The organism is Sediminibacterium sp. FW305-C-49, from assembly GCF_058231085.1.
Genome location: NZ_JBIQXS010000003.1, coordinates 1 through 115,343 on the forward strand (window position 1 = coordinate 1; position 115,343 = coordinate 115,343).

Here is a 115,343-nt window from a genome sequence, read left to right on the forward strand (position 1 = left end):
ATCACCGGTACAGTCGAAGCAGGTAATGTGAGCAGCACCAGCATTACAAGTGCCAGTGGTAGTTTTGATAATATTACCGTAACAGGTAATATCGTAGGTGGTACGATCAGTGCAACCTTAAACGCCGGTACACAGAATACAATTACGAACCTTGCTAATGTTCAAAACATTACTGCGAGTGGCACGATCAGTGCAGGAACCTTAAGCGGAAGTTTAAGTACATCAGCTCAGAACTCTATCACGAACCTGGCTAATGTGAGCAGTCTGACTGCAACAAATGCAAGTATCACTACAGCGAATATTACGAACCTGACCGGTCTGACGAATATCAGCATCACCGGTACAGTAGAAGCAGGTAATGTGAGTACTACCAGCATCACAAGTGCCAGTGGTACTTTTGATAATATTACTGTAACAGGCAATATCGTAGGTGGTACGATCAGTGCTACCTTAAACGCCGGAACACAGAATACGATTACAAACCTTGCTAATGTTCAAAACATTACTGCAAGCGGCACAATCAGTGCAGGAACATTAAGTGGTAGCCTCTCAACCAGTGCGCAGAACTCAATCACGAACCTGGCGAACGTGAGCAGTCTGACTGCAACAAATGCAAGTATCACTACAGCTAATATCACGAACCTGACTGGTCTGACGAATATCAGTATCACCGGTACAGTAGAAGCGGGTAATGTGAGCAGCACCAGTATCACAAGTGCCAGTGGTACTTTTGATAATATTACTGTAACAGGTAATATCGTAGGTGGAACAATCAGTGCAACCTTAAATGCCGGTACACAGAATACGATTACGAATCTTGCTAATGTTCAAAACATTACAGCGAGTGGAACAATCAGTGCAGGAACCTTAAGTGGTAGCCTCTCAACCAGTGCGCAGAACTCAATCACGAACCTGGCTAATGTGAGCAGTCTGACTGCAACAAATGCAAGTATCACTACAGCGAATATCACGAACCTGACCGGTCTGACGAATATCAGCATCACCGGTACAGTCGAAGCAGGTAATGTGAGCAGCACCAGCATTACAAGTGCCAGTGGTAGTTTTGATAATATTACTGTAACAGGCAATATCGTAGGTGGTACGATCAGTGCAACCTTAAACGCCGGAACACAGAATACGATTACGAATCTTGCGAATGTTCAAAACATTACTGCAAGTGGCACGATCAGTGCAGCTACTTTAAGCGGTTCATTAAGTACATCAGCTCAGAACTCAATCACGAACCTGGCGAACGTTACAGCATTGACTGCAACAAATGCAAGTATCACTACAGCGAATATCACGAACCTGACCGGTCTGACAGCTATCGATATATCAGGCACTATTAGTGCTGGTACAGTGAGCGCAACTACTGGTAACTTTACCAATGTGAACACCACGGGCACTATTTCAGGTGGTATGTTGAGCGGAACATTAAGTGCAAGCGCACAAAATAGTATTACAAGTCTGGCAAATGTTTCAGCCATTACTACCACTACAGCTAGTATTACCAATGCGAATATCACCAACCTTACAGGTTTAACGAATCTTAGTGTTACAAATACTTTACAGGCAGGAACGGTTAGTGCAACAAATGGTAATTTCTCAACAGTTAATACCAGCGCCATTACAGGATTAACAACACTGGCAGTCAGTGGTACCATACAGAGTTCAACTATCAGTGCAACAACTGCTAACCTCACCAATGCCAATATTACCGGTACTGCAACTGCGGCAACTATAAGTGCTACTACAGGTACATTCAATAATGTGAATGCAACAGGTACCATCAGTGCAACTACTTTAAGTGGTGCATTAAATAACGCATTGAGTGTTTCAAACGGCTTGTTGGCCAATAACGCTACAAGTACTTCTTATAATGGTTCTGCAGCGGTAACATTAAAGGTTGATACCAGCATCATTGGTACAAGGGCTAGAATGGATAGTATAGCTATGCGTAAATTCAATGTGGCAGATACTATTATTTTCAATAGCCGTATCAAAACAACAGATACAGCTAAAATGCTTAACGGAGCCGAATTTGCCTTGGATATTCCAAGAACAGGTTATGCACGTTATGGACATGTAATCAAGTACAAGGATGTAGATTCAGTCATGTCACCTATTTATCTGAAAATATCCGATACAAGTCTAATGCTTACACCTTACTTGGATCGAATGAATATTTTTGAAGCTGATTCATTCCCTGCGATACAAAGTCGAATACAAACCAAATCGCCATTGGCTGGTTCGAGTGCATTAATTACTGTCGGTACCATAACATCAGGTACATGGAGTGCAACAATTATAGACCCGTCAAAAGGGGGTACAGGTGTGAATAACGGATCGCGAACGATAACATTGGGTGGTAACCTAACAACCTCCGGTACATTCAATACCACGTTCACCACAACGGGTACTACCAATGTAACTTTACCAACTGCTGGTACATTGGCTACGCTATCGGGTACGGAAACGCTCACCAATAAAACGATTAACGCATCCAATAATACGTTAACCAATATTACAGGTTCGTCGATATCTGCCAATACTGTTACGTTCGGTAATTTCCAGCAGATCAGTACAACGACATTGTTGGGACGAAGCACAGCAGGAAATGGTAATGTTGAGCAGATTACCATTGGCTCTGGTTTAACCCTGGCCGGAGGTGAACTAAGTGCAACAGGTGGCGGTGGTACTGGAACCGTAACATCAGTATCAGTAAGTGGCGCGAATGGAATAGGCGTTACAGGATCACCTATTACTACCAGCGGAACGATCAACCTGACTTTGGGTAATATTACTCCAAGCTCTGTAAATGCCAGTGGTACTGTATCAGGTTCTAACCTTACCGGAACGAATACAGGTAACGTTACCTTAGCTGGAGAAAACTATTTGTCTTTGAGTAATCAGCAGATAACAGCTAACGCTATTAACTTGTCTGGTACGAATGTAACAGGTACACTAGCAGCAGCAAGATTTCCTGCATTAACTGGTGATGTTACCACTTCTGCTGGATCTTTAGCTACTAGTATTGCAAATGATGCGGTAACAACTGCTAAAATTCTGAACAGTAATGTAACACTATCGAAAATCCAGAATATTGCTACCAGTACATTCCTGGGTAGAAACACAGCAGGTTCAGGTGTAGTAGAAGAACTTTCACCCGCGGTCGCAAAAGCAATGTTATCTCTGTCTAAAACTGATGTTGGTTTAGGAAACGTAGAAAACACGGCTTTATCTACATGGGCAGGTAGCACCAATATTACAACCCTTGGTACAATAGCAACAGGTACGTGGAATGGTACCGTAGTTAGTCCAACATATGGTGGTACCGGTGTGAATAATGGGTCAAGAACCATTACACTGGGTGGAAATCTTACAACCAGTGGTGCATTTAATACTACATTAACTGCAACGGGTGCAACGAATGTAACATTACCAACTACGGGTACATTAGCTACACTCGCAGGTACAGAAACATTTACCAATAAAACCATTGATGGGTCAAACAATACCATTACTAATATTGCTGCGGGTTCACTTTCAGGTACTACGCTGGCATCGAATGTGGTATCATCGAGTCTTACTTCTGTTGGAACATTGACAGGGTTAACAGTGAATGGTGCCATTGTGTTGAATAATAATAATAACGCAACTACAAGTATCAATACAGGCTCATCTACAAGCGATGTAACAATTGGTGGTGGTTCGAATGAAGTAGGTATTGGTGGTGCGCCAAGCGGTTCTTATAAACTGGAAGTATTTGGTAGATTAAAAACCAATGCAATCAATGAAACATCTGACCAACGGTATAAGAAAGATATTAAAACAGTTGAGAGTGCACTTGATAAAGTAATGGCACTGCGCGGGGTAACTTATTTGTGGAGAACTGAAGAATTCCCGGAAAATAAATTTGACAGCTCCAAACAGTTGGGTCTGATAGCACAGGAAGTAGAGAAGGTTGTACCTGAAGTTGTGAAGACGGATGATAAAGGGTTCAAGTCTGTTGAATATTCTAAATTAGTAGCACTGTTGCTGGAAGCAATTAAAGAACAGCAGAAGATGTTAGAAAAACAGAATACTGATAAAGACAGGATTAAAAAACTGGAGGATGAGATCGGTGCAATCAGAAAACTGTTGGAAAATTTAACCAAAGATCAAAAGCCTGGAAAAGGCTCTGAATAAAAGTCGGTTATTTATTTAGGAGAGCATGATGATTCAAATGGACTGTTCTCAGTCTTAGTGAAACAAGCTCAATAAAAAATAAACCGACACCCTGAGTAGCAAATAATAACAGACCACACGATTTGTGGTAAACATGGCAAAATAAAGAGGTCTTGTCGTGTTTGTATTTGTGTGTTATTGATAACATACAAACAGGTTGTCATTTATTACGATGGGTTTCAGGGTTGCCTTCGGGCTGAAAGATGAAAATCTTTTATGAAAGCCAGATACCCATCAGTAAAACAAAACCTGTCACTTGGATTACATCGAAAAATCAGCCCGGTTTTTAGGGTATGTATTTGCTTTATTGTTTGTAGCATTTTTGTACTGACTAAAGTAAGTGGACAGATTACCTATACCTGGACAGGTGCGACCAGTACAGCATGGAATAATACCAATAACTGGACAAAAAGTTCGGGTACAAGTACGCCGGGTACAAATGCTACTGATATTGTTATTATTCCAACCAATGGCACCAATGCGCCAACACTTAACACAGCATTAGCCACATCGATTGCTTCACTGACTTTTACAAACACTGCTGCAACTACACTTACCATTACGGGGCAAACATTAACAGTATCAGGAGCGGTTGTAATTAACCATGCAGATGCCAACCGGACAATTACCATAACAGGAACAGGAACTCTGGTTTGTGGAAGCTTTACAGTTGGATCAACAGGAACAACACTCACAGGTAACAGAACATTAACCTATGTTAATACGCTGACCAGTCTGGATGCTACAGGTAGTTTTACTCTTCAAACATTGAGAAACGGCGGCTTTAGTGGCAATGTAACTGTAACGCATACAAGCGGTACAATTAACACTTCAGGATTGGTAACTGCGCTTTCAGGAACAGGCGGTCCGCCAACTGCTAGCTATGCCATGGGAAATACCACCCCACGGTTAAATTTGGAAGGTGCTACGGCTCTTACTTTTAGCGCAAGTGTAACCAATACCATTGATTTTATTGGCACAGGTGCAATAGTAGATTATCAAGGGACATCCAATTTCACTATTCCGGCAACGCCAACAGGAGTTAACTCTTATACGGGTCTTAATATTACCGGGGGTAATAATGCCGTTAAAACATTTAGTGCAAACTTATCGGTTGCAGCAGGTTTAACTGTAAATGCTGCCACAACACTTGCTTTGGGAACATTTACTTTAGGTGGGGGTCTGACGAGTGTTACCATGCAAACAGTTGGTGGAGGTAATGGGGCAGCAATAACAGGATCCGGGGCGATTACTTTGGGTGGAAATATAACCGTTAACTATACCGGTAGTGGTACAATCAGTACAAATGCATCAATTGCAAACCCTGTAGCATTAGGAGCAACACGACAGGTTACAGTAGCAGATGATGGCGACCTCACGAATGATGATTTTATCATGAGTGGTATTATCAGTGGTAACAACTTTGGAATAACAAAACTAGGTACTGGTGCATTGGCATTAACTGCTGCAAATACGTACACAGGGGCGGTTACCATTACTGCAGGTATTCTTGAAGCAAATACAGTAGCAAATACAAATACTAGTAGTTCTCTTGGAACAGGCGCCGGTACGCCAGCTATTTCAATGGCGGCTGCAGGAACTTTGCGATATGTTGGTTCAGGGCATTCTACCAATCGGGCAATAACATTAACGGCATCCGGAGCTACTATTGAAGCATCAGGTAGTGGATTGTTAACTATGAGTGGGGCTGTTGGAGGAAATACATTCGGTCTTGTTTTGAGTGGCACAGGAACAGGCTTATACAGTGGTGTAATCGGAACAACTTCAGGTACTGTTACCAAAACAGGAACAGGCACATGGGAACTATCAGGAGCCAGCACCTATACCGGAGTAACTACCATTAGTGCCGGTACGTTAATGGCAGGAGCTGCAGTTGCAGTAACTACAAATGGACCTTTTGGAAATGCTTCGTCAGCGGTTGTAATGGGTAATGCAGCCACTACTACAAATAACTCGAGTCCAACATTATTGATTGACGGTGCATTTACTTTTGCAAGAGCCATTACAATTGCTAACCAGGCCACCAGTGGTGTGTATTCAATAGGAGGCAATACAGATAATAATGCCACTTTTAGCGGAACCATTACATTTAGTCAGCCTTTTACTATTACACAGGTTGCTACTACCAGTACGAATATATTGACCGTTTCAGCTACCATTACCGGAGGGTTGGCTGGAACAAAAAATGTAACATTTAATAATGTTGGAGCCGTTACAAAAATAACCAACGCTATTGCAGATGGTACTGGAACAACAGCAGTGATAAAAAATAATTCAGGAACCCTCACAATGGGTGTGGCCAATACCTATACAGCAGGTACAACCTTAAACGCTGGAACCATTAATGTAAACAATGCGGCAGCATTGGGAACAGTGGCTAGTACTTTTATTATTAATGGGGGAGCCGTTCAAAATACAACAGCAGGTAGTATTACTACGAACAACCACCCTATTACATGGAACGCCGACTTTAGTTTTACCGGCTCACAGCCCCTCAACTTAGGTACAGGTACGGTTACTATGAATGCAGATATACAGGTTACCACTTCAACTGCTGCTGTGGCTTTAACGGTGGGTGGGGCTATAAGTGCCGCTACCAGAACATTTACAAAAGCTGGAGCCGGCACATTAACTTTTGTAAACCAAACCATCAGCCTGAATGATCTCTCCATAAATGCCGGTGTACTCATCTCGACCTCAGGAACGATGAATATTTCAGGTGTGTTTACCAATAGTGCCACATTTACCCATAATAGCGGTACAGTTAATATGAACAATGTAGCTTCATCTATTGTCAACAACAGTACATTGACATTTAATAACCTTACGATAGCTGCTACCCCCACAGCTCAAACACAATACAATACGAGCTTTAATGTGGCAGCAACGTTTACGGTGAGTGGTAGTGTAACATTTGAGCCAACAGGTGGTACTATTACCATGAATAACATAGCGTCATCTATTAGTAATAGTGGAACACTTACATTCAATAATCTTACTATCAGCGCAACACCTACAGCCCAATCGCAATACAATACCAGTTATTCGGTGGCGGGTACACTGGCTACCAGCGGTGCCATCAACTTTTCTCCATCGGGTGGAACAATAACCATGTCGGGAGCTACAGGGGCCATCAATAATGCAAGTGGTACGCTGGCGTTTAATAACCTGACTGTAAGTGGAACAACAGTAAGCAGTACCGGTAATTTTAGTGTTGTTGCAACCATGTCAGTTACTGGCGAGTTTAATCCATCAGCCACAAGTATTATCAGTGGGGCAGGTACTATAACTGGAACGGGTACCGTAAACGTAACAAGAACGGCTGCTACCCCAAGTTTTGGAGCTCAATATACTATAGCAAATAAGACACTGTCTAATCTTACGGTCGACTATAACGGGGCAGGGGCACAAACAGTAGATGCCCAGGATTATGGAACACTTGTTGTCAGTACCAATGGTACCAGAACCGTAACTTTTGTAAATGGAGGTACCACAAGGGTGTCAAATGTGTTTATACCCACTACCACTACTACTACTTATGTAGTTACAGGAAATACTTTTGAATACAATGGAAGTGGAGCCCAGACAATTACAGCTTTTACCTATAATAATCTGATCATCAGTAATGCTGGTGCCAAGACCATACTGGCTGGAACAACCGTTAATTGTCAGACCATTGAAATTAATGATAGTGCTGTGTTAACCCTTCCCGATACCAGTATCCTGAATGTACAGGGTTAAGAATCTCTAATCTTTTTTTAATGTTGGATGCTTTATCTTTGTAGAGAGCAATAATTCCTGCTTTGGCATTGATACAGTTTATCCACGTATCGGTTCAAAGCATTTCAAACAATTTTACCCTGAGCATAACCAGGTTAGCCAAATGTATCGATCTCGCATCACTGCATTCGCTACAAGGTTATGCAGCTACTTCTCCTTTTACAGATTGAGGATGCTGCAGTAATAACATGTTCTAAACCCTGAACAATTGTTATGGCTAAGGTATTATCAGCATGCCCCGCAACGATCTCGCATGAGCGATTAAATACAGGTAAGAAAACTTACTTGTTAGCCGAGTACCATGGTCTTCTCAGACCCTGTTTACTTTTTTTGTTTTTATTGACTGTTTTTTTTGCGAAAGCGGCCACCATTACTTCTGTTGCAGCCGGAGGAACCTGGAACGTTGGAGCAACCTGGGTGGGTGGTGTTATTCCCGGTATAGGAGATGATGTTATTATAGCGGTAAATGCCTCAGTAACTGTATCAGATAACAGATCCTGTAATTCTCTTACCTGGGCAGCGGGTACCCAAACAGCTACGCGCACACTTACGATCAATTCTGGAGTTACACTTAATGTAACGAATGGGATTACATATGTTAATCCGGCTGCGAATTTCAATAAAACGATCAGTGTCGCAGGAACCCTTAATTGCGGATCAATGGCGATGCCAACGACAGGCGGTAATACACAGGACTGTATTCTTTCCATTGCTACGACAGGAATAGTTACCATATCAGGAAACCTGGTGATGGCCGCTGTATTTGCACGAAACCACGTTGATATGGCTGGAAATGCTGTAATTAATATTGGAGGGAATGTTGGTATTAATGCAACCCCAACCGGAGTTGGTGGAGGATTCACTGCACCGCCAACAACGAGTACAATCAATTTAAATGGTACATCAACGCAAAATGTTTTCTTATTTGGAGGAGCGACTGCACTGGGAATACTTAAAATAAATAATCCCGTTGCTGCTACCAGTCGATCTACAATGACTGTTACTACATTAACGATAGGTGATATAGTCTCCAGCAGTGTTTTTAAAGATACCGGGTTCCAGGTTACGAGTACCGGAACCCTTAATATGAATAACAGTTCCCGGTTTTTATTGGGAAGATCTACAGCAGTTACTACTTTCCCTGCATTTGGTACCAGAAATATTGATTTGGGTACTACAGTAGAGTACATCGCTTCTGGTGCTACTCAAACAGTATCTATTGCACCCAACTATGCGAACCTTGTTTTTTCTGGTGTGTCAAAAACCATTTCTACAGGCACATTATCAGTGAGGGGTGATTTTACGATAAATACTGGTGCTACCTGTAATGCAGGAACCAATAATAATGCTATTACTATTGGAGGTAATTTTTCTAATAGTGGAACATTTACAACCGGTACCGGACTTGTAACTTTTAATGGAACAGCCAATCAAAGTATAACAAGCAGCAATACCCTTACTTTCAACGGTGGACTTACCATTGGCAATAGTGGAGGAGCCATCGTAACAAATACAAACGCTACAATTACCATAACCACAGGTGATATAATGACGATCAATAATGGTTCTATATTTTATGCAGGAGCCAATATTATCAATGGAGCGGGCACATTTACACTGGCATCTGGTGGTACATTGGGTATTGGTTCAACGGGTGGTATTACAACGGTCGGAACAGCTACGGGTAATGTTCAAACTACAACAGCAAGAAACTACAATACAGGTGCTAATTATATTTACAATGGAGTAGCCAATCAGACAGAAGGAACTGGGTTACCTGCAACAGTAAATAATCTCACAATTGATAATACAGGTGGTGGCGGAAACAATACGGTTACAATGGTATCAACTATATCTGTTTCAGGCAACCTGTCAGTTTTAAATGGTGTACTGGATCTGGTAACATTTACGGCCAACCGTGGATCGGCGGGTGGAATATTAACCGTTTCGGATGGAGCAAGATTGATAATAGGAGGAACGAATACGCTTCCTTCAAATTTCAGTACACACTCCATCGGATTAACCAGTACAATAGAATATGACGGTACTACCAACACAGTAGCCGCGCTAAACAGTAGCCAGTCTTATGGCAATCTGGTGATCAGTGCCAGTGGAGCAACAACAACAAACTCGTTTTTTGTGAGTGGAGTAATGACGGTGAGCGGAAGTATGATTGCAAGTGCAGGAACGGTAACCATGGATAATGTTGCTTCATCAATCGATAACACAGGTACACTCAGTTTTTTCAACCTTACTGTTAGTGCTACTCCAACAGCTCAATCGCAGTATAATACAGGTTTTACAGTATCTGGAACATTGTCAACGAGTGGAGCCATTAATTTTTCACCAACAGGCGGAACAATAACAATATCGGGAGCAACAGGCGCCATCAGTAATGCGGCTGGAACACTGGCATTTAACAATCTTACAATAAGTGGAACATCTGTGAGCAGTACTGGTAATTTCAGTGTATTGTCTACCATGTCTGTAACAGGAGAATTTAACCCATCGGCAACAAGTGTAATCAGTGGAGCGGGTACTTTAACCGGAACAGGTACTGTTAATGTAACACGCATAACGGCGACACCGAGTTTTGGCGCTCAATACAGCATCACAACGAAGACGCTGGCAAATCTTACCGTAGATTATAATGGGGCAGGTGCACAAACAGTGAGTGCCGCTGATTATGGTACACTGGTGATTAGTACGAATGGTTCCCGGACTGTAACATTTGAGAACGGAGGAACAGTAAGGGTATCGAATGTATTTACTCCAACTGCAACCACAACAACCTACGTAGTTACAGGTAATACTTTTGAATACAACGGAAGCGGAGGGCAAACAATAACTGCTTTTACTTACAATAACCTGGTGATGAGTAATGCCGGGGCAAAAACCGTATTAGCCGGCACAACTGTCAATTGCCAGACCATTGAAATCAACGATACGGCTATTTTAACCCTGCCGGATACTGGCACATTAAATGTGCAGGGGTAACAATATCTAATCTGTTTCTAATGTTGAATGATTTAATTTTGCAAAAGCAATACACTATTGTTTTGACATGATACAATCAATACTCCTTGTATCTGTACAAAGCATCTTAAACAACACCCCGGCATAAACTGATCAATGTATTGGTAAAACATTACTCTTTAATAAGAGGTTATGCAGTTGCCTTGATTTTCATCAACATGCTGTTGCAGTAATAACAAAGTGATCAATCCTGAAAAATTGTTATGACTAAAATATTAACGTATTGTTCCGGTAGTGTATGCGGTATGTTTCGTTTAATAGTACTGATTATTTCTTTTTTATTTATTCTCATCAACAACACAATAGCTGCAACAATTACATCCAACAATGTAACAGGTAACTGGAATGCAGGAGGAACATGGGTTGGAGGTGTGCCTCCAGGGCCCGGTGATGATGTCGTGATTAATACAAGCGCAACCATCACTGTTACCGCAAACACATCCTGTGCAAGTATTTCATGGACAGGTAATCCGACAGCTTCCCGAACGCTCACGATTAACGCTGGTGTTACACTTAGTGTGAGTGGAAGTATTACACTTGGCTCTGCCACAACCAATGGCAGAAACAGAGTCATAAATGTATTAGGTACATTGAATTGTGGGGATGATTTTACGATGCAAACAAGTGGTAATGATGCAAGAGATGTGATATTAAGTATCGATACCGATGGAATAGTTACTGTTTCAGGAAACCTGGTGATGGTATCTTCTTTCAACAGACATCATGTTGATATGACTGGTAATGCACAGATTAATATCGGTGGTAATATTGCAGCCAACGCTGCAGGTTCGGCAACAGGAGGAGGGTTTACAAATCCACCGGCAGGAAGTATTATTAACCTAAATGGCTCATTACCACAAAACTACTGGCCACAAAATGCGCCAACGCATAGCGGCACTTTAAAGATCAACAACGCATCAGGGGTAACTTTCAGAAAAGCAATCAATTTAAATGCATCTACTCTTACCATAGGTGATCTCACGGCAAATAGTCTTTTAAAAGACAGCGGATTTGCCATCACATCTACAGGGACGCTAAATATACAGAATGGCAGTATTCTCAGGCTTGGCCGGGTAGGTGGCGCAGGAGGTACTTCAACACAGTTCCCCGCATTCACTACACGCAATATTGCATTGGGTACAACCATTCATTACGCACACGCAAATACCGCTCAGACTGTTTCAACAATACCATCTTACGCAAATCTTTTATTATCTACAGTTAGTTCATTTAATAAAACCATAACTGCCGGCACACTAACGGTGAGAGGTGATTTGATAATAGAAGCAAATACTACATACAATGGAGCCAATGATCCGATAGTGAATATAGGAGGTGATTTCACGAATAACGGAACCTTCAATTCCGGTGATGGCTTATATACGATGGATGGATCTACCAATCAGCAGATTACCAGTTCAAGTGTTCCTACTTTTACGGGAGGACTTGTTGTGGCAAATACAGGTGTACCCGGAAATAATACGGTTACACTGTCAACCAATATTTCAGTCAACAATGTACTTACGATCGAAACCGGCGTGTTTGATCTGGGTGTATACACAGCCAATAGGGCATTAGCTGGAGGTTCATTAAACATTGCCAACGATAGTCGCCTCATTATTGGTGGCCCCAATACACTGCCTGCTAATTATACGACACATGTAATAGGGACAAACAGTTATGTAGAATACCAGGGAAATAATTCAGTTGTTGCTGCATTAAACAGTGCACAGTCGTACGGTAATCTCATCGTCAGTGGTACGGGTGTAACATCAGGTAATAGTTTTAGTATATCGCGAGCGCTGTCTGTTACCGGTTCATTTACAGCAAGTGCCGGAACAGTAACGATGAATACATCATCATCATCCATCACCAACACCGGGACCCTTGTCTTCCGTAACCTTAATATTAACGCAACACCACTTGATCAGGGTCAATATAATACCAGTTATGATGTAAGCGGATTGTTTCAAATAGGAGCGGGCATTACGTTTGCACCAACTGGTGGTACGGTATCCATGACAGGTGTTTCAGGACAAATCACCAATTCAGGAGGAACCCTAACTTTTAGCGGATTAACAATTGAGGGTACAATTGCAGCTTCGGGTAATATGGGCGTAAACGGAACAATGCTTGTTACTGGTAGTTTCAATCCTGCTGCTGCTACCATTATCGGAGGAACAGGTATGCTTAATGGGACCGGTACTATTTATGTAACTCGTATTACAACCATTGCTGGTTTTGCAGGACAGTATACCATCAATAATGATTTGCTTGGTCTCATTACTATTTATGATGGATTGGGCGATCAAATAATAACCGCTGAAAATTATGGAACACTGGTTGTTGCAGACAATGGCACACGAACGGTTACACTGGTTGCAAATGAAATCATTGCTGTAGCAGATGAATTCATTCCTGATCAGAATAATACAGTGTATGTTGTAACGAATAATACATTTAATTATAACGGTAACCAGCCTCAATCCATTGCCGGATTTACCTATAATAATTTAATGGTTAGTGGAACAGGAAATAAAACCATACCTACCGGCGTAACGGTCAATTGTTCGGGTCTTGATGTTGTAACAGATATTCAACTCAATATTGAAGGAACAGCCGAGTTGAATTTCTTATAATGAACAGCCGTATTGTCTGGCTTAAGGATAACTTAATAATTTTCTCACTGGGTGGGTACCTGGCATTTATTTGTATCTTTAGTGACAGATCATGCGTATGAAACTATTTGTCCTCTTAAGCTGTTGCTTTATTATTAACGGGGCTACTGCCCAGCGTAACCCTGCCGGTAAAACCCCGCCGCCAGCAGCCAATACGGTGAAGCTGAATAATATGTCAGATACCCTGCAGTATGCCATTGGATCTTTTCTTGCCCAATGGGTAAATAACCAGGGTTTCCTGATCAATAACCCAACGCTTTTTATCAAGGGCATGGATGATATTTTTCAGAATAAAGCGAGATTGCTTCCCGATTCAATCATCAGTCCGCTTATTACTGCATACCAGCAGGTTACCCAGAAAGATCGGTCATTCAGACTTGAGCAACAATTATTTACCAATATCAAACAGAGACCCGGATTGGGCATTTTCCCCAATGGGGTTCATTATTTTATTCTTCGCACCGGACAGGGTGGAAGGCCTACTTCAGCGGACTCGGTTGTGGTTAATTTAAAGGGGTCTTTGGCAGATGGGACTGTTTTTGAAGACACTTATAATAATAAAATACCCCAGTCTGTTTTATTGTCACAACTCATACCCGGTCTTTCAGAAGCCATCCAGCAAATGGCAGTAGGTTCCAAATGGCAATTATATATACCATCGGTTCTTGCGCATGGTGATAAAGGGGTGCCTGGAAACAATGGCATTTACCTCATCCCACCAGGCAGTGCACTAACGTATGAAGTAGAGCTCATTGAGATAAGACCTGTGAAGAAGTAAGCAAAATTTTAAGGTAGATTTCAGTTATATTGCCTTAATTCTTTATATTTTCGATTTTATAAACTATTCAAACATGAAAAAAATAGTCTCAACGCTCATATTAGGAGCTTTTATAGCTGGTTCAGCAGGCGCTCAAACCAAAACGGCTGCCGAGATTGCCAAAGAAAAAGCAACCCAGGATTCACTTCAGTATGCGCTGGGTGTTTACATGATTAAATCGCTCGAAAAGAGAGGTGTACTCATTAAAGGTGCCATGTTTCAGAAAGCAGTGGATGATGTGTTGACAAAAAAGAAATTAATGATCAGCGAGGCGAGTGCCGAGAAAATGATCAATGTGCTGGATGCCGATGTGGCCGGTGTAAAAGGTAAAATGATGGAGCAGGCTTTATTCGGTGAACTGGCTAAAAGGAATGATGTAATAACAATGCCAAGCGGTGTTCGCTATGCAGTTATAACACGTGGTACAGGCATAACGCCAGAACCCGAAGATTCAGTGGTGGTAAATGTAACCGGCACAACTCCCGATGGAACTGTTTTTGTTAGCTCACAAACCAACCAGGAGTCGTTCCTGTTGTTGGTAAGCCAACTGGTTCCCGGTTTGCAGGATGCTGTATTAAGAATGAAAACAGGCTCTATCTGGAGAGTATTTGTTCCTGCTAATCTCGGTTTTGGTGAAAGAGGAAATGGAAGCACCGTTCCACCCAATACCCCGCTTGTTTATGACATTGCGCTGGTATCTGTTCGAGCAGCAAAAAAATAAGCTAGTTCCCGCTTTTATCCGGGAAAACCTGGAAATAGTTAAGAGAAATAAATACAACTAACTTATTTTCAATAAGATATGAAAGCTCCGGAATTCATTCCGGAGCTTTTTTTTGGGGGATAATTTAATCAGGGCAAGCTATTCAGCGAATTGGTATTATTACTACCTTTGCCGCCTCGAAAATGGGAGCCTGTGTTCCCGTCAAAAAAATATTTAAACAAGCACTTTTATGGCTGACTTGAAATTTCAACGCAACTTCGGTATTGCCGCTCACATTGATGCCGGTAAAACCACCACTACCGAGCGTATCCTGCGCTATACAGGTATGATTCACAAAATTGGTGAGGTACATGATGGTGCCGCTACCACCGACTGGATGGAACAGGAGAAAGAAAGAGGTATCACCATTACTTCGGCTGCTGTTAGCTGTCAGTGGAACTTCCCTACCGTAAAAGGTAAGGCTGATGCAAATACCAAAAGCTATTATTTTAATATCATCGATACTCCAGGTCACGTAGACTTTACCGTAGAGGTAGAGCGTTCTATGCGCGTACTGGATGGTCTGATCGCCTTGTTTTCAGCAGTGGACGGCGTTGAGCCCCAGTCTGAAACCGTATGGCGTCAGGCAAACCGTTACAAAGTTCCTCGTATCGGTTTCGTAAACAAAATGGACCGCTCAGGTGCCGACTTCCTGAATGTGGTAAACCAGGTAAAAGAAATGCTGGGAGCAAAAGCCGTTCCCCTGCAGTTACCTATTGGTGCAGAAGATAATTTCAAAGGTGTGGTGGATCTGATCAAAATGAAAGGTATCATCTGGCACATGGAAACAGAAGGTATGACTTTCGATGAGATTGAAGTACCTGCTGACATGAAAGAAGATGTTGAATTCTGGAGACAGAACCTGATTGAAGCAGTAGCTGAATATGATGATACATTGATGGAGAAATTCTTCGATGATCCAAACACAATCTCTGAAGATGAGGTACATGAAGCCATCCGCAAAGCTTGTATAGATCTGAGCATCGTTCCAATGATGTGTGGTTCTTCATTCAAGAATAAAGGTGTACAAACTGCATTGGATGCGGTATGTCGTTACCTGCCATCTCCTGTAGATATTGAAGATACAGTAGGTACAGATCCTGATACAGGAGAAACCATTACCCGTAAGCCAAATGCAAAAGAACCATTTGCTGCATTGGCTTTCAAAATCATGACTGACCCATTCGTAGGTCGTCTGGCATTCTTCCGTTGTTACAGCGGACACCTTGATGCCGGTTCTTATGTATTAAACGTAAGAAGTGGTAAGAAAGAGCGTATCAGCCGTATCATGAAAATGTTTGCCAATAAGCAAAATCCGATCGACTTTATCGAAGCTGGTGATATTGCTGCGGCAGTAGGGTTTAAAGAGATAAAAACCGGAGATACACTTTGTGATGAAAACCATCCGATTACCCTTGAGAACATGTTCATCCCAGAGCCTGTAATCGCTATTGCTGTTGAGCCTAAAACACAGGCCGACGTTGATAAAATGGGTATGGCTATTGCAAAACTGGTAGAAGAAGATCCTACACTGCGTGTAAATACGGATGAAGATACTGGTCAAACAATCCTTCGTGGTATGGGTGAGTTACACCTCGAGATCATCGTAGACCGTATGCGTCGCGAATTTAAAGTAGAAGTGAACCAGGGTGCTCCCCAGGTTGCTTATAAAGAAGCATTCGGAAATACCATCGAACACAGAGAAGTGCTGAAAAAGCAGTCGGGTGGTCGTGGTAAATTCGCTGATATCCAGTTCTCTATCGGACCTGCTGATGAAGAGTGGCTGAAAGAAAATGAAGGCAAACACTTCCAGTTTGTGAACGATATCTTTGGTGGATCTATCCCTAAAGAATTCATTCCTGCTATCCAGAAAGGTTTTGAAACAGCTATGACTACAGGTGTGTTGGCAGGTTATCCTGTAAACAACATGAAAGTACGCATTTTCGACGGTAGCTACCACGATGTGGATTCTGATTCAATGTCATTTGAATTGTGTGCTAAATCTGGTTTCCGTGAAGCTGGTCGAAAAGCAAAACCAACATTGCTGGAGCCCATCATGAAAGTGGAGGTATTGACGCCAGATCAGTACATGGGTGATGTAACAGGTGACCTCAACCGTCGTCGTGGTATGCTGGAAGGTATGGACAGCCGTGCCAACCTGCAGGTGATTAAGGCGAAAGTGCCATTGAGCGAAATGTTTGGTTATGTAACCCAACTGCGTTCATTGTCATCTGGTCGTGCCACATCAACCATGGAGTTCTCTCATTATTCTCCTGCACCAAACAATATTGCAGAAGAGGTAATGGCAAAGAACAAAGGAAAAGTGAAGATCGAGGAGTAATCCTTGTTCAATATAACAAAAGCCCCGACCATTTATTTTGTCGGGGCTTTTTTGTGAATAGGCAATGGTCAATGGTGAATCGTCAATGGGGAATGAAAGTTTAGTAAGTAAGCAATAACCTCAATCGCAGCAAAGTTTCCCTTATTGACCATTGACCATTGACCATTGACCATTGACCATTGACCATTGACCATTGACTATTGGCAAAACTGCTTCAATATATCCGCTGCTCCGGGATAATTTTTAGCAACCGCTATCTGCATGGCCCTGCAACCATTTTCTTTGTCACCGGAATTGATCAGACTAGCCCCTTTAAAGAATTCCGATTTACCATCATTGGTAATCTTCATAGCAATCACTTTGTCGAAATAGTAAACGGCTTTTTTATAGTCTTTCAGGTTGTAATAACAGATGCCTGCATTTTCAAATATGCTGTAACTGAATGGACTGATAGTGAGCGCTGCAACAAATTTTCTCGCAGCCGTTGCATTATCGCCTCTGCCAAAAGCTGCCACGGCTTCATTATAAATGGCCGTAGCTCTGTTGATATCTGCTTGTGAAGATGCATTGGTAACAGTGGCATTCATGTTGTTTTGAATCTCTTCTTTTCTTTTGAGTAAGGCCAGATAATCGGCGCTGGGTGTTGTGTTTGCAGCCGGCTTGAACATGGCAATGGCACTATCTGCCATTTTCAGCAGTTCCGGTGTGCCTCTTTGCATAGCATTGAGCATACCAAGCAAATAAATTTGCCACGGGAATACTTCATTCCTGTAATGAGTATAGGTTCTGAATGCTTTTCCAAGTGCTGCAGTATCTTTTCTTTTGGCTTCTACGGCAATCAGTGTCTGATAATAAGTATTGGCCCTCGGTCGGTTATAATAAGCTGTTTGTGCATAATGTTTGGCACTGTCGTATTTCTCGGTAAGAAAATAAACATTCGCAATTAAAAAATGGCTGTAATACACATAAGGATTGTATGGCATGGCTTTTCTTAACAACCGCAAAGCCTCGTCATATTGTTTGTTTTCAGAATAGTATCTTCCCAAAATAGCTTCAATGGGTTGAGAGGAAGAAGTAAGATTGGGAATAGGCGGGAACATCTTTGTTACTTCCGACAACGGAAGTGTCATAGGTTCATTTTTCAAATCGGGAACCACTTTCAGTTGTGCTTTTAATGAAGTATAGGTCATGTAAGTGATATAGGAAGCTGGTAACAGTAAAATGATCGTGGTAAGCCCATACAAAGGATGCCATAAAGGTTTTGCAGGTGCTGTATCTTCTGCTGCTGTCTGTTTTTTTGCCATGATGTATGCGCCTAAATTGAATGCGCATACGGTTGCAAAAAACACCTGCATGATGGCCCTTTCAATCGGGAAATTCAGCGCAGCATCCACTGCATAGGAAAGCAGGGCAAAGAAAGAGAAGAGCGAAATAAGTTTTATTTCTTCAGTAGCTGCCGATCGCCATGTTTTCAATGTACACAGGAATAAACACAGATAGAGGGATAGATATAAAAGCCCACCCGGTAATCCAAGTTCGGCCGCGTGTTCCAGAAAATCGTTGTGCGCATGCGCCGGTACATTCAGATCGTTGATGTATTCTTTTTCATAAGGAATGGAAGCCAGTTTCCAGTTGCCATATCCGCAACCCATCAATGGATTTTTCAGGATATAGTCAGCAGCATGTTCCCATAATTTAAAACGATAGCTCGAAGCGTCGTTTGTTAAAGCAATGGAACTGAGGTTACTTACCACATTTCCATACCTGCCGGCATTATTGTCCTGTATGGTGGTGGCCTGTGTATAGGTTATTTGTGAAATAAAGTAGGCAGCCAGTACAGGGAGTATAATGTAAGCAATCCTGTATAACAGTTTTTCAGGTTGCTTACTGCGTATGTGTTGCACAACAGTAAATCCTATGTAAACCATGGATATTAGTATCAGACTTACATAAGATGCCCGGGCACTTGCCATAAAGAGGGTAGCGATACCAAGGGTAAGCGCGAGTAAATGGAAAATTCTTTCGGCAAGCTTTGCATGGTATAATGCATACAAGACAAAAGGGATCTTAATGACCAGGCTTGCAGCAAAAATGTTCTTGTTCCCTGTATTTGCATTCAGGTTATTGATCAAAGTACTTAATGGGGTATCTGTAATTCCATTGAAAAATTTTCCGAAATATTGAACCGATTCTATCAAAAGGATGACAGATAACACCTGGGCAATCGCCTTGAAAAGGTGCTGATTTCCATAGAAAAGAACCGAAATATTAAAAAAAGCAACAACTGTAACGATAAAACGAACATAACAAACCCAGGCTTCCACCTGGTTGATGGCAAAAAAAATGGAAATACCGGCCAGTACAAAGAGCCCTAGTAATAATTTTGAAAATAACTGTTTGAAAATCAATTGAATAGTATCAGCATAAAGGTCTTTCCGGGCTAGTATATAAGCTGTTACAAGCAAATCGAGTAAAGCAAGATAAAACCACTGTGGTCCCATCACATCAATGGCATTCATGGTTGGGATGAAGTGAACAGCCATGTACAAACAAAGAATGACGAAGGGAATCCAGGTAATCTTAGTAGTATTTTTTAGATGTGTAGTCGAATTTTTTTCAGCGGTTTGCTGAACCTGGGTAGGGTAGGCGGGTTTCTTCCGGGCCATAAGTACATTTAATTGGCGTGAAATTAATGAATTTAGGATCGCCCAGAAAACAGGGGCGGGAAATATGAAATAAGAAATAAGGGAAGTGGTAAGGGCAAACATTTTCTCATTCCTTATTTCTCTGTTTAAATGGGTATTTTACCCTTTGGTGGGGGCGGAAAGACTGGATGTGCTAAAAAAAACGGTGTTTTCCCCAAAAATCTTTTCAAATTTCTTGACCATTCCACCAGAGACCCCTACCTTTGCAACCCCAATACGAAAATTGGGTTTCGACTATGTCTCAACGAATCAGAATCAAATTGCAATCTTACGATCATAATCTGGTAGATAAATCTGCTGAGAAAATCGTAAAAACTGTACGCAGTACAGGCGCCGTAGTAACTGGTCCAATTCCCTTGCCTACACACAAGAGAATTTTCACTGTTCTTCGTTCACCACACGTGAATAAGAAGAGTCGTGAACAGTTTCAGTTGGCTACACACAAGCGTTTACTCGATATCTATACTTCTTCTTCTAGAACTGTAGATGCACTGAGCAAACTGGATCTGCCATCTGGTGTTGAAGTTGAAATCAAAGCCTGATAAACGGCTGCAAGTTTCAAGCTACAAGCGTCAAGCTGTATGACTGAAACAAAAGTTCTTATAAATGAATTAATCATCTGCCAACTCTGCTTCAAGCAGAAGAAAGCAGCTCTGAATAAATAAACGGTCAAGGAAAGTAGGTTCTGCCTCAAATCAGACATCCGCCATCCGAGATCATACATATAAACAGGCCCTTCGAGGTTTGTTTACTTCCGGTACTTCCAATTCCGCCTCAGGCGGAAAACAACGGAAAAGGTCGGCAGCAAACAAGGATTGAATCCCGCTTCATCGGTGGGATGTCCTCTTTAACCTTGCGGGGCATAAACCGCAAAAACGATGAAAGGTATTATTGGTAAAAAAATCGGGATGACCAGCATCTTCTCGGCCGATGGCAAGCAAACAGCTTGTACCATCATTGAAGCTGGTCCATGTACCGTAACACAGGTGAAAACCCAGGATGCTGATGGTTACACCGCACTTCAATTGGCATTTGGCGACAAAAAAGAAAAGCACTCCACAAAAGCCGAGCTTAATCACTTCGCAAAAGCTCAGACAGCCGCCAAAAAATTCGTAAAAGAATTTCGTAATTATTCCATAGAAAAAGCATTGGGAGAAACTGTTACTGTAGACATTTTCGCTGAAGGCGAAAGCGTTGAAGTAGTTGGTACTACCAAGGGTAAAGGTTTCCAGGGTGTTGTAAAACGCCATGGTTTCTCTGGTGTGGGTGAGCAATCACACGGCCAGCACGATCGTCAGCGTGCCCCAGGTTCTATCGGTGGATCATCTTATCCTTCACGCGTATTCAAGGGCATGAGAATGGCCGGACGTATGGGTGGTGACAGGGTGAAAATGAAAGGTCTGAAAGTGGTGAAGATCTTCCCTGAAAAGAATTATATCCTGATCAGCGGTTCTGTTCCTGGTCATAACGGTTCAATCGTTTTAATCCAGAAGTAATCACAACTTAATTGAATTGACATGCAAGTAGATGTATTAAATATAAAAGGACAGAAAACCGGCAGAACGGTAGAATTGCCAGCTGAGGTTTTCGGTATCGAGCCAAATGATCATGTGATCTATCTGGCTGTAAAACAATACCTGGCTGCAGGCCGTCAGGGTACCCATAAAGTAAAAACCCGTGCTGAAGTACAGGGTGCCAGCCGCAAGCTGCACAAGCAAAAAGGTACCGGCGGTTCACGTAAAGGTAATATCCGTAACCCATTATATAAGGGTGGTGGTACCATATTCGGACCTAAACCTCACGCTTACGACTTCAAACTGAACCGTAAAGTGAAGGATCTGGCCAAGATTTCTGCACTGAGCTATAAGGCAAAAGAAAGCGCTATCGTCGTGGTTGAAGATATCCAGATGGAAACACCTAAAACCAAGCAATTGGTTGAAGTGATGAAGAGTCTGAATATTGCCGACAAGAAAACACTGGTAGTATTACCTGAGTATAATGATAACCTGTACCTGAGCACACGTAACGTGCCAAATGTTGCCAGTACTTTATTGGCCGACATCAACACTTATGAAATCATGAATGCAGATGTACTGGTGATCACAGAAAACACAGCCAAAATCTTCGCAGAAGAAGAAGCTGTAGCTTAATCAATTAGAAACGTTTCAACCGAAATACAATGAAACTGAGTGAAGTATTAGTAAAGCCTATTTTAACCGAGAAAGCCAACGCACAGCAAGAAAAGCTGAGAAGATATGCTTTCAAAGTAAACCGTAAGGCGAACAAACTCGAGATCAAAAAAGCAGTAGAAGAATTCTATGGTGTGAATGTAATTGATGTGAATACTGCAGTTGCTCCGGGCAAAAACAAAACCCGCTATACAAAAGCAGGTTTTATACAGGGTGCGAAACCAGCTTATAAAAAAGCATTCGTAACTGTAGCCGAAGGAGAAGCAATTGATCTTTACGCAAACATTTAAGCCCTAACCCTAAAGGGTAACTTGGGTTAAATGATAAAGTATGGTAGTTCAACTACCGCAAAAGTTGATTTAAAAACAAAATCTGGTCCCCTTTAGGGGTCGGGGCAAAAGAAAAGAAAATGGCACTTAAGAAGTACAAACCGATGACAGCCGGCACACGCTGGAGAATCGGAAACGCTTATGCTGAGATCACTACCAACAAGCCTGAGAAGAGCTTATTGGAGCCTCAAAAAAAGACTGCTGGACGTAACTTCCAGGGTCGTCGCGCAATGCGTTATATGGGTGGTGGTAGCAAACAACACTACCGTATCATCGATTTCAAAAGAAACAAGAGAGATATTGCTGCTACAGTAGTATCTATCGAATACGATCCAAACCGTACTGCATTTATCGCTCTGTTGCAATATACTGATGGCGAAAAAAGATACATTATTGCTCCACAAGGTTTACAGGTGGGTGCAACTGTATCTGCAGGTGATGAAGTGGCTCCTGAAATTGGAAACGCACTCGCTATGAAAAACATGCCATTGGGTACCATGATCCATAACATCGAATTACAGCCTGGTCAGGGTGGTAAAATGGTGAGAAGTGCTGGAGCATCTGCTCAGTTAGCGAACAAAGAAGAGAAATACGCCGTATTGAAAATGCCTTCTGGCGAATTGCGTAAAGTATTGATCAACTGTTATGCAACAGTAGGTGTGGTATCGAATGGTGACCATAACCTGGAAACTGCAGGTAAAGCGGGTAAAAACCGTTGGAAAGGTATTCGCCCACGTGTTCGTGGTGTTGCGATGAACCCTGTAGATCACCCAATGGGTGGTGGTGAAGGTAGAGCTTCAGGAGGTCATCCACGTAGCAGAACCGGTAAGTATGCTAAAGGAGAAAAAACACGTACCAAAGGGAAATCAAGTGATAAACTGATTATCCAGAGAAGAGACGGTAAAAAAATAGCAAAATAATTTGAAAGTGTGACAATTTGAAAATTTGAAAATGAAAATCTCAAATTCTCAAAGCGTCGAAACAAACACTTCAAATTTCCAAATTTTCAAATTTTCAAATTAACTCATTACTATGGGTCGTTCGATTAAAAAAGGTCCTTACGTAGATGCCAACTTAGAAGGCAAAGTAGAAGGTATGAATGATGGCAAAACCAAGAAAGGTGTTATTAAAACCTGGAGCCGTCGCAGTACCATTACGCCTGATTTCGTTGGGCACACTTTTGCAGTGCACAATGGAAATAAGTTCATTCCAGTTTATGTAACCGAGTTCATGGTTGGACATAAACTAGGTGAATTTGCTCCTACCCGCAACTTCAGAGGACACGCAGGAACTAAAAAGTAATCACTTGGCGTATGGTGAAAGGTCCATAAGAGGAGCCGGAAATCATACCCTAAACAAATAAAGAAATGGAAGCAGTAGCTAAACTGAACAATTATCCTACAGGGCCGCGCAAAATGCGTTTGCTGGCTGATGTGATCCGTGGAATGGAAGTAGAGAAGGCTTTAGCCATTCTTGAACACCACCCACAGCACAATGCTGTGCCCCTGGCAAAATTGCTGAAGAGTGCTATCAGCAACTGGGAGCAGAAAAACAATGGCGCCAGCGCCGCAGACAGCAGCCTGGTGGTAAAAACTGTATTTGTTGACGGAGGTCGTGTACTCAAGCGTATGCGTCCTGCACCCCAGGGCCGAGGCTACAGGGTACGTAAACGCAGTAACCATGTAACATTAATCGTAGATTCTAAAAACTAATTGTAAAACCACTATATGGGTCAGAAAGCAAATCCAATTGGTAACAGGTTAGGTATCATCCGCGGATGGGAAAGTAACTGGTATGGCAGCAAGAAAGATTATGCCTCCAAGTTAATTGAGGATCATAAAATCCGTACTTACCTGAACGCCCGTATCAACAAGGGCGGTATTGCCAAAATTGTAATAGAGCGTACCCTGGGTAAGCTGATCGTTACTATTCACACATCTAAACCAGGTATCATTATCGGTAAAGGTGGTGGAGAAGTAGACCGTATCAAAGAAGAGTTGAAGAAATTAACTGGTAAGGAAGACGTGCAGATCAATATCCTTGAGATCCGTCGTCCGGAACTGGATGCAAATATCGTTGGAGATACCATCGCTCGTCAGATCGAAAACCGTATCAATTTCAAACGTGCTACCAAGATGGCGATCGCTTCTACACTCCGTATGGGTGCTGAAGGTATCAAAATCAAACTGAGTGGTCGTCTGGGTGGTGCTGAGATTGCACGTAGCGAAGAGTTCAAACAAGGTCGTGTGCCCCTGCATACTTTCCGTATGGATATCGATTATGCAAATGTATATGCTCAAACAGTATATGGTAAAATTGGTATCAAAGTATGGATCTGTAAAGGTGAAGTACTCGGCAAACGCGAACTGAACCCCAACTTCGTAGGTGGTAAGAATGATATGAGTGAAAGAAGAGGTGGTGAAGAAAGAGGTGGTGGACGTGGCGACAGAAGAGATGACCGCGGCGGACGTGGTGGTGGAGACAGAAGAGATAACCGCGGAGGCGGAAGAGACAGGAGATAATTTGAAAATGTGGCAATTTGAAAATTTGAAAATGTTAGCAGGATCAAATTTTCAGGCGGCCCGAGGTGATAGGATTTCCCTCGTTTTCAAATTTCCAAATTTTCAAATTTTCAAATTGTAATAAAAATGTTACAGCCTAAAAGAAGTAAACACAGGAAACAGCAGAAAGGCCGCATTCGCGAAGTGGCTAAGCGTGGTACTTCCATTTCATTTGGTTCATTTGCCCTGAAGGCGCTCGAACCAATTTGGTTAACCAACCGCCAGATCGAATCTGCACGTCAGGCAATGACCCGTGCTATGAAACGTGAGGGTAATGTTTGGATCCGTGTATTCCCTGATAAAATCATTACCCGTAAGCCTCTTGAGGTAAGGATGGGTAAGGGTAAAGGTAACCCTGAATTCTGGGCTGCTGTTGTAGAACCAGGACGTATCATCTTCGAATGCGATGGTGTAACACAGCAGGTTGCTCAGGAAGCCATGGAACTGGCTGCCCAGAAACTGCCGATTAAAACCAAATTCATTGTAAGAAGAGACTTACAAGCATAATTTGAAAATGAGGCGATTTGAAAATGAGAAAATGTTTTCAGATTGCTAAACAGAGAAAGTAATTTCCAAATTTTCAAATTTTCAAATTTTCAAATTGAAGAAAATGGCAAATAAAAAAGTTGAATTCAATAAAGGTCTGAAAGACATGAATGCTGCAGACCTGAAAGCGAGGATCCAGGAAGATCAGCTTCGTCTGAAAAAATTGGAATTCGCTCATGCAATTTCACCACTCGAAAACCCGATGAATGTTCGTGGTCTTCGCAGAGATATTGCACGTCTGAAGACTGAATTGAAGAAAAAAGAATTAGGCATCTAAAAACAGCTACGAGCTGCTAGCCACGAGCTACGAGCTTGTTAGAATTTAAAAAATGCTCGCGGCTCGAAGCGCAGAGCTCAAAGCTTAAAAAAATACACAATGGCTGAAGTAAGAAATTTACGCAAAACAAGGATCGGGGTTGTTACCAGCGATAAAATGGATAAAACCATTACTGTTGCGGTTGAAAGAAAAGTAAAACACCCTATCTACGGAAAGTTCGTAAAGAAAACCACTAAGTTCCATGCACACGACGAGAAAAGCGAGTGTGGTATTGGCGACGTAGTAAAAATTATGGAAACCCGTCCGCTGAGCAAAACAAAGCGTTGGAGACTGGTTGAAGTAGTTGAGAAAGCAAAATAACAATCCGCCAAAGGCGGATCAAGCTGCAAGCTGCAAGAATTTGAGCTGTAGCCTCTGAATAAAATTGATCAAAAATCTGGCCGAGTAATAAAAGCAAAGCCGGAAGCTAAAAGCTAAAACAATGATTCAGCAAGAAAGTAGATTGAATGTAGCTGATAACAGTGGTGCTAAAGAAGTACTTTGTATTAAAGTACTTGGAAACAGCGGCCAGGATTATGCCAAAATTGGTGATAAAATCGTGGTAACTGTAAAAGATGCGATCCCTGCAGGTGGTATCAAAAAAGGTACTGTATCTAAAGCGGTAATCGTTCGTACCAAAAACAAATTGCGTCGTAAGGACGGTTCATATATCCGTTTCGATGACAATGCAGTGGTATTACTGAATAACTCAGATGAGCCACGCGGTACACGTATTTTCGGACCAGTAGCCAGAGAGTTGCGTGATAAAGGATACATGAAAATTATTTCACTGGCTCCGGAAGTTCTTTAAGATAAAATTAGCCGTTAGCTATTAGCCATTAGCTATTAGCGATCGACATTATAAATTTTGGTTAGTCAATGCTAACCCCTAAAAGCTAAAAGCTCAAAAAGATGAGTACAAGATTTAAACCCAAATTCAACATCAAAAAAGGTGATACCGTAGTGGTAATTGCCGGTGATGATAAGGACTTGAAAAAGCCCCGTAAGGTGTTGGAAGTAATTGTGGATAAAGGACGTGTGGTAGTAGAAGGCGTGAATATCGTAACAAAACATACCAAACCTTCTGCACAGAATACAAAGGGTGGTATTGTAAAAGTAGAAGCTCCTATTAACATCAGCAATGTAATGTTATGGGATGCTAAAGCAGGTGCAGCCACTAAGGCAAAGCGTACCCGCGAAAACGGAAAATTAGTTCGTATATCTAAAAAATCAGGGGAGGTAATCAAGTAATGAGTACGACAAAATACACTCCGAGATTAGCAGATAAGTACAGCAAAGAAGTTGTACCTGCTTTAATGAAAAAGTTTGCTTACAAAACTGTAATGCAGGCTCCTAAACTGGAAAAAATCTGTATCAACCGTGGCGTAAATGGTGCGGTTACAGATAAAAAACTGGTTGATATCGCAGTAGATGAGCTGAACATGATCACTGGTCAGAAAGCAGTTCCTACCATGTCTAAGAAAGATATCTCCAACTTCAAACTGCGTAAAGGCATGCCCATCGGCGCACGCGTAACGCTCAGAGGTGAGAAGATGTATGAATTCCTGGACCGTCTGGTATCTGTTGCATTGCCACGTGTACGTGACTTTAAAGGTATCAGCGACAAAGCATTTGATGGTCGTGGTAACTATACATTAGGTGTTACCGAGCAAATCATCTTCCCTGAAATCGATATCGATAAAGTAAATAAAATTACCGGTATGGATATCACTTTCGTAACCACTGCCCAAACAAACGAAGAAGCATATGAGTTACTGAAAGAACTGGGAATGCCTTTCAAAGGAGCAAAAAAAGACAATAACTAAAAAGTAACTGGTAGCAGCCGGTTTGTAAACAGCAAAACCGGAACCTACTCAAATCTAAACATAAAAAAATGGCAAAAGAATCAGTAAAAGCCAGACAAAGAAAGCGCGAGGCAATGGTTGCCCAGTATGCAGAAAAACGTGCCGCTTTAAAAGCAGCAGGAGATTATGCAGCATTGGATAAACTGCCAAAAAATGCTTCACCTGTTCGTTTAAAGAACCGTTGTCAGCTTACAGGACGTCCGAAAGGTTATATGAGATACTTCGGTCTCTCAAGGGTAATCTTCCGCGATATGGCCCTGAATGGTAAAATCCCAGGTGTTAAAAAAGCAAGCTGGTAATACTACCCTGACCCTAAATGGGAAATGGACACAAAATTTTGAACACGAATAATTCTAATAAAAATGGTAACTGATCCAATAGCAGACTTCTTAACCAGGATTCGTAATGCACAGATGGCTGGTCACAGACTGGTAGAAATTCCTGCTTCTAATCTGAAAAAACGTATGACAGAGATCCTGTACGAACAGGGTTATATCCTGAAATACAAATTTGAAGATGACAATAAACAAGGTCTTATCAAGATCGCGTTGAAATACGATCCTTCTACTAAACAACCTGCGATCCGCTCTCTGGAAAGAGTAAGCCGTCCGGGTCTGCGTCAATATGCTAAACCAGCCGAGATCAAAAGAGTCATCAATGGTCTGGGTGTAGCTATCCTCAGTACATCAAAAGGTGTATTGACCGATAAACAAGCCAAAGCGCAGAATGTAGGTGGAGAAGTACTTTGCTACATCTCTTAATTGAAATAGATATTGTCCTGTCTGACAATTAAGCTTTTAGTCGGAGCTGAACACGGTCAGGATTTTAGTTGAACAATAAAAAAAGAAACGACTATGTCACGTATTGGAAAACAACCTGTAGTTATCCCGGCTGGTGTTACCATTTCGGTAAATAAGGATAATGTGGTAACTGTTAAAGGACCTAAAGGTGAATTGAAAGAAAACATCGACAGAGATATCATCGTTACTGTAAAAGAGAACGAAGTTATTTTTGCACGTCCTACAGATCAGATTCGTCACCGCGCCATGCATGGTTTATACCGTGCCTTGGTAAGCAACATGGTAAAAGGTGTTACTGAAGGTATTAAAAGAGAACTGGAACTGGTCGGTGTGGGTTTTAAAGCCGCAAATACCGGTAATCTGTTAGACCTTGCTTTAGGTTATTCTCACAATATTATTTTCGAAGTTCCCAAAGAACTGAAAGTAACAACTGTAACTGAAAAAGGTCAGAACCCTAAGATCCTGTTAGAAGGTATCGATAAGCAACTGATTGGCCAGGTGGCAGCAAAACTGAGAAGCTTACGTAAACCAGAACCATACAAAGGTAAGGGTGTGAAATATGCTGGTGAGATCCTGAGAAGAAAAGCAGGTAAAGCAGCAGGTAAATAATAATCAATCAACCAACTTCCGGCCGAATCGGAAGTGACAAATAAAGTAAAATGGGTAAATTAATTCAAAGGCAAAAAATCAGGTACCGCATTCGCAAGAAAGTGGCAGGTACGGCTACCAAGCCCCGCTTATCTGTATTCAGAAGCAATGCTGATATCTATGCTCAACTGATCGATGATGTAAATGGTCTTACACTGGCAGCAGCTTCATCTCGCGATAAAGACATCGCTGCTCAGAAAGTAACCAAAATCGAGAAGTCGAAGCTGGTAGGTGCCGCAATCGCACGTAAAGCCACTGAACTGGGATTGAATACCGTTGTATTTGATCGTGGTGGTAACCTGTACCATGGCCGCGTTAAATCCGTAGCTGATGGCGCAAGAGAAGGTGGTCTTCAATTCTAATCTGCTAACACAAATAATCGTTAGATAAATGTCTAAAGTAAACGTAAATAAGGTAAAAGCCGGTGGCGACATGGAACTGAAAGAAAAAGTAGTTGCCATTAACCGTGTGGTGAAAACCACTAAAGGTGGTCGTACCTTCAGCTTCTCAGCACTGGTAGTAGTGGGTAATGAAAGTGGTGTTGTTGGACAAGGTCTGGGTAAAGCCAAAGAAGTTCAGGAAGCTATTACCAAAGGTATCGAAGATGCCAAGAAAAACCTGGTAAAAGTTCCCGTAATGCATGGAACCATTCCTCACGATCAGTGGGCGAAAGAAGGTGCTGCTAAAGTGTTGATCAAACCAGCCGCTCATGGTGCGGGTGTGATCGCCGGAGGTAGCATGCGTGCAGTACTGGAAAGTGCAGGTGTTACAGACGTACTGGCGAAAAGCCTGGGTTCTGCTAATCCACACAACGTGGTGAAAGCAACCATCAAGGCCCTGAGCTTGTTGCGTGAACCTGTACAAGTGGCCAAAAGCCGTACGGTAAAGCTGAGTAAAGTATTTAATGGATAATTGCCAATGGCCAATTGCTAATAGCTTATTATTTCAGAGCCATTAGCCATTAGCTATTAGCGATCACAATAACTTCGTTATGAAAAAAATTAAGATTACACAGATTAAAAGTGGTATCGACAGACCAGAGCGTCAGAAGCAAACACTGATTGCATTGGGTTTGAAGAAACTGAATGCTTCAAAAGAAGTAGAAGCTACTCCACAGATCCTGGGTATGGTGAATAAAGTGAGCCACCTGGTGAAAGTAGAAGAGCTGAATTAATTTGAAAATTATTGAATTTGAAAATTTGAAAATGAGTCAATTCACTTGATTCATTTTCTGTTTATAAAATTTCAAATTCCTTTATTTTCAAATTTACACACTTTCAAATTTTCAAATTAACACGCGAGGGGTGATTCCCCGAAAGTTCAAAATCAGATAAAACATGAAACTACACAATCTCAGACCCGCAGAAGGTTCTACACACAAAGAAAAACGTTTAGGTCGTGGTGAAGCATCCGGTAAGGGTGGTACATCTACAAAAGGTAACAAAGGTGGTCAGAGCCGCGCTGGTTATAAAAGCAAAATGGCTCACGAAGGTGGACAGATGCCTATTCAGCGTCGTGTACCAAAACGTGGCTTTAAAAATAACAACCGTATTGAGTTCGTTGTATTTAACCTTGGTCAGATCGAGCAACTGGTGGAGAAATATGGTTTCACTGAGTTCAGCCTCGAAAACCTCTACATCAATGGTTTAATCAGCCGTACCGATAAAGTAAAAGTATTGGCCAACGGAGAACTGAAAGCCAAAGTAAGTTTCAAAGTGAATGCAGCCAGCGAAAAAGCAAAATCTGCTATCGAAGCTGCAGGTGGTAGCGTTGAAATTATCAAGTAATTTTATCGTAACTTGCCAGACGCACAAAGTGCGTCTTTTTTTGGTTTAAGACTATTAACGCTTACAATTGCATTCAAGTGAAAAAATTAGTTCAGACATTAAGGAATATTTGGACGATAGAGGAGCTTCGTAACAAGATTATTGTAACACTTGCACTGGTTCTTACTTATCGTATCGGTACACAGATCGTTTTACCTGGTATCGATCCTGCTAAAATAGAAGCTGCACAGGCATCAGCACAAAGTAATGGTGGCCTGTTGGGTATCTTCGATATGTTTGCCGGTGGTGCCTTTTCACAGGCATCTATTCTGGCATTGGGTATCATGCCCTATATCTCTGCATCTATCTTTATGCAATTGATGACCATCCTGGTACCTCAATTACAGAAAGTACAGAAAGAGGGAGACAGTGGCCGTAAAAAAATCAATCAGTGGACACGTTACCTGACTGTTATTGTAACAGCCTTCCAGGCCGGAGCTTATGTAGCTTACCTGAACAGTCCGGGTTATGCGGAAGCCATTATTCCTGCGTACGCACCATACTTCTGGTTCTCTACAGTCATTACCTTAACTGCAGGTACCATGTTTGTGATGTGGTTAGGAGAAAAAATTCAGGATAAAGGTTTGGGTAATGGTACTTCTATCATCATCATGGTGGGTATCCTTGCACGCTTACCACAGTCATTAATCCAGGAATTCAGCGCCAAAGGTGAAAGAGCCGGTGGTGGTTTATTGATCTTCCTGATTGAAATCGCTATCCTGATTGCGGTAATCCTCGGATTGATTGTATTGGTACAGGGTGTTCGTAAGATACCTGTAAACTATGCAAAGCAAATCATTGGTAACCGTCAGTTCGGTGGGGCACGTCAGTTCCTGCCTATTAAAGTGAACAGCGCTGGTGTTATGCCGATCATCTTCGCCCAGGCGATCATGTTCTTACCAACATTGGTATCATTTACCAATCTGGATTCTGCTCAGGGTATTGTGAAAATATTCAATGACCATAGCAACACATGGTATATGGTAGTGTACTCTGTAATGGTAATCGGATTTACCTTCCTTTACACCGCATTGATCTTTAATCCCAAGCAAATCGCAGAAGACCTCAAACGTAATAATGGTTTCATCCCCGGTGTTAAACCCGGTCAGCCTACCGCCGATTATATCGGATCGGTAATGGATAAAATCACTTTACCCGGTGCCATTTTTCTGGCAATGGTAGGTATCATGCCAGGTTTCGCCCAGCGTTTGGGTGTAACCCAGGGCTTCAGCACCTTCTTTGGTGGTACATCATTGCTCATCATGGTGGGTGTGGTACTCGATACCTTACAGCAAATTGAAACCTATTTATTAATGCGTCAATACGATGGATTAATGAAAAGTGGCCGAGTACAGGGCAGACAAACTGTATCTACAACAACAATATAGTACAATAGATGATGGTCCGTTGACCATGGTCTATGGACTTAAAAAATAAAATGCGATATTTGCAAGCCTGTCAACCCGCTAGTGGGACGACAGGCTTCTTTTTTTTACCATGTCGAGACGAATTAATATGATCATTTATAAAACAGAAGCAGAAATTGCAATGATGAAAGAAGCCGCAGTGCTTGTCAGTAAAACATTGACAGAAGTGGCTAAAGTGTTGAAACCGGGCATGACAACCATGCAGATTGATACACTTTGTGGTGATTTTGTAAAGGACCACAAAGCAGTACCCTCATTTTATAACTATCGTGGTTATCCTTTTAATGTTTGCGCATCTGTAAACGATGTGGTGGTACATGGTTTTCCTAACGATACTGCATTACAGGATGGTGATATTGTAACAATAGATATGGGTGTTATTCTCAACGGATGGCATGGTGATCATGCATATACTTTTATTTTGGGAGAAGTAGCACCTGAAATTATGCAGTTGGTAAAAGTAACCAAGGAGTCACTTTATAAAGGGATAGAAAAAGCAACCGTCAACAACAGGGTAGGAGATATTTCATTTGCCATACAGGAACATGCCGAAAAAAAACATGGCTATGGTGTAGTAAGAGAATTGGTGGGTCATGGTTTAGGACGCAGCCTGCACGAAGATCCGCAGGTGCCCAATTATGGTAAGAGAGGCAATGGACCAAAGATGAAAGAGAACCTTGTACTGGCTATTGAACCCATGATTAACCTTGGAACAAAAGATGTGTATACAGAAGATGACGGATGGACCATCCGCACACAGGATGGAAAAGTGTCCTGTCATTTTGAACACGATGTATGTGTTAAACGTGGTGAGGCATTGATTCTATCTGATTATAGTATTATTGAAGCTGCTGAAAAGGCCAATCCAAACCTCAATGCAACTTATTACTAAAGAATAAAGTCATGCATTAAAACTGCTTCCGATGAAAACATTGTTTATTCTTTTCACCTTGTGTATGCAGTCTCTAATGCTGACTGCACAGCCACCTGCAATTGAAAAAGTAAGAAAACTCAGACAGGAAAAAGAACATGAATGGCTGAAGGAATTCATGGAGTTGCTGGCTATTCCGAATGTAGCTTCGGATACATACAATATTCAACGAAATGCCTCAGTCATAATGGATATGATGCGTAAACGCAATATCCAGGATGTAAAGTTGCTCCAGCCAGATACAAAAGATGCACCACCTGCCGTTTATGGAGAAATAAAAGTACCCGGTGCTGTAAAGACCATCATTTTTTATGCGCATTACGACGGGCAACCAGTAGATCCTTCCAAATGGGCAAAAGGCTTTCAACCATTCTCTCCTGTATTGGTGAATGGAACAACAGCCGATGCTGAAAAAATAATCCAGCTTCCAACACCCGGTAACCCGATCGATGAAGAATGGCGAATTTTTGCCAGAAGTGCGTCTGATGACAAGGGTGGAGTAATGGCTATACTATGGGCCTATGAAGCCATCATCAAATCTGGTCAGTTGCCCAACTGTAATGTGAAATTCTTCTTTGAAGGAGAGGAGGAAGCTGGATCCGGTCACCTGCAGGAAATTTTAGTCAAGTATCCCAATGAATTAAAGTCTGACATCTGGGTAATCTGCGACGGACCTGTGCACCAGTCAGGTAATAAGCTGATCTGTTTTGGCGTAAGAGGAGATGCAAATATGGACATTACTGTTTATGGCCCTACACGACCATTGCATAGTGGTCATTATGGTAACTGGGTACCTAACCCTGCTATGATGATGGCTAAGCTACTGGCATCAATGAAGGATGAAACCGGCAGAGTAACCGTCAAAGGCTTTTATGATGATGTAACTCCATTGTCTCAGGCAGAAAAAGACGCTATTGCAAAAATGCCTCTGGCAGATGAGCAGATGAAAAAGGAACTTGGTTTTATTCAGCCCGAAATGAATGGTTATACTTTACAACAAGCGCTGATGTTACCCTCCCTGAATATTAATGGTATGCAAAGTGCCAATGCAGGTAAACTCGCAGCAAATGTTATTCCCACAACAGCCATGGCAACGCTTGATCTCAGACTGGTAAAAGGAAACGATTACCAGGTACAGCAACAGCGCGTGGCAGATCATATAAAAGCACAGGGTTATTATATAACAGATAAGGAACCTACTGCTGAAGAGCGAAAACAATATCCCAAAATAGCCAAAGTAATTAAGCATGATGGGTATAATGCGCAGCGTACATCTATGGATCTTCCAATTGCGAAAGAAATAGTAGAAGCAGTGCGGGCAACCACCAAAGGAACATTGGTAATAGTACCCTCATTGGGAGGAAGTCTGCCATTGTATAAGTTTGAAAAATTCTTAAAAGCCAATACCATATCGGTACCTATAGCCAATCACGACAACAACCAGCATGCAGAGAATGAAAATATCCGCATACGTAATTTGTGGAACGGCATTGAAACAATGGCTGCTATCATGCTGATGAAATAAACCATGCAACAAACACTCGTAGTGATAGGAGGAGGGGCAGCCGGCTTTTTCTGTGCCGTAAATGCGGCGAGAATAAATTCTCAGTTGAAAGTGATATTGCTGGAAAAAACCGGTAAACTATTAGCAAAAGTAAAAGTAAGTGGCGGAGGAAGATGCAATACAACACATGCCTGTTTTGAGATTCCTGAATTAGCTAAACGATATCCGCGCGGACAAAATTTCCTGAAAAAATCTTTTCACTGGTTTAACACCAACGATACCATTGCATGGTTTGCAGAAAGAGGAGTCGTATTAAAAACGGAAGCCGATGGACGAATGTTTCCCACATCAGATAATTCACAAACCATTATTGATTGTTTGTTAAAGGAAGCAGATAAATACCATGTGGAAGTGCAGCTCAATAAAGAAGTAAAAACCATTGAAAAAAAAGGAGCGGCATTTGTTGTCTCATTATCTAATAACACAACCATAGCGGCGGATTATATCTGTATAGCAACAGGAGGTTACCCCAAATCTGCCATGTTCGAATGGCTAAAGCAAACCGGACATAGCATCGAAGAACCTGTTCCCTCACTTTTTACCTTTAATATGCCTGGGCACCCGATTACTTCATTGATGGGTGTAAGTGTACCCAGTGCAACGGTAAAAATAACCGGAACCAAACTGTCTGAAACAGCAGCTTTACTAATAACGCATTGGGGTATGAGCGGACCCGCAATACTCCGACTTTCTGCATGGGGTGCGAGAATACTGGCAGAACAGCAATATAATTTTACCCTATTGGTTAACTGGCTGGGTACAGAAACAGAAAACCAGTTGCGGGAAAGATGGCAGGAGATAAGAGAGAGCAACGCCTCACAAAAAATCGGCAGTAAAAATCCTTTTCAGTTACCCAATCGTTTATGGTTATACCTTTTGGAAGAATGTACCATACAAATAGAAATGCGATGGGCTGATCTTCCCGCTAAACTGCAGAATAAACTGATACAAAGTCTTACCACGCATGAATTCAATGTAAAAGGGAAAACCACTTTTAAGGAAGAGTTTGTAACCTGTGGAGGTATAAAATTATCGGAGATAGATCCCAATACCATGCAGAGTAAAAAAGTGGAAGGGTTATTTTTTGCTGGTGAAGTGATGGATATTGACGGCATTACAGGAGGCTTTAACTTTCAAAATGCCTGGACCAGTGGTTTTTTAGCCGCAAAAACGATTGCAGGCAACCATCTCAGCTAAAATGCAAGAAACTCTGGTTAATTCGTAACAGGGAAATGCCATGGCAAATGAATAATTTGTCTGTGTCAAAACCCACTTATGCAACCACATACTTCTAAAAACCTTTCAGATAGGGTAGTCTTACTCATGTTGAGTGTATGTACTGTGCTACTGGTAACAGCGCAAACACCATCTATTCATTTCAGTTTGTCATTCCCTCAGGCGGCAGAACATTTTGTGAGTGTTGAAATGAAGTATGATCCCAAAGGGAAAAAGACGGTTGAATTTGAATTGCCTAACTGGACAACTGGTTATTATCAGTTGATGTATTTTTCAAAAGACCTGAAAGATTTCAAAGTAAAAAATGCAAAAGGTGATACCCTGGTATGGAAGCAACAAACAGCTAACCGCTGGGCTATAGAGAGTGATGGACAAGCTTTCACTGTGCTTTATCGCATTTTTGGTAACAGACGTTTTGTAGCATCCAATTATATTGATGAAGAATTTGCTTACCTGTCGCCAGCCGGTATTTTTGTATACCCGGTAGGAGGGCTTGCTTATTCATCAGTTATCAGTATTCAACCCTATACCAATTGGAACCGGATTGCAACAGGTCTTGATCCTGTAAAAGGCGAATCTTTTACTTATCGTTCACCAGATTTTGATATTCTTTACGACAGTCCCTTTCTTCTGGGAAGTAAGTTAGAAGACCTGCCATCGTTTACGGTAAATAATAAGCCGCATTATTTTGTAGCGTATAAACCAGGTGAATTTGATCGGGCCTCATTTATGAATGATCTTCAGAAAATTGTACATACTGCATCTGGTATCATTGGCGATATTCCCTATGAACATTATAGTTTTCTAGCCATTGGTCCGGGTGCTGGTGGAATAGAACACCTCAATTCAACATCCATTTCTTTTAGCGGACAGGGTTTATCAACCAACAGGGCAGCGCGTAATCGCATGTACCATTTTCTGGCGCATGAATATTTCCATCATTACAATGTAAAAAGAATCAGACCTGTTGAACTGGGGCCCTTCGATTATAACAAGGGAAGCCGTACCAATTCCTTATGGGTATCGGAAGGACTGAACGTCTATTATGAAAACCTGATTCTACGAAGGGCAGGATTGAAAACGGATGAAGAAGCACTGGCAACAGTTCAGCAACAGGTAGCATCCTACGAAGCAAAACCCGGAAGACTGTTCCAGACATTAGCGGCCTCCAGTTATGAAACATGGTCTGATGGTCCTTTTGGCAGAACGGGGGATGAAATAAACAAAACCATTTCTTATTACGATAAAGGTCCGGTGGTGGGTGTGATGCTTGATTTCAGGATCAGGTACACAACAGGCAACAAACGTTCATTGGATGATGTAATGCGTAAACTGTACTATGAGTATTACAAAAAGAAAGGACGTGGTTTTACAGAAGCAGAACTGAAAAAAGAAATTGAAACAATATGTAGTGAAAATATGGATGATTTTTTTGACTATATCTATACGCTGAAACCGCTGGACTATACCCGTTATTTTGCCTACGCAGGACTATTGGTAGACCAGACACCAAAAATGGTTCCGGCTTATGCAGGTATATTGGTGGCCGACAGAAGAGATACAGTTGTGGTAAATACAGTAGACTGGCAATCACCTGCCTGGAATGCAGGTTTGAGAAGACAGGCAAAAGTTCTTTCAGTAAATGAACAACAGGTAAAAACAGTGGCTGATTACAATAAAGCGATCGCGGGGACGAAAACAGGAGATGAAATACGTATCCATGTGATCACTGGTAATGAGAGCGTGATGTTGAAATTCAAACTTGGAGAGAAAGAGGAGCGCTCCTATGCTTTAACGATAGATCCTTTGGCTAATGCCACCGCTGTTAAGGTGAGGAATGGATGGCTTACAGGGCAAACAGAAAAGTGAGCAATAATCAGAGTTACCCAATGATAGTATTGTTTCTCTACGGAAGGCAATCCACTCCTTTATTTCCTGAGTCAAGAGGTCAATCTTAAACTTGCTATCCTACACTTATTGTTAAATTTTGCCACTTATCCAAACCGATGGTAATTTTTGGACAGGTTTCATTATTTTGAATCGAACTAAAACACTCGCTATGAGAAGACCTTTGATAGCCACAGTTGTGTGTGCTGGAATACTGGGTTTATACACCCATGCCCAACAACCCGGAGCGGTTCCGCCTGGAGCCAGACCTCCCGGAGATACTTCAAAACCGGCGGCAGCGCCTAAAAAGCCATCCGTTGCCGACAGAACAAAAGGAAATAAAAAAATCGATGGATTGTTTACCCTTTACCAGGATACGGTAACAGGAAGTGTTCAGATGTACATAAGAAAGGACCAGTTGAATAAGGAGTTCATTTACCAGAGCTTCTCCATCAATGGCCCCACATCTCTGTTCCTGCACCAGAGTATGCACAGAAACACCGGTGTTTTCACCATGCGTAAAGCATACGATAAAATAGAGTTCCTGGTGGTTAATACAGGATTCTTTTACGACAAATCGAACCCGGTAAGTAAAACCGAAGATGTAGATAAACCCGAGGCGGTTTTTTACAACGACAAATTCAGTATCGAAGATTCATTGGGTTATCTGGTAAGTGTTGACCAGCTTTTCCTGAGTGAGAAAATGGATCCTGTAAAGCCCATTTTTGCACCCGGTCAGGCAACACCTTTCACCTTTAACCTGGGTGGCCTAAACCCAACCAAATCGAAGTATGCCAATATCCGCTCCTTCCCCAACAATACGGATGTAGTGGTAGATCTTTCATACGATAATCCCAGTACGATTGCAGCTACCGGTCCGGATATTACCGATGCCCGTTATGTGCGTGTACGCATGCAGCACAGTTTTATTGAAATGCCCAAGAACGATTTCCGCGCGCGAAGAGATGATCCACGTGTTGGTTATTTCACTCAGCAGCGTAATGATCAGACCAGCATCAGCCCAACACCTTTTAAAGATATGATCAACAGATGGGGACTGGTAAAGAAAGACCCTTCTGCTGCGCTGAGCGAGCCGGTTGAACCACTGGTGTACTGGATTGAAAATACCACGCCGATAGAATACCGTCAGACCATCATGGAAGCAGGTTTGAAATGGAATGAAGCATTTGAAAAAGCCGGATTTAAAAATGCGGTACAAATGAAAATCATGCCCGATGATGCTACATGGGATCCAGCCGATATCCGCTACAATGTAATTCGCTGGGTATCTTCTGCACAACCACCTTATGGGGCCATAGGACCCAGCTTTGTAAATCCACGTACCGGACAAATTCTGGGTGCTGATATCACCGTAGAATGGTTCTCTGGAAGTGCAACACCTATTTCAGATGAATTGTACAATGGTCCATCAATGGAGTCATTCCTGCGCCAGCCCGGTTTAAACATGAACAATCATGCAACCTGTACACTGGCAGGTGAATTGAAAGCGCAGTTTATGACTGGTCAGACTACTTTACAGGCCATGGATGCGCCAGAAGCTGAGATCAAAGAAATGCACAAGCAGTTTCTTATTTATCTCATCATGCATGAAATGGGGCACACACTGGGACTTAACCACAACATGAAAGCCAGCCAGATGTTATCACCCGCCGATATCAACAACACATCAATTACACGTCAGATTGGTTTGATTGGTTCCGTAATGGATTATCCTGCCATCAACGTTTCATTAGACAGAAGCAAGCAGGGTGATTACTATACAACCAAAGCAGGTCCTTACGATTTATGGGCTATTGAATTTGGTTATACACCATTTTCTGCGGCAGGTGAAGAAGCTGGTATCACAAAAATATTATCACGCAGTACCGATCCTAAACTGGCATTTGGTAATGATGGTGATGATATGCGTGCGCCAGGTAAAGCCATGGATCCGCGCGTAAACGTAAACGATCTTACCAGTGATGCCATTGGTTATGCAGAAGAACGTTTCAAACTGGTCAATAACCTCATGGGTAAACTGGTACAGAAATACAGCAAACCCGGACAGTCTTATGCAGAACTTCGTGCGCGCTATGGTGCATTACTCGGTCAGCGTAACAGCATGATCAATGCAGTGAGCCGTTATGTAGGTGGTGTTTACATCGACAGAAGTTTCCCTGAACAGAATTCAGGTAACAAACCATATACACCCACACCACTGGCTACACAGAAAAAAGCCATGGAAGTGCTGACAAAATATGTGTTTGCCCCTAATGCATTTGATACAGATGCACAGGTGTTTCCTTACCTGCAATTACAGCGTCGTGGGTTTAACCAGCCCAATAATGGAGAAGATTATAAAGTAACCAACAATATCACCGCCATTCAGGTAGGAGGTACACTGGCACATATTCTGAACCCATCTACTTTACAGCGTATCAACAACACACGTTTGTATGGTAACCAGTATAGTGTGGCAGATGTAATGAACGACCTGGTAAAAGGTATTTTTGATGCAGATATCAATGGTAATGTAAATGTATATCGTCAGTACCTGCAGACATCTTTCGTAAAAGGAACTGCCAACCTGATGACAGCACAGTCGCCTGTTGATGATGTATCAAAAGCAGCTATTTTATACAGTTTACGTAAACTCCGTACCAAGCTGGCTGCTGCTGTTTCAACCAACGAAGAAACAAAGGCACACAGAGCCAATATGATCTTTTTGATCGACAAGGCGCTGAAGACAGACTAGGAGAACAGAGCAACAGAGGAATAAGGAATAAGAAATCAGGAAATGGGGCACCCGCTTTCTGATTTCTTATTCCTTATTTCTTATTACTCATTCCTGCCCCCGGGGCTTGCATATGTCAGATCAATCCGTTATATTAAGGGTGTAAAACACCTGCCATGCGAAAAGTAAGTAATGTTCTCCAGCGGAAAGGAAACCGCGTAACCATTGTGCCACCGGAAATGACCGTTATTGATGCGCTGCGTATTATGTCTGAACAGAACATAGGTTCAGTAGTAGTGATGAAAGATGAAAAATTTGCTGGCATTATGACCGAAAGAGATTATTCACGTAAAGTCATTCTCAAAGGACGTCATTCAAGTGATACACCGGTAGGGGATATTATGACGACTGATTTCCCCTATGTAGGAGTAAACGACAGTGTAGATGCCTGTATGCAGTTAATGACCTCGCATCGCCTTCGATATTTGCCAGTGATAGAAGAGGAACAACTGGTAGGCATCATTTCCATCAACGATCTGGTAACAGAAACCATTCTTACACAGGCAGAAACAATTAACCAGTTGCAGAGTTATATTCAGTCGTGACCATTGTTTTTATACTTCAGGTAATAAAACAATAAATTTTGAGAAGAATTCAGGTGAAGAGTCACTCATAATGATCACTTAAATAAAAAGGTGCAAAAATATTTTTTACACCTTTTTTATTACCCGGACTGGTTAAATGATCAATTATTTCAGTTATGGTATTATTATACTCTTTTTTTGATAAGTATTGGCTCCGAAAATACCAATGGCATTGCCGGTAATATTCGTGATCGGATTGTCTGGTACGGCAAGTGGACTACCAGTGGAAGACTGCGAAAAACTAAACCAATATTTATAATTGGCATAGTCAATACAATTCATGACAACTTCAATCACATCTCCTTTTTTGAACTCATCACTTTCTCTTGAATAAATCAGCGGGAAGGTGATTTTTTTGCCATCAATGAATGAATCGTCATAGGCAAAAATGTCTTTTATCAGCCTTCCGTTTTTAAACATAAATAAATTGTAATTATTACCAAATCCTTTTGGGTCGTTGTAAAAAGGCGTTACCACTTTTACTGTTTTGTCAAAGAATGGGAAATCCTCTACTACCAAAGAATCTAAATTAACCATTACCGGCATCTTTGAACTTGAGGTGAGTGTAACGCCATTTGTTACCACTTTCAGATGATAGGTTTTACCTGTAACACCCACTAAACCGGGGTTTCGGTAAATGCCAGTGGCTGTTTCTGGTAATGAATACACTGTTCCGTTATCTTCTTGTATGGTAACAGTTGCACCTGTTAATGGCACTATGCTGTTATCAGATTTTACTTTATTAGTATAAGATAGTTTAACTGTGCTGCCTCTTGTTACGCTGTTTGTTACCTCACCATCTACTACAATAAGCGGAGCTGTAGTATCTAAATCAAGGTCTATTACTTTTTCGCAACTGGTGAATGCAAACAGCAGTAATGCTATATATATAATTGAATGTTTCTTTTTCATGTATGTTAGTATTTGCTTATTAGAATTTGAAATTGTATGATATCGATGGAACCCAACGGAATAAAGTGGTTTGCTTTATTTCTGTAATATTTGGATTATCCTTGTTGTCTTTGAAATTAATGGCATAGGCATTTTCTCTGCCATATACATTGTATAAACCAAACACCAGTTCCTTGCTCCATTTTTTTGTTTTCTTTAATTGCATGGTAGCACCAAAATCTAAACGATGGTAATTCGGCATTCTATCTGCATTTCTGCTGTTGTAGTAATAAGCTGTTTGTCCATTAACCTGGTATTTACCCGAAGGAAATGTAACAGCGTTGCCGGTATAGAAAACAAAGTTTCCGCTAAGTGTCCATTTTTTGCTTATCTGGTATATGCCAACAATTGAAATATCGTGAGGCCTGTCTTGTGTTGCATTGTACCATTGATTGTTATTGATGCCGATAATTTTTCTTTCCGACTTACTTAAAGTATAACTGATCCATCCGGTAAGTTTACCTGTTTTTTTCTTTAACATCAACTCCACACCATAAGCCCGGCCTTTGCCAAATAATAATTGTGCCTCAACGGTTTCATTCAAAAAAAGGTCAGCTCCATTTCTATAGTCTAAAACATTTTCCATTTCTTTATAGTAAGCCTCAGCGGTAAACTCATAGGCGTTTTGCAGGATGTTTGTATAATAACCTATGCTGAACTGGTTGCTGATTTGTGGTTGAATGATATTACTGGTGCTGGCCCACTTATCTAAAGGATTTGAACCATTTGAATTCGTTATTTGGTGCATATACTGCGCATTACGCGTATATGCTGCTTTGATGGATGTATTGGCATTTAACATATAGCCAATAGAAACCCTGGGCTCAAGGTTGTAATAGGTTTTTACCACTGCTCCTTTTGCATATGCAATCGTATCTTTAATATTACCCTTGTCATCTATATCAAAAAAATCACCTCCACCCATGACGTTAAAAGCACTAAGCCTTGCGCCAATTGTGATATTCAGATTTTTGCTGGGCTTTAATGTGTTGCTTGCATAAACAGCATTTTCAAAAGAATATCTTTTGTCCTGAATGTTATCGTTGATACTAGAAGTTGCATTGCCTGTAATTTCTCCGGGACGAATAATATGATAAATACTGGACCATCCAAAGCGTAAATTGTTATTGTTGTTAATGCTGTATTGGTAATCCTGCTTTAGATTCCAATCCCTGATCTGGGAAAAGATTCTGATATCGTTGGTGCCATTTTTAACTTTAAACTCATAGTTGTAATTACTGAATATTAAGGAACTGTTTAAAAATAAACGGCTGTTAAAAATGTGATTCCAACGAAGAGTTCCGGTTCCATTACCCCAATTGGTTTTAAATTGGTTGTTAAATCCTAAAAGATCTTTACCGAAATAACCACTTAAGTAGAGCTTGTCCTTTTTGCCAAGTTCGTAGTTTAGCTTGGCGTTTAAATCGTAAAAGTATAGTTGATTTTCTTTCGATTTTTCATCTAGTTGTAAGAATACGTCGGCATAGGTTCTTCTGGCGGTAATCAGGAAAGAAGATTTATTTTTTTGAATAGGCCCTTCAACGTTCAGTTTTGCACTGATGAGCCCTACGCTACCACTAACGCTCTTGTTTTGGTTGTTACCTTCATTCATTCTTACGTCCAGCACACTGCTTAACCTTCCCCCGTATTGTGCCGGCATTCCACCTTTATACACGGCAATATCTTTTATCGCATCACTGTTAAAAGTGGAGAAGAAGCCAAACAAGTGAGCTGCATTGTAGATATTGGCCTCATCGAGGATTATTTGATTCTGGTCGGTGCTTCCGCCTCTTACAAAAATGCCACTGTTACCTTCTCCGGCAGTTTTAATGCCTGGGAGCAACTGAATGGTTTTTAATAAATCTTTTTCACCGAAAATCACCGGAATGTTTTTGGCTTCCTGTACCGATAATTTTTCGATGCCCATTTGAGAGCCACTAACAGAACGGCCGGAAGACCTATTGCTGGTAACGGTAACACCGGTTAACTCGGTGTTGGCTTCCAGCAGGCTTATATTTTTTTCGATATTACTTACCAGTTGAATGCTTAAAGTATCCGGTGTTTTGCCCAGTGAGCTAAACACAATCTGGTAGCTGTTGGGCGCTAGTGAAATGCTATAAAAGCCATATTCATTTGAGGTCGTGCCAGCATTGCTATTTAATACTTTAACACTTGCGCCAATAATGTACTCACCCGTGCTTTTACTTTTAACACTACCACTAATGGTGTAGCTTTTTTGTCCAAAACCTTTTTGGATTGAACTTAATAATAAAAGTAGTAACAGGGCTTTGCTTGTTTTTCTTAGTTTCATAATTTGTATTACTTATGTAAATCCCTTTTTGTTTGACTTTGTTTATGGATAGAGATACTGTTAAATTGATGTATGTATATTTCGATATTTTAAATTTGAAAAAGTGATTTATCGTAATGGCAAATTGCTTTTTAAGCTGCGGCCTGAGAAACTGTTCTTGCCAGCTTTTATCTTTTTCAAAAAGTGAATCGTAATAGGGGGTATGATCTCTAAGTTCCTTAAGTTCGAAAATGCGGGATCTATTTAAACGATGTCATTTTTTCAAAGCCGGCTTTTTAGGGTGGCAAATATATTCTTAAATGCCATCTTCGCTTGTGCCAGAACGGTTACATCTATAAACTCAGCATTTAAGTCTACAGAAAGTTATTTACTTGTATAACAATCATTTCCTGCAACAACAGCATGTTGCCTCATTGTTTGTCGGGACGTAAAGTTTCATCACCTGGCCACTTCCATGCAAGGTGGATGATCAGACAAAGCTGCACTACTTCTACAGCTGCCGCAAAAATCATGTGGATCCAGGCTTCTCCAGCCAGGTTAAATAGCATGTAAGGAATAAGAGCTATTGCTACAATGATATTTGTTAAACGATTTACTCTGGCAGCGAGCGTAACAGAAAGAAAAATCATCAATATCGGAATAGTAGCCAGCGAAAGTGCAGTGAAAATGAATCCCTGTGTAATATCAAATACAAATACCTTTCCTTTCTGTATATCTTCTATCTTATTCGGCATGTACAAGTGAAAATAATCTACATAGATGTAGAGAAACATAAAACTAGCCCACAGCGCAGCCAGCTTTAGTTTCACACTTACCGTGATATCTTGCAAATTTTTTTGCATAATTTTTTCTGTACGCATAAATTATGTGTTAAAAATTAAATCCAAAGTCAAGCCCGGGTTGAATAAAATAGTTATTCCATTTATTTTCTACTGCTTTAAAAGCACCGGGAACATTTGTTCTTACAGGCCAATAACTGATTCCAATAGCGGGTTCAAAAAAGAAGCGGTTTTTAAAAAACTTAAACTGATAACCCAGGTAAAAATCCAGGTATAGCGTGTAACCATTTCCGACCTTTTTCTTATTGGCATCAATATATTTTTCAAAAGCATGTAACGCGTAAACGGATGTATAAGCTCCTTTCCACCAAAACCGCTGGTATCCTAGTGTAGGTGCAAGTATGCGTGCATGACCCGGATAATTCTCTCCCGGTGCATCGAATGAAGGTGAACTAAAGGGGATGCCTAATGGCCAGGCATAAATGGATCTTTTAAACCTGAATGAAACAACATCTTTGGGGGTAATCCTGTAGCCAACATTGAATTGTACATACTCAGGATTGTTTACTTTATCTAAATTCCCTAACATCAATAGCGAACTTCCAACAAACCATTTTTTCTGCGTACTGTCTTTTCCGGCATCCTGTGCCTTCAGCTGTAGACTATTTGCCCACAGAAAGACAAATCCCATCCATACAAATTTCTTCTGCATCTCTTTTTAGTAATAAGTGATGATGCAAAAGTAGATTGGGCGGAAGCGTAGGTACGTTCACTTAAGTTAAGAAATGAGGCTTAGCTCTTTTTCTCCAGAATTCTTGCTCTGAGTCTGCTTAAAGACTGGGGTGTGATGCCTAAATAGCTGGCTAACTGGTGTTGGGGAACACGCTGAATAAGGTCTGGTCTTGATTCTAATAAATTCAGGTATCGTTGTTCAGGGGAGGAGGTTTTAAACCCGTCAAAGTCAATTCGCTGCTGCGCCAGCAATTCTTCCGACAATTTTCTACACATTAATTCGAACTTCGGAAATTTACTGTTTACTTCTGCTTCCATATCAGCATTTGAAACGGTAAGAATGCTGTCTTCCACACAACTGATGAAATATTCTGAAGGCGTTTTATTGATTACAAAATGAGGCGTCAACACGTCCATTTCCGTGTAGAAAGCAGTTGTTTTTTCTTCCCCGTCAATCAGGTAATAAGTACGGATACAGCCTTTTAAAACAAAGTAACTTTCTTTCGTATGTTGCCCTTCTTTCAGTAAAATCGTTCCTTTCTTAACCGAGCGAAACAGGTCCAGAGAAATAAGTACATTCTTCTCGTCTTCTGTCAGTGTAATGTATTTGGATATAAAGTCGAATAGTATGTTTTCCATTGTTTTGTTGTTACGGCGGTCTGTTTGGCTTGCTGCTACCATAAAAGTACGCAATTAAAGCAGACGAAACGTGCTTGTGAAATCTATCATATGATCAGATGATGAACATATTGCAGTTGTATTTTCCTGAAAATAAGTTTCCGAATGGGGTGGCCATAGTAAAAGCAAAATTAAATATTATACCATAGCTGTGTAACCGGCGCCGAGTTCTCTTCGAGAGATGTGGAGAGGAACAGGCTGTGGAGAAGGAATGGCGAACTGTCTGCGAGAGATGTCGAGAGGAGAAAAAAGGATTATTTAGATTTTATTACATTTGATCAATCACAATATTCAAATATGAAATTTTTAATTTCATTTATACTTGCCTTTACATTGATACAAGATATTAAAGCGCAAGATTCAATTCCTTACTGTACAATATATGTTTATCGTCCACAAAGGTTTGAAGGGTCATTACTTGGATATGATTTGAATTTCTCAAACCAACTAATTAAGGACGGTATTTTAATTGCAAAAATCCGAAACAATACAAAGACAATTGTTAAGTTGCAGCAGGAAGGAATCTGTGAATTCTGGGCGAATATCGGTGTTACTAGATCCGTGAAGATTAAACTAGAATACGGAAAGTCATATTATCTCAAATGCGAACTTGAAACTGGTATTACACTCGGTCGCCCAGTTTTAACTTTGATGTCTGAAGAACAAGGGAAGAGTGAATTTGAACAGGTGAAAAAAATCAAAAAGCCTGAAGTCAATTAATATCGACAATGTTTTGTGAACCAAACACACTAAAGAATTTTCAATTTTACTGAATACTGTGAAGTAGCATTTGACAGATGAACGGGTATAAGCAAAACTAAATGTTATACCATAGCTGTATAACTGGCGCCGAGTCTCCAACGGATTCCTGTGGGCCTCTACGAGAGACATAGACAAAGAACAATCTAAGGAGAAGGATTACTACAAAAAGGTTAAACTATACTGGATTAATCGAATTAATAAATAATTCAAATATCTCTATCATTTTTTTATTTTCTTTTTTTCTTAGACGATGTAGTTTTAAACCTGCTTCACGAAATATTAGATCTTTCATAGTATCATTAGCTATGTTTTTCTGCTGGTCATGCCAACTACTGTCAAGCTCAATGAATATTTCGGATCTAAAAGTAGTTGGATTTACAATACACAAATCGAGAGTCGATTTATAAAAAAAGCTAATCGTTTCTTTATCTAAGCGGCTACAAACTTTCGAATTAATTATAGTACTAAGTGCAGCATTTGGGAGTAAAATCTTATCAGGTAATATAGATTTTGCGGCAAAAAAAAGTTCTTTCTCTTGAGGCGATTCATTGAAAATGTCTTTATTGAATTTGAGCTTCCCATCTTCTCCAATCTTTACGTTAAGATTTGCGCCAATACGGCTATTAGTAATGTTCTCTTCAATTACTTTTGCTTCATTTTTTAAGAATAATTGAGCATCTGAATCATTTCCAAGCAATTCAGCATATTTCCTATCAGGATTCTTGTTAAAAAGGTACCGTGCGATTTTCTTAAGTGCGGTTTCTGACAGAACTAAAGCTGAATCGTTTGACTTGTGTAGTTGCAAAATTCTTGTCGCAACAGCTTGGTGGTCTTCATTTGTTTCACTTTCATGTCTCTTGAGTTCATCAATAAAAACAGTCTCAAATATTGAAAATATTGGTGATTCAGCTATATTCTGGGCACTTTTGTTTTTGGAAAGTATATTATTTAGCTTGATCCAATTTCTATCCTGCAAATATCTTAAGCAATCCTCAGCTGTATTCATAAGCCTCTGTTACATTAAAATTATTAAATATATCTTCACTTTTAACCTTTCAAGCCACAAAAATCCATATTTGTATTCCTGAAATCTACCAATTCTCTTCCCCAAAATATCCCATTTTCCCGACTTTTTCCCTACTTTTGCACCCCTGATTTATTAAACCATCGGGACTATTTTATGAACATTTTCCGTAAACAATTAAACGCAGATGCTCAGGAGAACGCTGGTGCCCCAGAGGTAGCAGAAGTTACTACTGCGACAACAAATGCACCTGTAGCAGCGCCCGTTGTAGAAACAGCGCACGATGATTTCGACTGGAGTATCGACAAACGTAACGTTAGTCATTATGCCGAGTCTGAAAGAGTAAAATACGATAAAGTGTACGACAACACTTTCGTACAGATTGAAGATGGCGAAATCGTAAGAGGTGGTGTAGTGGCCCTTACTAAAACAGATGTGGTAGTAAACATCGGTTTTAAAAGTGATGGTCTTGTATCACTGAACGAATTCCGCGATGTTCAGGGTCTGAAAATTGGTGACGAAGTAGAAGTAATGGTGGTAGAGAAAGAAGACCGCAATGGTAATCTGCACCTCAGCCGTAAGTCTGCCCGCATCTTCCGTGCATGGGAGCGTATCGTTGAAGTTCACAAAACAGGTGAAGTCATTACCGGTACCGTTACCAGCAAAACCAAAGGTGGATTGATCGTTGATGTATTTGGTATGGAAACATTCTTACCAGGTTCTCAGATCGATGTAAAACCTGTAACTGATTACGATCAGTTTGTAGGTAAGACCATGGAGTTTAAAGTAGTGAAGATTAACGAAGCGATCAAGAATGCCGTTGTATCACACAAAGCACTGATCGAAAGTGATATCGAAGCACAGCGTGCAGAGATCATGAGCAAACTCGAAAAAGGCCAGGTATTAGAAGGTGTGGTGAAAAACATCACAGATTTCGGTGCTTTCATGGACCTTGGTGGTTTGGATGGTCTGTTGTACATCACCGATATTTCATGGGGCCGAATCTCTCACCCAAGCGAAGTGGTGAAGATGGACCAGAAATTGCAGGTGGTGGTACTGGATTTCGACGACGACAAAAAACGTATCAGCTTAGGTCTGAAGCAGTTAACTCCACACCCTTGGGATGTGCTGCCTGAAGGTCTGTCTGAAGGTTCAGTAGTAAAAGGTAAAGTGGTAAATATAGAAGATTACGGTGCTTTCTTAGAAATTCAGCCTGGTGTTGAAGGTCTGGTACACGTATCTGAAATCACATGGGCAAATACACCGATCAATGCGAAGGAATTCTTCAAACTGGGCGATGAGTATGCAGCCAAAGTGGTTACCCTCGATAAAGATGCCCGTAAGATGAGTCTCAGCATCAAGCAAATGAGCGATGATCCATGGAGCACCATCGAAACCAAATTCCCGGAAAGCAGCAAACACAAAGGACTGGTGAAAAACATCACTCCATACGGTGTATTTGTTGAACTGGAACCAGGTATCGGCGGTATGATCCACATCAGCGACCTGAGCTGGCTGAAACGTTTCAACCACCCAAGTGATTACACCAAAGTGGGAGAACATATCGATATCATCATCCTCAGCATCGATAAAGAAAACCGTAAACTGCAGTTGGGTCACAAACAACTGGAAGAAGATCCATGGAATGCCCTGGAAGATACTTTCGCTGTTGGAACCCTGCATGAAGGTACCGTTACCCGTAAGGACGACAAAGGTGCCCTCGTACAACTGCCTTATGGTTTAGAAGGTTTTGCGCCCAACCGTCACCTGAACAAGGAAGATGGTACGCAGGTGAAAGCCGACGAAACTGCTCAGTTCATGGTGATCGAATTCGATCGCAATGAAAAGCGTATCGTGTTGAGCCATGCCCGTATCTGGGAGAAAGTAGTAGCTGAAGAAAAGGAAATTGCCAAGAAAGAAGCGAAAGCGGAGTCTGACAATACCAAGAAAGCAGTGAAAAACATCCAGGCGAAAGTAGAAAAAGCTACCCTGGGCGACCTGGGTGCTTTAGCCGAAATCAAGGCCAAACTGAAGGAAGGAGAAGGCGATAACTAATCGTCTTCGTTTGAATAGGTAAAGAAAAAGGCTGTCTTGCGGTGCAAGGCAGCTTTTTCTTTAACAGAGGGGAGGGAATAAGAAATAGGAAATAAGGAATAGGAAATAGGGTATAAATACGTGGTATAAATACGGTGTTTTTGTAAGCGGGAACTAGTGAGATTTGTGAGATAATATGCTTTATGGAAATACAACGTACACTTGACCTTGAAGATAGGCTGATTCGTTTTGCAGTGATCTGTATTCAAACGGCAGAACAACTTCCCAGAACATTTTCCGGAAACCATTTGGGAGGGCAGTTGACCAGGAGTGGGAGTGCACCGGCTCTGCAATACGGGGAAGCCTGTTCCGCAGAATCAAGGGTCGATTTTATCCATAAAATGAAAATTGCACTAAAAGAATTGAGGGAAACGAATAATTGTCTGGCAATCATAGAGAAACTCAATTGGGGGCTGAACGTAAATTTGTCAGCGGCCAGAAAAGAATGCACTGAATTGGTATATATTTTTCTAAAAAGTATCGACACAGCCCGCAAAAACGCCCAAAAAAAGTCTTCTAATCCCTAATCTCTAATTCATATTTCCTATTTCATATTCCTTATTTCTCTGTTTTTTATGCTTTTCTTAACTCCCTGATAATCAATTCCCCAATTCAAGTTTCTAAATTGCCGGTAATTAACTAATTTTGCCAACTTGTATGAATAGGATTGTACTCATTTTAGTGGTTGCTGTATTACTGGTTTCCTGCTCCAATAAGTTCTCTAAGACCTTAAAGAGCAAAGACTATGAGTATAAATACAAAATGGCAGAACAGTATTATGCCAAGAAAGACTATACAAAAGCACAAGTGCTCTTTGAAGATATCTTCCCTTATGTAAAAGGAACTTCCAGGTATGAGGACATGTACTACAAGTTCGCCTATTCCTATTACTACCAGGCAGATTATCTGAATGCAGAGAACCTGTTCAAGAGTTTTGTAGAAAATTTCCCCAACAGTACCAAAGGAGAGGAGTGCGATTATATGCGTGCTTACTGTTATTACAAACAGTCACCCAAGGTAGACCTCGATCAGACCAATACCAATAAGACCATGCAGTTGATGCAGGTGTTTATTAATACGCATCCCACATCGAAAAGGGTACAGGATGCAACAGATATCATTGATAAGTGCAGAGAGAAATTAGAAGCGAAAGAATACAAAGGAGCTGAACTGTATTATAACCTTGGGTTCTATAAAGCAGCCGCCATCGCATTTGGTAATGTATCGGATAATTTCCCCGATTCAAAAAAGGCCGATGAATACAAGCTGCAGGTGATCAAATCTTATTTCCGTTATGCGGAGATGAGTTATGAAGAAAAACAGAAAGAACGTTTTGAAAAAGTGATATCGGAATGTGTGGATTTTCAGGATCGTTTTGCAGAAAGCAAACACCTGGAAGAAGTGAACAAATACAAATTACAATCAACAAATTATATTAAAAACCAGAAAAATGAGCAAGCTAAGAAGGCAAATGAGCGCTAATACCGCTAGTGTGGTTGAAACCAAAAGCCTGATTTCTATTAAAGAGAAAACAGGTAACCTGTACGAATCCATCGCTATCATTGCGCGCAGAGCTAACCAGATTAATGTGTCGCTGAGAGAAGAGCTGCACAATAAACTGGAAGAGTTTGCCAGTCATACAGACAGCCTGGAAGAAATCCATGAAAACAAGGAGCAGATTGAAATTTCGCGTGCCTACGAGAAAATGCCCAATCCTGCCATCCTCGCTACACAGGAATTCATGGAAGGTAAAATCTACCACAGAAGAAACAACGATAACGACCTTTTCAGATAAGGCAGGTTATTGGTAAGATAATTTTATGAAAACGACAGTTATTATGACTGTCGTTTTTTGTTACTTTGAGGAGGTGAATGGGCAATGATGAATATTGAATCGTGAATGTTCCGTGAGATTCTTTCGGAAATAGCGTTGATTAAAATATTCATTATTGATAAGGAATTGATGTAAGAATCGTCACTACCATCAAATAGTCACCATTCACCATTGACGATTCACGATTGACCATTCACCATTGACGATCATGCTAAAAGGAAAAAAAATACTCATCGGCATCACCGGCAGCATTGCTGCTTATAAAACCATTACACTGGTTCGCTTACTCATAAAAGCAGGTGCCGAAGTAAAAGTGGTGATGACACCCGCAGCCCGTGAATTTGCATCACCTGTTGTACTTTCTACCCTATCAAAAAATACCGTTGTTCACGACCTTGTAGAAGGCGATGCATGGTCGAACCATGTCATGCTCGGTCGCTGGGCGGATGTGATGCTGATAGCGCCGCTTAGTTGCAATACATTAGGTAAAATGGCCAATGGATTATGCGATAATGTATTACTGGCAGTATATCTATCTGCTACCTGTCCGGTAGTGATAGCGCCGGCTATGGATGAAGACATGTGGCATCATCCATCCACCAAAAGAAACCTGGCACAACTGGTAAAAGACGGTAACCATGTCATTGAAGTAGGTAAGGGAGAGCTGGCCAGTGGATTGTTCGGTGATGGAAGAATGGCAGAGCCGGAAGACATCTGTCAGTACCTGATAGAACATTTTTTCAGAACAACAGAACTCAAAGGAAAGAAAGCCATTGTAACGGCAGGCCCTACTTATGAAGCCATCGACCCGGTTCGTTTTATTGGAAATCATTCATCCGGTAAAATGGGTTTTGCTATTGCAGAAGAATTGTATTTGCGTGGTGCTGATGTGGTATTGATCACAGGTCCAACCAGTCAGCAAACAAATTATAAAGGGATTAATGTTCAGCCGGTAGTATCGGCAGATGATATGTACCATGCAGCCGTAGCGGCATTTGATGGGGCGTCTATTGCAGTCATGTCGGCAGCCGTAGCAGATTATAAACCTGCACAGGCAGTACAGGAGAAGATCAAGAAAAAGCAGGAGGAGTGGAGCATTGAACTGGTGAAGAATAAAGACATATTACATCAGTTGGGTCAGCAAAAAAAAACCGGGCAGTTTCTCTTAGGGTTTGCACTCGAAACCAATAATGAAAAAGAGAATGCACTGTCTAAACTAAAATCCAAAAATGCAGATGGTATTGTACTCAATTCATTGAACGATAAAGATGCGGGCTTTGGTGTGGATACCAATACGGTAACCATCTTTCACCAGTCGGGTTCTGAAGAAAAGATTGCTGTGAAATCGAAAAAAGAAATAGCGGCTGATATTGTTTCATTCATTATAAAGCACCTGCATGTATAAAAAAATCATCAGCCTGTTATTGATCGCTATTATTGTTAGCGAAGCGGGTGCCCAGGAATTACAGGCAAGGGTAACGGTATTATCGAACAGGGTAACCACCAATATCGACAGAAAAATATTTACCACCCTGCAAAACCAGTTGACCAATCTGCTAAACAACAGAAAATGGACAAACGATAGTTACAAACAGAATGAAAAAATAGAATGCAGTTTTATCCTCAATATTGAAAGTATACTGGAGCCTAATATTTATAAAGCTTCTTTAAACATACAGGCAGCAAGACCGGTATATCATTCATCGTACCAGGCAGCCATGATTAATTTTCAGGATGCAGATGTGGCATTTAAATACCTCGAATTTCAACCGGTAGAGTTTAATGAAAACAGGGTACAGGGTACAGATGCTGCGGCAGCTAATCTTACTGCCATCTTTGCTTTTTATGTATATACCATACTCGGACTCGATTACGATTCTTTTGCTCCCAAAGCAGGAGAAGCTTATTTCAGAAAGGCACAGAATATTGTAAACAATGCACCGGAAGGAAGAGGTATTTCCGGCTGGAGAATATTTGATGGTTTAAGAAACCGGTACTGGTTGAATGAAAACCTGATCAATACAAGGTATAATACCATTCATGATATTATCTACGGGTATTACAGAAAAGGGTTGGATAATTTATATGATAAGGAAGCAGAAGCAAGGGCTGGTGTCATCAATTCGCTGATTCAATTGCAGACTTTTAGTAAGGAGAATCCGAATACTATGATTCAGCAATTCTTTATGCAGGGAAAATACCTGGAGCTGGTAGGTATCTTTAAAAAAGCTCCGGCTGGCGAAAAAGCAAAAGCCCTTGAATTATTAAGTGAGCTGGATGTTGCCAATGCATCAAAATATAAAGAAGAACTACGATGAGGATATTGATCTGTGCCTGTATAGTTTGGATATCATTGATGCAGATAAGCTGCCGCAATGAAACAAAAACAGCCATCATACCCGTAGACAGTATGAAACTGATTATGTGGGATATGATGAAAGCAGATGAATGGTTCAGCAGAAAAATGGTGCAGGATACCAACGCTGTTCGTAACAAGGAAGATGTGAAAATGTATGAAATGGTATTCAAAGTACATGGTGTAACGCGCGAGCGGTATTTTACCAGTTACCGTTATTATGAAGGAAGACCCATTTCTTTTAAAAGATTACTCGATTCTCTTGATGCATATGCCAACAAGGAGCGGTTAAAACGATATGAAACAGAAAGGGGTGACAATAGGTCCTTTCAACCCCAAAAATGATTGCCTTACTATGAATAAAGTGTATAAAAATGCAACAGCCGCCATAGCAGATATAGCGGATGGAGTCACATTGATGTTAGGTGGCTTTGGTCTCAATGGCATACCTGAAAACGCCATAGCCGCCCTGGTAGAAAAAGGCGTAAAAGAACTGACCTGTATTTCAAACAATGCAGGTGTGGATGATTTTGGATTGGGACTGTTACTCAAAACCAGACAGATCAAAAAAATGATCAGCAGTTATGTCGGAGAGAATGCAGAGTTTGAAAGACAATTGCTGAGTGGTGAACTCGAAGTAGACCTTATTCCGCAGGGAACACTGGCTACACGTATACAGATGGCCGGCATGGGTATTCCTGCCTTCTTTACACCGGCAGGGTATGGAACAGAAATAGCAGAGGGAAAAGAAGTGAGGGTATTCGATGGAAAACCACACCTGATGGAAATGGCCTTACATGCCGACTTTGCACTGGTGAAAGCCTGGAAAGGAGACACACTGGGTAACCTTGTTTTCAGAAAAACAACCCGCAATTTCTCCACTTCTATGGCCAAAGCAGGCAATATTACGATTGCAGAAGTAGAACATCTTGTACAGCCCGGAGAACTGGATCCCGATGAAATACATGTGGCAGGCGTATACGTACACCGCATATTTGAAGGGAAGGACTATGCGAAAAGAATTGAAAGGAAAACAGTGAAGTTAGTGAGTGGGGAGTCGTGAATGGTGAATCGCCAATCGTCAATAGTTAGGGTGTTGTTTCTTTACTTAGGTACTTAAAGTTCACCATTCACGATTGACCATTCACGATTAAACACTATCATGCATTTTTAACATCAAAACAACCTCATCCATGGCTTTAGATAAATTCGGAATTGCAAAAAGAATTGCGCAGGAACTGCAGGATGGCATGTATGTGAATCTCGGAATAGGTATACCTACGCTGGTAGCCAATTTTATTCCGGAAGGGATGACGGTCATTTTTCAGAGCGAGAATGGGATCCTCGGTATGGGTCCATACCCGACCGAAGCATCAATAGATGCGGATTTAATCAATGCCGGTAAGGAAACCGTAACCGTGATTCCCGGCGGTGCATTTTTCGATAGTGCTGAAAGTTTTGGTATGATCAGGGCCGGTAAAATTGACCTGACGGTATTGGGTGCCATGGAAGTGAGTGAAACGGGAGATATAGCCAACTGGAAAATACCCGGTAAAATGGTGAAAGGCATGGGTGGAGCGATGGATCTAGTGGCCAGTGCACGAAATATCATTGTAGCCATGATGCATACCAATCCGAAAGGAGAGAGTAAATTATTACCTCAATGCAGTTTGCCGCTAACAGGCGTGGGTTGTGTAAAAAAAATAGTCACTGAATTAGCAGCACTCGATATTACAAAAGATGGCTTTGTTCTATTGGAGCGTGCACCCGGAGTGAGTGTGGAAGAAATAAAAGCCAAGACAGCAGGGAAACTCATTATACCCGGAGATGTTCCCGAAATGCAGTTGTAAACTGCATCCAACTTTTTTCAACTAATATTGTTGTAAAGCATTTCAATCTTAAATCAAATCATATGAGTATCCAGGTAGGTGCTGTAGCGCCCGATTTTTCTCTTTTCGACACAGACAAGAACAAAGTATCATTGGCAGAACAAAAAGGAAAGAATGTAGTAGTACTTTTCTTTCCACTTGCATTTACGGGTGTTTGTACCACCGAATTGTGTAATGTGCGTGATAATATTTCTTTGTATAACAATACCAATGCAGTGGTTTTCGGTATTTCGGTAGACTCACTGTTTTCATTGGGTAAATTTCGTGATGAGCAGAAATTGAATTTCCCGTTGCTCAGCGACTTTAATAAAGAAGCTGCTAAAGCTTTCGGTGTATTATATGAGACTTTCCCTGCTTTTGAGATGCAGGGTGTAAGTAAACGAGCTGCATTTGTAATTGATGCATCAGGTGTGGTTAAATATGCAGAAGTATGTCCAACACCCGGCGATCTTCCTAATTTTGAAGCTATTCAGCAAACCCTGGGGAGTCTCTAGGAACAGAGAAATAAGGAATAAGAAATGAGGAATGTCCAAATAAGGAAGGGGTGTTAAAGGCCTTTACTTCCTTATTTGGACATTCCTTATTTCTTATTTCGCTGTTTTAACAGTCCTTTTTGTATAAATCACATCATTTAACTAATTTAGAGTAACATTAAACCCATGGGGAAAAGGTACACAATACTTTTATTGGTATTTATGGCCTTCGGAAGCAGCTTTGCATCCGACCCGGATTTTAATGTTTCCAGGTTAACGGAGTTTCCGGAATTGCAATCAAAAGTATCCCGTTTTTATCCCAACCCTGCTACTACAGTCATTACTTTTGAGTTTGATAAAACGGTCGATAAATCTTACAGTTTACTCATCTGCAATTTTCTTGGAAAACGAATGACGGAAGTACGTATTACCGAACCTAAAGTGGTGATCAACCTCGATGACCAGTATTACCGTGGTCTTTATATCTATCAGCTACGCGACCAGACCAACCGCATTGTAGAATCGGGCAAGTTTCAGGTAGTGAAATAACATTTCAGTTTACATTTATCACTTATCAGTCAATTCAGGACTGCTTCTTTTTCTATTTTCCTTATATTTAGTTTTACTTATCCTGTGCAAACAGGATGATTAACCAAGCTAATGCTATTCATATGAAATTGTTCTTTCAATCTATTGTAAGAATACTGGTAATTGTATTACCGGTAATAGGTATGGCACAAAATAAACCTGCTGCTTCAGCAGAATGGAGTGCTGCAATATTCTCTAACCTGAAATTTCGTTCTATTGGACCTGCCGTAACATCGGGGCGTATTTCCGATTTTGCGGTGAATCCGAATAACCACAGTGAATATTATGTGGCCAGTTCGGCCGGCGGTGTATGGAAAACCACCAATCATGGTGTTACATTTCAACCCATATTTGATGCACAGGGTTCTTATACCATTGGCTGTGTAACAATAGATCCCAATAACAGTAATATAGTCTGGGTAGGTTCAGGTGAAAACAATAACCAGCGTGCTGTTGCTTATGGTGATGGTGTATATAAATCGGAAGATGCTGGCAAGACATGGAAAAATATGGGTTTAAAAAACTCAGAGCATATTGCCAAAGTCATTGTAGACCCTACCAATTCCAATATCATTTATGTAGCAGCTTATGGCCCGGTATGGAGTGAGGGGGGAGAGCGTGGTGTATATAAATCTACCGACGGTGGTGCAACATGGAATGCCGTAAAAACAGTGAGCAATTACACCGGCTGCAATGACCTTGTCATGGATCCGCGTAACCCGAATGTGTTATATGCATCCTTTCACCAGCGTATGCGAAAGGTATTTACTTACATTGGCGGCGGACCAGAATCTGCCTTATACAAAACAACAGATGCGGGTGCTACATGGAAAAAAGTGGAAGGCGGTTTTCCTGGAGGTGAGTTGGGCAGGATAGGATTGGCCATCAGCCCGGTGAACCCGGATGTATTGTATACAGTGGTTGAAGGAAAAGATAATAAGGGAGGTATCTATCTTTCCAAAGACAAAGGACAGAGCTGGGAGAAAAGAAGTGGTTTTGCTACATCAGGAAATTACTACCAGGAGATCGTTTGTGATCCTGTAGACATAAACCGCATTTTTATTACAGATGTATATTACAAAGTGAGTGATGATGGTGGTAAGACGGTGTATAATTTAGGCGAGATCAACAAACACATCGATAACCATGCTATCTGGATTGATCCCAAAGATACAGATCATTTGATGGTAGGATGTGATGGCGGTATTTATGAAACATGGGATTTTGCAAAAAGCTGGGATTTTAAATCTAATCTTCCTGTAACACAGTTTTATAAAGTAGCTACAGACAATGCGTATCCATTTTACAGTGTACATGGTGGTACACAGGATAACCTAAGTCTGGGCGGCCCCAGCAGAACCACTTCTGCCAATGGTATCGTTAATTCCGATTGGTATATTACTTCTATTGGAGATGGTTTCGAAACACAGGTAGACCAGTCAAATCCCGATATCATTTATGCGCAGAGTCAATATGGTGGATTGATTCGCTTTGATAAGAAAAGTGGAGAATATTATGGTATAAAACCATCAGAAGGAGAAAATGAACCGGCTTATCGTTGGAACTGGGATGCGCCCCTGCTGATTAGTCAGCACGACAATGCACGTTTGTATTTTGGTGCCAATAAAGTATTCCGTACAGATGATCGTGGGAACAGTTGGAAAGTCATCAGTCCCGATCTTACCCGCCAGATCGATCGCAATCAAATTGAAGTAATGGGTAAAGTTTGGTCTGTAGATGCTATTGCAAAAAATGGTAGTACAGATATTTTTGGTCAGCTTACATCAATTGCAGAATCAAAATTAAATCCTGACCTGCTTTGGGCAGGAACAGATGACGGTTTGATTCAGCTTACACGTGATGGCGGAAAAAACTGGATAAGGTTTGATAACCTCCCTGGTGTTCCTTCAATGAGTTATGTACACCAGATCATTGCATCGTTGCATGATGTGAACACAGCTTATGTATGTTTCAATCATCATCGCTACGGCGATTTTAAACCTTATGTGCTGAAAACCACTGATGCCGGTAAGTCATGGAAACCCATTCAATCTAATCTGCCACAAAGAGGCAGTGTATACAGCATTGCAGAAGATCATGTAGATAAGGATTTATTATTTGTGGGGACAGAATTTGGTGTATTCTTTTCCAACAACGGCGGACAGGAATGGATTCAGTTGAAAGCAGGTATTCCGGTGGCTGCAGTACGTGATATTGAAATACAACGCAGAGAAAATGATCTGGTGCTGGCCACATTCGGAAGAGGATTTTATATACTGGATGATTACAGTGTATTGCGTTCTTTCAAAAAAGAAACACTGGCAAAAGATGCGGTGATTTTTCCGGTAAAAGAAAGCCTGATGTATATTGAAAGATTACCATTAGGCTTAAGAGACAAAGGTCATTTGGGGAGCAGCTATTTCAGCACACCCAACCCGCCTGTAGGTGCCGTGTTTAACTACTATATTAAAAATGATAGCAAGAAACTAAAAGATATCCGTTTAGAGAATGAAAAAGCAAAAGCTGAAAAGGGAGAGAAGTTTTATTATCCTTCCATCGACAGCCTGCGTTTGGAAGACAACCAGCCCGACCCCTATTTACTGTTTACCATTCGCGATAAAGCAGGTGATGTTGTCCGTCACCTGAAAGCGCCTGCTAAAAAGGGCCTGCAGAAAATTGTATGGGATTTCAGGTATGCCACACCTGCTCCTTTATTGGGCAGAAGATCTCCGGCACCGGATGAATTGTTTGGCGGAGAAGAAAAAGGACATTTGGCCATGCCTGGGGAATACAGTGTTTCCTTATCAAAATATGAAGATGGTGTGTTTACAGAGATTGCTGGTCCGGTGAACTTCACCTGTAAACTTTTACAACAAAGCAGTTTACCGGTGAATATGGAAGATAATCTCGCATTTTATAAACAGGTTTCTTCCTTGAGAAAAGCAGTAAGTGCTACCACTGATATTTATGCCAACATGCGGACAAGACTTGGAAATATTAATGCTGTAACGCAGGATATAGCCAGTTCTCCGAAAGCAATTCTGGAGAAAGCATATGCACTTACACTTAAACTCAATGAAATAGGTATTCAACTGAATGGTGATGCTGCCAAATCGCGCCGTGAATTTGAAACGCCGCCATCTATAGCGGCAAGGGTAGGGGATGTTGAAGGTGGGGTATGGAACTCAACATCGGCTATTACCACAACTTACCGTAATGATTATGCGATTGCATCAAAAGGACTTTCATCTGTACTTGCAGCCATGCGTAAACTGGATGAAGAAATACAGACACTGGAAAAACAACTGGAATTAAACAAAGCACCTTATACGCCGGGAAGATGGCCCGAGTGGAAGTAAGGGGTAAAGTCAAAAGTCAAAAATCAAAAGGAAATCATGTATATAATCCCTTTTGATTTTTGACTTTTGAATTATTACCTGTCCGTCACTTCCACAATCAGGAACTTTAAATAATTCGTATTCTCCATGCCCCAGATAATCGGGTGGTCGCTGGCTTGTGCCTGGAATGTAACCTGTCTTATTTTTTTGCGGGCATCTTTGGCGGCCATTTCAATGGTTTGTAAGAAGAGATCGGGTTGTACAAGATTGGTACAACTTGATGTAACAAGGAAACCGCCATTGCGAATAAGTTTCATTCCTCTGAGGTTAATTTCTTTATAACCCGTAATCGCTTTCTGAATATTTTCCCTGCTTTTGGTGAAAGCGGGTGGGTCGAGCATGACCACATCATATTGTCTTCCATCTTTACCCCACTGTTTCAACACATCGAATGCATTCATGGCTTCAAAGCGACAAATATTTTCGAGTCCGTTCAACGCTGCATTTTTGTTTGCCTGCGCTACTGCATTCTCTGAAATGTCTAAACCGAGCACCGATTTGGCTCCATAATGCGCTGCATGAATTTCAAAAGTACCGGTATAGGTAAATGCACCCAGCACTTCAGCATCTTTTACAATATGCTGAATGGCGCGACGGTTATCCTGCTGATCCAGAAAGTATCCTGTTTTTTGTCCGTTTTCAATATCAACATGAAACTTTAATCCATTTTCTTGGATGATGATATTGGTATCAAAAGGAGCAGACAGAAAACCTTTGTGTTGGGAGAGACCTTCCAGTTCCCGAACAGGTACATCATTGCGTTCATAAATACCTTTGGGTGAGAAGATGGATTCCAGTGCTTTTACGATGGCAGGTTTCCATTTGTCCATACCCAGTGAGAGGGTTTGGAGCACAAAATAGTCGTTGAACTTATCGATAATAAGTGCGGGCATATAGTCTGCTTCACCAAAAATAAGACGGCAATTTTCGGTATAACCAATTTTCTGGCGATAGCTCCATGCTCCAGCAATCCTGTTATAAAAGAACTGTTCATTGATTTCTTCCTGTTTACGGGTCAATAATCGCACCATGATCTGCGATTTTGGGTTCACATAACCACGTCCGGCCAGCTTACCATCGGCAAAAAACACATCTACAATATCACCTGCTTCAACGGGTCCCGATACCCTATCCACCTCATTTCCAAATATCCAGGGATGGCCATTGGCGATCCGGGGAGCAATCTTTTTCCTGAGATACACATTTGTCATGGCGCGAAGATAATTCATCGCCCCCAGAGCTCATGCTGTTAAAGCGGCCGGGAAACCCGGAAATAGCTGTAATTCAACTGACAAGCTCCGCTTTTTAGCCTCGAAAACTGCCATTTTTTCCCGTTTCTTTGCATCGGCAAAATTTTTGACAGTATTGCCACAACAAGTATTAAGCAAAATAACTATGGAAGAGCAGGCAACGACTACACCAAACGTAAATGAAGAACTGAACCAGGGTATCGATATCAATGCTGATGAAAATGCTGCCGGTACCTCACACCTGAATGAGCCGGTTACCGACGACAGCCAACTGGAAAAATTACAGGCCGAGTTACAGGAGCAGAAAGACAAATATCTCCGTCTGATGGCCGAATTCGACAATTTCAGACGCAGAACCGCTAAAGAACGTATTGAACTGATACAAACTGCGGGTAAAGATGTAATCGTTTCACTACTCGATGTGCTGGATGACTGTGACCGTGCGGAAAAACAATTACAGGGTAGTGACGATATTGCTGTGCAGAAAGAAGGTATCCAACTCGTGTTTAATAAACTTCGTTCCAACATGCAGTCAAAAGGAGTAAAAGTGATGGAAAGCATCCATACAGATTTTGATGTAGAGAAACACGAAGCCATCACCGAAATTCCTGCACCAACAGAAGAATTGAAAGGAAAAGTACTGGATGAAGTGATGAAAGGATATTACTTAAACGATAAAATTATCCGCTTTGCAAAAGTGGTGGTTGGAAAGTAATTTGGAGATGTCAGATGTCGGATGTCGGATGTCTGATTTGAATGATAAATCAGACATCCGACATCTGAGATCAACAAATATAAAAAAATGGCTAAAAGAGATTTCTACGAAATATTAGGGGTAAGTAAATCAGCTTCAGCCGATGAGATTAAAAAAGCTTATCGGAAAGTGGCTATGCAATACCACCCCGATCGTAATCCGGGTGATAAGGATGCGGAAGAGAAGTTTAAAGAAGCAGCAGAAGCCTATGAAGTGCTGAGTGATGCGGATAAAAAAGCAAAATATGACCGTTATGGTCATGCCGCATTCGGACCAGGTACTGGCGGAGGCAACGGTGGTTATAGTAATATGGATGATATCTTCAGCCAGTTCGGTGATATTTTCGGCGATGACATGTTTGGGAATTTCTTTGGCGGTGGAAGAAGAAATAACGGTGGTGGCGGTCGTGCCCGCGGTCAGAGAGGCAGTAACCTGCGTATCAAACTAAAGCTGAATTTTGAAGAGATTGCCAAAGGTGTTACCAAGAATGTAAAAGTAAAAAAACATGTATTGTGTAATACCTGCGGTGGTAATGGGGCAAAAGATAAAAACAGTGTACAGAATTGTGGCACTTGCGGCGGAACAGGACAGGTAAGAAGAGTAACGAATACATTCCTCGGACAAATGCAAACTGTTAGTACTTGTCCAACCTGTAACGGGGAAGGTTCAACGGTAACTTCAAAATGTGGCAGTTGTAAAGGAGAGGGAAGGACATACGGGGAAGAAACCATCAGTATCGATATTCCGGCAGGTGTACAGGAAGGCATGCAACTGAGTATGAGTGGAAAAGGTAATGCAGGTGAACGTGGCGGATTTGCTGGAGATCTTATTATACAGATTGAAGAAGAAGCACATCCTGAATTACAGCGTGATGGGTTGAATGTGGCATACGATCTTCATTTATCATTCCCTGATGCCGTATTTGGTACACAAGTAGAAGTGCCTACCATTGACGGGAGGGCAAAAATTAAAATACCTGCGGGTACCCAGAGTGGAAAAATATTCCGACTCAAAGGAAAAGGTTTTCCGGAAGTGCAGGGATACAATAAAGGTGATCAGTTAATTTATGTAAATGTATGGACACCTCAGCAGGTGAGTGATGAAGAGAAGCGTATGCTGGAGAAAATGAGTGAGAGTCCTAATTTCAAACCTAATCCAAATAAAAGTGATAAGAGCTTCTTTGAAAGAGTGAAAGAAGCTTTCAGCTAACACATACTATTTTCTTTTTTTCTTTGGCGGATGATAGAGTAGGATGGCCTGCTCTATTAATCTGCCAAATTCATTTTGAAGGCGATCGTTCCTGCGAATGCCCGATTTGGCTAATGTTAGTACGTCTTCTAATTGATAGTCTCTGGTAAATTTAGATTTGCGCAATACAGAACCAAACATTGCCACCGCTGCTGCAAAACGATACATGCTATCGGCTTGCCTGATATCTATACCCTCATAGTTGCAGTTAAACAATTGCTGCACAAATTCATTTGTTCCCGGTTTTTTATATTTCAGTTCAAGAGAAGCCAAAGCCTGGTGAACAGCAACTGCGCTGTCTTTTGCAGGACTTATTTCAAAGATGGCAGTAATGGTATGACCACTGCCGATTTCCCCACCTTCAAGCACACTGTTGCTGTCTTCCAAAGCGGTTTTCTTATTGTCGAAACCCACCAGCCTGTAATCGGATACGGTAGACGGATTAAAACGTACAGTAACAGATGCATCATCGGCGATCGCAAAAATGGTTTTGGTAAATTCTGTTACTAAAACTTTCTCTGCTTCTCTTGCCTGGTCTATATAGGCAAAATTACCATTGCCTTTTTTTGAAAGTGATTCCAGTTTGCTGTCTTTATAATTACCCATACCCACACCCAGACAGGTGAGATAAATACCTGTTTGCTGATAACGTACAATCAACTCTTCCAGTTCTTTCTCAGAAGACTGTCCCACATTGAAATCACCATCAGTGGCGAGGATAACACGGTTATTCCCCTGAGGAATAAAATTATCTTTTGCCAGTTGATAAGCTAATTGAATAGCGCCTGCGCCGGGTGTATCGCCACCTGCCGACAAAGAGTCAATGACATTTTTAATACTTTGTTTATGAGCACCACCGGTAGGAGGAAGAACAATACCAACGCCACCGCCATAAGTGGCAACGGTAATGGTATCACAATCGCGCAGGTTATTAACCAGCAATTTAAAAGCAGATTGTAATAAGGGTAAACGATTAGGTTTATCCATAGAACCTGAAATATCAATCAGGAACACGAGATTGGAAGGTGGTACATTTTCCAATGGAATAGTGGGTGCTTCCATTTGTAAAAAAAATAACTGGTTGCCTGGCTTCCAGGGACAACTGGTATGTTTATAACTGAAGCTGAATTCTTGTTTACTTTTTTGCGCTCTATTTTCAGCAATGGGAAAGCTGAAATAATTCAACATTTCTTCAATGCGAACAGCGTCTTCCGGTACAAACATCTGGTTCGAAATAAAACGTCTGATATTACTATATGCTGCGTTATCGATGTTGAGAGAAAAACCTGTCTCAGGAAAATCGGCTGCTTTAATAAAACTGTTTTCAATTAAGCCGCTGTAGCTTTCACCAAGATTTGTATACGGGGTATAATTATTTTCTTTTGCATTCGATACGATGGAAGCCCTGTTATTTTTATACAACTTTAAAGTGCCTGGAAGTGTGTTGAGTTGGAGGCGTTGGAACTGCCTGCTGTCTGCCAGTACACAAAGTTTTTCGTATCCGTCCAGTTGTAAATAAAGAGAATCTCTGAGCTGCGTCAATGAAATGCCAAATGCACCTGAGCTGCCACTGGTAAATAATTGTTGTGGCTTTGATTTTAGTCTGAGTTTAACACCTTCCAACAATACCCCATATTCATTTCTCACCTCACCACGTATATAATATTGCGCAGTGGAGCAGAAGTAACAGGCAAGACAGTACAATAATATCCAAATGCGTTTACTCATTTGGCAAAGGGGTTTCAACTACAATATAACGCTAAATCAATGGATTCAGGTACAGCAGTCGCTGTTAAAGCCTTGTTATGCTTCGTCCTTGAGCTGGTAAATTTCTCTGATATTTCGGCCCAGACCATCGTAATCAAGTCCGTAACCAAGCACAAAACGATTGGGAATGGTGAAGCAGCAATAATCCATCTGGATGGGATATTTCATCGCATCGGGCTTATGTAAAAGCACCGCTACTTTAAGTGATAAAGGTTGCTGATTGATGAGTTGTGGCAAAAACTCATTCATGGTTTTACCCGTGTCGATAATATCTTCGAGAATCACTACATGCCGGTTATTGATCTCTGTATCGAGACCGATGGCTGTAATTACCTGGCCGGTTGATTTCGTGCCTTTATAGGAAGCAAGTTTAATAAAGCAGATCTCTGCTTCAATGCTAAGTTCTTTGAAAAGGTCTGCAGCGAACATAAATGAACCGTTCAGGATGGCAATGAACAAAGGTTTCTTACCTGCATAGTCTTTGTCGAGCTGTGCCGCCAGTTCCCTGACTTTTTCACGGATCAGGTCTTCGGGTAAGTAAGGGACAAATTGTTTATCGTGAACAGTGATCACACTCATGTTGAACTATTTTGTGGATTTTGATTTTGCTTTCGCAGCAGCATTTTTTATCTCTACAGGAGAACGAAGGAAGAGTTTCTGACCTACAGAAAGCTGGCTGTCTTTCTTTAGTTTATTGTATTCAAGTAGACTTTCAAGACGAATACCTTCTTTCTGACAAATGGTATGTAATGTTTCGCCTGCAGTTACTTCATGCAGATCGGAAGCACCTCTTTTTTGTTTTTTCTCAATAAACAATAACTGATCAGCATCCAGAATATCACTTTCCGGTAATTCATTAAAATCGAATAATTTACTCAGGCTGATATCGTATCTGTGTGCCAGTGCAAGGAGGGAAGTGCCTTCTTTGGCATAAATGGCTTTTGTGTGGTTGATGGTAAAAACGCCATCAGGATAGGGAGATGGCTTTTTCTCTGCAGTTGGTTCGGCTTTCTTTTCAGGAAGAGCGGTGTCCTCCGCTTTACCGGCAATGTCTTCTACTACAGCCTGTACAGCGATGGTCTTTGATTCTTCTTTTATCTTATTTTCCTCTGGTCCCTTGGGGTCTTTATTTTTTTCAACTATTTGCGTCTTATCTTCTTTGCTCTTTTTGTCTTCCTCTTTTACCCAATGTACAGGTAGTTTTGTGGCATCAACAGCAACAGTTACATGCTGGGTAGGGGCTACAGTTGCGGCATTTCTGTTTTCTTTAATGGCAAGAGCGAGTAAGGTATACTGGTGCAGTTTATAATCTTCTACTACCCGTAATAATTTTTCCGGGTAGGTAGGGCTTGTAGCATAACCGGCACGTTTAAGACCATAAGCCCATCCTGTAATATCGGTAGGTTCAAGTTTGAATAGAAAAGCATAGTGAGCCCTGGTCTTCAAAAAATCTGAATGGTCTTTGTACGATTGTGCAGCATCGGTATATACACGAAAACATTCTCCTTTGGCATCATCATCCTGGTAGGTTTTTTCACCAGTCCATTCCGTTTTACATTTGATACCAAAATGGTTGTTGGCGTTTTTTGCTAGCGGACTTTCACCAAACTGTGATTCCAGAATGCCCTGAGCAAGTTTGATAGATGCGGGCACACCGGTACGCAACATCTCTTCAATGGCCAGTTCTTTATAACTGTTGATATAAGCTTCTGTTTTTTCTTTCACTGACAATTGCTGTGCTGTGCTATTGGTGGCAATGCAAGCGTAAACTACCAGTAAAAAGATCCATTTTTTCATGCGTCTTTCTTTTTAATCAGTAAGAGCCCATCCCTGATGGTTAATAATACCTGTTCCGTTCTTTCATCCTGCCTCACATGTTCATTGAATGCATGTATGGCTTTTGCATTCTTACCGCTGATGCTTGCTTCAAGTACCTGCCCATGAAACAGTACATTGTCTGCAATAATGATTCCACCTTTGTTAAGCCGGGGTACGATTTGTTCATAATACCCGATATAACCTGTTTTGTCCGCATCTATGAAAACGAGATCCCATTGATGTTCCAATGCAGGTATAATGTCTGCTGCATTTCCAATGTGCAAATGTATCTGATGATTTCTTTTGCTTTTGCTAAAATAGTTCCTGGCTATAATGGCGTCTTCCTCCCGGCATTCAATGGTATGCAGTTCTCCGTCTGGCTGAAGACCTTCTGCCAGGCAAAGGGCACTGTACCCGGTAAACGTACCTATCTCTAAAACGTATGTAGGGCGCTGAATAGTGCTCAGAAAGGATAAAAATTTACCCTGCACCTGTCCGCTCAGCATATGGGCCTGGGGATGCTGCCGGGTAGTATACTGGGCAATTTCCTGTAAAAGACTATCCTCAGAAGCGGTAAAGGCCTGGGCATAGGCTTCTGCCTCGGGGGAGAGAATCAGGGGGGTATTCATGGAGCAAAGATAAGCAACTGATAGCTGGATTGGGGAATGCAAAAAGCAAAATTCAAAAGTTACAATCCGTTTTACTGGCTGATTTTTGATATACGTTGTATAGGTGCGGTTTCGGCGATGGGTAAAAGTGCATAACTGATATGGTTAAGACATTGCTAAGATTCTGACATTGGTCTATATATGATTTTTAGAGAAGAAAAAAGAGTATTTTTAAAAGATACGATTACTCTTTAAAACGATTAGCCATGGCTATGCCTGATTTCCCAAACGGATTTGACTCCTGGCAAAAAACACATTTTGAAGTTGTGGAAGTACTGTGTTATATCAGAGAGTTAGAAATAAGTAAACAGCCTAAGAGCTTTACTGAAATGGTAGACCAGACAGCCACTGAAGAAATGTACCAGCTTGCTGTTGCACTCACCAATAAATATGAGGAATACTCAAAAGGGAAAAACAGAACACGCAGTCTCTTTGATGAGATTGAAGAGTTTGTGTGGAAAGAAGTGCGAAAAGAGGAATAAGTAATTTTATGCAGTGCTGAGCCAGGCGATATTATTTCGGTTAATCTACCTGTGGAAAAAATTGTTTGGTAACGGATGCCTTTTCTCTGGTTACATATTCCAGAAAAGAAGCTGCCACGGGAGAAGTTTTTTTTCCTTTTAACCAGATCAACTGCCAGGCCGTTTTAATAGGCAGACCTTTTACCGGAATGATTTTCATATCTCCGTTTTTCAATTCGTTTTTAATACCTATCAGTGGCATGATTGAATAGCCTAAACCCGCCAGTACAGCCTGTTTTACCGCTTCATTGGAGGTAAGCTCCATTTTTTTGCGAAAAGTGAGGTGGTGTTTTTCAATAAATTTTTCCATAGTCTGCCTTGTGCCAGAGCCATTTTCACGGAAAATGAGTGGCAATTCCTCAAACAATTTTTTTATGCTCACCTGTGCAGGTATTCTCGAGCCACGTGCACCTACTAAATACAGTTTATTGGGCAGCAATTCAATTCTGTTTAGTTGCATTGTATCCGGGATAATCGATACAAGGGAAAAATCTACTTCATTCCTGTCAAGGCTCTCTATCACTTTGGCTTTGTTCGTTACATCCATCAACAGGTCTACGCCAGGATGTTGTTTCATGAAACCAGTGAGAAAATAAGGCATTACGTATTTGCCCGTTGATACAACTGAAATCTTAAGTCTGCCGGATAGCTGCCCTTTATAAGCTTGGGTCTTATAATTGATGGCTTTAACCTCGTTAAGTATGGCTTCTGCCGCTGTGGCAATTTCTTTTCCAAAGTCGGTGATATATAATTTTCTACCTACCACTTCTGTAAGAGGTATGTCGAACTGATCCTGAAAGTTTTTCAATTGGATAGAAACGGCCGGTTGTGTGAGGTATAATTCTTCTGCCGCCTTGGTGACACTCTGTGTCTCTGATACTTTCAGGAAAATCTGTAATTGGTTGAGCGTGTAATTCATAAATTATATTTATGCATATCATTGTAAAGATAAATGAAAATATATAAATACTTCATCTCATTTTTGCTTCATTAAATAAAAAGACAATCAAGTATGACAAAAATTACAATCGCAAAAGGAGATGGTATCGGTCCTGAAATTATGGATGCTACAATCGAAATTATTACAGCAGCGGGCGCGCAGATTGAGATTGATGAAATTGAAGTAGGAGAGAAAGTGTACCTCGCCGGCAACAATGCCGGTATAGCCAAAGAGGCCTGGGATACTATCCGGAGGAATAAAGTTTTTCTCAAAGCCCCAATCACTACCCCGCAGGGAGGTGGATATAAAAGTCTGAATGTAACCACCCGGAAGTTCTTAGGACTGTATGCGAATGTCCGCCCCTGTAAGAGTCTTTATCCATATGTGAAGACCAAGCATCCTGAAATGGATATTGTGATCATCCGCGAAAATGAAGAAGATTTATATGCTGGTATTGAACATCAGCAGACCGACGAAGTGGTACAATGTTTAAAACTGATCAGTAGGCCAGGCTGTGAGAAAATTGTTCGGTATGCTTTTGAGTATGCAAAACAATACGGGAGGAAAAAAGTAACCTGCTTTACTAAAGATAATATTATGAAGCAGACCGATGGTTTGTTTCACCAGGTATTCGACGAAATCGCAAAGGAATACCCTACGATTGAAAATGAACATTGGATCATTGATATCGGGGCTGCAAAAGTAGCCGATACACCGGAAGACTTTGATGTAATAGTGATGCCCAACTTATATGGTGATGTATTGTCGGATGTGGCAGCACAGATTACAGGCTCAGTAGGACTGGCAGGCTCAGCCAATATTGGTGAGTCATGTGCTATGTTTGAAGCCATTCACGGCTCTGCTCCCAGAAGGGCCGGTCAGAATGTAGCTAACCCATCCGGATTATTACAAGGTGCGATCATGATGCTCAGTCATATCGGACAGTCATCGGTAGCTGAAAAAGTGCAGAATGCATGGTTAAAAACAATCGAAGATGGAATCCATACATACGATATCTATAAAGAAGGTGTGAGTAAACAGCTTGTGGGAACCAAAGAATTTGCAAAAGCTGTGATAGCCAACCTTGGAAAGCAACCATTACAACTTCCACCGGTTCACTACAATGAACAGACTGTATTAACCCTGCCAAAATATACCCGCAAAGCACCAGCCAGTAAAGAACTGGTAGGTGTAGATATTTTCGTACACTGGAATGGTTACAAGGCAGATGAACTGGCTGCAAAAATTAAACAGGTAGATGTATTGGGTGTAGAATTATCAATGATTACAAACAGGGGTATCAAAGTATGGCCGGAAGGTTTTGAAGAAACCTTCTGTACCGACCACTGGCGTTGCCGCTTCAAACCTACCAATGGTGCGGGCGTTACCAAGGAGCAGATTATTGAACTACTTGAAAAAGCAGAGGCACATGGTATTGATACCATCAAAACAGAAAATCTCTACACATTTAACGGAAAACAATCCTATTCACTCGGTCAAGGACAATAAAACCAAACATATGATAGAGCTACAACTTATTAAAGGCCGGTTCAATAAAACCGAAGCATTTGATCTTGTTTCGCAAATGGTAAATATCAAGATTAAGTATCATGAAGATAAGATCAGATGGGCTGAAAAAGAGGAGGATATTAAGATGCGCGAAAACAGGATCAAACAATTGCAGAAAGAACTCTATGAATTTAAAACCCGCATATTCTCTAATGAACAGCCTGTTAATATTGAATCCGGAATTATAATCGCATAAAAAATTTATATGACTACAACAGAAAATGTTACACTTATTAATGGTGTTTTTACTCCTGATGAAGCAAAAGAAGTGTTGTTAACACTACTCAACCACAAAATTAATTTTCATCGTATGCGGAATTTTAGTTCCGAAGAACGTTATGGGAAGCCCGATCCGGTATCTGAAAAAAGACTTTCAGAATTATATGAAAGTCGTGATCAGGTACTTAGCTTACTGACCAATGCAACAGCTTCTGGCTATAAACTGGAAATAGAGTCGCTGGTAAGCATCCGAAAAGGAGATAAGATAGAAGAACCTTTACCGGAAGAGGTATATTCAATGCCTGTACAATCAGCAGACCGGGACATTGTACAATTATGGTAATAAAATAAACTAATGCAGTTTATTTTATGTATTGCTTCTCCGTGAAATCAGCAGTAATCCTAAGAAGGTTATCAGGCCGTTTATAATCAGTAATTCCAAGCCAATTTCGAAAGAGCCGAATAATTGCTTCTGAAATTTATCGACGAGAAGACATAATAACGGAGAAGCAATACATACCAATGGTACTAACTTATCATTTACAGCCCGTTTCAACAAAATACCAAAAGTAAACAGCCCCAGTAAAGGTCCATAGGTATAAGCGGCTACTTTTAAGATGACCCCAATCATACTGCTGCTGTCAATCCATTTATACACCATCACGAATAAGAGGAAAATCCCTGCAAAAACCAGGTGTACACGTTGTCTGATTTTTTTCTTTTGTTGATCGGTCCAGTCATCGCGGCGTTGTAATCCGATGATATCAATACAGAACGAGGAAGTGAGTGCAGTAATAGCCCCATCTGCACTGGGAAAGAGGGCAGATATCAATGCAATGATGAAAATGACAGATACCATACTTGGCATATGTTGCAAGGCAATGGTGGGGAAGAGTTTATCGCCCGTGGCCGCAATACCCTGCGCATCTGCATAAAGGTGTAACAAGCCACCCAGAAAAAGGAACAGACCTATTACAGCCAGCATAATAAAACCAAGGGTTACTACATTCTTCTGTGAGTCCTTTAATGTTTTTACAGAAATATTTTTCTGCATCATTTCCTGATCCATACCCGTCATGGTAATGGTTACAAATGCACCAGCCAGTATCTGTTTCACAAAGAAGAAACGACTTTCAGGTTCGGTAAAGAATATTTTTGAATAGCCTTTTTCACCCATTGCGGAAAGACTTTGCCCGATACCCATATCTAACTGACTTAAAATATAGACTACACATATTACCAGACCAATTAGCATACACGAAGTCTGCAAGGTATCGGTCCATACAATTGTTTTTACACCACCTTCATAGGTGTACAATAAAATCATCAGGAGAATAATGAGTGTAGTGGCCCAGAAGGGGATGTGAAAACTTTCCAATATAGCATCCTGTAAAATGCGAACCACAAGATACAGGCGTGCGGTAGCACCCAATGTGCGCGATAAAATAAAAAAAGAAGCACCTGTTTTGTAGGAAGCAAAACCCAGTCGCGTACTGAGATAATTATAAATAGATGTAAGGTTGAGTTTGTAGTACAATGGCAATAACACAAAAGCAATCACCATATAACCTATCAGATAACCAAGCGTTATCTGCATGTAAGCAAAAGATTCTTTTGCCACTGCACCTGGAACACTGACAAAAGTGACACCACTTAGTGAAGTGCCGATCATGCCAAAAGCTACCAGCATCCAGTTGCTGTTTCTGTTCCCGATAAAAAAAGATTCATTGTTGCTGTTTCTGCCCGTGTACCAGGCAACTGCCAATAAAATCAGGAAATAAATGATCACAAAAGAGAACAGGAGGAGTGGCGACATAGCGTTATTTTTTATAAGCTGAATAACAATCGTTCAGGGTAAAGATAGGGGATGTTGCGGTTTATTGCAGGAATTGAAACGGGAACTTTACAAATAAAAAATACACTGTTTTGGCTTGTAACGACAAAGCTGCTTACATTGCGACGTAAATGATTAGGTATGCAAACTAAGCGTATTGCAGTTTTTTGCGGTTCAAAGAATGGGAATAACCCTGTTTTCCTGGCCGATGCTTCGAGGCTGGGGAAACTCATGGCGGCGCACGGCATTACCCTGATTTATGGCGGTGGTAACAAAGGACTCATGGGAGCCATCGCCAATGCTGTGATGGACCATGGTGGGAAAGCGATTGGTGTGATACCTGAAGTATTACTTGAATGGGAACACCAGCATGAAGGCATTACAGAATTACATGTAGTAAAAGACATGCATATACGCAAAAAGATGATGTATGAACTTTGTGATGCTGCAATCGTATTACCCGGAGGTAACGGCACATTGGATGAGTTGTTTGAAATGCTAACCTGGAATACACTGAACATTCACAACAAAAAAATAATCCTGCTGAATACAGCAGGATATTATCAGCATCTTGTGGCACATATTGAACAGATGGCCGAAGAAGGGTTTCTGTATGAAGACTGGCGCGAACGGCTGATTGTTTTAAACAGTGCCGATGAAGCTATTGCTTTTTTCGATTAAGGTATACACCAAAACCTGCCCTGAATACCGGTAAGGGGTCATTAAACTGGTCACGATAAGGGGAGTTGATGTTTTGTAATACATCGATCATCAGCGTAACATAAGAGTATTGTCCGCCAACCACCCGGTTACCATAACCAATACCTACGAGCAAACTTTCTGCATTGTAATTATATTTGGCGGTTTGACCTGTAATAACATTCTTCTGTGAAGAATTGATCCAGTTGTATTCTGGCTGCACCTGCAGGTGTAAGAAGTTTACGGGCCAAATGCGTAAAAAAGTACCTGCACCATAATTGAAATTGCGGAAACGGGTATTGCTGAAATCAGATGCATTCTGAGAGAAATAGTTGATGTTTAAGGAAACACCTGCGTCCAGCCATTTATTGAGGCTATAACCCAGTTCAGGATTTACACCCACATTAAAAAAACGATTACCCAGTGATAAGTTCAGGCTCGAACCAAAGAACATGTTTTCTCTTTTGAAGCCTTTGGGTTGTTCATCGCTTTCAATTTGCTGTGCAAAAACACTACTACAGAGCAATAAAAGGCAGGTAAACAATACACTGTTTTTCATAGTTAGGTATTTATGCAAATGTACGTCTCAGTTCAGGTCAAAGATTTTACCTGCGTTTAAAATATTGTTAGGATCGAATGCTTTTTTGATTTCACGCATGATATACAGATTGGCATCTTTAAAAACGGTAGCCATATATGGTTTTTGGATCAGTCCGATACCATGTTCACCACTGATTGTGCCTCCCAGGCTTTTTACGAGTTCAAATAAAGCACGAAGTGCATTGGTCATTTCAACGTTACCGTGACTGTTTTTAATAGTAGGATGGTTGATGCGGATATGCAGGTTGCCATCACCAGCATGTCCATAACAAACAGCATGGAAACCATATTGTTTGCCCAACTCTTTCACACCTTTAATCAATGCAGGTAATTCAGCACGTGGAACCACTGTGTCTTCTTCAATGGTATAGCCACTTGTTTTGACTGCTTCTGCTACACGGCGGCGTAATTTCCAGAGTTCTGCTTTTTGTTGTGCATCGTCTGCAAAAAATACTTCACCTGCATCAAATTGTGTAAGCAATTCTGCAATGGATTCCATTTCACTCATCAGTACATCCATATTATTGCCATCTACTTCAATAATGAGGTGAGCAGCAATAGAGTCATCAACAGGAACGGCAGTACTGTCTACCATTTTACTCACAATCTTTAATGCATCTATTTCTACCAACTCTAATGCACTGGGTACAAAACCTGCACGGAAAATGGCACTTACAGCTTCACTGGCTTTTTCCAGCGATGCAAAAGGAACAAGCATTAATAAATCGTACTTAGGAAAGGGGATGAGTTTGAGTACAATTTTTGTAACAATGCCTAAAGTACCTTCGCTGCCAACCACCAATTGAGTGAGGTTATAACCGGTTGAGTTTTTTAACACGTTGGCACCTGTCCAGATGATTTCACCATTAGGTAATACCACTTCCAGGTTCAGTACATAATCTTTTACAACACCATATTTTACCGCCTTGGGGCCGCCGCTGTTCTCGGCAATATTTCCACCAATGAAACAACTGCCACGGCTGCTGGGGTCGGGTGGATAGAAAAGTCCTTTTTCTTTTACGGCGTTCTGTAATACTTCTGTAATTACCCCGGGTTCTGTAATTACCTGCAAGTTTCTTTCATCAATCGAAAGAATACTGTTCATTCTTTCGGTAGACAACAATACGCCACCAAGATGTGGTAAAGCGCCGCCGCTTAACCCGGTGCCAGCACCTCTTGGGGTAACCGGAATAAGGTCTTTATTACAGATTTTCATGATGGCGGCAATTTCTTCTGCTGTACGGGGTTTTACAACCACTTCAGGCAGGTATAACAGGTGTTCTGTTTCATCGTGTCCGTAATGATTCAGGTTTTCTTCGTCTGCCAATACAAATGCGTCACCCAGAATGGATTTGAATTGCTGAATATGTCCGCTGGTGAGGGTGCCCTTAACTGCCGTAGCCGCCATGTTTTAGATAATTTTGGTAAAAATACTTGTTGGAGGGGAGATGTTTGCAGGATTTTGCGCTTTTAAAGCTATTTTTTTATAAAAACTTCAATTATTACTGAGAGATATTAGGTAAACTCTCATGTCCTTCAGTATTCCTTGAATATCTTAAAAGATTCACCGCAAACGATTGATAAAAGCCAATGTGTAGATACTACATAAAAAAATCAACGAAAGCGTTAAACAATTATTTTTGCCGGACTAACTAACGATTGTTCGTATATGATTGAATCTATGACCCAGCTAAATTTTCAGCAGTTGACGGCATTGGGATTTAAACCCATGCATCACGTTCATTATCAGTTAAGTCCGGAAGCATTAACCGAGCAGACCGTCTTTCGCGGTCAGGGCGTGTTAAACAATACAGGTGCCCTCTGTATTGAAACAGGTGAATTTACCGGTCGTTCTCCGCAGGACAAATTCATTGTAAAAGATGCAATAACAGCAGATACCGTTCACTGGAATAATTTTAACATTGCCATTGAGGAAAAATATTTTTTCCAGTTAAGGGATAAAATGATCAGTTACCTCAATGGAAAAGAGGAAATCTGGGTGCGTGATGCATATGCATGTGCTGATCCTGTATACAGAATGAATATCCGTGTCATTAACGAAAATCCATGGAGTAATTTATTTGCTTACAATATGTTCCTCAGACCTGCAGAGCAGGAACTTGAAAACTTTAATCCAGAGTGGCATATTATCCAGGCGCCCGGATTTAAAGCGAATCCAGCAATAGATGGAACACGTCAACATAATTTTGCTGTTGTTTCATTTACACATAAAACCATTCTCATTGGTGGAACAGGTTATACAGGTGAAATGAAGAAAGGTATTTTCACTATTCTTAACTATGTATTGCCACAGGAAAAAAATGTTCTCAGCATGCATTGCAGTGCCAACATGGGCGATGCAGGCGATGTTGCTATTTTCTTTGGATTAAGTGGTACCGGTAAAACAACACTGAGTGCCGACCCGAACCGTAAACTCATTGGCGATGATGAGCATGGCTGGACAGCTAACAGCGTATTTAATTTTGAAGGGGGCTGTTATGCTAAAACCATTGACCTGAGTGAAGAAAAAGAGCCTGAAATATTTCATGCTATTCGCCCCGGGGCACTGGTAGAAAATGTTGGTTTTATGGCAGGCAGCAAGCAGATTGATTTTGCTTCCAAAAAAATTACAGAGAATACACGCGTGAGTTACCCACTGCATTTTATCAGCAATGCTGCTGAACCAAGTATAGGTGGACTCCCAAAAAATATTTTCTTTCTTACATGTGATGCTTATGGTGTATTGCCGCCTGTTAGTCGTTTAACACCCGGACAGGCTATGTATCAGTTCATCAGTGGTTATACGGCCAAAGTTGCCGGTACAGAAGCCGGTGTAACAGAACCCAAATCTACCTTTAGTGCATGCTTTGGGGCACCGTTTCTGCCATTACATCCGGGTAAGTATGCAGAGATGCTCGGACAAAAAATGAAGGAACATGATGTAAAAGTGTGGATGATTAATACTGGATGGAGTGGGGGGTCTTATGGAGTGGGAAGCAGGATGAAACTGAGTTATACCCGTGCCATGATTACGGCTGTATTGAAAGGAGAATTAGATCATGTTCAGTTTGAAGCACATCCTGTATTTGGTATGATGATGCCATTAACTTGTTCAGGTGTACCCGCGGAGATATTGAACCCCAGAAATACCTGGGCCGATACAACTGCATACGATGCAAAAGCAAAAGACCTGGCACAACAGTTTATTCAGAATTTTTCGAAATATGCTGCAGGTGTCAGCGAAGAAATTCTTCAGGCAGCCCCTATTGTATAACTAATTATTTATCGCCTATGGCGATACAACTTGGTCTCTTCGATTGCTTTGTCTGTTTGAATGGAATCCCGTCACTTGTGGCGGGATTTCTTTTGGGGGAAGGTGAATGGTGAATGGTGAATCGTCAATGGGGAATGAAAAAGTTTTATTATTATGCAATAACCTTAATCGCTGTAAAGTTTTTGAATTTTGTCTTGCCTAGCCCACACCACCCAAATGATGCTGCCAAAGCTCACTATAAGGTCCTTTGTTGCTTAAAAGTGCTTCATGAAATCCAGCTTCCACCAATTTTCCTTTTTGCAAAACAAGTATGTTGTCACAACGCCTGATGGTAGATAATCGGTGTGCAATAATGATAATGGTTTTTCCTTGCTGCTGAAACCATTGAAGGGTAGACTGTACCAGTTGTTCGCTGCGTGGGTCAAGGCTGCTGGTGGCCTCATCGAGTACCAATACTTGCGGGTCTTGATACAGGGCTCTTGCAATGGCGATTCGTTGTCTTTGTCCACCGGAAAGATTGGTGCCCTGTTCATTCAAAATACAGTGATAGGTATTGGGTAACTCTTCAATAAACTGATGAATACCCAGCATATGCGATAAGGTGAGAATTCTTTGCAGATCAGGTTCAGGATCACCAATGGCAATATTTTCAATAATGGTTCCATTGAACAGATCGATCTGTTGAGGCACTACCGCAATGAGTTTCCGCAAACTTTTGTGACTGATATGTTGTATATCAATACCACCGATACTGATATATCCTTCTTTCAACGGATAAAGATTTTGCAGTAAGGATAATAGTGTTGATTTGCCGCTGCCACTCTCGCCCACAATAGCAGTGCTTTGTCCCTTATTGATTTGTAAACTTAATCCTTCAAATACCATGGTCCTTGTTCCATATCGGAAATAGATATTGTTAAAAACAATATTACCCACCTGTTCTGGGTTTAGCCGGATATGGTGTTGCTGAACATTTTCTGTTTCCAGGTCAATGATTTCAAATAAACGGTCAGCAGCTATGAGTGCATCCTGTATTTGTTTATTAGCGCCGATAAGGGATAAAGCAGGACCTGTAAAATAACCGATGAGTGCGTAAAATGATAAGAGTTCTCCCGGCGAAAGTTCCCTGTTGATCACAAAATAACTTCCGGCCCATAATAAGCAGATGGTGAATACACGGGTGAAAAATTCAGCTCCTGTGCCTATATAGAGTGAATAGATACTGCTTTTATAAATGCTACCTAACAAACCAAAGAAACGATCTTCTGTTTTTTCGTTGGCATAAGTTTCGAGATTGAATCTTTTAATGGTGCCAACGGCATTCAGACTTTCCACCAGTTGTGTTTCTAAGGCGGCCGACTCTTCCATGAGTGTTCGTTGCCATTTTTTGTTGACACTGTTACTGATAAAATAGAGAGACAGGTAGATGGGAATGATAGCAAGCATGAGTAGTGCTAATTTCCAATAGTAAGCAAACATTACTACAAGGCTTAATGCCACAACTAGGATATTGACGACCATATCTAGTGCAACATTGTTAATGAAGTCCCTGATTTTTACGGCGTCATTCACACGGCTGATGATTTCACCTACACGCATAGTATCAAAAAAACGTTGGGGTAATTTCAGCAGATGTTTGTAGTAACCCAGTATTAAATGTGCATCCATCATTTGTCCGGTACGTAATGCAAACACTGTTTTATAGCCGCTGATAATGAGTTGGAAAATCAATACCATTACCATTACTATACTCAGCAGGTTCAGCAATCGTACGTTACCTTCTATCAATACAAAATCAACAATTTTTTGGATATAAAGTGAAGTGGATAAACCAAGGATGCTATAGATGAATGCCCCCAGTAATGCCTGTATCAATATAGCAGAGTGGGGACGAATTAACTGCCAAAACCGCTCTGAATTGCTGATCTTTTTTTTGCCACTTACAAAGCCCTCATCCGGAAGTAATAGTACAATCACACCGCTCCATATTTCTTTAAATTGTTGAAAGGTTGTTGTATGAAAAGCGCCATCGCCGGGATCCATGTAAGTAATATATTTTTTAGTAACCTTATATATAACCACATAATGGTGCAAGCCGTTTTTTAGTACAACATGTGCAATGGCAGGAAGTGGAATTTTCGTTAAACTTTCTAACTGCCCTTTGGCCGCTTTGATCTGGAAACCCAATTTTTCTGCTGCTTCAATAAGTCCCAGTATAGTTGTGCCTTGCTTATCTGTACCTGCATATTGACGAATGCGGCTTATGGGTAATTGTAAATGGTAGTACATGGCAACAGAAGCCAGACATGCTGCGCCACAATCAGTAATATCTCTTTGTTGAATGCATATCTTCTTTTTCATGACTGTTCTTTTGTAAGCTGCGTTGCGGGAGCGGTAGGATTCAGCCAATCGTCTATTTTGTCAAACAATAATTGCCATAGTGTACGCTCAGTTACCATAAACCTGGCCTGGAAACTGAGTCCTTTCTTGAGTAGGCCTTTGTAGCCATTTTTTAATAATAGCTGGGTGTCATCGAAGCTGCATCGTACTTTAAAAACAGGCTTGTTGTCTAATAATGTAAAGTCATTGTCGATGGATGCAATTTTGCCAGTAAGTATTCCAAAATAATTGTAATCAAAAGCATCTATCTGAAAGCGGACAGGTTGATTGATTTTTAACAATCCCATATCACGTGTGCTGATATAACATTCAGCCATCAGATTCGATTGTGGTGAAATGATGCAGAGTGTTTCTCCAGCGCTGATAAAACCTCCGGCATAGCGGGTATTGATATGTTGAATCTCTCCTGAAACCGGGGCGTATAGCAAATGCTTTTTCTGCTGGCTTTCTATTTGATTCCGCTGCGCAGAAAGCTGTGCTATTTCTGTTTTATAGCGCTCTAAATCATTTTGCCAATGGGTAATCTGCTCCTGCTTAAAGGCATTGAACAGCGCTATTAAACGCTCTGATTCAATTTCTTTATCAAAATGTTCTTTGCTGGCAATTACTTTATTGTTCAACAGCAGTGTATTGATCTCCTGTTCGTGACTCACTTTTTTTATGGCGGCCTGCCGGTCGGTTAACTGAAACAAAAATCTACTTAATTGAAGACGGTAAAGTGCTGTTTTCAGTGATAAGTCGTTATAGTTAGTCGCGGCAATCAGTACCTCAAGATCGCTGATAAAGTTTAGGCGCTGTCTGACTTCAGTATCGTTCAGGACTATTTGAAGGTCAGTAGAATTGTCTTTCAATCTTGCTATCAACTGTCCCTGCAGGATGGTGTCTCCTTCTTTTACCAGTAAAGAATCAATGATGCCCGAAACAGCTGGTTTGATTTCCGTTCTTTCGTTGAGTGGTCGGATGATACCCATTGAAATAACAGAAATACTGGTCTTGATAAATGGTAAAGCAACCAGAGAAGAAAAAATGAGTAATAGGATGATGATATAAAGTATATGCGTGTTTTTTCTGTAAGTATGTATTCGGTAGAAACTGTTCATAGCAGGTATTTAAACAGTGCCATTTACAATATCAATGATGAGACCGATGCAATTATAGAAGGCATGTGTCAGAAAAACGATGAGGATTGGGTTTTGACGCTTATGACGTATGATGAGAAATAGTGAGCCAAAGAGAAGTCCGGATAAAAAGGTTTTGAAAATATATTCCCATGAATAATAATGTGAGATGGCAAAAAATAATGCGGAAACCAAACAGGATGCCAATCTTGCGGTTCTTCTCCTTTTCAGTATAAATTTGATGATCAGATGCTGGAAGAATAAGGTCTCAATAAATGGGGCAATTAAAACTGCGATAAAAAAACCTTGCATTATTGATGTGTGAACAGGTCCTGCGGTGTGAGACGGAAAAAGAATAGTAGAAAAGATAAGTGTAATGATAACATCCATACCAACAGTATAAATAATGAGCATACTCGTCTTCTGCCTGCTTAAGCCCGTGATAAAACGGTTATAATATTTATTAGCGCTGCTGATACACATTTTAATGGCATTTTAGCATTGATGCTGAAAGGGAAAAAAGGGATAGAAAGAAAACAAACCATTGGAAGGTTGACAGTTTCTGCTTCATTGTTGTGGAAATAAAAGGACTGAGTTCTTTGATGAACTCAGTCTTTACAAGGTTAATTACTTTTTCAAATTGGCTGGCAGGGAATGCTGGTACTCCATAGCCTGCTTTGAAAATTGCCAGATGGAATGGGCTGTTGCTCCAACGATATAGGCCAAGTCACCCCAAAATCCTCCACCTTCAATCGCCAGTGTTTGTTCTGAAGAAAGCTCGCTGAGTCCTTCATACTTTAGAAGATTCATTGATTGCGTCATAGCAGTATAATTTTATTATTTAACTGAATTCCATCCATCAACCAGGCCTTTTTTTATTTCATCCCAGTGATCGATGATTTCTTTGCCTACAGCGGCCCAGGTAATGCCTTTTAACCACTTCGGCCATGCGCCTCCGGATACCTCTTGTATTTCAGCGTTGTCAAGCGCATCCAGACCCATCATTTTTAATTCTTGTATTTGCATCTGTAGTATTTTTTACCCTTACCTGTCTTTCGCCATGGTTCGGATGTTGTTTTTTCAGCGTCACGCAGGATTCCCGCTACCGTGAACTCGGTTTTTTCAGTTTTGCTTTTGGCTGGGCTGTCTATGATGAACCCCCAGGTTGTGTCGAAGCAACCAACGTACTTTATTGTTTTTTCTTTGGGTCAATAAAGGAGTAATATCCCGCAATTCGTAGCTACTGAATGAATTGGTTGTAGCATACACACGGATAATGCATTTTCAAATGCGGTCTGTTGATGGCTACAACTTTAAAAATCAGGTAGCACTTTCTTTCTGGGGGGAATATAGTTTGACGAAAAAAGAGATGTTTTGCTAATGTCTTATAGTATAATTCAATATTAATTTTATCATCAGGAGAGCGAAATAGGGATGTCCCTGATGTACAGCTAATCCCATTTTGCTCTATTGTTTTGTAAAGATAAAAATGATAAATAATTGGGGCAACTGAGTTTTTTAACAGGATTGCCGGGATTTGTGTTCAGACTTCGGCCAGGGTTAAAGAATGTGCGTTAGGTGAAGTGGTTTTGTGCAGGAACAGAACACTTGTGGCGGAGTGAAAGATGAGATACCCCCTTATTATATCAACTCCATATGTAAAATAGGATAGGGTTTGCCCGTTCCATCAAGTGGGGAGCGGGTTTTTACGACAAACCCAAGATATTCATAAAACTGTCTGGCTGCTTCATTCTGTTCGTTTACATCAACTTTTGTTATATGGTAGTTTGTAAAAGCATGCTGCATCAATTGTTTGCCTAAACCTTTGCCTCTTTCAGCAGGGTCAAGAAAAAGCATTTCGAGTTTATCTGCTGCAACACCCATAAAGCCCAGTATCTTTTGATCTTCATCAACAATACAGGTAATATCTACCATCGAAAAAGCATTGTGCTGCTGAATGATGTCTTTGAAAAATAAAATATCAGCCGGATCAAGAAAATGGTGTGTGGCTCTTACAGAGGCCTCCCATATAACCAACAACTCTTGATAATCTGAAGACTGACCTTTCCGAAGTTGATACATGGTTGTATGACGCTTTAGGTATTGCAAGATACAGACTCTTTAAAACCAATTTCACCGTTTTAGTATATTGCAGATAACGATTTTTATTTTAGTTTGACCAGATAGATCACCTACATGAAACAATCCATCATACACATATCACTATTGGTAAAAGACTACGACGAAGCCATTGATTTTTATACACGGCAACTGAATTTTATACTTGTAGAAGATAAGCATCAACCTGAACAAAATAAACGCTGGGTACTGATAGCCCCTCCTGGTTCAACCGGCACACAAATATTGCTCGCAAAAGCTGTTGGAGAAGAACAGGAGCAATGTATTGGAAGGCAGACAGGAGGACGTGTATTCCTCTTTTTGCAAACAGATGATTTCTGGAGAGACTATCACACAATGATCGACAAGGGCATTGAATTTGTAAGAGCACCCCAAACAGAAACCTATGGAACGGTTGCTGTTTTTAAAGATTTGTACGGCAATTTATGGGACCTTTTACAGCTTCATTAATTGTGAAGTCCCGTCAATTACTACCCATTCATGCAGTATTTGTGCTGCTCCAAAAAATGTATGCTATCAGCATCGGCCATACCAGATAACATAGTACAAGTAACCGGTTAAAATACCCGTTGATGCCAATAACACCATCAGGTAATTTTTCCGGCGGAGCGATATCTGGTCCGAACGGAATACCTGCTTTCTTGAAACCCGCAAACAACAAAACCATGGTAATTGCCATCAATACAACCGATATCCAGATGGCATGTGCGGATAATAAAATACTGAATTGTTCAGTGGTCCAGTAACCATCTTTTATCAGGTGATAACTGATGAGTAGTGAACCAAGTGGCAGAAAAGGAATGCCTATACCAAAAGCCATTCCATGCAATTTGTGTTTTACATCAAATAACCCGCCCATAATAGCGCCTATACCTGTCAGGATGATACATGCCAGCCCAATGGTTGGCCATATGCCATTCACTATATTCCATAATAGTGCTGCAGATAATAGTGAACAAATGCCCCAGCAAATAAAGAAAATGGTCAACAGCCATTTGTGTTTTCCCAATGCATATTCACTGATCATGCGCCAGCCGGGATGAAATTCGCGGCTGGTAAAATGAAGTATCAGTAAAGCTAGTAAGGAAACGAATCCGGTACTGATGACCAGTATTGCAAGTGTAAGCATAGTGGAATGATTTAATTTGAAACCGTTCGGTTGCAAATATATGTGCAACTATTTAGTTTCAAAAAAATATTTTCGAAACTAAATAAAGAACATGCAGTTTGCTGGGAATAACCAAGTATAGCTAAAATCTCTTTCCAATCAAAAAACCAAGATGTGTTATGGCATCTGCATTGCTATCATTTTGAAAACCGGCATTAATACCCGCAAAGACACCTCGTTTAAATGTATAATGATAAGACAGTTCACTCATGTAGCCAACCGTAAACCTGCGTTGTGGGGTGCTGTTATCAAAGGCTATGAGTATACGCGGGTATGAACTGTTCCCTTGCGGGAAAATGGCACTGTAACCATTGTCCCCTAATGATGAAGATTGAAACCTGCCCAGAGGGCCGGCTGCAATCATCAATTCATGATGTGAAGAGCGAATGAGACTATACCTGATCAATGACCCGATTTGGAAACCGGCTGTAGTCATACGTACAGAGCCATCCTGTATCACTGAATTATTGAAAAGGAGCAGATAGGTATCTTCTCCATCATGTATCGTTCCCTTAAAATTATATTCAAGAGATAGCTTCTTTTTAATGTAGTGCGAATAAGATGCGCCAAAACTCACACCAAGCAAATCATCGGTTCCATGTGTGCTTTTGCCAATATTGAACTTAACAGAACGTTTAGGAAGAGTCTGGATTTGGGCAAAACAGTACATGCTAAAGCAGCAACTTATGATACTGAGGGAAATGTACTTCATAAATAAAGAATGGGTTGAAAAATCAATGATGTTGTTGTAACTGTAATGATCAGAGGGGGTGTATAAAAGACAGTCTATTAACTGAAGTGCTGCATCTTAAATTGAAAATTGCCACTGAAGATACAGGATTACAAGAATTTTTTCAGTGTAATCCTGTGTCTTCAGTGGCAATATATAGTTGCCGCAGATGCGCAGATTATATCGGAAGAAAATTAAAACAGCCCAAACAACATTCCATCCACTTTACTGATAATCTCTCCAAAATGCTCTTCACTCTCTGCAAATTTATTTTTATCGCAGTCAATCACCAGTAACTGGCCTTCTTTGTAGCCATCAATCCATTTGTTATAATATTCATTGAGCCGCTTCAGGTAATCGAGGCGGATATTTTCTTCGTATTCACGTCCTCTTTTCTGAATCTGCGCCACCAGGGTAGGTACAGAAGCTTTGAGATAAATCAGCAGATCGGGTGGCTGTACCATGGTCTTCAGCGTTTGGAAGAACTGGTAATAGTTGTCGAAATCGCGTTTACTCATCAGTCCCATTTCGTGCAGGTTGGGAGCGAAAATATTCGCATCCTCATATATCGTCCGATCCTGTATCACGGTTTCGGTTCCATGATGTATATCGAGTAACTGGTTTAAACGACTGTTCAGGAAAAATATCTGGAGATTAAAACTCCAGCGGGGCATATCCTCATAAAAATCCATCAGGTAAGGATTATGATCTACATCTTCAAACTGAGGGATCCAGCGGTAATGCTTACTGAGCATCTCGGTCAGCGTGGTCTTTCCGGCACCGATATTACCGGCTATCGCCACATGTTTTGGTTTCTTGGTTTTCGCCATAAAAATGAAAATACGAAAGTTGAGAGAAATGGGAGAAAAAAGTAGGGAGGAGACCGAAAGTAAGGGAGTCCGAAAGTCCGCAGGCAATTAGAATGTAATCAGATAAGCGTATTATGCGTTATTAAGCTTATCTCTTCCAACTTTCCGACTTTCGGACCCCGGTCTTCCGGACGCTCTAATAATCCATCCCCACAGCCGTCCTGACCAGTTTCAGCGTTTCACTGGCACTGGCACGGGCTTTGTCGGCACCCTGGCGAATGATTTTCTGCAGCAACGCATGGTTGTTCTGAATATCAGCCGCTCTGGCGCGGATGGGTTGAATAAAACGTATCATGTCTTCCGCCAGTTGCTTTTTCATATCACCATAACGAATGATACAATTTCCGGCACTGCTATGATTAAAATCATCCTCGAATTTCTGAACGGTATCAGGCGTGCTGACCAGTTTCATCAGTGTAAAGAGATTTTCTATGTAGTCAGGTTTCATCGCATTGGGCTCGGCAGGTCCCTGATCGGTTTTTGCTTTCATGACTTTTTTACGAATGCTTTCATCCTCATCGGCCAGGTAAAGTGTATTCATCTGGTTCTCACTCTTACTCATCTTTCCTACACCATCCAGACTTAAAATTTTCACCAGCTCACCACCATAATTGAATGCATAAGGTAAAGGCAATACATCACCATATCTATGGTTGAAACGTTCTGCATAATTGCGCGCCATTTCGAGGTGTTGTTCCTGGTCTTTACCTACCGGTACTTTTACTGCACGATGAATTAATATATCGGCCGCCTGTAAAACAGGATAGGTAAGCAGACCCGCATTCACATTATCAGGTTGCAGGCGAACTTTTTCTTTAAAAGTGACTGTTTTTTCCAGCTCCCCCTTGTAGGCCATCATATTAAGGTAGAGATACAGCTCTGCAATTTCAGGCACATCGCTCTGCACATATAATGACACTTTATCCGGGTCAAGTCCACAGGCCACATTTTCAGCAATGACGCGAAGCACACTGTTTTTTAGTTCTCTGGTATCGGGGTGCGTGGTAAGGCTATGCCAGTTGGCAACAAAAAAATAGCAGTTAAATTCATCCTGCATACGCACATAGTTGCGCATGGCACCAAAATAATTACCCAGGTGAAGAAAACCTGTAGGGCGTATTCCACTTAAAACAACCTCTTTTTCCATTCGGCAAAGATAAGGGAGAGAAGTTATAAGGGAGAGTAAGCTACAAGCCACAGGCTACAAGCGACAAGCTTTTATATGTAGTTAAATAGACAATCAGCCATCTTGTATCTTGCTACCTGTTGCTTGTTCCCTTGGTCTCTTAAATTGAATTTTCTATATCCCTTACAGAAAGGATATTTGTAAGACAGGGAACAGGTGAACACCATAAATTCCTTTGTTCAATCAAACATCAAAGATCAGTACATCAAAGATCTCCGTGGGAGTTCTTCAAACAAAAAATCAAACACCCCATCAGCCAGTCTATAGTCAACATATTATCTACCCCTATCGAATACCTAAAAGGTGTAGGACCTTTACGGGGTGATCTGTTGCGTAAGGAACTGGAGATTTTTACATTTGGGGACCTGTTAGATCATTTCCCACATCGGCATATTGATAAGACCAAGGTCAATAAGATCAGCAGTATTAATTATCAAACCGATTTTGTGCAGGTAGCAGGTGTTTTACAACAGTTTGAAATATTAGGTACAGGAAGGGCCAAAAGATTGGTTGCGCAATTAAAAGATGAAACAGGCAGCCTCGAACTTACCTGGTTCCAGGGCATCAACTGGGTGCAGAAAAACCTGGTGTCCGGACAAAAATACCTGGTCTTTGGTCGCACCGGTTTTTTTAGTGGCAGGCCGCAAATGGTGCATCCTGAAATTGAACCCTTCGTAGCCACAAAAGCAGATGGTAAAGAATATCTGGAGCCTGTTTATCCTGCCACCGAAAAATTAAAAGCAAGAGGCTTGAACGGAAGGCAACTGGGGAAACTTACTTACCAGTTGTTCTCACAGATCAAATCAACTGATATTCCTGAAAATCTGCCCGAACATATTATAACACAGCAACAGCTCATCAACCGCTATGAAGCGTATTGTAATATTCATTTCCCGGTATCACAGCAGGCATATGAACGATCACTGAAAAGACTCAAGTTTGAAGAGTTTTTTATTGCACAGGTAAGATTGAACCTTGTTCGCCTGGAAAGACATAAGAACAGCAGGGGAGTGTTATTTGAAAAAGTAGGAGACTTATTCAATCAATTCTATAATAATTACCTGCCTTTCGAATTAACAGGTGCACAAAAAAGAGTCATCAGGGAAATCAGAACCGATACAGGTCGCGGTCACCAGATGAACCGTTTGTTACAGGGAGATGTGGGTAGTGGAAAAACCATTGTGGCTTTGCTGAGTATGCTGCTGGCAGCCGACAATGGTTACCAGAGTTGCCTGATGGCACCCACTGAAATTCTTGCTCAACAGCACTACAATGGGTTGAAGGCATTGTTAAAAGAAATGCCTGTTGAGATAGCCTTACTTACGGGTACAGTGAAAGGAAAAGAAAGAAAAAGAATATTGGCAGGTTTACAGGATGATACAATTCATTTTGTAGTTGGTACGCATGCAGTGATCGAAGACGTTGTTCAATTTAAAAATTTAGGACTGGTCATTGTAGACGAACAGCATCGCTTTGGTGTGGCACAGCGGGCCAAACTATGGGGAAAAGCAACCATTCCACCACATGTGCTGGTAATGACGGCCACACCCATACCCCGAACCCTGGCCATGACTGCATATGGTGACCTGGATTACAGTGTGATGGATGAATTGCCACCGGGCAGACAACCCATTACCACAGTTCATCGTAATGAAGGAGCAAGGGCCAGCGTAATGGATTTTGTAAAAACGGAGATTCAGAAGGGAAGGCAGGCATATTTCATCTACCCTTTAATTGAAGAAAGTGAAAAACTGAGTTATGAGGACCTGATGCAGGGTTATGAGCAGGTAAAAAGCTTTTTCCCCGAACCCAGGTACCTGATCAGCATGGTACACGGGCGGCAACCGGCCGAGCAGAAGGAAACCAATATGCAGCGTTTTGTTAGCGGCGATACACAAATAATGGTCAGTACAACCGTCATTGAGGTAGGTGTAAATGTGCCGAATGCAACGGTAATGGTCATCGAAAGCTCAGAAAAATTCGGATTATCGCAGTTGCACCAGCTTCGTGGAAGAGTAGGAAGGGGTAGTGAAAAAAGTTTTTGCATTTTATTAACGGGTGCCAAAGTAAGCAAAGAGGGCAAAGAACGGATCAATACAATGTGCGCCACCAATGACGGGTTTAAAATTGCAGAGAAAGACCTTGAATTGCGTGGTCCCGGTGATATTGCAGGTACCAGACAGAGTGGGGCATTGAACTTTAAGGTGGCCAGTATTGTTGATGATAAAGATCTATTGGAACTGGCAAAAACAATGGCTGAGCAAATAGGTGAGGAAGACCCGACACTGGAAATGGCAAAGAATTTGCTGTTAAAAAACTACCTCAGGTCACAGAAAGGTAAAAATGCGTGGAGCCGCATTTCCTGACGAGAACTTTAACATGGCAGGAAACGTATATTGTAGTAACTTATTAAAAAATTGAGGATTGGTAGCACCGAAGAAAATAGCAGGGGTACTGGGATTGCTTATGATGGGATTGGTAACCTATGCGCAGAACTATCTCGAATTTGTAGAGAACAAAGGACAGTGGGATAAAAAAATATTATACCTCGCCAATACCGGTATCGGATCGGTGGCGCTGCAGGCAGATGGTTACAGGGTTTTATTGCATAAGGAAGAAGACCTTGAAAAGTTAAATCCGCATCCACGCGGTCACCAGCATACAGTTACAGCAACATCATCAGTCAAAAAATCATCGGTGGGTGAACCTTCCAAAGGCGGTGAAGGAGGTGGAGGTTCAACCGGTGACATGATTTTAAGAGGTCATGCTTACCAGGTGAAATTCCTGAATGCCAATCCGAATGCACAGGTAGTACCTGATAAGGCACAGGCTACTTATAACAACTATATTTTAGGGAATGATCCTTCTAAATGGACATCCAATTGTAAGATATACCAGGCGGTAACTTTCAAGAATATTTATCCCAATATCGATATACGTTATTACACAGCCAATGGCACATTGAAATATGACCTGATTGTGAATCCGGGTGGAAATATCAATGAAGTAAATCTTTATTTTGATGGGGTTGACGGTTTGAAAGTGAAGGACCAGCAACTGGTCATCAAAACATCAGTGATTGATGTTCAGGAAATGCCACCTTATACTTATCAGCTGTCAAGAGGTACGCGAACAGAAGTGCCTTGTAGTTTTGAAGCGAAGGGAAATATTGTTCGGTTTAAAATAAATGGAGCATATAATAAAGATGCAACCTTGGTGATAGATCCCTCTATTGTATTTTATGGATACAGTGGAAGTACGGCAGATAACTGGGGCTTTACCGCAACATACGATAGCCGGGGTAATTTTTATGGTGGAGGCATAGTTATGCAAGGAGGTCAGTTTCCCGTAAGTAACGGTGCATTTCAAACATCTTTCAGAGGTGGGGTTAATGAGGGACAGTTACCGCCCAATGATATTGCAATTATCAAGTTTGACCCCTCAGGTGCCAACAGGTTATATGCTACTTATCTTGGTGGTACAGGCAATGAACAACCACATAGCTTAGTAGCAGATGCACAGGGTAATTTGTTTATTGCTGGAAGAACAACTTCTGGAAGCAGTTATCCCACAAAAGGACTTGGATTATATGGAAATGGTGGTGCTGCAGACATTATTATCACAAAACTGAATGCAGCAGGTACAGATATTATCAGTTCAATAAGAATAGGAGAAAGTGGTGATGATGGAGTGAATGTTCGACCAAACTACACAAGCCCAGTCGTATCCGAAACAACAAGAAGAAATTATGGAGATGATGCAAGAAGTGAAATTATTTTAGATGGTGCTGGCAATCCGATACTTGCATCCGTAACACAGTCAACAAATTTTCCTGTTACCGCAAATGCCTTCCAAACCACGCGTGGGGCGAACTCGTCTAATCGTTTTCAGGACGGAGTTGTAATAAAACTAACTCCTGATTTGAACACTGTTTTATTTAGTTCCTTCTTAGGAGGCAATGGCGACGATGCTGCTTTTGTTTTGGCAATTCATCCCCAAAATGGAAATATTTATGTAGCTGGTGGAACATCCAGTACAGATCTCCCCGGAGATAAATCAGGTGTTTTGTTTCCTACATTTCAGGGAGGGGCGGTGGATGGGTTTGTAAGTATTATCAGCCCTGACGGATCACAAATTTTAAAAACAAGTTATTTTGCCACCAATGGTGTCGATCTCATATATGGAGTTCAATTCGATAGGAATGGGTTTCCATACATAATGGGAACTACAACCTCCCCCTGGCCGGTAATTAATGCCCCTGTTAATGCAAACGGGAGTCAGGCAACAGGAAAACAATTTATATCTAAACTCCAACCTGATCTTTCAGGCTTTATTTATTCCAGCAATTTTGGTACAACAACAGGGAGTGTGCCAAACATTTCTCCTACGGCTTTTCTTGTTGATCGATGTGAGAATGTATATGTGTCTGGCTGGGGAGGGGTATTGCAAAGCGGTATGCAGTCATCAGGAACCAGAGGGCTGGTTACGGCGGGTACGGGGCAGTTTAAATCAAGCACGGACGGCGAAGATCTCTATTTCTATGTTATTGAAAGAGACGCAAGATCTGTTTTGTATGCTACTTTTTTTGGGGCCACTTCTGGAACAGGCTCTAATGCAGATCATGTGGATGGGGGAACCAGCCGATTTGACCGGAACGGCACAATTTACCAGTCCATCTGCTCTTGTTCGGGTAACGCAAATGATCCGGGCAGATTAACAGGTACAGCCGGTGTGTGGTCCAGAAACAATATGAGTGCTGGAAGTAATGGCGGGGCTTGTAATCTGCTAGCTATCAAATTCTCCTTCGATCTTGCAGGTGTAGGAGCTGGTCTACAAGCTTCCATTAATGGTGTAGCCAGAGACACAGCAGGTTGCGTACCACTAACAGTTGATTTCAGAGACACACTTGCTCAAGGCCAGGCATACTGGTGGCATTTTGGTGATGGTTCGCCGGCAGTACGAACAACCACACCTTCTATTTCTCATACATTCAACAATATTGGCTTGTACAGGGTCATGCTTGTAGCGGTGGATTCAACTACCTGTAATTTTACCGATACAGCCTATATCAACATGCGTGTGCGAGGTGATGAAGCGGCATTAGCATTCACTTCAACTAAAATACCACCCTGCCAGTCATTAACATTTGAATTCAATAATACATCGGTGGCTCCTGCGGGTAAACCATTTAACAACCAAAGTTTCCGATGGGATTTTGGTGATGGTAACAGCAGAATCGCTGGCCCCGGCATTGTAACACATACTTATGCCGCAGGTGGAACCTATGATGTGAAACTGGTGCTGATAGATACCAGTTATTGTAACCATGCAGACAGCATTGTACAACAAATACGCATTTCACCCAATGTAGATGCAAGATTTACCACCCCATCTGTAGGTTGTGCGCCTTATAATGCGGTGTTTAATAATACATCACTGGCAGGACAACAGTTTTTCTGGGATTTTGGTGATGGATCAACATCCACAACAACCAGTCCAACACATCTGTATCCTACACCAGGTACTTATACAGTAACTTTAATTGCAGTAGATAATGCAACCTGTAATGTTCGGGATACGACTAGCCAAACGATAACAGTGAGTGGTAGTCCTACAGCAGCATTCACCTACACACCCAACCCAACCGAACCCAATACACCAGTCAATTTCCACAATGGTTCAACCGGTGGGGTTTCCTACAAATGGTTATTTGGTGATGGTGACAGCACGATTACAACAGACCCCGATACTGCAGTACCTCATTTGTACAACAGAACCGGTACGTATAATGCCTGTCTTATAGTATTCAATGCAGCAGGTTGCAGCGATACCACTTGTCAGTCAATCAGTGTAACGGTAAATGCCACTGCTGCAGTACCCAATGCTTTTTCACCCAATGGTGATGGTACCAACGACCGCATTTTTGTAAGGGGGTATGGTATTGGTAAAATGACCTGGCGTATTTACAACAGATGGGGAGTGCAGGTATATGTGAGTAATAACCAGGCAGAGGGTTGGGATGGCAGATACAAGGGTCGTATACAACCACAGGATGTATATCATTATACGTTACAGATAGAATTTACCAACGGAGATAAAGTATCAAAGAAGGGCGATATTACATTACTTCGATAAATGCCAGCTATGCGTAGTGTGTTGAAAACAGGAGCGATTGTTTTGTTATGGATCATTACAGCAAATGTGAAAGGGCAGGGGCTGCACTTCTCCCAATACTATAATGCGCCTATGCTGGTAAACCCGGCGAATACGGGTTTTAATCCTGATTATGATTATCGTATCGGTGGAAATTATCGCAACCAGTGGGCAAGTGTAGGTAATCCATTTCGCACCATGAGTGTATGGGGCGATACCAAACTATTTGCCAACCGTTTTGAAAATGGATGGATGGGTGTTGGTGCATCCTTATACAGCGATAAGGCTGGAAGTGGAAACCTGGTTTCAACCAACGCTTATGCAAGCGTGGCTTACCACCAGATGCTCGGCTATAACAGTTTATTGAGTGGTGGATTTAGTGTAGGACTTGTTACCAAACGAATAGATATCAGCAAACTCAGTTTCGATAACCAGTGGAGCGGACAATTTTTCGATATCAATATTCCTTCCAACGAACCCTTTGCGTACAGTCAGACCTCTTATGTTGATCTGCAGGTAGGAATGAACTATGCTTATTTTGCTTCTGATAATTTATACCTGAATGCAGGCGTGAGTGTCATGCACGTGAATAGTCCGCAGGAAAGTTTTTTTGCACCCAGTGTAGCCGATGCCAGGGTGAACAGGCGATACACCGGTTTTGTAAATGCCAGTGTGAAACTACAGGATCTCTGGATCGTGAACCCGAATATCTATGTCAGTAAAATGGGCAATGCCTGGGAAACCGTAGTAGGTTTTAATGCCAATCGAAACCTGAGTGGTGATGGGGAACAACAAATGATTTTAGGCCTGTACTACCGTCATAAAGACGCAGTAATACCGATGATAGGTTACCAGGTAAATGATACGCGATTTACCTTTAATTATGATGCCACAACCTCTAACTTAGGTGGTATTAACGGCGCACGCGGTGCCTATGAAATTTCCATTATTAAGAGTGGAATATTTTCCAACGGTGGAAGAGGGGTGAAGTGCCCGACTGTACGATTTTAGCATTGGTTATAATCTGCAAATACAAAGTCATATGAACCCCCACATGAAGTTAAAAAAGGGTTTTGAAGTACACAAAATCTATCATTGATTGAGATTGTTAAACATTCGGTTACGCCTGCTGTACCTTCAAAACATGCTATAGAACCGTTTAACCCTCCAAGAACACGAAAAGTCCAAGCTCCCATACCAGGGTAATTTCCGATTGCGACGGTGCTATTCGCTGGTACAGTTATTGTTTGAAATTGAGAACTTGGAGAGCTAAACGCAATAGTTAAATCAGATGATGTGCTGTTAATGAAATTAACAGTAGTTCCACAGCTTTTTTTTATTTGATTTGTTGTAGGTTGACTTTTCTCAAAACCAACGTTCGTACTTACATTACCAATCAAGAAGCTACTGCTTACTAAAACAACAAATAATGATTTCATAAATGGTGGTTTAATTTTTAAAACATGGTCATATGATGATTTAAAAATAAATAATTTAATTTAAATATAAATAAATATGTATAAGTTTTACACTTGATTACTAAAAGCTTTAAATAAGTGATGGTGAATAACAAATGATTGTAGGTTTATACTACCGTCACAAAGACGCGGTCATACCGATGATAGGTTACCAGGTAAATGATACGCGATTTACCTTTAATTATGATGCCACAACCTCTAACTTAGGTGGTATTAATGGTGCGCATGGTGCCTATGAAATTTCCATTATAAAAAGCGGCATATTCTCCAATGGGGGCAGAGGCGTGAAGTGCCCGACTGTAAGATTCTAATATAAGACAATAGACCATGGTCCATGGACCATAGTCTATTTATCTACAAACTAAATCTCAATACCCTCATCATCTCCATCTTTACTGATGCTGTAATCATCTTCATCCAGGTATTTGCTGTATTTCTTATTGACATCTTCAGACTGAGCTTTTCCATTGATATAGAGCTTGTGACCTTTCACCTGTATCTTGTAATCTTTGTCCTTGTCAATCAGTCCGTCTTTGTCCAGCTCATCCACAAAACCCTTGATTTTGGTGAGTTGTTTTTTTGCAGTAGCAATACCTGCTCTGGCTTCATCCAGCCCCTTTTCTACATCTTTACGGATTTTCTCAAAGTCAATATCATGTTTGAATTTCTCCGACTTTAATTCGCTTTTCACTTTCGCCATTTCCTTGTCTACTTCTGTAAAATTGATTTCTTTTAAAGCAAGTTCTACTTCCTTCATGGCTTTACGTACTTCGGACTGAATTTTATCAACATCAATTTTCTTGAGTTCTTCCATGGCTTTTTTCATCTCTTTTTCCATCTTTCCCATGTCTAATTTAATCTCACGGTCCATTTCAATCGAAACTTTGTCAAGTTCTTTTATGGCTTTATCAAGATCACGCACTTTGTAATCGCGGTCGTCACTGTATTTGATTTTGTATTTCTTTTTTGATTTGCTGGTATCCTGGTAAAAATATTCAAAACCAGGTTCCTGTGCTGCTGTTTCCTTGTCTGCCGCTTTCCAGGCCGAGAAGCTGATGGTAGCCAGCGCCAGTACTATTCCCAGGGCCCATTTGTTGATTAAAATCGTTTTCATTGTTCTTTGTTTTAGTGATTGACGAATTATTTCGTAGTAAACATACGATTATATTCGTAAATGGATCAGCAATCTGGATGACCGGCTATTTTTTAACATTTATGGCAAAAGGCGGGGTTTAAATGTGGCAGGCAGACAAAACATTATGTTTTATATTGCAGCACTTCAAAATAACCCATATGAAATATCTTCCTTTGGATGCTAACATCTTCATAACCAACAGAGAACGCTTTGTAAACGCCATGGTTCCCAACAGCATCGCCATTTTTGTCAGCAACGACGAATGGCCCATGAACGGAGATGCCCTGCACAAATTCAAGCAGAACAGTAACCTTTTCTGGCTCAGTGGTATTACACAGGAAGATTCTATGGTTGTTTTGTTTCCTGATTGTCCGGACCCGAAATACCGTGAAGTGCTGGTACTGGTTCGTCCGAATGAATTAAAGGAGAAATGGGACGGGAAAAGATTGCGCGTAAATGAAGCCACTGCTATTTCAGGTATCAAAACCATTGTTTGGCTCGACAGCATTGATGCATTATTACAAACATGGGTTCACCTGGCAGATCATGTGTACCTCGATACAAATGAAAACGACCGTAAAGCATCACAGATCAGGAGCCGCGATTATCGTTTTGTGGATGAAATGAAAGAAAGATATCCACTGCATACGTATCATCGCGCCGCCAAAATCATGCGTTCTCTGCGTGCCATTAAAACCAAAGACGAAGTGGCGGTATTACAAAAAGCCATTGATATAACTGATCATGCATTCCGCAGACTCCTGGGTTTCATCAAACCCGGTGTAATGGAATATGAAATTGAAGCTGAAATCTATCACGATTTTTATAGTCAGCGTGCAACAGGCCCTGCTTATGGCAGTATTATTGCGAGCGGTGATCGTGCAAGAATTCTTCATTATGTATCCAATAACCAGGAATGCAAGGATGGAGAAATGGTACTGATGGATTTTGGTGCTGAATACGGAGGTTATTGCGCTGATCTTACCAGGACCATTCCAGTTAACGGTAAGTTCACACGCAGACAGAAAACAGTGTACAATGCCTGTTTACATTTGCATAACTATGCCAAAAGCATTTTAAAACCCGGCATTACCATCGTAGATTATACAGAGAAAGTAGGGGAAGAGGCAACACAGCAGTTTTTGAAGATAGGTCTATTGAGAAAATCGGATGTAAAGAACGAAGCACCCGAAAATCGTGCTTATCGTAAATATCTCTATCATGGTATTTCACACCACCTGGGTATTGATGTACATGATCTGGGTACGAAGACAGAACCCATCAAAGCTGGCATGGTCTTTACCATTGAACCAGGTATTTATATTGAAGAAGAGCAGATGGGTATACGTATTGAAAATAATTTCTGGATCACCCGTAACGGTAATACAGACCTTATGAAAAATATTCCCATTACCGTTGAAGAGATTGAAGCGTTGATGAAAAGAAAATAAATGCATGGTTCAAGGTCGATAGTGCATAGTCGATGGACTATGACTATTGACCATAGACCATAAACCATCCTCCATGAAACAAATTCCCAACCTGTTCACCCTGTTAAACCTGGTATTTGGTTGCCTGGCCATCATTTGTATCATGCAAACCGGACTGGAAATAACCAGTTCATCTGCTGGTGAACCGATTGTAGAAATACCTGAAAAAATGCAGTGGGCCAGTTTGTTTCTGGCACTGGCTGCTATTATTGATTTCTGTGATGGATTTATGGCGCGTTTATTGAAAGTGCCATCCGAAATGGGGAAACAACTCGATTCATTGGCCGATGTGGTGAGTTTTGGCGTAGCGCCAGGTTTAATCGTGTACCAATTCCTCCGTTTAAGTCTGGCACAGGAACCCGATGGACTCGATGCACCGATTGCTTGGTTATTACCCGCTTTCCTGCTACCCTGTGCGGGAGCATATCGTTTGGCAAGGTTTAATATTGATACGCAACAAATCTATGGTTTCAAAGGGGTACCCATACCGGCAGCGGGCTTACTCTTTGCCTCTTTTCCTTTGATTTACTGGGGTACATCAGAAGCATGGTTAATTACACTGCTGCTGAACAAATGGTTCTGGTATGCGGTAGTGCTGCTGGTAAGCTATCTTATGGTGTCTACATTACCAATGATGGCCCTCAAGTTTAAAAATATCAACTTCGCAAAACTGCTTCCATTCCTGCTGATAGCAGTTGTAGCAATCATAGGAGCCATCTTATTTGGCTGGCTGGCAGTTCCGCTTAGTTTTATTGCCTATGTAGTTTTATCTTTGCTCCTTAAACAAACAGAATCATGACCTATAACGTGCAGATCAAAGTAATGCCATTGAAAGACCTTCTCGATCCACAGGGTAAAGCAGTGTTGGGCGGATTAAAAAACCTTGGACTTTCATCGGTAAGCGATGTAAGGGTGGGTAAACATATTACTTTACAGATCGATGCAGCTTCAGAAGAGGAAGCCAGACAAATAGCCGAGGAAGCCAGTAAAAAATTACTCGCCAATCCGGTGATGGAGTTTTATGAGATTGAAATGATTCAATAATATTTGATGATCTCAGATGGCAGATGTCTGATTTGAAATATATCTGCCATCTGACATCTCACATCTGCTATATGCTCTACCTCGTCCCTACACCTCTCGGGAATTTAAAAGATGTAACACTTCGTGCACTGGAAGTATTGCAACAGGTAGATGTTATTTTGTGTGAAGATACACGCACATCATCCCGCTTCCTGAATCATTACCAGATTCAAAAACCACTTTCGCCTTATCACCAGCACAATGAACATAAAGTAGTGCAACACCTGGTAGACCAGATGAAAGCCGGTAAACAATTTGCATTGATTACCGATGCAGGAACACCGGGTATTTCAGATCCCGCTTTTTTACTCGTAAGAGCCTGCATACAGGAAGGCGTTAAAGTTGAAAGTCTGCCCGGCGCCACCGCTTTTGTACCTGCGTTGGTGAACAGCGGTATTCCCGGTAACCGTTTCGTATTCGAAGGGTTTTTACCCATTAAAAAAGGCCGCCAGACCCTCTTCAAACAATTGGTAACCGAGGAGCGAACCATGATTTTTTATGAAAGCCCGATGAGGCTGGTAAAAACGCTCGATGAAATGGCTGGCTATTTTGGAGAAGACAGGGCCTGTTCCGTAAGCCGTGAACTTACCAAGCTGTATGAGGAAAATTTCAGGGGAACCATCAAAGAAGTGGCCGATCATTTTCGTGCAAAAACGGTAAAAGGTGAAATCGTTATTGTTGTAGCCGGTCATCCCGATTGAATCCTGTTCACCCACTTATAAATTTATACATCCCTTTTGATTATTTACACCGCATAATCTGTTTCTTTACGATAAGGGAAAGAGGCATCTTATTAAACATTATCGATATCCTTTCCGCACTACTAAAATGATTCATGCAGCATGAAAAAAACATTTTTAAAGACGCTTTTATTGTCGACAGTAATTGTTCAGTTGTCTACTGAGCTAAAGGCACAACCCGATCGTTGGCAACAACGCATCAAATACCAGATCAATGTAAACATGGATGTGAACAGTAATCGTTTTACTGGCACTGAAAAAATTGATTACTGGAACAATTCACCAGATACACTGAACCGTATTTTCTTTCATCTATACTGGAATGCATTTCAGCCCAACAGCAGTATGGATGTACGTAGCCGCGAACTGGGTAAAACCGCGTTGAGAGAACCTTCCCGTATGAGTGATGGTCTCGACTGGGACGCACGTGTAAAAGATCGTATCAGCAAACTCACACCTGAGCAGATCGGTTTTCAGAACGTAGCTTCTGTAAAAATTGCAGGGCAGTCGCAAGAACTGAAAGTACACGAAACCATACTGGAAGTAGTATTGGCAAAACCCATCATGCCCAAATCAAAAGTGCAACTCGATGTACAGTTTGAGGCACAGGTACCGCAACAGATCCGCAGAAGTGGTCGCGACAATGCAGAAGGTATTCGCTACAGCATGAGCCAGTGGTATCCGAAAGTAGTGGAGTATGATTACCAGGGATGGAATGCCAATCCTTATATAGCCAGAGAATTTTATGGTGTATGGGGCGATTTTGATGTGAACATCACAATCGACAAAAATTATTTTGTTACCGCAGGTGGCGATCTGATGAATGCCAATGAAATAGGAAGAGGGTATGAAGCCGCAGGCACAAAACCACTAACAACAACTGGAAATACAGTTACCTGGAAATGGCAGGCATACAATGTTCACGATTTTATGTGGGCCGCCGATCCCAATTATAAAATGATTACACGCAGCACTGCAAATGGTCCATTGATTCGTGTGGTTTATAAAGCGGTTGATTCAGTAGAGAATCGCTGGCAGAAAGTAGCAGATTCTACTGCATTGGCTTATCCGATTATCGCCAAAACATTTGGCCCATATCCATACAAAACCTACACTTTTATACAGGGGGGAGATGGTGGAATGGAATACCCCATGGCCACTTTACTCAAAAATGCAAGTATTGGCACCGCCATTCACGAATGGATGCATAGCTGGTACCAGATGATGCTTGGAAGCAATGAAGCCTTGTATCCCTGGATGGATGAAGGATTTACCGATTATGCCACATCGCGTGTAATGGCCGAGATGCGCGGCAGGACAGGTTTTGCGGCAGAAGGATCATACCGTAGTTATTTTAACCTGGCAAAGAGTGGGCTGGAAGAACCTGCAAGTACACATGCCGATCATTTCAATACCAATTTTGCATACAGTGCTGCAGCATATAGCAAGGGAGCAGTGTTTATGGCACAATTGGGTTATATCGTTGGAGAAAAAGTACGCGACCAGATTTTGCTCGACTATTACTATCAGTGGAGATTCAAACATCCCAATCCGAACGATCTCATTCGTGTAGCGGAGAAGCGAAGTGGTATGGAACTCGATTGGTATAAAGAATACTGGATCAACTCCACCAAAACCATCGATTATGCAGTAGGAGATATCAATGTTGAAAATGGCAAGACCATGCTCTCTGTAAAACGCGTAGGAAAAATGCCCATGCCAATAGATGTACTGGTAACTTATAAAGATGGATCACAGGAAATGCATGTAATTGCGCTTGACCTCATGTATGGAACAAAGCCCGCAGAAAATGAGATACCAAGAACCGTGCATACACCCTGGCGCTGGACACATCCTGAATACAAATTCTCTATTGGAAAAGGTATACAGGATATTAAGTCCATTGAAATTGATCCATCCATGCGGTTGGCGGATATCAATCGGAACAACAATAAACTTGTCATACCTGATTAATCGATTATCTAAAAGCATCCTTCGGGATGCTTTTTTAATATTCCATCTTTCTTAAACTGGGTGCTTTAAACCAGGTACTAACCACTACCAATAATGTCATACATCCGCCAAATACTACAGAAGGCACAACACCCAATAGTTTTGCCGCTACGCCACTTTCAAATTGTCCGAGTTCATTACTGCTGTTAATAAACATAGAGTTTACACTCATAACCCTGCCACGCATCTGATCAGGTGTTTTAAGTTGAAGAATGGTGCCTCTTACCACCACGCTGATACCATCGAGTATACCGCTTAACATCAGTACAAAAAAAGAAAGCCAGAACCATTGCGATAAGGCAAATATGATGATGCAGATGCCAAACCCACCAACAGCCAGTAATAATTTTTTACCCTGCTGTTTGCGAAGCGGAAATAATGTTAATAATATCACCACAAGAATGGCACCTATATCGGATGCAGCATTGAGCCAGCCAAAACCGATTGGACCGGTTTTTAAAATGTCTTTGGCAAATACAGGGATCATGGCAACAGCGCCGCCAAAAAGCACAGCAAATAAATCAAGACTGAGTGCACCCAATACTTCTTTTGTTTTGAACACAAAACGCAAACCTTCTTTTACGCTATCCATTGTTTTTTTCTCACCGGGTTCATTCAGGGAAGGCTTTGGTTTAAGCTGGTACATAAATAGAAAACCAATAGCTACCAGACTGCAGATAATTATCAGAGAACCGGTATTACCCAGTAAGGCAATCATAAAACCAACAGTGGCATGGCCGGTAACTGAAGCTGTGAGCCAGATACCCTGGTTCCAGGTGGTAGCATTTTGTAATTGATCCCTGGGTACAATAGAAGCCACCATGGTACCAAAAGTGGGCCCCGTAAACGCACGTATAATTCCGGTAAAAAATATGATCACATAAATGCTGAACGCAATCCAGTGGTTACTCAATTGAGTTGAAGTATAATTGCTGGATAACAATAAGAGGAAAACAGCGCAGGTAAAATACAAACTCACACCCCGTAATAATAATTTTCTTTTCTCACTGATATCAATCACATGGCCGGCATATAATGAGAGAGAAACAGCAGGAATTACTTCCGATAAGCCAATTAAACCAATGGCAAAGGGATCATTGGTAAGTTCATAAATCCACCAGCCCACCAGTGTTCCCATCATCCTTAAACCCATGATAAACAGAAAACGGCCCATCATCAGGTTGCGGTATTCAGGAATACGCATGGCGGCGAAGGGGTCGTAAGTAGTATTTTCTTTGTTCATCTGTTTTGGGTTAATGAGATGTTTACATTATTTCAGGGTAAACTGAAATAATGCTGACCTCCTTCAAAATCTTTTTCCAGTGCCTCGAGTACAATATTCAAATGCTTTTCATTGCCTAGAAAATCGGCATTGCTGGCATCAATAAAAATGGTTTTGATATTGTGTTGTTTAATATAGCTGGTATAGGTTTCCTGGATATTGAATAAATATTCATCAGGAATGGATTGCTCATATTCCCTGTTCCGCTTCTTGATATTCTGTTGTAGTTTCTGCACAGGTGCATGCAGGTAAATAAGAATATCGGGAAACATGAGTTGCTGGTGAATAATATCGAACAGTTTCTGGTAAAGCCTGAATTCTTCTTCGGGCAGGTTTACTTTAGCAAACAACAAGCATTTGGTAAAAAGATAATCGGAAACAGTGGTATGCTGGAACATGTCTTTAATGTGCAGCATATCTTTCAATTGTTTATATCGCTCTGCCATAAAAAACAGCTCGAGCGGAAATGCATATTGCTGGGGATTATCATAAAACTTTGGCAGGAAGGGGTTGTCAGCAAACTCTTCCAGGATCAGCCTGGAATTCAGTTTTTTTGATAAGAGATGCGCCAATGTGGTTTTGCCTGCTCCAATGTTTCCTTCAACGGTAATATATTGATACTTCATATTTATTCACTGCAATACCGTCAAAATTAACCGCACTTACCAAGCAGTATGCTATTTTTTTTGCACATTTAAGGGATCGGTACAGACATCCAGTAAAGCGGTAATGGTTTTACCTTCAATGGGGTGCATCAGCAGAGGGGCAATTTCTGCCAGTGGCATCAGCGCAAAACGACGATCAGGCAGGGCCGGGTGTGGTACAGAGAGTAATTCAGTTTCAATGATCAGGTCATCAATCAGTAAAATATCCAGGTCAATAATACGGGGACCCATTTTTTGGGTTCTGATACGTCCCATTTCCAGTTCTATTTCCAGCAATTTGCGCATTAACTGATCTGGTGAAAGCATGGTTTTTAATTCCAGTGCCTGGTTATAAAAGGAGGGCTGGTCTGTAAATCCCCAGGCTGCTGTTTCATAAATGGAAGAGCTGCAAACGATTTCGCCACAATATTGTTGAATATATTGTTCGGCCTGTTGCAGGTGAAATGCCCGGTTGCCCATATTACCGCCTGTCAGCAAATACGCTGTATTCATAAATTGGAGATATTAGCAGCATCAAATATCTTTAAATTCACGTAGCCGCAGACATTATTCTCTGGTAGGAAAATGAAAATGGGAAGAGGCTGTAAAAAAAGCATATGAAGACATTTTTTAAAATATTTTTTGCATCATTACTGGCATTGATCGTATTTACAGTAATCGGGTTGTTTATTTTGATTGGTTTTATTTCTACAGCCACTACTTCCGAAGTCCCGGTAGTGGGTTCAAAAGCGGTATTAGTACTCGATCTCTCCGTCAATTTTAAAGAACAGGCAGTTGAAGATCCATTTGGAGAATTGATTGGATCTGCGGAAGCTAATAAACCATCCTTATTCGATGTGGTTCGTTTATTAGGTGAGGCAAAATCCGATTCAGCTGTAAAAGGTGTTTATATCCTGGCAAGCGATAATGCAAACGGATTTTCCTCAAGTGAAGAGTTGAGAAAAGCGGTACTCGATTTTAAAAAATCGGGCAAGTTTGTAATCGCGTACGGTGAAACCATGACACAGAAAGCTTATTATGTAGCCAGCGCTGCTGAACGTGTATATGTACATCCGCAGGGTGGATTGGAATGGTCGGGCTTTTCATCTAATCTACTTTTCCTGAAAGGCATGTTGGATAAGCTGCAGATAGAACCACAGATCTTTTATGCCGGTAAATTTAAAAGCGCCACAGAACCATTACGCGAAACTAAAATGACAGAAGCCAACCGTTTACAAACATCTGTATGGCTGGGCGATCTGTATAGCGCATTTCTGAAAGCAACGAGTTCGGCACGTAAAATTGATACGGCTGTATTACACCAGTTGGCCAATGAAGGCGATATTCAAACAGCCGTAGATGCAGAAAAATACCAGTTGGTAGATGGATTAAAATACGATGATGAAGTAAAAGGAGAAATTTTACAGCGATTAAAAAAAGGAGCGGGTACCACCATCAATTTTGTTACCATCAATGAGTATGCAGCAGCTACAACACTGGGCGATTTTTCAGGTAGCGGTAAAATTGCCATCATCTATGCACAGGGTGATATTGTAAGCCAGGAAGGAGATGAAGAACAGGTAAGCAGTGATCTGTATAAAAATGTCATTCGCCGGGCAAGATTGGATAAAGACATTAAAGCAATTGTACTTCGGGTAAATTCTCCGGGAGGCAGTGCATTGGCAAGTGATGTAATCTGGCGCGAAATCTCTCTTGCGCGAAAAGAAAAACCGGTAGTGGTAAGTATGGGTGATGTGGCGGCTTCTGGTGGTTATTATATTGCCTGTAATGCCGATGCTGTATTTGCCAATGAAACCACGATAACAGGTTCCATCGGCGTATTCAGTATCGTGCCTAATTTCGAATCGTTCCTGAAAAACAAACTGGGTATTACAACCGACAGGGTAAGAACCGCTCCTTATGCCGATATGGGAGCAGGAGATCGTCCATTAACCGCAACCGAAAAACGTTTTTTCCAGGCAGCTACCGATTCCATTTATCATACATTTAAAAAACGTGTAGCAGAAGGTCGTGAAAGAAATATTGAATACATAGACAGTATAGCACAAGGCAGGGTATGGACCGGTAAGCGGGCGCTTGAAGTTGGATTGATTGATAAAATCGGAACATTACAGGATGCAGTAAAACATGCCGCAAAACTGGCTAAAATCGAAGATGATTATCGTTTACGTGAATATCCGGAAAAGAAGAATTTCATTGAGCAAATTATGGGAAATTACAAACGCTCTATCAAAACTAGCCTTATTAAAGATGAAATAGGGGTGGAGCAATGGCAACTGATGCAGCAATTCAAACAGGTAAAGCAAATGGTAGGCGAACCTCAGGCAAGGGTACCTTATTTCTTAACGATACATTGAAGGGAATAGGCGTTCGTCAAAATAAAAACCACTGACTTCTTTTAAACGGATCTTACCATAATCTTTATGGGCAGGGTTGAGTAAAAAATTTTGTTCCTGCTGAACAACGGCAGAAGGGCAGGAAATGGCAAGCGAAGTTTTATCCTGCATGATTTCTGTACCCATCCATTGTGTATACTCAAAATCGTGGTGCCAGTTCTTTTTCAGACTTTTGTGATCAATCCGGTATACTGTTGCATCGGCAGGTAAGGTAAGCTGCATCAGTTTAAATAGCTGCAGTTCCTCGAAACTTACAGTATTCACCAATACTTCAAGCAGTGCAAGTGAAATAGAACTACTGGTATATAATACAGGAGTACCGGCTAAATTCCATCGGCCGCCTTTTAGTTTTGCACCGGTACCCGATAAGTCCTCAGCGAATGTATGGTGTGCGAAACGATACAGTATCATGCGTAAACACCTTGTTGTATGCGAACAAGCTGGTTAAGGGTTTCCTGAATGCCTCGGGAGGTAGACAAAGCATTAAAATTGAGTACATGCCCCATCACATATTTGTCTTTTTTCAGCCACTGATAAAAAGCATCGGGAGAAGAAAAAGTAGCCAGCCCTGTTTCTATAAGTTCCTGCATTTGAAGAATACGGTCAGTATAGATGCCTTCAAATGAACCATTGTTTTTGGCATAACGCTGCAGTGTTCTTTCGGAAAGGTGTAAAATACTGGCCCACTCAGCCTGTGTAAAAGGGACCAGATCGGCCACTTTTTTAAATTTGCGATAAGTGAACTCGGCAATGGCAGGTAAATAGGCAGCAACAGGCTCTTCCGCAATGGGAGGAAGAGGAACCGGTGGTATTTTTTTTGCTTTTGCCATACAGTAACATTTGTCGCTCAAATATACGACTTCTGTCTTGAGTGAAAAAATTATTCCCCAATTATTCCCGTAGCAGCAGAATAGGATAGCTTTGTTGCACAAGTAAAAATCGTATGCCTGTACAATACAGCCAGTTACGTGCCATGATGGCCATTACCAAGGGTAGCCTGAAAGCCGTGTTCCGCAGTCCGTCTGCCGTTATTTTCAGCATTGCTTTCCCCTTAATTTTCATTCTTGTTTTTGGATTCGTAGGAGGAGGAGGTAGGGTATCACTGAGTATTGCTTTTGCAGAAAATACCGATACGCTTAATCCTATTTATCCGGCGTTAAAAAAGATTGCGGGTATTCGTGTCATTGAAAAATCGGGGAAGGCCTTAAAAGAAGACCTGGAAAAAGGAAGGGTAACCGCCATTATTGATATCCGTAAATCAGGAATTGAAAATCCACCTTATACCATTCATATTTCCAGCTCAGAAGCGGTGAACCCACAGAACCTCCAGGTATTACAATCAATACTCAATGCAGTCATTGCGGGCATTAATCAGCAAACCTACAGCAATACCCCCACCATTGCCATGGTGAACAGTCGCATTGAAAAAATTCCCGGACGTGTATACCGTACTATTGATTTTATCCTGCCCGGACAGTTGGGATTTTCTTTATTAAGCGCTGGTGTATTTGGTGTGGCTTTCCTGTTTTTTAATCTTCGCCAGCAATTGGTGCTGAAACGTTTTTATGCCACTCCCATACGCAGACCTTATATCGTTCTGGGAGAAGCACTGAGTAGAGTGATATTTCAGATGATGACAGCCATCATTATCATTGGTGTAGGACATTATGCATTTAAGTTTACGCTGGTAAATGGGGTAGAAACATTTCTCACCATCATGTTGTTGAGTTTTATTGCCCTGATATTGTTTATGGGTTTTGGTTTTATTGTAAGTAGCCTGGCTAAAAATGAAAGCAGTATTCCACCGCTGGCCAACCTGATTACCTTACCCCAGTTTTTACTGGCTGGCACTTTTTTTTCCATAGATGCTTTTCCATCCTGGTTGCAGCCATTGTGCAGGGTATTGCCACTCACTCATTTCAATAATGCCATGCGCAATATTGCATTTGAAGGCGCGGCCCTGTCGGCCTGTGGAAAAGAATTGATGATATTGGGTGCATGGACGGTAGTTGTTTATGCAGTAGCTTTTAAAACCTTTAAATGGGAATAGTATGAAGTTGCTGAAACTTGCGGCAATCAGTCTGGTATGTTTATTTGCGCTGGCTACGGCCATTGGCGCTTTATTGCCTTCAAAAGTATTGGTATCAAGGGCCGTCAATATCAATGCCCCTGCTGAAAAAATCCAGACGCAACTGAAAGATATCCGGCAGTGGAAGAATTGGGTAGAAGGAATGAATGACGGATCTGTACATATCAATTCAGCCAGTGAAGCAATCATTGGTAAGAGTAAAGTACAGATCACACAGGTAAGCGATACTATGGTCATAAGCGAGTGGATCAGCCCCCGGAATAAGAAGCAGGTGAGCACCATACAGCTTATTCATCAGCCACAACAAAACCTAACCATCGTTCAGTGGCAATTTGAACAATCTGTAGGATGGCTCCCCTGGGAAAAGCTGGGAACCATGATGAACGATAAGATACTCGGCCCTATGATGGAAAAGAATCTCGAAAAACTTCGTCAATATATAGAGGCGGAAACAGGCAATTTGTAGAGTTTTTCTGCCATTTTATCCCCATTTTTCAAAATAATCTTGCGGTTATTTGCAGTTTTGAAAAAATAATTGCAGTTTTATACCAGCATTACAACTAATGTTTGTTAGTTTAGGTGAACGTTAGATTCAGTTTTGACAACTTCTTATAAGGGTATATGGGAGTTGTTGGTTGTTAAATGAAAAAAGCCATCCTGCTTAGGCGGGATGGCTTTATCATTTATGAGCTGTTATTTTTTCATCAGATGATCAGCAAAGCATCACCATAACTGAAGAAACGATATTTGTCTTTAATAGCTTTCTTATATGCTTCCATCGCCAGATCATAACCAGCAAAAGCACAGGTCATAATCAGTAAACTGGTTTTAGGCAGGTGAAAATTGGTAACCAGACTATCTGCCACGTTAAAATTATAGGGTGGATGGATAAAATGGTTGGTCCAGCCTTCACTTGGCTTTAGTAATTTCTGTGCGGTAAAACTGCTTTCCATGGCGCGCATGGTTGTAGTACCAATAGAACAGATACGGTGACCACCTTCTTTTGCTTTGTTTACAATTTTACAGGCCTCCTCAGAAATAGCATAGTATTCTGCATCCATTTTGTGTTTGCTCAGGTCTTCCACTTCAATCGGACGGAAAGTACCTAAACCTGTATGCAGTGTTACTTCTGCAAAACGAATACCCAGTATTTCGCAACGTTTGATGAGTTCTTTACTGAAGTGTAAACCTGCAGTAGGAGCAGCTACAGCCCCTTCATGTTTTGCATAAACAGTCTGGTAACGCTCTTTATCCTCCTCGTCGGGTTTACGTTTGATGTATTTGGGAAGAGGGGTTTCACCCAAAAATTCAAGCATTTTTTTGAAGCTCTCATCGTCATCATCCCATAAAAAACGGATGGTACGACCACGGCTGGTGGTATTGTCAATGACTTCTGCAACCAGTTCCTCGTTGTCGCCAAAATACAATTTGTTGCCTACGCGGATTTTTCTTGCGGGATCAACAATCACATCCCATAAACGATTGGGTTTGTTCAACTCACGCAACAAAAACACTTCAATCTTGGCACCAGTCTTTTCTTTCCTGCCATACATACGGGCCGGAAATACTTTGGTGTTATTTACTACAAACACATCTTTATCATCGTAATACTCCAGGATATCACGAAAATGTTTGTTTTCCATGTGACCGCTTTTACGGTCTACTACCATGAGTCGACTGTCTTCTCTTCTTTTGGTAGGGTTTTGTGCAATGAGGTTAAGGGGTAAATCGAACTTAAATTGAGATAATTTCATGTTACGGCATGATTTTTTATGAAGTCGGCAAAGGTACGGATTTTTTGCCGTTTTTGGTGCAATCAAAGATTAGCCGGTTTTAACCGGCATTTATACCCGGAATGGCATCAATCAATTGCCGGGTATATTCGGTTTGGGGTGCATGATAAACAGCGTCTGCCGGCCCATGCTCCACAATTTTTCCGGCACGCATTACCATAATACGGTCGCTGATATACTTAACTACCGACAGGTCGTGCGAAATAAAAATGGCTGTAAACGAAAACGCTTTTTTCAGGTCATTTAATAAATTCAATACCTGTGCCTGTACACTTACGTCCAGTGCCGAAACACTTTCATCACAAACAATAAAAGAGGGTTCCAAAGCCAGCGCACGTGCAATGACAATTCTTTGTCTTTGTCCACCACTGAATTCATGCGGATAGCGATGATAATGACCGGCACCTAATTGCACCTTCTCCAGCAAATCAATAACTCGATCTTTTTTCTCCTTCACATTTTTTACCAAGCCATGAACCATTAAGGGTTCCCCAATAGCTTCCCCAATACTGATGCGGGGATTGAGCGAAGAATAAGGATCCTGGAAAATCAACTGCATATCGCGGCGAAAAGGCATTCTTTGTTTCGCTGTTGCATGGGTCAGGTCATGTCCCTTGAAATGGATGGCCCCTGCAGTTACCGGATTGAGTCCGAGTATCGTTCTTCCAATGGTGGTTTTCCCGCAACCCGATTCACCTACCAATCCCAAAGTCTCACCTTCATAAACTGTAAAACTTACTTCGTCTACCGCTTTCATATATTCAATGGGTTTCCCCAGAAAATTTCTCTTGACAGGGTACCAAACACAAAGATCTTTTACTTCGAGTATGGGTTGACCGATGACTGTTGAAACACTTGAAGCAACTGTAGTGTCAACCATGGTCCATTTTTTTTCTTCCAGTTTCTCATCCATAAAATCGCTTACCACAGGCAATCTTTTTCCTTTGGGATGTAAGACGGGTCTGCAGGCGAGTAAGGCTTTTGTGTAAGGATGTACGGGCTGTTGAAAAATCTGGTGCACATTCCCTTCTTCCAGTAATTTACCCCGGTATAAAACAGCTACCCGGTCGGCTATTTCTGCTACCACACCCAGATCATGTGTAATAAAAATAACAGCCATCTGGTGATGTAACTGTAATTCTTTTATCAGCGACAGAATATTTTTCTGAACCGTAACATCAAGAGCAGTGGTAGGTTCATCACAAATAAGTAAAGAAGGATTACAACTCATGGCCATTGCAATCATCACCCTTTGTTTTTGTCCGCCACTGAGCTGATGTGGATACCTGGCCCCGATTTTTTCAGGATGGGGTAATTGCACTTGTCTGAATAGTTCCACTACTTTTTGCTGTATGGCTTTTTCATCCATTTCAACGTGTCTGCGTATGGCTTCCGCTACCTGGTCACCACAGGTAAAAACCGGATTTAGTGCAGTCATCGGTTCCTGGAAAATCATAGCAATCTTCTGTCCACGTAATTGCTCCAATTCTTTTTCGGGTACTGATAAGAGATTAGTGGCATGGTCTCCATCATGAAAAACAATTTCACCAGAAGGATAAGCTACATTGTTACCCGTCAGCAGACGTAAAATAGAAAGTGCAGTAACAGATTTTCCCGACCCCGATTCACCCACAATGGCCAGTATTTCACTCGTACGGAGTTCAAGGTTCAGGTGATCAACAGCACGTTGGTTGCCAGAGGAGGATGTAAAATCTACACAAAGATCGCGGATCGATAAAACAGGTGCTGACATAGACAGCCACAATATAAGTTTGATTTGCTGATTCTGTCTGAATCCCGCACAAAATTAGGGCCGGGATGTGAATAGATTATTTTACCCTGCGCTGGCATTTATTGGGAGGCTTTCACCTAATTTTGCGCCAAACAGTTGTTAGTTTGGTAAGTGCGACCGGAAACTGTAAAAAGCCGATCATGATTCGAAAAGCCTGGTGGAAGATATTATCCTTTCTGTTATTAATGTATGTCTGTTCTTACGGTTTCCTGGTAGAAGTGCCAAAACTGGATGACAGGTTACAGGAATCGATTCGTAATTTCTTTTTTCATGTACCCATGTGGTTTGCCATGATGATACTGCTGGGGGTATCGGTGGTTTATGCCATAAAATACCTGCGTGGCAGCAAACCCATTCACGATCATTATTCAGTGGCATTTGCCGTTACAGGCACCATTTTTGGGTTTCTTGGATTGTCAACAGGCGCTATTTGGGCCAATTACCAGTGGGGTAGCCCATGGAGTGGCGATCCTAAACAAAATGGCGCTGCCATAGCAATGCTGATTTATCTGGCCTATTTTGTATTACGTGGTAGTATGAATGAAGAAGAGAAGAAAGCAAGAATAGGAGCTGTGTACAATATTTTCGCTTTTTTCATGCTTTTCCCAACACTTTGGATACTGCCCCGTTTAACGGAATCATTACACCCGGGAGGAGAAGGCAGTGAAGGCAATCCGGGTTTGAATGGGAAAGACATGGATGCCAACATGCGGATGGTATTTTATCCGGCAGTGATTGGATGGACATTACTAGGCGTATGGATCAGCACATTGCGGATTCGTTACAATATCATTAAAGAACAAAGATTAACCCATGAATAAGTTGCTGCCAAGAATCACCTGTACATTGTTTGCATTATTTCTTACTACACTGGTTGCTGCTCAGGAAACCGGTGGAGAAACAGATCTGATGAGAAGTAATGGAAAAATTTATGTAGTGATGGCTGTAGTTATTACTATTGTTGCAGCGCTCTTTATTTATGTGGCAAGCCTCGACCGCAAAATCAGTAAACTGGAGAAAGGCAGATAGTCAATAGACCATGGTCTGTTGACTATCTGCTCTACAATAAACGTCAAAAACAAAAACGATTAGCTCATGTCAGAACACAAACCGTATAGCTTCTTTCATAGTGTTGAGAGAAGTTTTGATAAAGCGGCCAAATTTACAAAATGGGAGAAGGGTTTGCTTGAACAGATCAAAGCCTGTAACAGCATTTACAGCATGCGATTCCCCGTTAAAATGGATGATGGCCGTATAGAAGTTATTGAAGCATACCGTGTGCAGCATTCGCAGCATAAATCGCCCTGTAAAGGTGGTATCCGTTTCAGTGATGAAGTGAACCAGGATGAAGTGATGGCACTGGCATCACTCATGACTTACAAATGTGCCATTGTGAATGTGCCTTTTGGTGGGGGTAAAGGCGGTATTAAAATCAATCCGCGTAACCACAGTGCATATGAACTGGAAAAAATAACCCGTCGTTATACGGCAGAACTGGTAAAGAAAAACTTTATCGGGCCTGGTATCGATGTACCGGCACCTGATTATGGTACCGGTGAACGTGAGATGGCATGGATTGTAGATACCTATGCTTCCTTAAAGCCAGGAGAAATTGATGCTGCAGGTTGTGTAACCGGTAAACCTGTTACGCAAGGTGGCGTTCGCGGAAGAAAAGAAGCAACCGGATTAGGTGTATTCTATGGTATCCGCGAAGTCTGCCTGATGGCTGATGTAATGAAAAAACTCGGATTGACGATAGGGGTGGAAGGCAAAACGGTAGTGGTACAGGGTCTGGGTAATGTAGGATACCATTCTGCAAAATTCTTCCGGGAAGCAGGTTCAAAAGTGGTGGCCATAGCAGAATATGAAGGAGCCATTTTCAATGCCAATGGATTGAATGAAGAAGAAGTGTTCCAGCATAGAAAGAAAACAGGCTCTATTTTGAATTTCCCAGGTGCTACCAACCTTGCTAAAAGTACAGATGCACTGGAACTGGAATGTGATATACTGATCCCTGCAGCTCTCGAAAACGTTATCAACGGTGAAAATGCACCACGTGTAAAAGCAAAGATCATCGGCGAAGCTGCCAACGGACCTTTAACTCCTGAAGCGGATGAAATATTTTCAGCAAAAGGAATTCTGGTAGTACCCGATATGTACCTGAACGCAGGTGGTGTTACGGTATCTTATTTCGAGTGGTTGAAAAACCTGAGCCATGTTCGTTATGGCCGCATGGAAAAACGTTTTACTGAAAACATGAATAACCATATACTCGGACAAATTGAAGAGTTGACAGGAAAACAGGTAACCGATAAAGAACGTTCATTCATTCTGCACGGACCTGAAGAGGTAGATCTCGTACACAGTGGTCTGGAAGAAACCATGATTACTGCAACACGTGAGATCATGGAGATATGGAAAAGCAATCCCGAAATTCCTGATATGCGTACCGCTGCCTATGTATGTGCCATCAATAAAGTAGGCACTTCTTATGCAGAGCTGGGTATTTTCCCATAGTAGTCCGAAAGACCAAAGTCGGAAAGTCCGAAAGATGATAAAAGAAAAGGAGAGCCATGCTCTCCTTTTCTTTTATGTACTAATTGATGTAATCCGGAATGGAATCAAGGTAAATAATTGCTTCTTCTTTTGTTGACCATCCTTTTGTTTCATTGCCATTGGTGATGATGATATAACTGGCTTGTAAAGAAGACTGGTATCTGAGCAAT

108 protein-coding genes (1 of these 108 running past the window's edge) are annotated in these 115,343 nt (G+C 41.3%); 72 read left to right on the forward strand and 36 right to left on the reverse strand.

Annotation, left to right across the window (positions count from 1 at the left end):
• The 7 genes from ACH3Z1_RS14075 to fusA form a co-directional block, all read left to right on the forward strand.
• Positions 1–4,188: tail fiber domain-containing protein (locus ACH3Z1_RS14075; protein ID WP_490822638.1), on the forward strand; the 4,188-nt coding region annotated here is incomplete at its 5' end.
• A 255-nt stretch (positions 4,189–4,443) separates the two neighbouring features.
• Positions 4,444–7,989 (forward strand): beta strand repeat-containing protein, encoded by a 3,546-nt coding sequence (locus ACH3Z1_RS14080; RefSeq protein WP_490822639.1) that lies wholly within the window; start codon positions 4,444–4,446, stop codon positions 7,987–7,989.
• A gap of 252 nt (positions 7,990–8,241) precedes the next feature.
• Positions 8,242–11,025: a beta strand repeat-containing protein gene (locus tag ACH3Z1_RS14085; protein WP_490822640.1), complete on the forward strand. Its 2,784-nt coding sequence runs from the start codon at positions 8,242–8,244 to the stop codon at positions 11,023–11,025.
• A gap of 242 nt (positions 11,026–11,267) precedes the next feature.
• Positions 11,268–13,703, forward strand: coding sequence for a beta strand repeat-containing protein (locus ACH3Z1_RS14090; protein ID WP_490822641.1), 2,436 nt, complete (start codon positions 11,268–11,270; stop codon positions 13,701–13,703).
• Between the two features lie 97 nt (positions 13,704–13,800).
• Positions 13,801–14,520 (forward strand): FKBP-type peptidyl-prolyl cis-trans isomerase, encoded by a 720-nt coding sequence (locus tag ACH3Z1_RS14095; RefSeq protein WP_490822642.1) that lies wholly within the window; start codon positions 13,801–13,803, stop codon positions 14,518–14,520.
• Positions 14,521–14,593: 73 nt separating this feature from the next.
• Positions 14,594–15,280 carry an FKBP-type peptidyl-prolyl cis-trans isomerase gene (locus ACH3Z1_RS14100; RefSeq protein WP_490822643.1) on the forward strand — a complete coding sequence of 229 codons (687 nt, stop codon included), beginning with the start codon at positions 14,594–14,596 and terminating at the stop codon, positions 15,278–15,280.
• A 229-nt stretch (positions 15,281–15,509) separates the two neighbouring features.
• Positions 15,510–17,660 carry an elongation factor G gene (fusA, locus tag ACH3Z1_RS14105; protein ID WP_490822644.1) on the forward strand — a complete coding sequence of 717 codons (2,151 nt, stop codon included), beginning with the start codon at positions 15,510–15,512 and terminating at the stop codon, positions 17,658–17,660.
• A 197-nt stretch (positions 17,661–17,857) separates the two neighbouring features.
• Here fusA and ACH3Z1_RS14110 read toward each other — a convergent pair whose 3' ends face one another.
• Positions 17,858–20,326 carry an O-antigen ligase family protein gene (locus ACH3Z1_RS14110; RefSeq protein ID WP_490822645.1) on the reverse strand — a complete coding sequence of 823 codons (2,469 nt, stop codon included), beginning with the start codon at positions 20,324–20,326 and terminating at the stop codon, positions 17,858–17,860.
• 275 nt (positions 20,327–20,601) lie between these two features.
• On the opposite strand from ACH3Z1_RS14110, the gene rpsJ reads away from it, so the two are divergent.
• The 28 genes from rpsJ to ACH3Z1_RS14250 all read left to right on the forward strand — a co-directional run bounded on the left by rpsJ (position 20,602) and on the right by ACH3Z1_RS14250 (position 41,829).
• Entirely contained in the window at positions 20,602–20,907 is a 306-nt protein-coding gene (gene rpsJ / locus ACH3Z1_RS14115) for a 30S ribosomal protein S10 (protein WP_026770720.1), read from the forward strand.
• 336 nt (positions 20,908–21,243) lie between these two features.
• Complete coding sequence (rplC, locus tag ACH3Z1_RS14120; RefSeq protein WP_295206837.1) at positions 21,244–21,861, forward strand: 50S ribosomal protein L3; 618 nt, start codon at positions 21,244–21,246, stop codon at positions 21,859–21,861.
• Positions 21,862–21,882: 21 nt separating this feature from the next.
• Positions 21,883–22,515 carry a 50S ribosomal protein L4 gene (gene rplD, locus ACH3Z1_RS14125; protein WP_490822646.1) on the forward strand — a complete coding sequence of 211 codons (633 nt, stop codon included), beginning with the start codon at positions 21,883–21,885 and terminating at the stop codon, positions 22,513–22,515.
• A gap of 29 nt (positions 22,516–22,544) precedes the next feature.
• On the forward strand, positions 22,545–22,844 hold the full coding sequence (gene rplW / locus ACH3Z1_RS14130) for a 50S ribosomal protein L23 (RefSeq protein WP_133475591.1): 300 nt from the start codon (positions 22,545–22,547) through the stop codon (positions 22,842–22,844).
• A gap of 119 nt (positions 22,845–22,963) precedes the next feature.
• The gene (gene rplB, locus ACH3Z1_RS14135; RefSeq protein ID WP_490822647.1) at positions 22,964–23,803 is read left to right on the forward strand and encodes a 50S ribosomal protein L2; all 840 of its coding nucleotides are present in this window, start codon (positions 22,964–22,966) and stop codon (positions 23,801–23,803) included.
• 112 nt (positions 23,804–23,915) lie between these two features.
• Entirely contained in the window at positions 23,916–24,185 is a 270-nt protein-coding gene (rpsS, locus tag ACH3Z1_RS14140) for a 30S ribosomal protein S19 (RefSeq protein ID WP_133475589.1), read from the forward strand.
• Positions 24,186–24,250: 65 nt separating this feature from the next.
• Complete coding sequence (rplV, locus tag ACH3Z1_RS14145) at positions 24,251–24,595, forward strand: 50S ribosomal protein L22 (protein WP_133475588.1); 345 nt, start codon at positions 24,251–24,253, stop codon at positions 24,593–24,595.
• A 15-nt stretch (positions 24,596–24,610) separates the two neighbouring features.
• Positions 24,611–25,405, forward strand: a complete 795-nt coding sequence (gene rpsC / locus ACH3Z1_RS14150; RefSeq protein ID WP_490822648.1) for a 30S ribosomal protein S3 — start codon at positions 24,611–24,613, stop codon at positions 25,403–25,405.
• A 126-nt stretch (positions 25,406–25,531) separates the two neighbouring features.
• Positions 25,532–25,951, forward strand: a complete 420-nt coding sequence (gene rplP, locus ACH3Z1_RS14155; protein ID WP_486364705.1) for a 50S ribosomal protein L16 — start codon at positions 25,532–25,534, stop codon at positions 25,949–25,951.
• A gap of 103 nt (positions 25,952–26,054) precedes the next feature.
• Complete coding sequence (gene rpmC / locus ACH3Z1_RS14160) at positions 26,055–26,267, forward strand: 50S ribosomal protein L29 (protein ID WP_490822649.1); 213 nt, start codon at positions 26,055–26,057, stop codon at positions 26,265–26,267.
• A gap of 99 nt (positions 26,268–26,366) precedes the next feature.
• Complete coding sequence (gene rpsQ / locus ACH3Z1_RS14165) at positions 26,367–26,627, forward strand: 30S ribosomal protein S17 (RefSeq protein ID WP_486364703.1); 261 nt, start codon at positions 26,367–26,369, stop codon at positions 26,625–26,627.
• Between the two features lie 121 nt (positions 26,628–26,748).
• The gene (gene rplN, locus ACH3Z1_RS14170; protein WP_133475583.1) at positions 26,749–27,117 is read left to right on the forward strand and encodes a 50S ribosomal protein L14; all 369 of its coding nucleotides are present in this window, start codon (positions 26,749–26,751) and stop codon (positions 27,115–27,117) included.
• A 101-nt stretch (positions 27,118–27,218) separates the two neighbouring features.
• Positions 27,219–27,557, forward strand: coding sequence for a 50S ribosomal protein L24 (gene rplX / locus ACH3Z1_RS14175; protein ID WP_133475582.1), 339 nt, complete (start codon positions 27,219–27,221; stop codon positions 27,555–27,557).
• The gene (rplE, locus tag ACH3Z1_RS14180) at positions 27,557–28,132 is read left to right on the forward strand and encodes a 50S ribosomal protein L5 (RefSeq protein WP_294990789.1); all 576 of its coding nucleotides are present in this window, start codon (positions 27,557–27,559) and stop codon (positions 28,130–28,132) included. The genes rplX and rplE overlap by 1 nt, the downstream gene beginning before the upstream one ends.
• Positions 28,133–28,200: 68 nt before the next feature.
• Complete coding sequence (gene rpsN / locus ACH3Z1_RS14185; protein WP_490822650.1) at positions 28,201–28,470, forward strand: 30S ribosomal protein S14; 270 nt, start codon at positions 28,201–28,203, stop codon at positions 28,468–28,470.
• A 63-nt stretch (positions 28,471–28,533) separates the two neighbouring features.
• A complete protein-coding gene (gene rpsH, locus ACH3Z1_RS14190) occupies positions 28,534–28,932 on the forward strand; it encodes a 30S ribosomal protein S8 (RefSeq protein ID WP_178889642.1) in 399 nt (132 codons plus the stop codon).
• Positions 28,933–29,025: 93 nt separating this feature from the next.
• Complete coding sequence (rplF, locus tag ACH3Z1_RS14195) at positions 29,026–29,580, forward strand: 50S ribosomal protein L6 (protein WP_490822651.1); 555 nt, start codon at positions 29,026–29,028, stop codon at positions 29,578–29,580.
• Positions 29,581–29,630: 50 nt separating this feature from the next.
• Positions 29,631–29,981, forward strand: coding sequence for a 50S ribosomal protein L18 (rplR, locus tag ACH3Z1_RS14200; protein WP_490822652.1), 351 nt, complete (start codon positions 29,631–29,633; stop codon positions 29,979–29,981).
• 28 nt (positions 29,982–30,009) lie between these two features.
• Positions 30,010–30,531: a 30S ribosomal protein S5 gene (gene rpsE / locus ACH3Z1_RS14205; protein ID WP_490822653.1), complete on the forward strand. Its 522-nt coding sequence runs from the start codon at positions 30,010–30,012 to the stop codon at positions 30,529–30,531.
• 79 nt (positions 30,532–30,610) lie between these two features.
• A complete protein-coding gene (gene rpmD / locus ACH3Z1_RS14210) occupies positions 30,611–30,793 on the forward strand; it encodes a 50S ribosomal protein L30 (protein ID WP_133475576.1) in 183 nt (60 codons plus the stop codon).
• A 163-nt stretch (positions 30,794–30,956) separates the two neighbouring features.
• Positions 30,957–31,406, forward strand: coding sequence for a 50S ribosomal protein L15 (gene rplO, locus ACH3Z1_RS14215; RefSeq protein ID WP_490822654.1), 450 nt, complete (start codon positions 30,957–30,959; stop codon positions 31,404–31,406).
• Positions 31,407–31,483: 77 nt separating this feature from the next.
• The gene (gene secY, locus ACH3Z1_RS14220) at positions 31,484–32,833 is read left to right on the forward strand and encodes a preprotein translocase subunit SecY (RefSeq protein WP_490822655.1); all 1,350 of its coding nucleotides are present in this window, start codon (positions 31,484–31,486) and stop codon (positions 32,831–32,833) included.
• Positions 32,834–32,942: 109 nt separating this feature from the next.
• Positions 32,943–33,764 carry a type I methionyl aminopeptidase gene (gene map / locus ACH3Z1_RS14225; RefSeq protein ID WP_490822656.1) on the forward strand — a complete coding sequence of 274 codons (822 nt, stop codon included), beginning with the start codon at positions 32,943–32,945 and terminating at the stop codon, positions 33,762–33,764.
• Between the two features lie 31 nt (positions 33,765–33,795).
• Entirely contained in the window at positions 33,796–35,328 is a 1,533-nt protein-coding gene (locus ACH3Z1_RS14230) for a M20/M25/M40 family metallo-hydrolase (RefSeq protein ID WP_490822657.1), read from the forward strand.
• Between the two features lie 3 nt (positions 35,329–35,331).
• Entirely contained in the window at positions 35,332–36,564 is a 1,233-nt protein-coding gene (locus ACH3Z1_RS14235; RefSeq protein WP_490822658.1) for a BaiN/RdsA family NAD(P)/FAD-dependent oxidoreductase, read from the forward strand.
• Positions 36,565–36,642: 78 nt separating this feature from the next.
• The gene (locus ACH3Z1_RS14240; protein ID WP_490822659.1) at positions 36,643–38,472 is read left to right on the forward strand and encodes a M61 family metallopeptidase; all 1,830 of its coding nucleotides are present in this window, start codon (positions 36,643–36,645) and stop codon (positions 38,470–38,472) included.
• 190 nt (positions 38,473–38,662) lie between these two features.
• Positions 38,663–41,245: a zinc-dependent metalloprotease gene (locus ACH3Z1_RS14245; protein WP_490822660.1), complete on the forward strand. Its 2,583-nt coding sequence runs from the start codon at positions 38,663–38,665 to the stop codon at positions 41,243–41,245.
• A gap of 155 nt (positions 41,246–41,400) precedes the next feature.
• Positions 41,401–41,829, forward strand: coding sequence for a CBS domain-containing protein (locus ACH3Z1_RS14250; protein ID WP_490822661.1), 429 nt, complete (start codon positions 41,401–41,403; stop codon positions 41,827–41,829).
• 153 nt (positions 41,830–41,982) lie between these two features.
• On the opposite strand, the gene ACH3Z1_RS14255 is transcribed toward ACH3Z1_RS14250, so the two are convergent.
• The 5 genes from ACH3Z1_RS14255 to ACH3Z1_RS14275 form a co-directional block, all read right to left on the reverse strand.
• Positions 41,983–42,780 carry a DUF4249 family protein gene (locus tag ACH3Z1_RS14255; protein ID WP_490822662.1) on the reverse strand — a complete coding sequence of 266 codons (798 nt, stop codon included), beginning with the start codon at positions 42,778–42,780 and terminating at the stop codon, positions 41,983–41,985.
• Positions 42,781–42,799: 19 nt separating this feature from the next.
• Positions 42,800–45,130 (reverse strand): TonB-dependent receptor, encoded by a 2,331-nt coding sequence (locus ACH3Z1_RS14260; protein WP_490822663.1) that lies wholly within the window; start codon positions 45,128–45,130, stop codon positions 42,800–42,802.
• 410 nt (positions 45,131–45,540) lie between these two features.
• Entirely contained in the window at positions 45,541–45,990 is a 450-nt protein-coding gene (locus tag ACH3Z1_RS14265; protein ID WP_490822664.1) for a DUF6326 family protein, read from the reverse strand.
• A 10-nt stretch (positions 45,991–46,000) separates the two neighbouring features.
• A complete protein-coding gene (locus tag ACH3Z1_RS14270) occupies positions 46,001–46,621 on the reverse strand; it encodes a hypothetical protein (protein ID WP_490822665.1) in 621 nt (206 codons plus the stop codon).
• Between the two features lie 80 nt (positions 46,622–46,701).
• Positions 46,702–47,280: a Crp/Fnr family transcriptional regulator gene (locus ACH3Z1_RS14275; RefSeq protein WP_490822666.1), complete on the reverse strand. Its 579-nt coding sequence runs from the start codon at positions 47,278–47,280 to the stop codon at positions 46,702–46,704.
• Positions 47,281–47,616: 336 nt separating this feature from the next.
• On the opposite strand from ACH3Z1_RS14275, the gene ACH3Z1_RS14280 reads away from it, so the two are divergent.
• Positions 47,617–48,039 carry a hypothetical protein gene (locus tag ACH3Z1_RS14280; protein WP_490822667.1) on the forward strand — a complete coding sequence of 141 codons (423 nt, stop codon included), beginning with the start codon at positions 47,617–47,619 and terminating at the stop codon, positions 48,037–48,039.
• 217 nt (positions 48,040–48,256) lie between these two features.
• On the opposite strand, the gene ACH3Z1_RS14285 is transcribed toward ACH3Z1_RS14280, so the two are convergent.
• A complete protein-coding gene (locus tag ACH3Z1_RS14285) occupies positions 48,257–49,087 on the reverse strand; it encodes a DUF2726 domain-containing protein (RefSeq protein ID WP_490822668.1) in 831 nt (276 codons plus the stop codon).
• A 174-nt stretch (positions 49,088–49,261) separates the two neighbouring features.
• On the opposite strand from ACH3Z1_RS14285, the gene rpsA reads away from it, so the two are divergent.
• The 12 genes from rpsA (at position 49,262) to ACH3Z1_RS14345 (ending at position 61,698) form a co-directional block, all read left to right on the forward strand.
• Entirely contained in the window at positions 49,262–51,160 is a 1,899-nt protein-coding gene (rpsA, locus tag ACH3Z1_RS14290) for a 30S ribosomal protein S1 (protein ID WP_490822669.1), read from the forward strand.
• 182 nt (positions 51,161–51,342) lie between these two features.
• Complete coding sequence (locus tag ACH3Z1_RS14295) at positions 51,343–51,726, forward strand: four helix bundle protein (protein WP_490822670.1); 384 nt, start codon at positions 51,343–51,345, stop codon at positions 51,724–51,726.
• 130 nt (positions 51,727–51,856) lie between these two features.
• A complete protein-coding gene (locus tag ACH3Z1_RS14300; protein ID WP_490822671.1) occupies positions 51,857–52,681 on the forward strand; it encodes an outer membrane protein assembly factor BamD in 825 nt (274 codons plus the stop codon).
• Positions 52,650–52,994, forward strand: coding sequence for a DNA-directed RNA polymerase subunit omega (locus ACH3Z1_RS14305; RefSeq protein ID WP_133475561.1), 345 nt, complete (start codon positions 52,650–52,652; stop codon positions 52,992–52,994). Before ACH3Z1_RS14300 ends, ACH3Z1_RS14305 begins: the two co-directional genes overlap by 32 nt.
• Before the next feature lie 247 nt (positions 52,995–53,241).
• Positions 53,242–54,438, forward strand: a complete 1,197-nt coding sequence (gene coaBC / locus ACH3Z1_RS14310) for a bifunctional phosphopantothenoylcysteine decarboxylase/phosphopantothenate--cysteine ligase CoaBC (RefSeq protein WP_490822672.1) — start codon at positions 53,242–53,244, stop codon at positions 54,436–54,438.
• On the forward strand, positions 54,431–55,351 hold the full coding sequence (gene porD / locus ACH3Z1_RS14315) for a type IX secretion system protein PorD (protein WP_490822673.1): 921 nt from the start codon (positions 54,431–54,433) through the stop codon (positions 55,349–55,351). The genes coaBC and porD overlap by 8 nt, the downstream gene beginning before the upstream one ends.
• Complete coding sequence (locus tag ACH3Z1_RS14320; RefSeq protein ID WP_490822674.1) at positions 55,348–55,734, forward strand: DUF4296 domain-containing protein; 387 nt, start codon at positions 55,348–55,350, stop codon at positions 55,732–55,734. The genes porD and ACH3Z1_RS14320 overlap by 4 nt, the downstream gene beginning before the upstream one ends.
• A 10-nt stretch (positions 55,735–55,744) precedes the next feature.
• Entirely contained in the window at positions 55,745–56,452 is a 708-nt protein-coding gene (locus ACH3Z1_RS14325; RefSeq protein ID WP_490822675.1) for a CoA transferase subunit A, read from the forward strand.
• 130 nt (positions 56,453–56,582) lie between these two features.
• On the forward strand, positions 56,583–57,239 hold the full coding sequence (locus ACH3Z1_RS14330) for a 3-oxoacid CoA-transferase subunit B (RefSeq protein ID WP_490822676.1): 657 nt from the start codon (positions 56,583–56,585) through the stop codon (positions 57,237–57,239).
• A gap of 62 nt (positions 57,240–57,301) precedes the next feature.
• The gene (locus ACH3Z1_RS14335) at positions 57,302–57,772 is read left to right on the forward strand and encodes a redoxin domain-containing protein (protein ID WP_490822677.1); all 471 of its coding nucleotides are present in this window, start codon (positions 57,302–57,304) and stop codon (positions 57,770–57,772) included.
• Positions 57,773–57,937: 165 nt separating this feature from the next.
• A complete protein-coding gene (locus ACH3Z1_RS14340; protein WP_490822678.1) occupies positions 57,938–58,300 on the forward strand; it encodes a T9SS type A sorting domain-containing protein in 363 nt (120 codons plus the stop codon).
• Between the two features lie 122 nt (positions 58,301–58,422).
• Positions 58,423–61,698, forward strand: coding sequence for a WD40/YVTN/BNR-like repeat-containing protein (locus ACH3Z1_RS14345; RefSeq protein ID WP_490822679.1), 3,276 nt, complete (start codon positions 58,423–58,425; stop codon positions 61,696–61,698).
• A gap of 74 nt (positions 61,699–61,772) precedes the next feature.
• Here the strand turns inward: ACH3Z1_RS14345 and ACH3Z1_RS14350 are convergent, their stop codons facing one another.
• Positions 61,773–62,948 (reverse strand): class I SAM-dependent rRNA methyltransferase, encoded by a 1,176-nt coding sequence (locus ACH3Z1_RS14350; RefSeq protein ID WP_490822680.1) that lies wholly within the window; start codon positions 62,946–62,948, stop codon positions 61,773–61,775.
• A gap of 184 nt (positions 62,949–63,132) precedes the next feature.
• On the opposite strand from ACH3Z1_RS14350, the gene ACH3Z1_RS14355 reads away from it, so the two are divergent.
• Together ACH3Z1_RS14355 and dnaJ are read left to right on the forward strand one after the other, a co-directional pair.
• Positions 63,133–63,702, forward strand: a complete 570-nt coding sequence (locus tag ACH3Z1_RS14355; RefSeq protein WP_490822681.1) for a nucleotide exchange factor GrpE — start codon at positions 63,133–63,135, stop codon at positions 63,700–63,702.
• Positions 63,703–63,789: 87 nt separating this feature from the next.
• Positions 63,790–64,950 carry a molecular chaperone DnaJ gene (gene dnaJ / locus ACH3Z1_RS14360; protein ID WP_490822682.1) on the forward strand — a complete coding sequence of 387 codons (1,161 nt, stop codon included), beginning with the start codon at positions 63,790–63,792 and terminating at the stop codon, positions 64,948–64,950.
• A gap of 6 nt (positions 64,951–64,956) precedes the next feature.
• Here the strand turns inward: dnaJ and ACH3Z1_RS14365 are convergent, their stop codons facing one another.
• The 4 genes from ACH3Z1_RS14365 to ACH3Z1_RS14380 all read right to left on the reverse strand — a co-directional run bounded on the left by ACH3Z1_RS14365 (position 64,957) and on the right by ACH3Z1_RS14380 (position 69,203).
• Positions 64,957–66,717: a vWA domain-containing protein gene (locus ACH3Z1_RS14365; RefSeq protein WP_490822683.1), complete on the reverse strand. Its 1,761-nt coding sequence runs from the start codon at positions 66,715–66,717 to the stop codon at positions 64,957–64,959.
• 75 nt (positions 66,718–66,792) lie between these two features.
• Entirely contained in the window at positions 66,793–67,335 is a 543-nt protein-coding gene (gene hpt, locus ACH3Z1_RS14370) for a hypoxanthine phosphoribosyltransferase (RefSeq protein ID WP_490822684.1), read from the reverse strand.
• A gap of 6 nt (positions 67,336–67,341) precedes the next feature.
• Positions 67,342–68,553 (reverse strand): glucosaminidase domain-containing protein, encoded by a 1,212-nt coding sequence (locus ACH3Z1_RS14375; protein WP_490822685.1) that lies wholly within the window; start codon positions 68,551–68,553, stop codon positions 67,342–67,344.
• Positions 68,550–69,203: an O-methyltransferase gene (locus ACH3Z1_RS14380; RefSeq protein ID WP_490822686.1), complete on the reverse strand. Its 654-nt coding sequence runs from the start codon at positions 69,201–69,203 to the stop codon at positions 68,550–68,552. The genes ACH3Z1_RS14375 and ACH3Z1_RS14380 overlap by 4 nt, the downstream gene beginning before the upstream one ends.
• Positions 69,204–69,448: 245 nt before the next feature.
• Here ACH3Z1_RS14380 and ACH3Z1_RS14385 point away from each other — a divergent pair, with 245 nt between their 5' ends.
• Positions 69,449–69,724: a hypothetical protein gene (locus ACH3Z1_RS14385; RefSeq protein WP_490822687.1), complete on the forward strand. Its 276-nt coding sequence runs from the start codon at positions 69,449–69,451 to the stop codon at positions 69,722–69,724.
• A 40-nt stretch (positions 69,725–69,764) separates the two neighbouring features.
• Here ACH3Z1_RS14385 and ACH3Z1_RS14390 read toward each other — a convergent pair whose 3' ends face one another.
• Positions 69,765–70,682: a LysR family transcriptional regulator gene (locus ACH3Z1_RS14390; protein WP_490822688.1), complete on the reverse strand. Its 918-nt coding sequence runs from the start codon at positions 70,680–70,682 to the stop codon at positions 69,765–69,767.
• Between the two features lie 93 nt (positions 70,683–70,775).
• On the opposite strand from ACH3Z1_RS14390, the gene ACH3Z1_RS14395 reads away from it, so the two are divergent.
• From ACH3Z1_RS14395 to ACH3Z1_RS14405, 3 genes are read left to right on the forward strand one after another with little or no spacing between them, the layout of a single operon-like run.
• Complete coding sequence (locus ACH3Z1_RS14395) at positions 70,776–72,212, forward strand: NADP-dependent isocitrate dehydrogenase (protein ID WP_490822689.1); 1,437 nt, start codon at positions 70,776–70,778, stop codon at positions 72,210–72,212.
• Positions 72,213–72,222: 10 nt separating this feature from the next.
• A complete protein-coding gene (locus ACH3Z1_RS14400) occupies positions 72,223–72,468 on the forward strand; it encodes a hypothetical protein (RefSeq protein ID WP_490822690.1) in 246 nt (81 codons plus the stop codon).
• A gap of 9 nt (positions 72,469–72,477) precedes the next feature.
• Positions 72,478–72,834, forward strand: a complete 357-nt coding sequence (locus tag ACH3Z1_RS14405; protein ID WP_490822691.1) for a hypothetical protein — start codon at positions 72,478–72,480, stop codon at positions 72,832–72,834.
• Positions 72,835–72,858: 24 nt separating this feature from the next.
• On the opposite strand, the gene ACH3Z1_RS14410 is transcribed toward ACH3Z1_RS14405, so the two are convergent.
• Positions 72,859–74,307, reverse strand: coding sequence for a sodium:solute symporter (locus ACH3Z1_RS14410; protein ID WP_490822692.1), 1,449 nt, complete (start codon positions 74,305–74,307; stop codon positions 72,859–72,861).
• 159 nt (positions 74,308–74,466) lie between these two features.
• Between ACH3Z1_RS14410 and ACH3Z1_RS14415 the strand changes: the two genes are divergently transcribed.
• Positions 74,467–75,006, forward strand: a complete 540-nt coding sequence (locus ACH3Z1_RS14415; RefSeq protein ID WP_490822693.1) for an LOG family protein — start codon at positions 74,467–74,469, stop codon at positions 75,004–75,006.
• Here the strand turns inward: ACH3Z1_RS14415 and ACH3Z1_RS14420 are convergent.
• Both ACH3Z1_RS14420 and ACH3Z1_RS14425 read right to left on the reverse strand, forming a co-directional pair.
• Positions 74,987–75,583 carry a hypothetical protein gene (locus ACH3Z1_RS14420; protein ID WP_490822694.1) on the reverse strand — a complete coding sequence of 199 codons (597 nt, stop codon included), beginning with the start codon at positions 75,581–75,583 and terminating at the stop codon, positions 74,987–74,989. The genes ACH3Z1_RS14415 and ACH3Z1_RS14420 overlap by 20 nt on opposite strands.
• Positions 75,584–75,610: 27 nt before the next feature.
• Positions 75,611–77,032 carry an FAD-binding oxidoreductase gene (locus ACH3Z1_RS14425; RefSeq protein ID WP_490822695.1) on the reverse strand — a complete coding sequence of 474 codons (1,422 nt, stop codon included), beginning with the start codon at positions 77,030–77,032 and terminating at the stop codon, positions 75,611–75,613.
• 273 nt (positions 77,033–77,305) lie between these two features.
• Here ACH3Z1_RS14425 and pckA point away from each other — a divergent pair, with 273 nt between their 5' ends.
• Entirely contained in the window at positions 77,306–78,898 is a 1,593-nt protein-coding gene (gene pckA, locus ACH3Z1_RS14430) for a phosphoenolpyruvate carboxykinase (ATP) (protein WP_490822696.1), read from the forward strand.
• Positions 78,899–79,096: 198 nt separating this feature from the next.
• Here pckA and ACH3Z1_RS14435 read toward each other — a convergent pair whose 3' ends face one another.
• The 6 genes from ACH3Z1_RS14435 to ACH3Z1_RS14460 form a co-directional block, all read right to left on the reverse strand.
• Positions 79,097–81,259 (reverse strand): peptidase domain-containing ABC transporter, encoded by a 2,163-nt coding sequence (locus tag ACH3Z1_RS14435; RefSeq protein ID WP_490822697.1) that lies wholly within the window; start codon positions 81,257–81,259, stop codon positions 79,097–79,099.
• Positions 81,256–82,398, reverse strand: coding sequence for an HlyD family secretion protein (locus ACH3Z1_RS14440; RefSeq protein ID WP_490822698.1), 1,143 nt, complete (start codon positions 82,396–82,398; stop codon positions 81,256–81,258). Before ACH3Z1_RS14440 ends, ACH3Z1_RS14435 begins: the two co-directional genes overlap by 4 nt.
• Positions 82,399–82,407: 9 nt before the next feature.
• Positions 82,408–82,899 carry a CPBP family intramembrane glutamic endopeptidase gene (locus ACH3Z1_RS14445; protein ID WP_490822699.1) on the reverse strand — a complete coding sequence of 164 codons (492 nt, stop codon included), beginning with the start codon at positions 82,897–82,899 and terminating at the stop codon, positions 82,408–82,410.
• 144 nt (positions 82,900–83,043) lie between these two features.
• The gene (locus ACH3Z1_RS14450) at positions 83,044–83,238 is read right to left on the reverse strand and encodes a hypothetical protein (RefSeq protein ID WP_490822700.1); all 195 of its coding nucleotides are present in this window, start codon (positions 83,236–83,238) and stop codon (positions 83,044–83,046) included.
• Between the two features lie 15 nt (positions 83,239–83,253).
• Entirely contained in the window at positions 83,254–83,442 is a 189-nt protein-coding gene (locus tag ACH3Z1_RS14455; RefSeq protein WP_490822701.1) for a hypothetical protein, read from the reverse strand.
• Between the two features lie 615 nt (positions 83,443–84,057).
• Positions 84,058–84,498: a GNAT family N-acetyltransferase gene (locus ACH3Z1_RS14460; RefSeq protein ID WP_490822702.1), complete on the reverse strand. Its 441-nt coding sequence runs from the start codon at positions 84,496–84,498 to the stop codon at positions 84,058–84,060.
• A gap of 114 nt (positions 84,499–84,612) precedes the next feature.
• Between ACH3Z1_RS14460 and ACH3Z1_RS14465 the strand changes: the two genes are divergently transcribed.
• Positions 84,613–85,005: a VOC family protein gene (locus ACH3Z1_RS14465; protein WP_490822703.1), complete on the forward strand. Its 393-nt coding sequence runs from the start codon at positions 84,613–84,615 to the stop codon at positions 85,003–85,005.
• Between the two features lie 28 nt (positions 85,006–85,033).
• Here the strand turns inward: ACH3Z1_RS14465 and ACH3Z1_RS14470 are convergent, their stop codons facing one another.
• The 4 genes from ACH3Z1_RS14470 to trpS form a co-directional block, all read right to left on the reverse strand.
• Entirely contained in the window at positions 85,034–85,684 is a 651-nt protein-coding gene (locus ACH3Z1_RS14470; protein ID WP_490822704.1) for a DUF998 domain-containing protein, read from the reverse strand.
• Positions 85,685–85,805: 121 nt separating this feature from the next.
• A complete protein-coding gene (locus tag ACH3Z1_RS14475) occupies positions 85,806–86,435 on the reverse strand; it encodes a hypothetical protein (RefSeq protein ID WP_490822705.1) in 630 nt (209 codons plus the stop codon).
• A gap of 212 nt (positions 86,436–86,647) precedes the next feature.
• Complete coding sequence (locus tag ACH3Z1_RS14480; protein ID WP_490822706.1) at positions 86,648–87,283, reverse strand: deoxynucleoside kinase; 636 nt, start codon at positions 87,281–87,283, stop codon at positions 86,648–86,650.
• A gap of 175 nt (positions 87,284–87,458) precedes the next feature.
• Positions 87,459–88,469: a tryptophan--tRNA ligase gene (trpS, locus tag ACH3Z1_RS14485; RefSeq protein ID WP_490822707.1), complete on the reverse strand. Its 1,011-nt coding sequence runs from the start codon at positions 88,467–88,469 to the stop codon at positions 87,459–87,461.
• A gap of 302 nt (positions 88,470–88,771) precedes the next feature.
• On the opposite strand from trpS, the gene recG reads away from it, so the two are divergent.
• Genes recG through ACH3Z1_RS14500 form a run of 3 tightly spaced genes read left to right on the forward strand, consistent with a single transcriptional unit; the run spans position 88,772 to position 95,672 of the window.
• Complete coding sequence (gene recG / locus ACH3Z1_RS14490) at positions 88,772–90,874, forward strand: ATP-dependent DNA helicase RecG (RefSeq protein ID WP_490822961.1); 2,103 nt, start codon at positions 88,772–88,774, stop codon at positions 90,872–90,874.
• Positions 90,875–90,932: 58 nt separating this feature from the next.
• Positions 90,933–94,643 (forward strand): DUF7948 domain-containing protein, encoded by a 3,711-nt coding sequence (locus tag ACH3Z1_RS14495; protein ID WP_490822708.1) that lies wholly within the window; start codon positions 90,933–90,935, stop codon positions 94,641–94,643.
• Between the two features lie 9 nt (positions 94,644–94,652).
• A complete protein-coding gene (locus ACH3Z1_RS14500; RefSeq protein WP_490822709.1) occupies positions 94,653–95,672 on the forward strand; it encodes a PorP/SprF family type IX secretion system membrane protein in 1,020 nt (339 codons plus the stop codon).
• Here ACH3Z1_RS14500 and ACH3Z1_RS14505 read toward each other — a convergent pair.
• Positions 95,669–96,100 carry a hypothetical protein gene (locus ACH3Z1_RS14505; protein WP_490822710.1) on the reverse strand — a complete coding sequence of 144 codons (432 nt, stop codon included), beginning with the start codon at positions 96,098–96,100 and terminating at the stop codon, positions 95,669–95,671. The genes ACH3Z1_RS14500 and ACH3Z1_RS14505 overlap by 4 nt on opposite strands.
• A gap of 134 nt (positions 96,101–96,234) precedes the next feature.
• On the opposite strand from ACH3Z1_RS14505, the gene ACH3Z1_RS14510 reads away from it, so the two are divergent.
• Positions 96,235–96,450, forward strand: coding sequence for a type IX secretion system membrane protein PorP/SprF (locus ACH3Z1_RS14510; protein WP_490822711.1), 216 nt, complete (start codon positions 96,235–96,237; stop codon positions 96,448–96,450).
• Positions 96,451–96,500: 50 nt separating this feature from the next.
• Here the strand turns inward: ACH3Z1_RS14510 and ACH3Z1_RS14515 are convergent, their stop codons facing one another.
• Complete coding sequence (locus ACH3Z1_RS14515; RefSeq protein ID WP_490822712.1) at positions 96,501–97,253, reverse strand: hypothetical protein; 753 nt, start codon at positions 97,251–97,253, stop codon at positions 96,501–96,503.
• Between the two features lie 179 nt (positions 97,254–97,432).
• Here ACH3Z1_RS14515 and ACH3Z1_RS14520 point away from each other — a divergent pair, with 179 nt between their 5' ends.
• The 5 genes from ACH3Z1_RS14520 (at position 97,433) to ACH3Z1_RS14540 (ending at position 102,561) form a co-directional block, all read left to right on the forward strand.
• Entirely contained in the window at positions 97,433–98,725 is a 1,293-nt protein-coding gene (locus tag ACH3Z1_RS14520) for an aminopeptidase P family protein (RefSeq protein WP_490822713.1), read from the forward strand.
• 73 nt (positions 98,726–98,798) lie between these two features.
• Entirely contained in the window at positions 98,799–99,563 is a 765-nt protein-coding gene (locus ACH3Z1_RS14525) for a CDP-alcohol phosphatidyltransferase family protein (protein WP_490822714.1), read from the forward strand.
• Positions 99,560–99,808, forward strand: coding sequence for a phosphoribosylformylglycinamidine synthase subunit PurS (gene purS / locus ACH3Z1_RS14530; RefSeq protein ID WP_490822715.1), 249 nt, complete (start codon positions 99,560–99,562; stop codon positions 99,806–99,808). Before ACH3Z1_RS14525 ends, purS begins: the two co-directional genes overlap by 4 nt.
• A 71-nt stretch (positions 99,809–99,879) precedes the next feature.
• Positions 99,880–100,548 carry a 16S rRNA (cytidine(1402)-2'-O)-methyltransferase gene (rsmI, locus tag ACH3Z1_RS14535; RefSeq protein ID WP_490822716.1) on the forward strand — a complete coding sequence of 223 codons (669 nt, stop codon included), beginning with the start codon at positions 99,880–99,882 and terminating at the stop codon, positions 100,546–100,548.
• Between the two features lie 141 nt (positions 100,549–100,689).
• Entirely contained in the window at positions 100,690–102,561 is a 1,872-nt protein-coding gene (locus ACH3Z1_RS14540) for a M1 family metallopeptidase (protein WP_490822717.1), read from the forward strand.
• A gap of 34 nt (positions 102,562–102,595) precedes the next feature.
• On the opposite strand, the gene ACH3Z1_RS14545 is transcribed toward ACH3Z1_RS14540, so the two are convergent.
• Genes ACH3Z1_RS14545 through folK form a run of 3 tightly spaced genes read right to left on the reverse strand, consistent with a single transcriptional unit; the run spans position 102,596 to position 105,039 of the window.
• Positions 102,596–103,843 (reverse strand): MFS transporter, encoded by a 1,248-nt coding sequence (locus ACH3Z1_RS14545; RefSeq protein WP_490822718.1) that lies wholly within the window; start codon positions 103,841–103,843, stop codon positions 102,596–102,598.
• Between the two features lie 32 nt (positions 103,844–103,875).
• A complete protein-coding gene (locus tag ACH3Z1_RS14550; RefSeq protein ID WP_490822719.1) occupies positions 103,876–104,508 on the reverse strand; it encodes a deoxynucleoside kinase in 633 nt (210 codons plus the stop codon).
• Between the two features lie 51 nt (positions 104,509–104,559).
• The gene (gene folK, locus ACH3Z1_RS14555; protein ID WP_490822720.1) at positions 104,560–105,039 is read right to left on the reverse strand and encodes a 2-amino-4-hydroxy-6-hydroxymethyldihydropteridine diphosphokinase; all 480 of its coding nucleotides are present in this window, start codon (positions 105,037–105,039) and stop codon (positions 104,560–104,562) included.
• Positions 105,040–105,143: 104 nt separating this feature from the next.
• On the opposite strand from folK, the gene sppA reads away from it, so the two are divergent.
• Positions 105,144–106,904, forward strand: a complete 1,761-nt coding sequence (sppA, locus tag ACH3Z1_RS14560; protein WP_490822721.1) for a signal peptide peptidase SppA — start codon at positions 105,144–105,146, stop codon at positions 106,902–106,904.
• Here the strand turns inward: sppA and ACH3Z1_RS14565 are convergent.
• The gene (locus ACH3Z1_RS14565; protein WP_490822722.1) at positions 106,890–107,354 is read right to left on the reverse strand and encodes an RES family NAD+ phosphorylase; all 465 of its coding nucleotides are present in this window, start codon (positions 107,352–107,354) and stop codon (positions 106,890–106,892) included. The genes sppA and ACH3Z1_RS14565 overlap by 15 nt on opposite strands.
• Complete coding sequence (locus ACH3Z1_RS14570; protein ID WP_490822723.1) at positions 107,351–107,773, reverse strand: Xre family toxin-antitoxin system antitoxin; 423 nt, start codon at positions 107,771–107,773, stop codon at positions 107,351–107,353. The genes ACH3Z1_RS14565 and ACH3Z1_RS14570 overlap by 4 nt, the downstream gene beginning before the upstream one ends.
• Before the next feature lie 113 nt (positions 107,774–107,886).
• Here ACH3Z1_RS14570 and ACH3Z1_RS14575 point away from each other — a divergent pair, with 113 nt between their 5' ends.
• Positions 107,887–108,993 (forward strand): ABC transporter permease, encoded by a 1,107-nt coding sequence (locus ACH3Z1_RS14575; RefSeq protein WP_490822724.1) that lies wholly within the window; start codon positions 107,887–107,889, stop codon positions 108,991–108,993.
• 1 nt (position 108,994) lies between these two features.
• Positions 108,995–109,498, forward strand: a complete 504-nt coding sequence (locus ACH3Z1_RS14580) for an SRPBCC family protein (RefSeq protein WP_490822725.1) — start codon at positions 108,995–108,997, stop codon at positions 109,496–109,498.
• Positions 109,499–109,736: 238 nt separating this feature from the next.
• On the opposite strand, the gene queA is transcribed toward ACH3Z1_RS14580, so the two are convergent.
• A complete protein-coding gene (gene queA / locus ACH3Z1_RS14585) occupies positions 109,737–110,786 on the reverse strand; it encodes a tRNA preQ1(34) S-adenosylmethionine ribosyltransferase-isomerase QueA (protein ID WP_133475510.1) in 1,050 nt (349 codons plus the stop codon).
• Between the two features lie 79 nt (positions 110,787–110,865).
• Entirely contained in the window at positions 110,866–112,578 is a 1,713-nt protein-coding gene (locus ACH3Z1_RS14590; RefSeq protein ID WP_490822726.1) for an ABC transporter ATP-binding protein, read from the reverse strand.
• Positions 112,579–112,757: 179 nt separating this feature from the next.
• Between ACH3Z1_RS14590 and ccsA the strand changes: the two genes are divergently transcribed.
• The 3 genes from ccsA to ACH3Z1_RS14605 all read left to right on the forward strand — a co-directional run bounded on the left by ccsA (position 112,758) and on the right by ACH3Z1_RS14605 (position 115,134).
• Positions 112,758–113,438: a cytochrome c biogenesis protein CcsA gene (ccsA, locus tag ACH3Z1_RS14595; protein ID WP_490822727.1), complete on the forward strand. Its 681-nt coding sequence runs from the start codon at positions 112,758–112,760 to the stop codon at positions 113,436–113,438.
• Positions 113,431–113,646 carry a CcmD family protein gene (locus ACH3Z1_RS14600; RefSeq protein ID WP_490822728.1) on the forward strand — a complete coding sequence of 72 codons (216 nt, stop codon included), beginning with the start codon at positions 113,431–113,433 and terminating at the stop codon, positions 113,644–113,646. The genes ccsA and ACH3Z1_RS14600 overlap by 8 nt, the downstream gene beginning before the upstream one ends.
• 66 nt (positions 113,647–113,712) lie before the next feature.
• Positions 113,713–115,134 carry a Glu/Leu/Phe/Val family dehydrogenase gene (locus ACH3Z1_RS14605; RefSeq protein ID WP_490822729.1) on the forward strand — a complete coding sequence of 474 codons (1,422 nt, stop codon included), beginning with the start codon at positions 113,713–113,715 and terminating at the stop codon, positions 115,132–115,134.
• A gap of 79 nt (positions 115,135–115,213) precedes the next feature.
• Here the strand turns inward: ACH3Z1_RS14605 and ACH3Z1_RS14610 are convergent, their stop codons facing one another.
• Positions 115,214–115,343, reverse strand: the 3' portion of a protein-coding gene (locus ACH3Z1_RS14610; protein WP_490822730.1) for a type I restriction enzyme HsdR N-terminal domain-containing protein. The gene runs 308 nt beyond the window's last position; only the last 130 of its 438 coding nucleotides appear in the window; its start codon lies off the right edge, out of view — the gene reads right to left on this strand; the stop codon is at positions 115,214–115,216.

What these genes read in the sequence shown, in the direction of transcription:
- ACH3Z1_RS14080 (WP_490822639.1), top strand. Translation starts at nt 4,444, where the DNA reads ATGAAAGCCAGATACCCATCAGTAAAACAAAACCTGTCACTTGGATTA.
- ACH3Z1_RS14085 (WP_490822640.1), top strand. Translation starts at nt 8,242, where the DNA reads ATGGCTAAGGTATTATCAGCATGCCCCGCAACGATCTCGCATGAGCGA.
- ACH3Z1_RS14090 (WP_490822641.1), top strand. Translation starts at nt 11,268, where the DNA reads ATGACTAAAATATTAACGTATTGTTCCGGTAGTGTATGCGGTATGTTT.
- ACH3Z1_RS14095 (WP_490822642.1), top strand. Translation starts at nt 13,801, where the DNA reads ATGAAACTATTTGTCCTCTTAAGCTGTTGCTTTATTATTAACGGGGCT.
- ACH3Z1_RS14100 (WP_490822643.1), top strand. Translation starts at nt 14,594, where the DNA reads ATGAAAAAAATAGTCTCAACGCTCATATTAGGAGCTTTTATAGCTGGT.
- fusA (WP_490822644.1), top strand. Translation starts at nt 15,510, where the DNA reads ATGGCTGACTTGAAATTTCAACGCAACTTCGGTATTGCCGCTCACATT.
- ACH3Z1_RS14110 (WP_490822645.1), bottom strand. Translation starts at nt 20,326, where the DNA reads ATGGCCCGGAAGAAACCCGCCTACCCTACCCAGGTTCAGCAAACCGCT.
- rpsJ (WP_026770720.1), top strand. Translation starts at nt 20,602, where the DNA reads ATGTCTCAACGAATCAGAATCAAATTGCAATCTTACGATCATAATCTG.
- rplC (WP_295206837.1), top strand. Translation starts at nt 21,244, where the DNA reads ATGAAAGGTATTATTGGTAAAAAAATCGGGATGACCAGCATCTTCTCG.
- rplD (WP_490822646.1), top strand. Translation starts at nt 21,883, where the DNA reads ATGCAAGTAGATGTATTAAATATAAAAGGACAGAAAACCGGCAGAACG.
- rplW (WP_133475591.1), top strand. Translation starts at nt 22,545, where the DNA reads ATGAAACTGAGTGAAGTATTAGTAAAGCCTATTTTAACCGAGAAAGCC.
- rplB (WP_490822647.1), top strand. Translation starts at nt 22,964, where the DNA reads ATGGCACTTAAGAAGTACAAACCGATGACAGCCGGCACACGCTGGAGA.
- rpsS (WP_133475589.1), top strand. Translation starts at nt 23,916, where the DNA reads ATGGGTCGTTCGATTAAAAAAGGTCCTTACGTAGATGCCAACTTAGAA.
- rplV (WP_133475588.1), top strand. Translation starts at nt 24,251, where the DNA reads ATGGAAGCAGTAGCTAAACTGAACAATTATCCTACAGGGCCGCGCAAA.
- rpsC (WP_490822648.1), top strand. Translation starts at nt 24,611, where the DNA reads ATGGGTCAGAAAGCAAATCCAATTGGTAACAGGTTAGGTATCATCCGC.
- rplP (WP_486364705.1), top strand. Translation starts at nt 25,532, where the DNA reads ATGTTACAGCCTAAAAGAAGTAAACACAGGAAACAGCAGAAAGGCCGC.
- rpmC (WP_490822649.1), top strand. Translation starts at nt 26,055, where the DNA reads ATGGCAAATAAAAAAGTTGAATTCAATAAAGGTCTGAAAGACATGAAT.
- rpsQ (WP_486364703.1), top strand. Translation starts at nt 26,367, where the DNA reads ATGGCTGAAGTAAGAAATTTACGCAAAACAAGGATCGGGGTTGTTACC.
- rplN (WP_133475583.1), top strand. Translation starts at nt 26,749, where the DNA reads ATGATTCAGCAAGAAAGTAGATTGAATGTAGCTGATAACAGTGGTGCT.
- rplX (WP_133475582.1), top strand. Translation starts at nt 27,219, where the DNA reads ATGAGTACAAGATTTAAACCCAAATTCAACATCAAAAAAGGTGATACC.
- rplE (WP_294990789.1), top strand. Translation starts at nt 27,557, where the DNA reads ATGAGTACGACAAAATACACTCCGAGATTAGCAGATAAGTACAGCAAA.
- rpsN (WP_490822650.1), top strand. Translation starts at nt 28,201, where the DNA reads ATGGCAAAAGAATCAGTAAAAGCCAGACAAAGAAAGCGCGAGGCAATG.
- rpsH (WP_178889642.1), top strand. Translation starts at nt 28,534, where the DNA reads ATGGTAACTGATCCAATAGCAGACTTCTTAACCAGGATTCGTAATGCA.
- rplF (WP_490822651.1), top strand. Translation starts at nt 29,026, where the DNA reads ATGTCACGTATTGGAAAACAACCTGTAGTTATCCCGGCTGGTGTTACC.
- rplR (WP_490822652.1), top strand. Translation starts at nt 29,631, where the DNA reads ATGGGTAAATTAATTCAAAGGCAAAAAATCAGGTACCGCATTCGCAAG.
- rpsE (WP_490822653.1), top strand. Translation starts at nt 30,010, where the DNA reads ATGTCTAAAGTAAACGTAAATAAGGTAAAAGCCGGTGGCGACATGGAA.
- rpmD (WP_133475576.1), top strand. Translation starts at nt 30,611, where the DNA reads ATGAAAAAAATTAAGATTACACAGATTAAAAGTGGTATCGACAGACCA.
- rplO (WP_490822654.1), top strand. Translation starts at nt 30,957, where the DNA reads ATGAAACTACACAATCTCAGACCCGCAGAAGGTTCTACACACAAAGAA.
- map (WP_490822656.1), top strand. Translation starts at nt 32,943, where the DNA reads ATGTCGAGACGAATTAATATGATCATTTATAAAACAGAAGCAGAAATT.
- ACH3Z1_RS14230 (WP_490822657.1), top strand. Translation starts at nt 33,796, where the DNA reads ATGAAAACATTGTTTATTCTTTTCACCTTGTGTATGCAGTCTCTAATG.
- ACH3Z1_RS14235 (WP_490822658.1), top strand. Translation starts at nt 35,332, where the DNA reads ATGCAACAAACACTCGTAGTGATAGGAGGAGGGGCAGCCGGCTTTTTC.
- ACH3Z1_RS14240 (WP_490822659.1), top strand. Translation starts at nt 36,643, where the DNA reads ATGCAACCACATACTTCTAAAAACCTTTCAGATAGGGTAGTCTTACTC.
- ACH3Z1_RS14245 (WP_490822660.1), top strand. Translation starts at nt 38,663, where the DNA reads ATGAGAAGACCTTTGATAGCCACAGTTGTGTGTGCTGGAATACTGGGT.
- ACH3Z1_RS14250 (WP_490822661.1), top strand. Translation starts at nt 41,401, where the DNA reads ATGCGAAAAGTAAGTAATGTTCTCCAGCGGAAAGGAAACCGCGTAACC.
- ACH3Z1_RS14255 (WP_490822662.1), bottom strand. Translation starts at nt 42,780, where the DNA reads ATGAAAAAGAAACATTCAATTATATATATAGCATTACTGCTGTTTGCA.
- ACH3Z1_RS14260 (WP_490822663.1), bottom strand. Translation starts at nt 45,130, where the DNA reads ATGAAACTAAGAAAAACAAGCAAAGCCCTGTTACTACTTTTATTATTA.
- ACH3Z1_RS14265 (WP_490822664.1), bottom strand. Translation starts at nt 45,990, where the DNA reads ATGCGTACAGAAAAAATTATGCAAAAAAATTTGCAAGATATCACGGTA.
- ACH3Z1_RS14270 (WP_490822665.1), bottom strand. Translation starts at nt 46,621, where the DNA reads ATGCAGAAGAAATTTGTATGGATGGGATTTGTCTTTCTGTGGGCAAAT.
- ACH3Z1_RS14275 (WP_490822666.1), bottom strand. Translation starts at nt 47,280, where the DNA reads ATGGAAAACATACTATTCGACTTTATATCCAAATACATTACACTGACA.
- ACH3Z1_RS14280 (WP_490822667.1), top strand. Translation starts at nt 47,617, where the DNA reads ATGAAATTTTTAATTTCATTTATACTTGCCTTTACATTGATACAAGAT.
- ACH3Z1_RS14285 (WP_490822668.1), bottom strand. Translation starts at nt 49,087, where the DNA reads ATGAATACAGCTGAGGATTGCTTAAGATATTTGCAGGATAGAAATTGG.
- rpsA (WP_490822669.1), top strand. Translation starts at nt 49,262, where the DNA reads ATGAACATTTTCCGTAAACAATTAAACGCAGATGCTCAGGAGAACGCT.
- ACH3Z1_RS14295 (WP_490822670.1), top strand. Translation starts at nt 51,343, where the DNA reads ATGGAAATACAACGTACACTTGACCTTGAAGATAGGCTGATTCGTTTT.
- ACH3Z1_RS14300 (WP_490822671.1), top strand. Translation starts at nt 51,857, where the DNA reads ATGAATAGGATTGTACTCATTTTAGTGGTTGCTGTATTACTGGTTTCC.
- ACH3Z1_RS14305 (WP_133475561.1), top strand. Translation starts at nt 52,650, where the DNA reads ATGAGCAAGCTAAGAAGGCAAATGAGCGCTAATACCGCTAGTGTGGTT.
- coaBC (WP_490822672.1), top strand. Translation starts at nt 53,242, where the DNA reads ATGCTAAAAGGAAAAAAAATACTCATCGGCATCACCGGCAGCATTGCT.
- porD (WP_490822673.1), top strand. Translation starts at nt 54,431, where the DNA reads ATGTATAAAAAAATCATCAGCCTGTTATTGATCGCTATTATTGTTAGC.
- ACH3Z1_RS14320 (WP_490822674.1), top strand. Translation starts at nt 55,348, where the DNA reads ATGAGGATATTGATCTGTGCCTGTATAGTTTGGATATCATTGATGCAG.
- ACH3Z1_RS14325 (WP_490822675.1), top strand. Translation starts at nt 55,745, where the DNA reads ATGAATAAAGTGTATAAAAATGCAACAGCCGCCATAGCAGATATAGCG.
- ACH3Z1_RS14330 (WP_490822676.1), top strand. Translation starts at nt 56,583, where the DNA reads ATGGCTTTAGATAAATTCGGAATTGCAAAAAGAATTGCGCAGGAACTG.
- ACH3Z1_RS14335 (WP_490822677.1), top strand. Translation starts at nt 57,302, where the DNA reads ATGAGTATCCAGGTAGGTGCTGTAGCGCCCGATTTTTCTCTTTTCGAC.
- ACH3Z1_RS14340 (WP_490822678.1), top strand. Translation starts at nt 57,938, where the DNA reads ATGGGGAAAAGGTACACAATACTTTTATTGGTATTTATGGCCTTCGGA.
- ACH3Z1_RS14345 (WP_490822679.1), top strand. Translation starts at nt 58,423, where the DNA reads ATGAAATTGTTCTTTCAATCTATTGTAAGAATACTGGTAATTGTATTA.
- ACH3Z1_RS14350 (WP_490822680.1), bottom strand. Translation starts at nt 62,948, where the DNA reads ATGACAAATGTGTATCTCAGGAAAAAGATTGCTCCCCGGATCGCCAAT.
- ACH3Z1_RS14355 (WP_490822681.1), top strand. Translation starts at nt 63,133, where the DNA reads ATGGAAGAGCAGGCAACGACTACACCAAACGTAAATGAAGAACTGAAC.
- dnaJ (WP_490822682.1), top strand. Translation starts at nt 63,790, where the DNA reads ATGGCTAAAAGAGATTTCTACGAAATATTAGGGGTAAGTAAATCAGCT.
- ACH3Z1_RS14365 (WP_490822683.1), bottom strand. Translation starts at nt 66,717, where the DNA reads ATGAGTAAACGCATTTGGATATTATTGTACTGTCTTGCCTGTTACTTC.
- hpt (WP_490822684.1), bottom strand. Translation starts at nt 67,335, where the DNA reads ATGAGTGTGATCACTGTTCACGATAAACAATTTGTCCCTTACTTACCC.
- ACH3Z1_RS14375 (WP_490822685.1), bottom strand. Translation starts at nt 68,553, where the DNA reads ATGAAAAAATGGATCTTTTTACTGGTAGTTTACGCTTGCATTGCCACC.
- ACH3Z1_RS14380 (WP_490822686.1), bottom strand. Translation starts at nt 69,203, where the DNA reads ATGAATACCCCCCTGATTCTCTCCCCCGAGGCAGAAGCCTATGCCCAG.
- ACH3Z1_RS14385 (WP_490822687.1), top strand. Translation starts at nt 69,449, where the DNA reads ATGGCTATGCCTGATTTCCCAAACGGATTTGACTCCTGGCAAAAAACA.
- ACH3Z1_RS14390 (WP_490822688.1), bottom strand. Translation starts at nt 70,682, where the DNA reads ATGAATTACACGCTCAACCAATTACAGATTTTCCTGAAAGTATCAGAG.
- ACH3Z1_RS14395 (WP_490822689.1), top strand. Translation starts at nt 70,776, where the DNA reads ATGACAAAAATTACAATCGCAAAAGGAGATGGTATCGGTCCTGAAATT.
- ACH3Z1_RS14400 (WP_490822690.1), top strand. Translation starts at nt 72,223, where the DNA reads ATGATAGAGCTACAACTTATTAAAGGCCGGTTCAATAAAACCGAAGCA.
- ACH3Z1_RS14405 (WP_490822691.1), top strand. Translation starts at nt 72,478, where the DNA reads ATGACTACAACAGAAAATGTTACACTTATTAATGGTGTTTTTACTCCT.
- ACH3Z1_RS14410 (WP_490822692.1), bottom strand. Translation starts at nt 74,307, where the DNA reads ATGTCGCCACTCCTCCTGTTCTCTTTTGTGATCATTTATTTCCTGATT.
- ACH3Z1_RS14415 (WP_490822693.1), top strand. Translation starts at nt 74,467, where the DNA reads ATGCAAACTAAGCGTATTGCAGTTTTTTGCGGTTCAAAGAATGGGAAT.
- ACH3Z1_RS14420 (WP_490822694.1), bottom strand. Translation starts at nt 75,583, where the DNA reads ATGAAAAACAGTGTATTGTTTACCTGCCTTTTATTGCTCTGTAGTAGT.
- ACH3Z1_RS14425 (WP_490822695.1), bottom strand. Translation starts at nt 77,032, where the DNA reads ATGGCGGCTACGGCAGTTAAGGGCACCCTCACCAGCGGACATATTCAG.
- pckA (WP_490822696.1), top strand. Translation starts at nt 77,306, where the DNA reads ATGACCCAGCTAAATTTTCAGCAGTTGACGGCATTGGGATTTAAACCC.
- ACH3Z1_RS14435 (WP_490822697.1), bottom strand. Translation starts at nt 81,259, where the DNA reads ATGAAAAAGAAGATATGCATTCAACAAAGAGATATTACTGATTGTGGC.
- ACH3Z1_RS14440 (WP_490822698.1), bottom strand. Translation starts at nt 82,398, where the DNA reads ATGAACAGTTTCTACCGAATACATACTTACAGAAAAAACACGCATATA.
- ACH3Z1_RS14445 (WP_490822699.1), bottom strand. Translation starts at nt 82,899, where the DNA reads ATGTGTATCAGCAGCGCTAATAAATATTATAACCGTTTTATCACGGGC.
- ACH3Z1_RS14450 (WP_490822700.1), bottom strand. Translation starts at nt 83,238, where the DNA reads ATGACGCAATCAATGAATCTTCTAAAGTATGAAGGACTCAGCGAGCTT.
- ACH3Z1_RS14455 (WP_490822701.1), bottom strand. Translation starts at nt 83,442, where the DNA reads ATGCAAATACAAGAATTAAAAATGATGGGTCTGGATGCGCTTGACAAC.
- ACH3Z1_RS14460 (WP_490822702.1), bottom strand. Translation starts at nt 84,498, where the DNA reads ATGTATCAACTTCGGAAAGGTCAGTCTTCAGATTATCAAGAGTTGTTG.
- ACH3Z1_RS14465 (WP_490822703.1), top strand. Translation starts at nt 84,613, where the DNA reads ATGAAACAATCCATCATACACATATCACTATTGGTAAAAGACTACGAC.
- ACH3Z1_RS14470 (WP_490822704.1), bottom strand. Translation starts at nt 85,684, where the DNA reads ATGCTTACACTTGCAATACTGGTCATCAGTACCGGATTCGTTTCCTTA.
- ACH3Z1_RS14475 (WP_490822705.1), bottom strand. Translation starts at nt 86,435, where the DNA reads ATGAAGTACATTTCCCTCAGTATCATAAGTTGCTGCTTTAGCATGTAC.
- ACH3Z1_RS14480 (WP_490822706.1), bottom strand. Translation starts at nt 87,283, where the DNA reads ATGGCGAAAACCAAGAAACCAAAACATGTGGCGATAGCCGGTAATATC.
- trpS (WP_490822707.1), bottom strand. Translation starts at nt 88,469, where the DNA reads ATGGAAAAAGAGGTTGTTTTAAGTGGAATACGCCCTACAGGTTTTCTT.
- ACH3Z1_RS14500 (WP_490822709.1), top strand. Translation starts at nt 94,653, where the DNA reads ATGCGTAGTGTGTTGAAAACAGGAGCGATTGTTTTGTTATGGATCATT.
- ACH3Z1_RS14505 (WP_490822710.1), bottom strand. Translation starts at nt 96,100, where the DNA reads ATGAAATCATTATTTGTTGTTTTAGTAAGCAGTAGCTTCTTGATTGGT.
- ACH3Z1_RS14510 (WP_490822711.1), top strand. Translation starts at nt 96,235, where the DNA reads ATGATTGTAGGTTTATACTACCGTCACAAAGACGCGGTCATACCGATG.
- ACH3Z1_RS14515 (WP_490822712.1), bottom strand. Translation starts at nt 97,253, where the DNA reads ATGAAAACGATTTTAATCAACAAATGGGCCCTGGGAATAGTACTGGCG.
- ACH3Z1_RS14520 (WP_490822713.1), top strand. Translation starts at nt 97,433, where the DNA reads ATGAAATATCTTCCTTTGGATGCTAACATCTTCATAACCAACAGAGAA.
- ACH3Z1_RS14525 (WP_490822714.1), top strand. Translation starts at nt 98,799, where the DNA reads ATGAAACAAATTCCCAACCTGTTCACCCTGTTAAACCTGGTATTTGGT.
- purS (WP_490822715.1), top strand. Translation starts at nt 99,560, where the DNA reads ATGACCTATAACGTGCAGATCAAAGTAATGCCATTGAAAGACCTTCTC.
- rsmI (WP_490822716.1), top strand. Translation starts at nt 99,880, where the DNA reads ATGCTCTACCTCGTCCCTACACCTCTCGGGAATTTAAAAGATGTAACA.
- ACH3Z1_RS14540 (WP_490822717.1), top strand. Translation starts at nt 100,690, where the DNA reads ATGAAAAAAACATTTTTAAAGACGCTTTTATTGTCGACAGTAATTGTT.
- ACH3Z1_RS14545 (WP_490822718.1), bottom strand. Translation starts at nt 103,843, where the DNA reads ATGAACAAAGAAAATACTACTTACGACCCCTTCGCCGCCATGCGTATT.
- ACH3Z1_RS14550 (WP_490822719.1), bottom strand. Translation starts at nt 104,508, where the DNA reads ATGAAGTATCAATATATTACCGTTGAAGGAAACATTGGAGCAGGCAAA.
- folK (WP_490822720.1), bottom strand. Translation starts at nt 105,039, where the DNA reads ATGAATACAGCGTATTTGCTGACAGGCGGTAATATGGGCAACCGGGCA.
- sppA (WP_490822721.1), top strand. Translation starts at nt 105,144, where the DNA reads ATGAAGACATTTTTTAAAATATTTTTTGCATCATTACTGGCATTGATC.
- ACH3Z1_RS14565 (WP_490822722.1), bottom strand. Translation starts at nt 107,354, where the DNA reads ATGATACTGTATCGTTTCGCACACCATACATTCGCTGAGGACTTATCG.
- ACH3Z1_RS14570 (WP_490822723.1), bottom strand. Translation starts at nt 107,773, where the DNA reads ATGGCAAAAGCAAAAAAAATACCACCGGTTCCTCTTCCTCCCATTGCG.
- ACH3Z1_RS14575 (WP_490822724.1), top strand. Translation starts at nt 107,887, where the DNA reads ATGCCTGTACAATACAGCCAGTTACGTGCCATGATGGCCATTACCAAG.
- ACH3Z1_RS14580 (WP_490822725.1), top strand. Translation starts at nt 108,995, where the DNA reads ATGAAGTTGCTGAAACTTGCGGCAATCAGTCTGGTATGTTTATTTGCG.
- queA (WP_133475510.1), bottom strand. Translation starts at nt 110,786, where the DNA reads ATGAAATTATCTCAATTTAAGTTCGATTTACCCCTTAACCTCATTGCA.
- ACH3Z1_RS14590 (WP_490822726.1), bottom strand. Translation starts at nt 112,578, where the DNA reads ATGTCAGCACCTGTTTTATCGATCCGCGATCTTTGTGTAGATTTTACA.
- ccsA (WP_490822727.1), top strand. Translation starts at nt 112,758, where the DNA reads ATGATTCGAAAAGCCTGGTGGAAGATATTATCCTTTCTGTTATTAATG.
- ACH3Z1_RS14600 (WP_490822728.1), top strand. Translation starts at nt 113,431, where the DNA reads ATGAATAAGTTGCTGCCAAGAATCACCTGTACATTGTTTGCATTATTT.
- ACH3Z1_RS14605 (WP_490822729.1), top strand. Translation starts at nt 113,713, where the DNA reads ATGTCAGAACACAAACCGTATAGCTTCTTTCATAGTGTTGAGAGAAGT.